The organism is Pseudomonas asgharzadehiana, from assembly GCF_019139815.1.
In the GTDB taxonomy this organism is placed as follows: domain Bacteria; phylum Pseudomonadota; class Gammaproteobacteria; order Pseudomonadales; family Pseudomonadaceae; genus Aquipseudomonas; species Aquipseudomonas asgharzadehiana.
Genome location: NZ_CP077079.1, coordinates 1 through 113,324, shown reverse-complemented (window position 1 = coordinate 113,324; position 113,324 = coordinate 1). Strand labels below are relative to the sequence as shown.

Sequence of the window (113,324 nt, the reverse complement as noted above, 5' to 3'; positions counted from 1 at the left end):
GCAAACGGCCCGTAAGGCAAGTAGTCCCACAATTTAGGGTCGGCGCCGGGGCCTTCGAGGGCTTGCCACAGTTGATCGGCGTGGCGCGCGGGGTCGAGTTTTTCCAGGCGGATAAAGCGCCCTTCGAGCAGAAGGGCCGAAGGCGCCGGGGCACCTTTCCAGTGGGCGAGGGAAGTGGACATGCTGCGCTCCTTAAAGACCTTTGCGAAATTGGATGAAACCCGGGCGTTCGGCGATGCGCTCATACAGTTGGATCGCGGTGGCGTTGGTCTCGTGGGTCAGCCAATGCACCTTACAGCAGCCGTCGGCCTTGGCGGTGGCGTAGACGAACTCGATCAGTTTGCGGCCCACGCCGGTGCCGCGTTGCGTCGGGCCCACGAACAGGTCTTGCAGGTAACAGGAATTCTCGATGCTCCAATTGGAGCGGTGGTAGATGAAGTTGACCATGCCCACCGCCTTGCCGGCTTGCCAGGCCAGCGCCGAATGGGTCGGTTCGTTGGCCTCGACCAGGCGTTGCCAGGTGCTCTGGGTCACGGCGTCCGGCAGTTCGGTGTTGTAGAAGGCCAAGTAGGCCTGCCACAGCGGCAGCCAGGCGGCGTAATCAGCGGCGCTGACCTGGCGAATTTCAATCGGGTTCATACGGGCTCCTTGGGAATGAAACGCGCGAGCGTCTGGTCACGCACGTCTTGGCTGGCGGTCAGGCCTTCGCGCACGCCGGCCATATCCGCCGCGCTGCGGTTCTGGCTGAGTTTGCGTTTGCCGATCAAGCGGTCGATCGGCAGGGCGAAGCCGACGATGGCCTTGAGCATGCCGTCGATGTAGTCGGCCGGTGCGTCGCTCACGGCCCAAGGTTGGGCGCGGCCGCTTTCGTGGCGCTCGGTCAGGGCGCTGACCAGCTTGAGCAGGCGTTCGGCGTCGGTGAACACCTCGGCTTTGCCGTAGGCATGCACGGCGATGTAGTTCCAGGTTGGCACCACTTTGCCGTGCTCGGCCTTGGCCGGGTAAAACGCCGGGCTGATATAGGCATCGGCACCGGCGAAGATCACCAGGGCATCACTGCCGTTGTGTAAATCGCGCCACTGCGGGTTGGCCTTGGCCAGGTGCCCGTAGAGCGTGCCATTGGGGCCTTCATCCGGGTTCAGTAGCAACGGCAAGTGGCTGGCCTGCAGGCCTTGTTCGCCAAAGGTCACCACCTGCGCCAGGCGCGTGTGCTGGATCAGTTGCTGAATTTCAGGCAAGTCGTCGAGGGCGAAGGCGCGTGGTGTGTACATAAATATTTTCCTTGGCGAATGCCAGCATCCTAGGCAGGCTATTGGTTCGTTGTAAGAGCCATCTGTGGCTCATTTCATAGGTCCAATTTCATGCCCTCTTTACACGCACCTTTGTCGTTCAACCCCGCCGGCATCGAGCTGGACCGCAGCCAGGGCCTGACGCGTCAGCTATACCAGGCCCTGCGCCAGCGTGTGCTGGACGGGCGGCTCGCCAGTGGCACCCGTTTACCGGCAACCCGCGACCTGGCAACCGCGTTGTCGATCTCGCGCAACAGCGTAGTGCGGGCCTATGACCAGCTCTATGCCGAAGGCTTTATCGAAGGGCGGGTGGGCGATGGCACCTATGTGGCGCAGCTACCGACAAGCCGTGATGCGCCAAAAAAATTATCCACAAAATTGTCCACAGGGTTTTCAACAGGCTTATCCCCAGCCTTATCCACAATTTGCAGGAGTTCTTCGCCATCCGACGCAGAAAAAGTTATCCACAGCGCGGCGCTGGAGCGCCTGGAAAGCCATCATTTGCCGCTGCCTCCCACCGGTCCGCCACGGGCTTTCAGGGTGGGCGTACCGGCCTTCGACCTGTTCCCCTTTGAGGTGTGGGCCAAGCTGAATGCGGCTTTTTGGCGTAAACCGAACCTGCAGCAGCTGTGCTACGGCAACCCGGCGGGGGATGAGCGGCTGCGTGGTTTGATCGCGGCTTACTTGCGCAGCTCGCGAGGGATGCAATGCACGGCTGAGCAAATAGTGATCACCAGCGGCGCACAGCAGGCAATCAGCCTTTGTGCACAGCTGCTGGTCGCGCCGGGCGACACGGTGGCGATCGAAAACCCAGGCTATCGTGCGGCCGGGCACGCGTTCGCGATTGCCGGCGCGAAACTCCAGGGTGTGGCGCTGGACAGTGAAGGCATCGACTGCACTGCGCTCAACGCGCTCACCGATTGCCGCCTGGCCTACGTCACTCCCTCGCATCAGTACCCGACGGGCGTGGTCATGAGCCTGGCCCGGCGCCTGGAGTTGCTGGCCTGGGCCGAGCGCAGTGGCGGCTGGATCATTGAAGACGACTACGACGGTGAGTACCGCTACAGCGGTGCGCCGTTGGCCCCCTTGGCGGCGCTCGACCGCAGCGGGCGCGTGCTGTACGTCGGCACCTTCGGCAAGGTCGCCTTTCCCGCGTTGCGCCTGGGTTATCTGGTGCTGCCGCAGGGCAGTGTCCAGGCGTTCACGCGGCGCCGGGCGGTGGATGTGCGGCATTCGGAAGTCAGCACCCAGGCGGTGATGGCCGAGTTTATGGCTGCGGGGCATTTCCAGCGTCACATCCGCCGTATGCGCCGGGCGGCGTTGAGTCGGCGTAACGCGTTGCTGGCCGGCTGGCCCGCCGACGTGCCGGGCATGGGCAGCCTGCCCGGTGTCACGGCGGGGTTGCACCTGACCGTACGCGTCGACAGCCTGGCGCGTGAGCAATGGTTGCTGGCGCAAGCGCGTGAAGCGCAGGTCGAGATCACCGGGTTGAGCAGCTATTGGCTACCGGGCTCGCTCACCCCGGCCGACCAGCGTGCGGGGCTGGTGCTGGGCTTCGCCGCCGTACCCGAGGCGGCGGCCGCTGAGGCATTGGCCCGGCTGCGCACGGCGTGGCAGGTTGAATAATCACACGCGCCACGAACCAAGGCGTGATGAGAAGCCTAACGCCGTGAAGGCTCAAGCTTGAGAAATTCCGCCTGTAGCACCGGGCCGCTGAACTCGCGCAGTTTGGCCGGCTCCACCAGAAAGTCGGCGACGGCCCATGGCGACGGCAGTTCACCGGGGAATACATAATTGGTGTAGTCCGCGCGCACTGCGTCCGGCAGCCAGGCGACCACCGATTCACGCAGCTCGGGCGTTTGCCTGATTGCATACAGCAGGTTTGCCGGTGACGGGTATTGAACCAGTGCCGGGTCGAACAGCGGGCGATACAAAAGGCACTTTGCAGGGCCAGGTCGGCGAGGGTGAACGTGGTGGTTTCGACTTGGCCGGGCACGCTGAAGGTGCCCCAGAACACCTGGCTTCTGACTTGAATGCGCAGGCTGGCGAGGTCCAGGTACTTCGCCTCGGGGTGGTCTTTTATCAGCTCGGTCTTGAGCTGGTTCAGGGCGTCCTGGCGGATGTCAGGGATATCGTCCTGATAGGTTTTGCCGACGTTCAGGTTGTTGAGTGAGGCCAGGTCTTTGAGATGGCGTGCATAAAACTCCAGGTCCGAGGTAGAGGCCTCCTGGGTCAGCCAATCCGGCAGAGCCTCCTGGTACCGGCTTCACGATGGGCGTGCTGGCGGAGACGTCGAAGCGCGTATGGGCCTCGATTGGCAACGTGATCATGGCGCAGGCCTGGTGCGCGAAGAAGTCGTCGGTTGGTTCGTACAAGCGCCACAGCAGGCGTTAATACGGATCGAGGCGGTACATCAGCGTCGGCAGTGACGCGCCCAGTTGCGCCATGGTGTCGAACTTCTGGTAACCGTTGAGCAACGAGTGGCAGAGGATGACGGTTTTCCCGGCGGATTTTCCCACCAGTACGGCGATGAACACTTGGTGGGTATGGGTGATTGTATCGCCGCTCACCAAGTCGACATCGATCAGGCAGGCGCGGCTCTCGAAGCGGTTATTGCGCCGGTTCGCGGGGGCGGGTGAGTGGCCGGGTCGGTGAGCGGTTGCTGCGTGAGAAAGTGCTCGCCTTCGATGCATAGGGTCGGCAACTGAGTGATGGCTTGCCGGGCCAATATGTTGCTGAGGGTTTGATACTGCGGTGCGCCGGCAACGATCCGGTTGTCGACGAGCTTCCACGTCGCAGTGCCCATCAGCGCCGTGTCCGGGTTGATGTTCAGGTCAGGGTATTTTTCGTCCAGTGACTGGCGCAGCAGGTCGGCGGCGACTTCGCTGAGGGAGGGGCCGACGCATAACTGGGTCACCAGTTCCAGAGTCAATTCGTTTTCTTGTGCGTTCGGCGGGGTAGAGCGTAGATCGGTCATGGTGCAGGCCTGTCTTGCCAGTTGATGGAAACGCCCCGAGGCATACGCTCGGGGGGGCTCGATGCTAGGAAAGGGCAAGACAGGGCAGGCGGTGCTTATGTAGCGGGCTGTTCGGTGCCCAGGTCCAGTTCCACCAGGCGGCGCACTTGCGTGCTGGCAAGGCCCGCGCCGAGCAAGGCGTTGAGCTTGCCGAACGCCGCTTCGCGGGTCATGCCGCCACCGGACAACACGCCCACGTCCCGCAGGCGACTACCCGCCTCATACACATCCAGCTCCACACCACCTTCATGGCATTGGGTAATCGCCACGACCACCACGCCCTTGTCCTGCGCATGCTTGAGGCTGGCGAGGAACGCGGGGTTATCGCTGGGGCCGGTACCGCTGCCATAGCATTCCAGGATCAGCGCCTGGATGCCGCTGGCGATCAGCGCATCCAGTTGCGCGGCGGCGATGCCCGGCACCAGCGGCAGCACACCGATGTTGGCCAGGGCTTTGGGCTGGCGGTAATTCAGGGCCTCGGGGATTTGATCGGCCTTGGCCGCGCGGCTGCTGCGTTGCAGCGCTGCGAACGGGTTGCGCCCGAAACTACGGATTTTTGCGCAACGGGTCGGCGCCATCAGCGCGCCGTGGAAGTACAGATGTACGCCGGCCGCGAGGCCTTCACCCAGTGCTTGCAGCGCGCCGGTGACGTTTTCCCAGGCATCGCTGTCGGGCACGCCGGCCGGTAGCATCGAACCTGTGAACACCACCGGCGCCGGCAGGCCCAGCAGTTGGAAAGCCAAGGCCGCCGCGCTGTAGGCCAGGGTGTCGGTGCCGTGCAGGATCAGCACGGCGTCGCAGCCGTCGTCCACGGCTTCAACCACGGCGGTGCGCAGTTGCTGCCAATAGGCTGGGTTCATGTTGGCGCTGTCGATCAGTGGCGACATTTCCCGAAAGCGCCAGGTCGGCACGGTCACATCGGCAAGCTGTTCGCGCATGCGCGCTTCAAAACCGGATGCGGGGGCCAGGCCGTTGGCGCTGGCCTGCATGCCTATAGTGCCGCCGGTGTAGAGCACCATCACGTTGTTGGCTGATTGCATCAAAGAATCTCCTGAACGAAAAACGCCGCCGGGCCCAGAGCATGCCCAAGGCCGGGCGGCGTGTCATCTATCTACACTCAGCGTTGTACTTGAGCGTTCAGTTCAGCGGTTGCAACGGTATCCGGCTTCACTGGGTTGGCAGGCCAGGCCTTGCGATCCAGGTCCAGGTCAGGGAACTGGCTGGAATCGAATACCGGTGTCTTGATGCCCGCTGCGCGCTGGTTGTCGTAGTCGTTCAGGATGCGCATGGCAATCTTGAACAGGAACGCCAGGGCGAACAGGTTGACGAAGGCCAGCAGGGTCATGGTGATGTCGGCAAAGGCGAACACGGTGCTCAGGTTCTCGATGGAGCCCCAGAAGATCAGCACCAGCACCAGCGTGCGGTAGCCGATCAGCACCTTGCGGTTGTTGCCCACCAGGAAGCGCAGGTTGCTCTCGCCCAGGTAGTAGTTGTACATGATCGAGGTGAACACGAATAACGCCAGGGCCACCGAGATAAACATGCGGCCCCAGTCACCGACTACCGCCGCCAGGGAGTTCTGGGTCAGGGCAATGCCGTCGCCTTCAAAACCCGGGGTGTAGAAACCCGAAAGCAGGATCAGCAACGCGGTACAGGTGCAGATCACGAAGGTATCGAGGAACACGCTGAACGCCTGCACCACGCCTTGGGCGACCGGGTGTTCTACCGAGGCCACCGCTGCCACGTTAGGCGCACTGCCCAAACCGGCTTCGTTGGCGAACACGCCGCGCTTGACACCCATGATGATCGCGCTGCCCACCAGGCCACCGAAGGCTTGGTCGAGGCCGAAGGCGCTTTTGACGATGGTCGCGAGCATGGCCGGTACGTGGTCGAATTGCAGCACGATCACGTAGAGGGTCACGGCGATGTACACCAGGGTCTTGACCGGCACCAGCAGGTCGGCGATCGAGGCGATGCGCTTGATCCCGCCGATGAACACCAGACCCAGCAATACCGCCAGGGCCAGGCCGGTGTAGGTGGTGTCCAGGCCGAAGGCGTTGTTCAGCGAGTGGGTCACGGCGTGGGCCTGCAGGCCGTTGAAGGCGAAGCCGAAGGTCACCAGCAGCAGGAACGCCATGACCATGCCCAGCCAGCGTTTGTGCAAACCGTGCTGGATGTAATAGGCCGGGCCGCCACGGTAAGTGCCTTCCGCGTCGGTGCGCTTGTACAACTGGCCCAGGGAGCACTCGATAAAGCTCGAAGACATGCCCACCAACGCGGTGACCCACATCCAGAACACGGCACCAGGGCCACCCAGGGTCACGGCAATGCCGACACCGGCGATGTTACCGGCACCGACGCGGCCGGCCAGGCTGAGCATCAGCGCCTGGAACGAACTGAGCTGATCGGAGCTGTTCTTGAGGCTGTCGCGAAACACCGAGAACATGTGAAAAAAGTGACGCAGTTGAACGAAACGCGAGCGGATCGTGAAATAACCGCCGAGCCCGACAATGAGCGCGATCAGTACTTTCCCTGAGAGGAAGTCGTTGATGACTTCGAGCATGGAGTGTTCCTCGCTGATTTTTTAATGGCAAACGCAGGACGGGTCGACGCATCGCTCAGCACCAGGCAGTGCACGACGTTTCGATGCCAATCCTTTTGCGGGTGTTGTTATTCATGCGCTTTCGCTGCGTGCTGGCCGCTTGGTCGACGGCCGCAGACGCGAAGAGGGGCGGCACTATACCTAGGCGAACGTGATCCGTCTGCCCGTGCCGATTAAAGGTTTCAGCCAAGCTGTTACAGGGGAGGTGGGTTTGCAGGGCGATATTGGATTTTTTATGGGCGTCATTTCACAACCTCGAAGCAAAAAAAAGGGCCTGAAGAACGAGCCTTCAGGCCCTCAAAAGGTGAGAGGTGTCTAGTCCCTCAACCTGGTGAGCGGTGCAACAAACGCTTAGGCCTTCAGCGGGACCAAACGTGGAGCAATCATGTTTTCGGGGCGCAGGATGTCGTCGAGCATGGCGTCGTCGAGCAAGCCTTCTTCGCGCACCAGTTCCAGTACCCCACGGCCGCTTTCGAGAGCGATACGTGCGATACGGGTGGCGTTTTCATAGCCGATGTACGGGTTCAGCGCAGTGACCAGGCCGATGGAATGCTCCACCAGTTCGCGGCAGCGCGCTTCGTTGGCGGTGATGCCGACGATGCAGTGTTCGCGCAGCATGTCCATGGCGCGTTGCAGCAGGCGGATCGAGTCGAAGATCTTGAAGGCAATCAGCGGCTCCATCACGTTCAGTTGCAGTTGGCCACCTTCGGCGGCCATGGTCAGGGCCAGGTCGTTACCGATGACCTGGAACGCTACCTGGTTCACGGCTTCCGGGATCACCGGGTTGACCTTGCCGGGCATGATCGAACTGCCTGGCTGGCGTGCCGGCAGGTTGATCTCGTTGATGCCGGTGCGTGGGCCGCTGGATAGCAGGCGCAGGTCGTTGCAGATCTTCGACAGCTTCACGGCGGTACGCTTGAGCATGCCGGAGAACAGCACGAAGGCGCCCATGTCGGAGGTGGCTTCGATCAGGTCGGCTGCCGGAACCACCGGCTGGCCGCTGATGACCGCCAGGCGCTGTACGGCCAGGGCCTGGTAGCGTGGGTCGGCGTTGATGCCGGTACCGATGGCGGTGCCGCCCAGGTTCACTTCGGTGAGCAGCTCCGGCGCCAGGGTTTTCAGGCGCGCCAGGTCTTCACCCAGGGTGGTGGCGAAGGCACGGAATTCCTGGCCGAGGGTCATCGGCACGGCGTCTTGCAATTGGGTGCGGCCCATTTTCAGCACGTGGCCGAACTCGACGCCCTTGGCGGCGAAGGCTTGGATCAGGCTGTCGAGGCTGGCCAGCAGCGCGTCATGGCCCAGCAGCAGACCCAGGCGGATCGCGGTCGGGTAGGCGTCGTTGGTCGACTGCGCCATGTTCACGTCGTTGTTGGGGTGCAGGTATTGGTATTCGCCCTTCTGGTGGCCCATGGCCTCCAGCGCGATGTTGGCGATGACTTCGTTGGCATTCATGTTGGTTGAAGTGCCGGCGCCGCCTTGAATCATGTCCACCACGAACTCTTCGTGGAAGTCGCCGCGGATCAGGCGAGCGCAGGCTTCGCTGATGGCCGCGTGCTTGGCTTCGCTGAGCTGGCCCAACTCGCGGTTGGCGTCAGCCGCTGCTTGCTTGACCATTGCCAGGCCGACCACCAATTTCGGGTAATGCGAAATCGGAACGCCCGAGAGGCGGAAGTTGTTCACCGCTCGCAGGGTCTGGATGCCGTAATACGCTTGAGCCGGTACTTCGAGTACGCCAAGCAGGTCTTTTTCTGTACGGAAAGATGCAGCAGAGGACATGACGGAAATCATCTCGATAAGGACCCGGAACTGGCCGGAACGCTGCGAATGCTAGGCTTGTACGAATTTTTGGGCCAATGCTGTTAAACACTGGCCTATGCATAAACGGCATAATGCAAGTGTGACCCGGCTATCATGGCGGGCGTGTGTGCCAAAATGGTGCGTACCCGTGGGAGGCAGTGATGAACCTTGAGAGCAAATGGCTGGAAGACTTCAGTGCCTTGGCCGCGACCCGAAGTTTTTCCCAGGCGGCCGAGCGGCGCTTTGTCACCCAGCCGGCGTTCAGCAGGCGTATCCGCAGCCTGGAAGCCGCGTTGGGCCTGACCCTGGTCAACCGCTCGCGCACGCCAGTGGAGTTGACGGCGGCGGGGCAGCTGTTTTTGGTCACCGCACGCACGGTGGTCGAGCAACTGGGTGAAGTGCTGCGCCATTTGCATCATTTGGAAGGCGGGCAGGGCGAAGTCATGCAAGTGGCCGCCGCCCACTCCCTGGCGCTGGGTTTCTTCCCACGCTGGATCGCGCAATTGCGCAACGAAGGCCTGAACATCGCCACGCGGCTGGTCGCCACCAACGTCGGCGACGCCGTGCACGCCCTGCGCGAAGGCGGCTGCGACTTGATGCTGGCCTTCTACGACCCGGATGCGGCGATGCAGATGGACGCCGAAATCTTCCCTTCGCTGCACTTGGGCAACACTGAGATGCTCCCGGTGTGCGCCGCCGACGCCGCCGGCAAGCCGCTGTTCGACCTGGAAGGCGAGGGCAGTGTGCCGCTGCTGGCCTACAGCGCCGGTGCGTTTCTTGGCCGTTCGGTACACCTGTTGCTGCGCCAGCGCGCGTTGCGCTTTACCACCGTGTACGAAACCGCGATGGCCGACAGCCTCAAAAGCATGGCCCTCGAAGGCCTGGGCATTGCCTGGGTGCCGCAACTGAGCGTGCGCGCCGAACTGGCGCGCGGTGAGCTGGTGGTGTGCGGCGGCCCGCAATGGCATGTGCCGCTGGAGATTCGCCTGTATCGCTGTGCGTTGGTGCGCAAGGCGAATGTGCGGTTGTTGTGGCGAAAGCTGGAAGGTGGCGCGGCGCACAGTACCTGAGCCCAATCTTGGGCCGAATGCAGGGCAAATGCGGGAGAGGCTTGCATCCCGATAGCGGTGTGTCAGGCGATGATTAGGACACTGAACCAGCGCTATCGGGAGCCAGCCCCCTGCCACAGGTTATTGCGCTGTTTCGCTGACTCTTAAGTCAATAAAACTGCCGGTTTGCGCGGTAAGACAGATGGTCATCCCAGGGGCTGTTTATCTGCGTTATTACGGTATACTGCGCGGCCTTCGGCCGGTCCAACCGGCCTTAATTCGTACACCAAGCCACGCCGGATTTCCCGCGTGGCTTGTTGTTTTTTGACGCGCCTGCGGGCGCCCAGAGAGAAGAGGCACGACGATGAGTGCATTGGTTGGCGTGATCATGGGCTCCAAGTCCGATTGGTCCACCCTTAGCCACACCGCCGATATGCTGGAAAAACTCGGCATTCCGTATGAAGTGAAAGTGGTCTCTGCCCACCGCACCCCGGATTTGCTGTTCCAGTATGCCGATGAAGCAGAATCCCGCGGCATCGAGGTGATCATCGCCGGTGCCGGCGGTGCAGCACATTTGCCAGGCATGTGCGCGGCCAAGACTCACCTGCCCGTGCTGGGCGTACCGGTGCAGTCGGCGATGCTCTCGGGCGTGGACTCGCTGTTGTCCATCGTGCAGATGCCGGCTGGCATTCCGGTGGCGACCCTGGCGATCGGCAAGGCCGGCGCGATCAACGCCGCGTTGTTGTCCGCCAGTATCCTGGGCGCCAAGCACCCGCAGTTTCATGCGGTGCTGAAAAAATTCCGTGCTGAGCAAACAGACAGCGTGCTGGACAATCCAGACCCACGTATCGCCTGAGGTTGTTGACGATGAAAATCGGTGTAATCGGTGGCGGCCAACTGGGCCGCATGCTGGCGCTGGCGGGAACCCCGCTGGGGATGAACTTCGCTTTCCTGGACCCGGCGCCGGACGCCTGTGCGGCCGCCCTGGGTGAACACCTGCGCGCTGACTACAGCGACCCGGACCACTTGCGCCAACTGGCCGACGAAGTCGACCTGGTGACCTTCGAATTCGAAAGTGTCCCTGCCGAAACCGTCGCATTCCTCTCCCAGTTCGTGCCGGTGTACCCGAGCGCCGAAGCCCTGCGCATCGCGCGTGATCGTTGGTTCGAGAAGAGCATGTTCAAGGACCTGGGCATTCCGACCCCGGCCTTCGCCGACATCCAGTCCCAGGCAGACCTAGACGCGGCCGTCGTCAGCATTGGCCTGCCGGCCGTGCTGAAAACCCGCACCCTGGGTTACGACGGCAAGGGTCAGAAAGTCCTGCGCACCGCCGCTGATGTGGCCGGCACCTTCGCCGAGCTGGGCAGCGTCGCCTGTCTGCTGGAAGGCTTCGTGCCGTTCACCGGTGAAGTCTCGCTGATCGCCGTGCGTGCCCGTGATGGTGAGATCCGCTTCTACCCGTTGGTGCACAACACGCATGTCAACGGCATCCTCAAGCTGTCCGTGGCCAGCACCGATCACCCGTTGCAGGCCCTGGCCGAAGACTATTCCAGCCGCGTGCTCAAGCAACTGGATTACGTCGGCGTGATGGCGTTCGAGTTCTTTGAAGTCGACGGTGGCCTCAAGGCCAACGAAATCGCCCCGCGCGTGCACAACTCCGGGCACTGGACCACCGAAGGCGCCGAGTGCAGCCAGTTCGAAAACCACCTGCGGGCGGTGGCGGGCTTGCCGCTGGGCTCCACGGCCAAGGTCGGCGAGAGCGCCATGCTCAACTTCATCGGCTCGGTGCCGCCGGTTGAGCGGGTGATGGCAATCGACGATTGCCATGTGCACCACTACGGCAAGGCCTTCAAGGCCGGGCGCAAGGTCGGCCACGCCAACCTGCGTTGCAAGGACCGCGCGACGCTGCAGGCGCAGATCCTCAAGGTCGAAGCGCTGATCGCCGAGCAATAATATGCCTGGCAATGGCGGGAACCATTCGGTCGCCGCCATCCTCTGATTGCAGGATGCCAAAGCCTGACTAGGCTTTGGCATAGCTCACACTAATCAGAGGGAAATGCCATGGGTATCATCGGAACCATCTTTATCGGCTTGATCGTCGGTCTGCTCGCGCGTTTCCTCAAGCCTGGCGACGACAGCATGGGTTGGATCATGACCATCCTGCTGGGTATCGCCGGCTCCCTGGCGGCGACCTACGGTGGTCAGGCACTGGGCATCTACCAGGCCGGCCAAGGCGCAGGCTTCATCGGTGCACTGGTAGGCGCCATTGTGTTGCTGGTGATCTACGGTCTGATCAAAAAGAAGTGATCAGCCGACAAAGTCCTCTGCGCTGCGCAGGCGCAGAGGGCTAGAATGCTCGGCACTTGTACTTGCCGAGCCTCTCCATGCGCCGTCTTCTGTTAACTCTTCTCCTGCTGGGCTGTGGCCTGGCACACGCCGGTGAACTGCCGGAAACCGACTGGCTCGACCTGATGCCGCTGTCGGACCAAAAAGCCCTCGAGGCCATGCCCGAAATCGACCACAACTCCCCCGAAGCCCAAGGCACCTTTACCGATAAGGGCGGCCTGAAGCAGAGCAAAGGCTTGCCGGCGGTGATGTATTCGACCAAGACCGTGGCGGCCATGAACGGTAAGAACATCCGCATCGGCGGCTACCCGGTGCCGCTGGAGACCGATGCGAAGGGTCGCAGCACGTTGTTCTTCCTGGTGCCGTACCCCGGCGCATGCATCCACGTGCCGCCGCCGCCGCCTAACCAACTGGTACTGGTGCGTTATCCCAAGGGGTTGAAGCTCGATGATATCTACACGCCGCTGTGGGTGACGGGAACGTTGAAGGTGGAGAAGGTGAATAACGACCTGGCGGACGCGGCGTATGCGCTGGATGCGGGGAAAGTGCGGGTGGTGAAGGAGTCCGATCTCTAAGCTCTTGCGCAAAACAAATGTGGGAGGGGGCTTGCCCTCCCACAGTTAGAACGTTATCTACAGGGCGATCGCGGTAATGCTCACGCCCAGGGTGTGGCTTTCGCCGGGAGCCAAGGCCACCACGTCATCCAGCACATTTGCGGTCTCGATGCACAGCATGCCCTGCCAGCCATCGTCGGCCATGTCGTCAAACGCCTTGGCGCGTTCAGTCCAGGGGTTCCAGATCACGGTCGATTTCGAGCCTTGGCTGGTGAGCTGAATGCGGCGCTGCCACTCCTTATCGACGATGTGCAAAGCAGAGGGCGTATTGAGGTAGATGCGGTCGGTTTCGGCGCTGAAGTGCAGCAGGCCCGATTGCATTTTCTCGCTCCAGCCATCGGCGGTATCGATATACGTCGTGCCGTCCAGCCCCTCGACCTGCACGTTGCGTACGTCGCTCACGGCGAAGTAGGTGTGCAGTGCCTGGCTGAGCGTGACGGTGTCGGCACCACGGTTATGGCTGGTCAGGCGGATATGCAGGTGGCTGTCCAGTAACAGGCTCAACTTCAGGTCGACCTGATGAGGCCATCCGGGGAAGCCGCCGGCCGGGACCGGTAGTTCCAGCTCCACCCGCAGCGCTTGACCTTCAATCTTGGTCTCCACCAGCCTCCACATCGCGGTACGCACGAAACCGTGCGCGCCCGCAGGCTGATCACTTTGGCGCATTGCCTTCACGCTTTGCGGGTTGCGGTCGAACACACCAAACCACGGCCAGCACACCGGTACGCCGGTGCGGATGCCCTTGCCTTTCTTGAACACCGCTTCAGGGTTCGGCCAGATCAGCGGCTGCTCGCCCTCGCGCTGGTAACTGAAGATATGCGCGCCCTGTTGGGCTACCTTCAGTTCGGCACCGTTGTGGTGGATGAGCCAGCAGTCCAACTCGTCGATTTTCACGGTTTCAACGTGAGGCATAGGCATACACAGCACTCTCAATGACAGGCAATGGGGCAATGGACCGTCAAAACCCGGCGAGGTTTAACGCGCGCGCGACGGTACCGAACGTGTACGGCCGCTGCCGTCGATGGCGACGAAGACAAACACCGCCTCGGTCACCTTGCGCCATTCGCTGGACAACGGGTCGTCGCTCCACACTTCGACCATCATCTGGATCGAGCTGCGGCCGATTTCCAGGGCCTGGGTATAAAAGGACAGCTGCGCGCCCACCGCTACCGGTACCAGGAACGCCATGCGATCAATGGCCACGGTCGCCACGCGGCCACCCGCGACTTTGCTGGCCATGGCTGTACCGGCCAAGTCCATCTGCGCCACCAGCCAGCCGCCGAAGATATCGCCAAAGCCGTTGGTTTCACGCGGGAGCGCGGTGATTTGCAGGGCGAGATCGCCTTGCGGGATAGGGTCTTCTTGTTCGAGTTCGATCATGCCGGGGGGCCTCTGACCCGTGACGCTTCATGGGTATTTCAAGTGGATAGCCGTCTTGTAGAAAAACGTTTCAGCACCAACCTACACCGCTCGATGCGTTTCTCGTAAGGCGTACTAAAAAGGGAAGCTCTGCCAAATCGGCTGGATGGCACCCAACGACGTTTTGGCACAGCAGCCCCTCAAGACTGCGGGTTCTGCGCTTGCAAGGGCCGAGTATATCGGGACCCTGGCGCCACGACGACCTTCCGAGGCTCATTTGGTCGGTAAATAGACGCTGTATCGGGGCTTTTGCAAGCAACTGTTCTCCTGGCGCTGTGCTTTTACAAGCGATTTGCTATCTTGCCAAGCCCGCCGCCAATCACGGGCGTGCCGTCTTTATTACGCTGATTACTATAAGAGAAGCCTTGCCATGTCCTCCGTGCCCGCAAGCAGTGCGCAATCGTCGCGCCCGCTGACCCGCAACGACTATAAAACCCTGTCGCTGTCTGCCTTGGGCGGGGCGTTGGAGTTTTATGATTTCATCATTTTCGTGTTTTTCGCCACCGTGGTCGGAAAACTGTTTTTCCCGGCCGACATGCCCGAATGGCTGCGCATGATGCAGACCTTCGGTATCTTCGCCGCCGGTTACCTGGCGCGCCCGCTGGGCGGCATCATCATGGCGCACTTCGGCGACCTTCTGGGCCGCAAGAAGATGTTCACCCTGAGCATCTTCATGATGGCCGTGCCGACCCTGATCATGGGCCTGCTGCCAACCTACGCTCAGATCGGCCTGTGGGCGCCGATCCTGCTGCTGCTGATGCGCGTCATCCAAGGCGCGGCGATTGGCGGCGAAGTACCTGGCGCCTGGGTGTTCGTCTCTGAGCACGTACCGCCGCGCCACATCGGCTACGCCTGCGGCACCCTGACCAGTGGCCTGACCGCCGGGATCCTGCTGGGCTCGCTGGTGGCCACGGCCATCAACACTATTTATAGCCCGCAGCAGGTCTCGGATTACGCCTGGCGCATTCCATTCCTGCTCGGCGGTGTGTTTGGCCTGCTGTCGGTGTACCTGCGCCGCTGGCTGCATGAAACGCCGATCTTCGCCGAAATGCAGCAGCGCAAGACCCTGGCCGCCGAGTTGCCGTTACGCGCGGTGCTGCGTGACCACCGGGGCGCCATCGTGCTGTCGATGCTACTGACCTGGTTGCTGTCGGCCGGTGTGGTGGTGGTTATCTTGATGACTCCTACCGTGTTGCAAACCGTCTACCACTTCAGCCCGACTGTTGCGCTGCAAGCCAACAGCCTGGCCATCGTCACCCTGAGCCTGGGTTGCATCGCCTCCGGCGCGTTGGCCGACCGTTTTGGGGCCGGCCGCGTACTCACGGCCGGTTGCGCGCTGTTGCTGGCGACGTCCTGGACGCTCTATCACAGCCTTCTGAGCCACCCCGATTGGCTCTTTCCGCTGTACGCGTTGACCGGCCTGTTTGTCGGCACCATCGGCGTAGTGCCGTATGTCATGGTCAAGGCCTTCCCGCCGGTGGTGCGTTTCAGTGGTCTGTCGTTTTCCTACAACGTGGCCTACGCCGTGTTCGGCGGGCTGACGCCGCTCGCGGTGTCGCTGCTGATGAAGGAAAGCGCCATGGGCCCGTCCTACTACGTGGCGGCCCTATGTGTGATGGGGATCGTGGTGGGTGGGTACCTGTGGAAGCGCGGGCGTTAACACTGGCCCGATGCCCCTGTGGAGAGGGAGCAAGTCCCTCTCCGCAATCAAGATGTTCCTTCAATGATTGCAGCGTATTTCTAAATTATCGCGTTACCTGCGCATCAACCCGTGTTTCCTCGCCTTTGCGCGCGCGCCTGTCCTTTCTTCCAATGCTGGCCTTTCATCTAATTGTCATATTCCGGACATAGAGTGTTCACACGGCCTACCGATACTTGGCCCCGATCCAACTATCCCTATCTGCTAGGAGTAAGGCATGAAACTGAAGCGTTTGATGGCGGCAATGACTTTTGTCGCTGCTGGCGTTGCGACTGCCAACGCGGTGGCCGCTGGTGTTGACCCGGCAATCCCGGCTTACGTTAAGACCACCGGTGTGTCCGGCAACTTGTCCAGCGTCGGTTCCGATACCCTGGCTAACCTGATGACCCTGTGGGCTGAGGGTTACAAAAAGGAATACCCGAACGTCAACATCCAGATCCAGGCTGCCGGCTCGGCGACCGCGCCACCTGCGCTGACGGAAGGCACCTCTAACCTGGGCCCGATGAGCCGCAAGATGAAGGACACCGAACTGGCTGCCTTCGAGCAGAAGTACGGCTACAAGCCAACCGCTATCCCGGTTGCCGTGGATGCCCTGGCCGTGTTCGTGCACAAGGACAACCCGATCCAGCACCTGACCATGGAACAAGTCGACGCGATCTTCTCCTCGACTCGCCTGTGCGGTGGCAAAGCTGACGTAAAAACCTGGGGCGACCTGGGTGTGACCGGTGACCTGGCCAACAAGCCTGTGCAATTGTTCGGTCGTAACTCGGTATCCGGCACCTACGGTTACTTCAAAGAAGAAGCCCTGTGCAAAGGCGACTACAAGCCTAACGTGAACGAACAACCTGGCTCGGCTTCGGTCGTGCAGTCGATCAGCTCTTCGCTGAACGGCGTCGGTTACTCGGGCATCGGCTACAAGACTGCAAGCGTGAAGACCGTGGCCCTGGCCAAGAAAGGCAGCACCGACTTCATCGAAGATACCGAAGAGAACGCCCTGAACGGCAAGTACCCGCTGTCGCGCTTCCTCTACGTTTACGTCAACAAAGCCCCGAACAAGCCTCTGGCCCCGCTGGAAGCTGAGTTCGTGAAACTGGTGCTGTCCAAACAGGGCCAGGAAGTTGTCGTGAAAGACGGCTACATCCCGCTGCCAGCCAAAGTGGCCGCCAAGGCCCTGGCTGACCTGGGTTTGAAAGAAGGCGGCAAGTAAGCCACCGGTAGAACCGCCTTGAGCCGGCTATCTGCGCGGGCTCAAGGTCAAGGCGGGTCTGCAGGACCTGGACCTCGCCTCCTAATTTTTCAGTCCGCTGCCAGCCCTGCTACGCGGCGGATTTCTTGCGTCACTGCATTGTCATCTTTCTGTCATACAGGATCGCTAGGGTGTGCGCATGAATGATCTGGCCAATTCCACCATGACGACGACTTCTCCTCCCAAGCGCATTGATTTCAATACGCCTGAGCTGCAACGCAAGCGCCGCATTCGCGCGCTCAAGGACCGCCTGACCCGTTGGTACGTGCTGGTGGGCGGCCTTGCCGTCCTCGGCGCTATCACCCTGATCTTCTTCTTCCTCGCCTACGTGGTCGCGCCGCTGTTCCAAGGGGCCTCGTTGACCAAGGAAGACGCGCTCACCCCGGCCTGGATCCAGGATGCCGGCAAGCCGTTGATGATCTCCCTCGAAGAACAGAACCAGGTCGCCATGCGGGTTTCCGACAAGGGCCAGGCGCTGTTCTTTGACATCGACACCGGCGCCGAACTCAAGCGCGTCGACCTGCCGCTGCCGGCCGGTAGCCGCGTGGCGTCCATCGGGGAAGACCAGCCGGGCAGCCCGCTGGTCATCCTCGGTTTGTCCAATGGCCAGTCGCTGGTGTTCCGCCACACCTACAAGGTGTCCTACCCGGACGGCAAGAAGACCATCACCCCGGCGATTGAATACCCCTACGGTGAAACGCCGATTGTGCTGGATGAGGCCGGTCGTCCGTTGGAGCACGTAGCGCTCAATGCCACCGACACCTCCCTGGTGGTGGCCGGTTCGGCGGGTTCGTACCTGAACGTGCTGACCCTGAGCCGCGAAGAAAACATGATGACTGGTGAAGTCACCAGCGAGCAGAAGCGTGTCGAGCTGCCGCAAATGACCGAGCCGGTAAAGGCGATCTTCATCGACCCGCGCCAGCAGTGGTTGTATGTGGTCAACGGCCGAGCCCTGGCCGACGTATTCAGCCTGCGCGACAAGAGCCTCAACGGTCGCTACAAACTGTTGGAAGACGGCAGCGCTGAAATCACCGCCAGCACCCAGCTGGTGGGCGGTATCTCGCTGATCGTCGGTAACTCCAAAGGTGGCCTGGCCCAATGGTTCATGGCCCGTGACCCGGATGGCGAACAGCGCCTGAAGCAGATTCGCACGTTCCAGATGGGCACTGCGCCAATCGTCGAAATCACCGCTGAAGAGCGCCGCAAAGGCTTCACCGCCCTCGATGCCTCCGGCAAATTCGGCGTGTTTCACAGCACCGCCCACCGCACCTTGCTGGTAGACCCGGTGGTCGATGGCCAGGGCGTGTTCGGCCTGTCGCCACGGGCCAACCGTGTGATCGTGGAAGCCGGTGGCAAGCTGCAACCGCTGCTGCTCGACAACCCGCACCCGGAAGTGTCGTGGAGCGCGCTGTGGAGCAAGGTCTGGTACGAAAACTACGACGAGCCTAAGTACGTCTGGCAGTCGACCGCCGCCAACACCGACTTCGAACCCAAAATGAGCCTGGCCCCGCTGACCTTCGGTACCTTGAAGGCCGCGTTCTACGCCATGCTGCTGGCTGCGCCGCTGGCGGTTGCCGCCGCGATCTACACCGCTTACTTCATGGCTCCGAGCCTGCGCCGCAAGGTCAAGCCGGTGATCGAGCTGATGGAAGCCATGCCGACCGTGATCCTGGGCTTCTTCGCCGGCCTGTTCCTGGCGCCGTATGTGGAAGGGCATTTACCCGGGATATTCAGCCTGCTGATGCTGTTGCCGATTGGCATCCTGGTCGCCGGTTTCGCGTTCAGCCGCCTGCCTGAATCCCTGCGCCTGCGCGTTCCCGATGGCTGGGAAAGTGCGATCCTGATCCCGGTGATCCTGTTTGTGGGCTGGCTTTCGCTGTACATGAGCCCGTACCTGGAAACCTGGTTCTTCGGCGGTGACATGCGCATGTGGATCTCCCACGACCTGGGCATCACCTACGACCAGCGCAACGCCCTGGTCGTGGGCCTGGCCATGGGCTTTGCGGTGATCCCGAACATCTACTCCATCGCCGAAGACGCCGTGTTCAGCGTGCCGCGCGGCCTGACCCTGGGCTCCCTGGCCCTGGGCGCCACGCCGTGGCAGACCATGACTCGCGTGGTGATCCTGACCGCCAGCCCGGGCATCTTCTCCGCGCTGATGATCGGCATGGGCCGCGCCGTGGGCGAGACCATGATCGTGCTGATGGCCACCGGTAACACACCGGTGATGGAGATGAACCTGTTCGAAGGCCTGCGCACTCTGGCGGCCAACGTCGCGGTGGAAATGCCCGAGTCGGAAGTGGGCGGCAGTCATTACCGCGTGCTGTTCCTCTCGGCGCTGGTGCTGCTGCTGTTCACCTTCATCATGAACACCCTCGCCGAGCTGATTCGTCAGCGTCTGCGCAAGAAATACTCGTCGCTTTAAGAAAGGTAGAAGTCTGTGAAACAGAACTCCCTGAATGGATGGTTCAAGAGCGGCGCCCCAGGCGTCTGGATCAGCGGTGGCGCGGTGGCCATCGCGGTCATCATGACTATTGGTTTGCTGGCTGTGATTGCGGTGCGTGGTTTGGGCCACTTCTGGCCGGCTGACCTGATCCAGGCCAACTACAACGTACCGGGCCAGGAAAACCATATCGTCATCGGCGAAGTGGTGCAGAAGGAAGAAGTGCCGCGCGAGCGCCTCAAAAGCGCGGGCCTGCCCGTGCCGGACCAAGGTCCGGAATTCATGACGCGTGAGCTGATCAAGGTCGGCAACCGCGACCTGAACGGCAACGACTTCACATGGATTGTCGGCGAATGGTTGAAGGACCAGACCAAGCCTGTGCAGTTGATGGCCATCGAGCGTCGTGAGTGGGGCAACTTCTACGGCACCCTGGTCAACGTCAAGCAGGATGGCAAGGTCATTGCTGAAGGCGAGGCCGCGTGGCCGGAGCTGCAAGCCCGGGTCGAGCGCGTCAACAAGCTGGCCGCGCAGCTCAAGAGCCTGGAAAAAACCGATATCGGCGCGATCAACGCCGGCCTGGAACGCATCCGCCTGCACGGTCGCAAACTGGAACTGGAAGGCAAGCTCGACGCCGCTGCCCAGGCCGATATGGATGCCGACCGTGCTGAGCTGAACGCGCGCTACCAGGACATCGAAGCACGCCTGGCCGACCTGCACGCCCAGTTCAACCGCGACGCGCTGACCGCCCGTGACGGCAACGGCAAGGAAGTGGAAATCGGCATCGGCAAAGTGGTGCACGCTTACCAGCCGAACGCCATGGGCACGATGACTAAGATCGGCTTCTACTTCAGCAAGGTCTGGGAATTTTTGAGCGATGACCCACGGGAAGCCAACACTGAAGGCGGGATTTTCCCGGCCATCTTCGGCACCGTGATGATGACCCTGATCATGGCGATGATCGTGACACCGTTTGGTGTACTGGCTGCGGTGTATCTGCGTGAATACGCCAAGCAGAACACCCTGACCCGCATCATCCGTATTGCCGTGAACAACCTGGCCGGCGTACCGGCCATCGTCTACGGCGTGTTCGGCCTGGGCTTCTTCGTGTATGTATTGGGTGGCTCGGTTGACCGCCTGTTCTTCGCCGAAGCCCTGCCGGCGCCGACTTTCGGTACCCCGGGCCTGCTCTGGGCGTCGCTGACCCTGGCGCTGCTGGCGGTGCCGGTGGTGATCGTGGCCACCGAAGAAGGCCTGGCGCGGATTCCTCGCACCGTACGTGAAGGTTCGCTGGCGCTGGGCGCGACCAAGGCGGAAACGCTGTGGAAGATCGTGCTGCCGATGGCCAGCCCGGCCATGATGACCGGCATGATCCTCGCCGTGGCCCGTGCCGCCGGTGAAGTGGCGCCGCTGATGCTGGTAGGCGTGGTGAAACTGGCCCCGTCGCTGCCGCTGGACGGCAACTACCCGTACCTGCACCTGGACCAGAAGATCATGCACCTGGGCTTCCATATCTATGACGTCGGCTTCCAGAGCCCCAACGTCGAAGCCGCACGACCGCTGGTCTATGCCACCGCGTTGTTGCTGGTACTGGTGATCGCCACGCTCAACCTGTCGGCGGTGTGGATTCGTAACCACCTGCGCGAAAAATACAAAGCGCTGGACAGTTAATTGGACCCCATGTGGGAGGGAGCAAGCCCCCTCCCGCACGGGGCCGCGTAATACGCAGAATTTGAGTCAACCGCTGCGGCGGTTTCACACAATGAATTGGTAGCACAGGGAGCATCCCATGCAACACGAAACCCATTCCCACGGCATCAACATGTCTGCCCTGGGTCGCGACAAGCAGAGCCTGAGCCTGGCCGAAGAAACCGTGGCCATCGAAGTACCGGGCCTGAGCCTGTACTACGGTGAAAAACAGGCGCTGTTCGACGTCAGCATGAATATCCCCAAGCAGCGCGTGACCGCGTTTATCGGCCCGTCGGGCTGCGGTAAATCCACGCTGCTGCGCACCTTCAACCGCATGAACGACCTGGTGGACGGTTGCCGCGTGGACGGCGCCATCAACCTCTACGGCACTAACATCTACCGCAAGGGCGAAGACGTGGCCGAGCTGCGTCGCCGGGTGGGCATGGTGTTCCAGAAGCCGAACCCGTTCCCCAAGACCATCTACGAAAACGTGGTCTATGGCCTGCGCATCCAGGGCATCAACAAAAAGCGCATTCTCGATGAAGCCGTCGAGTGGGCCCTTAAAGGCGCGGCGCTGTGGGATGAGGTCAAGGACCGCCTGCACGAATCGGCCCTTGGCCTGTCCGGCGGCCAGCAGCAGCGTCTGGTCATCGCCCGTACCATCGCGGTAGAGCCGGAAGTATTGCTGCTCGACGAACCCTGCTCGGCGCTGGACCCGATCTCAACCCTGAAAGTCGAAGAGCTGATCTACGAGCTCAAGTCCAAGTTCACCATCGTCATCGTGACCCACAACATGCAACAAGCAGCGCGGGTTTCCGACTACACCGCGTTCATGTACATGGGCAAACTGGTGGAATTCGGCGATACCGATACCCTGTTCACCAATCCGGCGAAGAAGCAGACCGAAGACTACATCACCGGTCGCTACGGCTAGGAAGCTGTGGTTCTGATTGCACTGACGCTGCGGTTCTCCGCACCTTACCGGACGCTCCAAGGACGCCAACATGATTAGCAAAGAAGGCCTTACCCATCACATCTCCGCGCAGTTCAACGCCGAGCTTGAGGAAGTGCGCAGCCACCTCCTGGCGATGGGCGGGCTGGTGGAGAAGCAAGTCAACGATGCGGTCACCGCGCTGATCGAGGCCGATTCGGGCCTGGCCCAGCAAGTGCGTGAGATCGATGACCAGATCAACCAGATGGAACGCAACATCGACGAAGAATGCCTGCGCATTCTCGCCCGTCGCCAGCCGGCGGCCTCGGATTTGCGTTTGATCATCAGCATCTCCAAGTCGGTGATCGACCTGGAGCGCATCGGCGACGAAGCCACCAAGATCGCCCGCCGCGCCATCCAGCTGTGCGAAGAGGGCGAGGCGCCGCGCGGCTACGTAGAGGTGCGTCACATCGGCGACCAGGTGCGCAACATGGTGCGCGATGCCCTCGACGCGTTTGCGCGCTTCGACGCCGATTTGGCGCTGTCGGTGGCGCAGTACGACAAGGTCATCGACCGCGAGTACAAGACCGCCCTGCGTGAGCTGGCCACCTACATGATGGAAGACCCGCGCTCTATCTCAAGGGTCTTGAGCATTATCTGGGTGCTGCGCTCGCTGGAGCGGATCGGCGACCACGCGCGCAATATCTCGGAACTGGTGATCTACCTGGTGCGCGGCACCGACGTACGGCACATGGGCCTCAAGCGCATGAAGGCTGAAGTTGAAGGTTCGGCCGATCAAACCCCTAATGTTCCGGGCGAACCTGACGATAAGTAAGTTGCCCGAGAAATTAACGCCCGGCCTTTGGTCGGGCGTTTTCGTTTGTGGCACCTTAATTTTTGCGAATCGGGTAAAAGAAATTCCGAACGTGACTGCAGAGTTTTGGCAAAATGCCATCAGTCAGGCGTTTTGCGTGCCGAAGTATTTATAGGATGAAGGGTCGATGAGTAAAGTCAGTGTATTGGTGGTGGATGACGCCTCGTTTATCCGCGACCTGGTGAAGAAGTGCCTGCGCAACTACTTCCCCGGGATCAAGCTTGAAGATGCGGTGAATGGCAAGAAGGCCCAGACCATCCTGATGCGCGAGTCTTTCGACCTGGTGCTGTGCGACTGGGAAATGCCGGAGATGTCCGGCCTGGAGCTGTTGACCTGGTGCCGCGAGCAGCCGCACCTCAAGGCCATGCCGTTCGTGATGGTGACCAGCCGTGGCGACAAAGAGAACGTGGTCCAGGCCATCCAGGCCGGGGTTTCCGGTTACGTCAGCAAGCCGTTCACCAACGAGCAACTGCTGAACAAGGTCAAGCAGGCCCTGCACAAGGTTGGCCGTCTCGACGCGCTGGTCGCCAGCGCACCGACCAAGATGAACTCGGCGTTCGGCAACGATTCCCTGAGCGCCCTGACCGGCGGCAAGCCTGAGGCCGTGCGTTCGGCCCCGGTTGCGGCGGTGGCTTCGGCCCCGAGCAAAGGCCTGCTCAACAGCCCACCGGTTCAAGCGCCAGCTGCCGCGCCGGCTGCCGGCCGTGGCCAGGGCCAGTTGCGCCTGTCCAGCGGCACCCAGCAATGCGTGATCAAGGCATTGAGTATCAAGGAAGCGCTGCTGGTGGTGCGTCGCGGCGACGTGTTGCCCCAGGTACTGGAAAGCGCCGTGCTCGATCTGGAACAAGGCGACAACGCCGAAGTGGCGCGCCTCAACGGCTACCTGCACGCAATCGTCGCCTTCGAACCCAAACCCGACAGCGATTGGCTGCAACTGACCTTCCGGTTTATCGACCAGGACGCGCAGAAACTCGACTACATCTCCCGCCTGATCGCACGGGGCACCGCGCAGAAGCATTTTGTGCCGGGTGCGTAAGCGCCTGAATATCGGAAATCGACCGGCTGTCTGATTCCCCATTTCTGGTTTGATTTATATCTGTTTCGATATAGTCTCTCGATAACGCTTCAGCGTTATCGAGCCTTTGCTATGCCTTGAAACAAACGTCCACCGCTTATGCCCGAATCGTCGATTAGGCTTTTTCTTTCCAGGAAAGGAGAGGCCAATGCCAAGGCACAAGGACGTAGTGTTTTTAGGAAGCTCGCTCAAGGATCTCAAAGCGTTCCCGCTCGATGCCCGTAGGGCCGTGGGTTTTCAGTTGGACCTCTTGCAGCAGGGCGAACAGCCTTGTGATTGCAAGCCGATGAGAACCATGGGGCGGGGCGTCAGTGAGATTAGAGTTACTCAGGAGTCGGGAGCGTTTCGGGTGTTCTATGTGGTCAACCGGCCTGAGGCTGTTTATGTGCTGCATGCACTGCGCAAGACCACACAGAAAACCGAAGGGCGGGATATCGAACTGGCTCGCGCCAGGTTGCAGGAGATAGGTTAAGCCATGACAAATCAAAACATTCACGGTGAACGTTTCAGCTCCGTCTGGGACGCGTTGGAAGATACCCCTCAGCAAGCCGCCAATATGCGGCTGCGTTCAAAACTGTTGTTGGAACTGTGCAAAACCATCCGCGGCTGGGGGCTTTCTCAAAAAGAAGCCGCCCACAGACTGGGTATCAGTCAGCCCCGCCTCAACGACGTACTCACCGGCAAGATCGACAAACTTTCGCTGGATGCTTTGGTCAATTTGTCGGCAGCCGCGCAGATGAACGTGGATATTTGTTTTAAGGGGCTGCCAGCATAGAGCTGTCATCCACACTTGCTAACCTGCCGCTCAGTCATTTCGGAAGGTTCACACCATGCTCCTTCGCCTTTTACTGTGCTGCGGGCTGGCCTCGGTCACTACCTCGACCTTGGCCATGACCCTCTACAAATCCACCGACGCCAATGGCGTGGTGTTTTTCAGCGACCGGCACACCCCGGGCGCTCAAGCGTTTGAGCTGCATGAGCGCCGAGTCGAGCGTGTAAGACGACCGGTGCTCGACATGCCAAAACCCCTCTACCGACCGCAAGCCTACCGTTACCCCTTACCCTGGCGCGGCGGCCCGTTCCGCCTGACCCAAGGCCCCAACGGCAGCTTCAGCCACACCGACGCCAAGAGCCGCTACGCCATGGACATTGCCATGCCCGAAGGCACGCCGATCATTGCGGCGCGCAGCGGGGTGGTGGTGAAGGTCGAGAACGAGCAGGCCGGGCGCGGCAATGATGCCTCGGGCAATTTTGTGCGGGTGCAGCACGATGATGGCACCCAAGGCGTGTACCTGCATCTCAAGCAAGGGTCGGTCAGTGTGAGGGCGGGGCAGCGCGTGGCGGTGGGGAGCCCGCTGGCATTATCGGGCAATACCGGCAACAGCAGCGGGCCGCACCTGCACTTTGTGGTGCAGCGGGCCACCGAGGCGGGGTTGGTGTCGATCCCGTATGAGTTCAACCAACCCGTCGGCGCATTGCCCAACTTTGCGTTGGGCAATTGAGGGTCAGTCCAGCAGCAGCACCTTGGCCAGCACGATTTTTGGCCCTTTCATCTTTTTGATGATGATGCGCAGGCCTTCGACTTCCAGCACTTCTTCTTCTTCTGGCACGCGCTTGAGCGTGTCGTAGATCAGCCCGGCCAGGGTTTCCGCTTCGATGTGGTCCAGATCGACACCCAACAGGCGCTCCACCTTGAACAACGGCGTATCGCCGCGTACCAGCAGCTTGCCCGGCTGGTAGGCCAGGACGCCGCGCTCGGCCTTGCGGTGTTCGTCCTGGATATCGCCCACCAACACTTCCAGCACGTCTTCCATGGTCAGGTAGCCGATGATCTTGCCGTCGGCTTCTTCCACCAGGGCGAAGTGCGCGCCGCCCTTACGGAACTGCTCCAGCAACTGCGACAACGGCATATGGCGCGACACACGCTCCAGTGGGCGGGTCAGTTCGGCCAGGTTGAACGACTCGGGGAGGTGGTCCAGGGCTGCCAGTTCCAACAGCAGGTCCTTGATGTGCAGCAGCCCCACGAACTCGTTGCGCACCGCGTCATACACCGGGTAGCGGCTGAATTTGTGGCGGCGGAACAGCGCCAGGATCTCTTTGAGCGGGGCGTTGAAGTCCAGGGTCACCAGGTCTTCCCGGGAGTTGGCCCAATCCACCACTTCCAGCTCGCCCATTTCCACCGCCGAAGCCAGTACGCGCATGCCTTGGTCGCTCGGGTCCTGGCCACGGCTGGAGTGCAGGATCAGCTTGAGTTCTTCACGGCTGTAATGGTGTTCATGGTGCGGGCCGGGCTCGCCTTGGCCGGCGATACGCAAGATAGCGTTGGCACTGGCGTTGAGCAGATAGATCGCCGGGTACATGGCCCAGTAGAACAGGTACAGCGGCACCGCCGTCCACAGCGACAACAGCTCAGGCTTGCGAATGGCCCAGGACTTGGGCGCCAGTTCGCCGACCACGATGTGCAGGTAGGAAATCACGAAGAACGCCGCAAAGAACGACACGCCCTTGATCACTTCCGGCGATTCGACGCCCACGGCGCCCAACAGCGGTTCGAGGATGTGCGCGAAGGCCGGCTCGCCGACCCAGCCCAGGCCCAGGGAGGCGAGGGTGATACCCAGCTGGCAGGCCGACAGGTAGGCGTCGAGCTGGCTGTGGACGGTGCGCAGGATCTGCCCGCGCCAGCCGTTGGTGTGGGCGATGGCTTCGACCCTGGTCGAACGCAGTTTGACCATGGCAAATTCCGCCGCAACGAAAAAGCCGTTGAGCAGTACCAGGATCAGAGCAAAAAGGATCATGCCGAAGTCGGCGAAGAGTGTGGCGAAGGTGATACCAGGGGAAGGGTCCATGATGGGGTTTTGCAGGTTCCGTGTGTCAATAAGGGATGGCGGGTGGGCCTGAAAGGCAGGCGCAAGTCGGCCAATGTAGCCGCTGATGGGGCGCTTGCCTAGTGGTTGCTGCCGGGTGGGGTGTGGAATACACCCTCCAAAACGACACAAATCCACTGTGGGAGGGGCCCCCTCCCACATTGGGTCTTGCGTTGTTTCGAGTTATTCGTCATTCCCGACGAGGCGCGCACGGGTCACCTGCGTCGCCGGGAAATGGCAGGTAAACGTACTGCCATGCCCCAGCACGCTGCTGATTTCCAGGCGCGCGCGGTGGCGCAGCAACACATGCTTGACGATCGCCAGCCCCAGCCCGGTGCCGCCGGTGTTGGAGTTGCGGCTGGAATCGACGCGGTAGAAGCGTTCGGTCAGGCGCGGCAAATGCTTGGCGTCGATACCGATGCCGGAGTCCTGCACGCTCAGGTGCGCGCCTTGAGCGTCGGCCCACCAGCGGATGCGGATAGTGCCCTTGTCCTGGGTGTATTTCACGGCATTGAACACCAGGTTGGAGAACGCACTGCGCAATTCACCCTCACTGCCCTTGAGCATCACTGCCGGGTCGGCCTCCAGGCTGATCTGTTGCCCGCGCTCGCCGGACAGGGCCTTGGCGTCATTCTTGATGGTCTGCAACAGGCTTTGCACGGCCACCGGTTGGTTGTCCGACGGGTAATCCGTGGCTTCCAGCTTGGCCAGCAACAGCAGGTCGTTGAGCAGGGTCTGCATGCGCGAACCTTGTTGCTGCATCTGTTGCAGGGCACGGCTCCAGCGCGGGTTGATCTCGTCAACGTTATCCAACAGGGTCTCCAGGTAACCGCAGATCACCGTCAATGGCGTGCGCAGCTCGTGGGAAACGTTGGCGACGAAGTCTTTGCGCATCTGTTCCAACTGGTGGATGCGGGTCACGTCGCGCACCAGCATCAGGTGTTCGTTGTTGCCGTAGCGCGTCAGGTAGAGCTGGATGCGCACGCGGTCATTGGTCGGCGAGGGGATCTCCAGGGCTTCTTCGTAGTTGTCTTGCTCGAAGTACTCCTTGAAGCGCGGGTGGCGTACCAGGTTGGTCACGGGTTGGCCGCTGTCCTGGGGCGTCTTGAGGCCCAGCAGGGTTTCGGCCGCGCGGTTCCACCATTCCAGGTTGCCGTCGCTGTCGAGCATGATCACTGCGTCCTTGAGCGCAGCGGTCGACTCCTGCACCCGATCGATCACCGCTTGCAGGCGCCCGCGCACACGTTGGTCGCGGCGTTGCAGATGGTAGATGCTGTCGAACACCTCGCCCCACAGGCCGTAGCCGTCGGGTGGCGCTTCGTCGGGTTTGTGCTGGCGCAGCCATTCATGCAGGCGCAACAGTTGCTTGAGGGTCCAGCCCAGGTACAGGCCGATGCCGATAGCCAGGCTCCACCCGTAGTAGCCACTGATCAACCCCACCAACAGGCAGCCAGTAATCAACAAAAGCATGTGACGGATCAGGGTGCCATGCCAGTTCTGGTTCACTTGAACATGCGTCCTTGTCAGCTGTTAAGTCAGGCTCTTGAGTCACGAAGCGACGGGCTCAGCCCTTGGTGGAAAAGCGATAGCCGGTGCCGCGCACGGTTTGTACCAGATTCTCATAGGCATCGCCCAAGGCTTTGCGCAGGCGGCGGATATGCACGTCCACGGTGCGCTCTTCCACGTACACGTTGCCGCCCCACACCTGGTCCAGCAACTGGCCACGGGTGTAGGCGCGCTCCTGGTGGGTCATGAAGAACTGCAGCAGGCGGTATTCGGTAGGGCCCATCTCGGCAGGCTTGCCGTCGATGGTCACGCGGTGGCTGATCGGGTCCAGCAACAGGCCGCCGACTTCGATCGGCGCTTCGCCATCCGTCGGGCCGGCACGGCGCAGTACGGCTTTGAGGCGCGCGACCAGCTCGCGTGGGGAAAAGGGCTTGGTGATGTAGTCATCGGCGCCCACTTCCAGGCCCTGGATCTTGTTGTCCTCTTCGCCCTTGGCGGTGAGCATGATGATCGGAATGTCCCCGGTCAGCTCGTCGCGCTTGAGGCGGCGGGCCAGTTCGATGCCGGAGGTGCCGGGCAGCATCCAGTCGAGCAGGATCAGGTCCGGCTTGCGGTCGACGATAATGGCATGGGCCTGCTGGGAGTTCTCCGCCTCCAGGCAGTCGTAGCCGGCCATTTCCAACGCAACGGCGATCATCTCGCGAATGGGCGCTTCGTCGTCAACAATCAGAATGCTCCTGCCAACCATGCTCAAAAATCCTCTTGTCATTTAACTGTCTTGCGCCGCATTAGATAACGGAATTATTGCAGTCGTGTGACAGTAATTTAGTCGCTCGGGCAATTCACGGCACTCTGGACTACCCTTTGGGTCCGAATCCTGACAACCACAAAAGGAAGGTTCCGATGACTTACAGCACTGTTTCCTGGAAAGCCCTGCTGCTATCGGCGGTGATGACACTGCCAGGCCTGGCGTTTGCTGCAGAGCCGGCGATGACTAAAGAGGGGATGTTGGTGGATCACAAGGGCATGACGCTCTATACCTTCGACAAAGATGCCGACGGCAAGTCGGCGTGCAAGGACCAATGCGCGACCAACTGGCCACCGCTGAAGGCTGAATCCACAGATACAAAGACGGGCGATTGGACGGTTATTACACGTGATGACCAGACCAGCCAGTGGGCTTACAAAGGCAAGCCGGTGTACACCTACAAGGACGACAAGAAGGCCGGTGACAAGACCGGTGACGGCAAGGGTGGGGTTTGGCACATCATCAAGCCATAAGCCTGCGGCGCCGCTGAATCCATCGGGGGCAAGCCCCCTCCCACATTTGAAATGCGTTCCCCTGTGGGAGGGGGCTTGCCCCCGATGAGGTCCGACCAGGCACTGCAAAACCTCAGCGAACCGCGTAATCCACCACAATCCCGACAAAAATCGCCAACCCCGCCCAGTGGTTGTGTAAAAACGCCTTGAAGCACTTCATGCGGTCCCTGTCGCGGGTATACCAGAACTCCCAGGCAAAACAGCCCGCCGCCGCCAGCAGCCCCAGGTGGAACCAGCCGCCCAGCTCAAACCGCACGCCCGCCAGCAACAGGCACACCAGCGCCAGGCCCTGCAACGTGAGGATGATCACCCGGTCGGCATCGCCGAACAGAATTGCGGTGGATTTCACGCCGATCTTCAAGTCGTCGTCGCGGTCGGTCATGGCGTAATAAGTGTCATAACCCACCGTCCACAACAGGTTGGCGATGTACAACAGCCATGCGGTGGCCGGCAGATCACCGGTTTGGGCGGTAAACGCCATCGGCATGCCCCAGGAAAACGCTGCGCCCAGCACCACCTGCGGGTAATAGGTGTAGCGCTTCATGAACGGGTAGCTTGCCGCTAGCGCCAGGCCGCCAAGGGACAGCAGGATGGTGGTGGCGTTGGTGAGCAATACCAGCAGGAAACTGATGCCCATCAGCAGCGCAAAGAACACCAGCGCCTCTTTTGAACTGATCTTGCCGCTGGCCAGCGGGCGTTGTGCCGTGCGCTTTACATGGCCGTCGACCTTGCGATCGGCCCAGTCGTTGATCACGCAGCCGCCGGCCCGGGTGAGTATCACGCCCAGCACGAAAATCACGATATTAGCCAGCGACGGCGAGCCCTTGCCGGCAATCCACAGCGCCCACAGCGTAGGCCACAGCAACAGGTAAATGCCGATGGGCTTGTCCATGCGTGTCAACTGAATAAAGTCCCAGGCCCTGGGGTTCAAGCGGTTCAAGGACTTGAGCAAGCGTTGATACATCAGCAGTTCTCCGGATGGTCATGCAGCGCCTGCCAGAAGCCCGGCAGGAAGATCTCCGCCACCAGCACGCTCAGCCCCCCACGGTCGAAGCGCGAGCGGCGGGCCCATAGTTCGTCGGCCTGGTCGGTGGTCGGCAGCCAATGCCGGGGATAACGGCACACTTCGATCGCCCGCCGGGTGAATGCGCGGTCGCAGAACAGCAACTCCCCCAGCGAACGGCTGCCCAGTTCGTCCATATGCAAGCCGTCGCCCTGCAAGGCACTGCGTGATGCGACGCTTCGGGCAAATACCCACGGCTGGCCATGCCCGCGCAAATACACTTCGCGTACCCAGCCTACCGTGGCCGGGGCAAGCTCAAGGGCGGCACACTCATCGTCCCGCAGCGGCTGCCAGCCTTCGAACAGTGGCGTCACGCTGAAGCCATCGTTTGACAGCCGCGTCAGCCGTCGCGTCAGCGAGCCTTCATCGAACAGCCAGGCAAGGGCCAAAGGCGCGGGAAGAGGGCTCAGACGGCTCTGGGTCAGCCATCGGCAAGCATCGGGAAGGGCGATTGAATGCGGCACGGTGAGTCAGTATGGGCGGCAAAAGAGGCGGCGAGCTTACCATGGCACCTTGGACTTTTGCCGGGCAGAACCGGCGCCTTGCGTCGATCAGGCTTGCATCTGGCGCCCCCGATCAGTACAAAACGCCCTGAGCCGTGCGGCAACGCTGGATCCATCGACCGCCGGCCAATCTGCCTGGACCCTGAGGAAGCAAGTAATGAAGAAGTGGCAATGTATCGTCTGTGGCCTTATTTACAACGAAGCAGACGGCTGGCCGGATGACGGAATTGCGCCAGGCACGCGCTGGGAAGATGTGCCGGCCGACTGGCTGTGCCCAGACTGCGGCGTGGGCAAGATGGATTTCGAAATGATCGAAATCGGCTGATCTGAACATTTGAGAAACGTACTACAAGGAGAATGGAATGAACGCACCTGTCGTGATCATCGGCACAGGACTGGCCGGTTACAACGTGGCCCGGGAGTTTCGCAAGCTCGACAGCGAAACCCCCTTGCTGCTGATCACCGCGGATGACGGGCGTTCCTACTCCAAGCCCATGCTCTCCACCGGCTTTGGCAAAAACAAGGAAGCCGACGGCCTGAGCATGGCTGAACCGGGCGCCATGGCCGAGCAGCTCAAGGCCCAAGTGCGCACCCACACGCGTGTCAGCGGCATTGACCCAGGCCACAAGCGCCTGTGGATCGGCGAGGAGGCGGTGGCTTACCGCGACCTGGTCCTGGCCTGGGGCGCCCAGACCGTACAGGTGCCCGTCGAGGGCGATGCGGCTGAACTGATTTTCCCGATCAACGACCTCGAAGACTATGCGCGCTTTCGCACCGCCGCAGCCGGCAAGCGCCGTGTGCTGCTGCTCGGCGCCGGCCTGATCGGCTGTGAATTCGCCAACGACCTGATGCTTGGCGGCTATGAAGTCGACCTGGTTGCACCCTGCGAGCAAGTCATGCCGACCCTGCTGCACCCGGCGGCGGCCGCGGCCGTGCAGGCCGGGCTGGAAAGCCTGGGCGCGCGTTTCCACCTAGGGCCGGTGCTCAACCGTCTGCAACGCACGGCAAACGGGCTTGAAGCCCATCTTTCGGGCGGTAAAGTGATCCCCTGCGACCTGGTGGTCTCGGCCATCGGCCTGCGACCGCGCACCGACCTGGCCGCCGCCGCCGGCCTGCAAACCAACCGCGGCATCATGGTGGACCGCCACCTCAAGACCTCCCACGCCAATATCTACGCCCTGGGCGACTGCGCCGAGGTCGACGGCTTGAACCTGCTGTATGTCATGCCCCTGATGACCTGCGCCCGCGCCCTGGCCCAGACCCTGGCCGGCAACGCCACCGCCGTCAGCTACGGCCCCATGCCCGTCACCGTGAAAACCCCGGCCTGCCCGCTGGTGGTCTCGCCCCCGCCACGCGGCACCGAGGGTGTATGGAGCGTCGAAGGCCAAGGCGCCGACATCAAGGCCCTGTGCCGCGACGCCAGTGGCCGCTTGCTGGGTTATGCGCTGACCGGCGCGGCCGTGATGGAAAAACTGGCCCTCAATAAAGAACTTCCGCCGTTGTTGGCGTAAATACCGGTCGTTCTGTCGGAATAAGCATGTTTTTCACCTCAGAAAGGTCGCCGCGAGACTGGCGCGGCGTCCGGCGGCATGCCATCCTCATTCCCGTCTGCCGCAGAGTAGAGCCTGCGGCGCTTTGGGCGCCGCTCCGTCAGAGAGTGGCACGGACATAACAACAAAAAACCGTCAAAGAGGCTTCACATATGCGTAAACCAGAACTCGCAGCCGCCATCGCTGAAAAAGCGGATCTCACCAAAGAGCAGGCCAACCGCGTCCTCAACGCCGTTCTTGAAGAAATCACCGGCGCCCTGCACCGCAAGGACAGCGTCACCCTGGTAGGTTTCGGCACCTTCCTGCAACGCCACCGCGGCGCCCGCACTGGCAAAAACCCGCAAACCGGTGAGCCAGTGAAAATCAAGGCGAGCAATACGGTTGCGTTCAAGCCGGGTAAATCGCTGAAAGATACCGTTAACGCGTAACGCGCAGTACCGTCTCGAAGGGAGGCGGGGCGGTAAAGAAGATGGGCACGCCGATTGGGTTGGTTGGGTGCCCATTTTTTGTGAGCGCTGATGAGTGCTTTAGCGAATGCCTTCGACGAGTGCCTGGTCTTTCTCGCCACCCCACGGATCGTCCAACAGGTACGTGGGTGAGGGGGCGAATCAATTTAGAAAGCTAAATAAATTGCCCCATTTTCCGACGCTGTTTTCCCTTATCAAAATTGTAATGGTGAGGTTAGCGCAATGCTTTTCCAACTGGCTTTACGTTTTTTCTCAAGAAGGCTGTCCAAGGCGGTACCTTGTGGTGGTCCCTTCTTCGGCAATTTAAGTGGCACCAGAACGAAGAGTTTTACCGAATCATCGTGATGGCCGACCTCTTCATTTGTAGTCCAGATCTTATCCACGACAACCAGCGCGTCAATATCGGCTGGCCAGCCCAGCGAGCTTAAGCATGGTTCTGAGCGCAATATGATTTGGCCCTCAGATAAAGGAGCCTTTTCCATTGTACGTTTTGAAAGCTCAGAAAGTAGGCCTTGAGGAAACATCCAGGGACTATCGATAGGAAAGCCTTGTCTGGGCATCCGCCAATTTCCAGGCAGGCAGATAAAAAGTTCTGTTCGTGGCTTTTGCGTAAACAGCCCAAGGGTGAACAGTAGCTTGTAGTCGTTTTTGTCGGCGATGCAACTGACTCTGAGTTTCACACCCGCACCTTGCAGTTGGGGAGTGACCTTTTCAGGAAGCACCCAGCCGGCGGTTTCACTGACAAAGTTGACTATAGGCGCGCCGGGAATTGATTCTTCATCGGCGTCTTTTTCAATCGCGGAAACAGCTCCCTGTGCTTCAAGACGTTCGGCGATCTTCGGGAAATCCCAAGATCGCGCTAGGTCCAAGGCGGTTCGGTTGAATTTGGCGTGCAGTTGATTGACGTCTGCATGGTGATCCAGCAATAGATCAACGGCCGCAGCCTGTCCGAACGTGACGGCTGTTATCAGGGGTGATGTCACCGAGAGAGGTGAGCCGTCGACTTCTGCACCAGCCTCCAATAGCCATCGAACGATTTCCAAGTGCCCATTTTCGGCCGCCACCGCTAGCGGTGTCGTGTTTCCTGAGCCTACGGTGGGTTGATTGATATCGGTACCCAGCTCAACTAGCAATTGGCATATGGCAAGTTGGTTATATTCTGCAGCGTGATGAAGGAGGCCAGGGTAACTGACTAGATTCAAACGAGGAGGCTCAATAAGCTGCGGGCGCTTGGTTAACTCGGTACGTATAAAGGCAAGATCCCCGGATTCGATATGGGCATAAAGTTCTCGAATAAGGGGGGCGTCCTCACCATATGCTTTCTCTAGGCTAGTCATCTAGGAACACTCCCTTTCTCATTTCTTTGCCCATGGATTGTAATGTCTTAATTACCTCGCTCTTACCGCCTTTGCGGGCTATAGCAAGGGCTTCAGAGACCTTTTTCGATGCTGCGATTGTATGGTTTCCGCTACCGTTGGGTGCCCATACAAAGTTGCGCGGATCGTCATTCAAGCCAATACCGAATTTTTTCAGAATTCCCTGGGCATGTGCCACATAGCGACGATTACTGTCCGTCCAATTCTTGGGTGCTTTTTCGCGCACGATGTGGTGACGATGCGGGTTCGTCATCTCGTGTGCCTTGGGTTTAGGTCCCATCTTCGCTTTGTCGGCCTTGGACAGTCGGCAGGTTTCCCAACCAAGTGGGTCAATCCAACCAATAGGGTTTGGTGAGTACTGGTAGAGGTTCAGACCGCCCGTCAGCGCTATCGGATCTCGGGTCGTAAACCGCCCCACATCCGGATCATAAAACCGAAACGTGTTGTAGTGCAGCCCAATCTCCCGATCCAGATACTGCCCCTGGAACCGCAAATTCTGCTCTTCGATAAAGTACGCTTCACGCACCTCATCAAATGTATTCCCCCACACCTGATACCGCGCCTGCCACACCGTTTTCCCATCAGCTTCGGTCAGTTGTTCAGGCAACCCATTCAGATCGTTGTGGTAGTAGCGCACGCTTTGATGCTCACCCGTGCCGTCCACTCGAGCCAGCGGTGCATAGCCGTCTTCTTCATAGATATAGAGGCTGGTCTGGCTGTGCCGGTGTTCCTGCAGCAGGCGCAGGCCTTCCCAATCAAAGCGGGTTTCACCCAACGGGTAGCCATTGTTGTCATGTTCGGTTTTAGCGATGCGCCGCCCAACCGGGTCATAGGTCATTTTCACGACCGTTTCGCGTCCATCCTTCTGGCTACGGATTTCAATCAAGCGATGCTCGGCATCGTAGGCGAAATATTGCACACCACGCACAGCGCTGCGCTTTTCGATCATTCGACCGAAACCGTCATAACGGTAGCGCTTGTCCTGATAGGTCAACAGCTTGTTATGCACGACCAACCCTGCACCTGCTGGCGGTCCGTCCAGCAGGTTGGCCGCGGCGTCGTAGGTGAAAGTTTCCTGCTGGCCCTGGGCGTTGTCCTGGCTGGCGATGATGCGCCCGGTCGCGTCGTAGTGCAGCAGTTGGCGCTGATCCCGACGGTTATCGCGGTCCCGCTCCAGGCGGCCGATCAGGTTATCGGTCGGGTCATAGTCGAAGTGTTTTTGCTGGGCGGCCGGCAGTTGCGTGGGCTGGCCATTGGGGCGGCGTATCCGTGAGCGCAGGCGGCCGCTGCGGTCATATTCGCTGCGCGTGGTGATCTGGCCCTGGGTACGCAGGACTTCACGGTGCAGGCGGTCGCGTTCGAAGTCGCAGATGACGCGGCCGTCGAGGTTGATCTGATGCAGGTGGCCGCTGCCGTAGTACAGGCGGTTGAGCCAACGGCCGTCGGGCAACTGCGTCTGGATCAGGTTGCCGAGCTCATCGTAGTGGTAGTTCAGGCTGCCGGTGGCGCTTTGTTCGATGAGCAGTTGGCCGCGCGCGTCGTAGGCGAAGGCCAGTGCCTGGGTGGTTTCGTCATTGCCGATGAAGGTGACAGCGGTGAGTTGGTCCAACGGGTCGTAGGCGTATTCGGTGCGACCATCATCGGTTTGTTTCAACAGCAAGCGGCCCACTGCATCTCGTTCGAGTCGATGCACAATTGAAGGTTCGGGTGTGTGCCCGGTGGGCACGTACTCGACGGCGGCTACGTTATCCAGAAGGTCATAGGCATAACGTCGGGCGCTGCCGTCGAGGTCTTGCTGCTCTACCAGACGGTCGCACGGGTCCCAGGTAAAGCGGTAACTCTCGCCATTTTCATTGGTCAGGGTTTGGAGGTGTCCGTAAGCGTCATAGCGGAACTCAATCTGCCGGCCGTGTGCATCTATTCGTTGGCGCACTTGCCCGCGGCGCCCGTATTGGTAGCGGGTGGTGTGTCCCGCTGCATCGGTATAGCCGATCAACAGACCGCTGGTGTCGCGCAGGTACTGTTCGGTGCGACCGTCCGGCATTTCGGTCTGCAACAGCCGGCCTTGGCTGTCGTGTCGATAACGCTGTCGTTCACCCAAGGCGTCGACGACCACCTGCAAATGGCCCTGGCGGTCGTACTCGAACGCTGTGGGATACCCTGAACAATCGATATGCTGGATTAATTGCCCGGTTTCATTCCAGCGCAGGGTTTTGCTTTTACCCGTGGCATCGATGATTTCCACCACCTGTCCAAACGTATCGTAGCGATACCGCGTGACATGCCCCAACGGGTCGATTTCACTGACGCAATTGCCCCGCTGGTCGTACTGATATTGCCACGCGTGGCCTGCCGCATCGGTCTCCACCAGCGGCAGCGACCAATGCTCCAGCCACAATGTCGATTCGATACGCCCCAACGGATCCTGAGTGCTGCACAGGTTGCCGGACTCGTCGTAGCCGAACTGCCATTTGCCGCCTTGTGGATCTGTGGCGCTGAGCAACTGACGCTCGTCATTCCATTCAAACTGCCAGGTTTTTCCCAGGTTGTCGGTGTACTCAGTGATCTGGTACTGCGGGTTCCAGCGGCGTGTGCTGAGACGCTGCAAGCCATCAGTAATACGCGTCACGCCGGCCGCCAGGTCATAGTCGAACCGGTACTCGTCACCTTCGTCGGTCCAGTGCCGCACCACGCGCCATTCGCTGCCGTCCACGCAGCCCCATTGGTAGTAACAACGCAGCCCGGTGGGCAGCTGATGCTCGACCATGCGCTGGCCGCTGTCGTAGGTGAAGCGGCGTTGCACATGTGCGTCGGGATCGCGAACTTCGGCGAGGTCGCCGCGAGCATCGTAGCCGTAACTGACAAGGGTTTCGCGGCTGTGATCGGGGTATAGCCGCTCGACTTGTTCCACTCGCGCCGGCCATTTCTGGCTGTAAACAAGTTCGACACGCACATGGTCGAAGGTATCTCGTAACTGGCTCAGCCGACCCTGTACGTCATAGTCGAGGAAGATTCGATTGTCGTTGCGATCCCCCAATTGGCTAAGGCGCAGGCGCGAGGCGGTGCCCGGCGTTGGTTCGAATAGCCGATAGAGCCCATCAACGCTTTCAATCAGTAGTTGGCCATTGGTATTGCGCCGTACGCTCAAGCCTTCTCCTGCGCTGAATACGGCACCGCCAAGCGGGATGACGCCCATGTCGATCTGTCGCGCTTGCTCATCGGTATAGACCAGCCGTTCCCCACCTTCGGGGTGTACGCCAATCTCGACGCAGACCTCGTAGATCACGCTCCAGCTGGCACCGAACAGACCGTCGCGACGCTCGTCCCGACTGCTGTAGTAGCGCTGCCACTCGATAGGGAGCAGGCCGGGCAGGGCGAAGTCCAGATCGTCTTCCCCATCAAGAATTTTCGCGCCAGTGGAGCTGTGTACCGGGTTGGGCGAGCCTGCTACTGCAGAGGTAATGGCATTGGTCACTTGGCTGGTGCCCCACGACACCAGTCCGCCAACGACCATGCACGGCAGCTTGCTGAAAAACTTGGAGCCGCCACCACGCAGCATCAACAGTGCGGTCACCGCCAGCCCGACACCGGGTGTCTTGCCACTGCGGATCTCGCGCACCACCACGGGGCTTCCGCCAATACGCACGTTGCTGGAGATCATCCCCGACTCGACAATCGAGGCGTCGCATGTGCTTCGGTCACCGCTGCGGGCGGCCGGCTGACCGTTGATAGTGACCTTGCTGGAGCCTTCGGCAATAAACTGCGGCGGCATCGGTGGATGTTTGGTGCAGATCACAATATCCAGTGGTTTGGGTACTGCGCCTGGTGCAGGAACCGCCACTGTGGGTCGCCACATCTGCGAGAAGAAACCCTTGGCCATGTCAAGGTAGCTGGCTTCTTCGGGACTACCACCTTCGGCGGGTTGCGAACTGACCGGGCCGATAGCGCCTGCGGCACGTGCAGAGGGTATGCCGTTGGTAAAGGTGTTGTGGGAGCCGGTGGCGATGGTTGCCATCACCACCGGCGGGAATAACGCATTGCCTATCCAGTCACAGACCTTTGTCAGTCCCTTGTCCGCCCCCGTCTTGCTCATGCCTATACCGACGATGATGCCCACCACCGCGCCGAGCACAAAGCAGCCCAGACCGCCGGTAACGACGGTAATACCGGTGGCGGCCACAATCGCAGCAGTGGCGACGGCCGTAATAGCGATGTTGGCCGCAATTTCCAGCACGCCGCCCAAGATGTCGGCCATCGCCGAGGTGTGCAGCAGGCCGTCGCCGAGACGTGCCGCCCAGAGAGCGTCAGACATGGATGAGGGACTTCAAGGCTTGGGATTCAACTGCAGGGTGCTTTTGATGGTTGCCCAATGGGCACTTTCAGCATCGCCCAGGGGTTGGGCTTTGACATAACTCAGGGCAAGCATCTGCCGAGTGCCGGGTATCACAAGCGCTAACTGGTATTGATGAATACGCTCGGTGCCCTTGCTGAACTGGTTATGCACTTCGATGGCGTCTATATCCTGCGCCGCGCCTACACGAAGTGCCTTGGCCGGTTGGTAGCGCAAGTCCTGTACCTGCTTCTCCAGCTTCGCCAGTTGCTCTTCGAAGTTGCTTTGCAGCGTTTCACCCTCATCTAGGAGGCTACGGCTTACGATCAACGACGTACCCAGAGCAGCGAACTTCAGAATATTGATGGAAGCATCTTGAACGTCATCGCTGGGCAGCGTGAATTGCAGTTCATTGAGTTGATAGGTCATGAAACGGAATCTCGTTATTGGCCGGAAGGCGGCTTGGGAAACATGGAATTGACGGCCGCGTCGATTTCACCCTTGACCCCTTGGCCCATGGGTGTGGTACCGCCTTTGCCGCCAATGTTCAAATGCAGATTGCCGCCGGTGTTGATCTCGGAGCTGCCCTCGGAATACACATTGATCTGCACACCAGTGAGATTGATCTGGCCGCTGGCGTTGAGCTCCAGCACGCTTTTGCCGCAAACCAGGCGCAAGTTTTCGCCCACTTCAATTAGATAGCTCTTGCTGATGGCGTCGGTTTTGCTGAACCCCACCATAAGCATGTCGTCATGCTTGACCGCACGCACGCGGTCGTTGCCAATCGTCACTACCTCGTCATGGCCAATGCTTTTATTCCGGTCATGCCCCACCGAGTGGCTCTCATCCACCTCCACCACAATGTCCTGATTACGCTCGGCATGGATGTACAACTGCTCCAGGCCCTTCTTGTCCTCCATGCGGATTTCATTGAAGTTGGCCGGCGTGCCGCCTTTGCTCGAACGGCTTTTCATGCCGCTCTGGGTCGCGTTCTCGGGCAAATCGTAAGGCACCGTCTGCTCGGCGTTGTACACCCGCCCTGTGATGATCGGCCGGTCGGGGTCGCCTTCGAGGAAGCTGACAATCACTTCCTGGCCGATCCGTGGGATCTGCATGGAGCCCCAGTTCTTGCCGGCCCAGGATTGCGACACGCGAATCCAGCACGAGCTGTTTTCGTTGGATTGGTCGTGACGGTCCCAGTAAAAATGCACCTTCACGCGACCGTACTGGTCGGTCCAGATTTCTTCGCCTTTGGGGCCAACGACCAGGGCGGTCTGCGGGCCTTTGACCACCGGCCGATGGGTGGTGGGCAGGGTGCGGTAGCTTTGTTGCGCGGGGATGCAGGTCAGGCTGCTTTCAAACTGCGCCGAGCCTGAACCGCCGCCGCTTTCCAGGCTTTCCTGGACGATGTAGTAGCGGCAGCCGACGATCAGGTATTCGCGGTTCTGGTCCTGGCGGCTGAAGCCGGTGAGGCTGAACAGATGACCGGAGCCGAGGCCGCGGGCATTGCCGGCGAACTCAATCTGCTCATGCAAGGTTTGCAGGGCTTCGATACGGGTGCGTGCGTAGTGTTCGCCGTCGGCGCTTTGCACGTAGGTGCCGGGGTAGTCGTACAGCGGGTAGTCGCCGGCGGTGTGCGGGCGCGGCATGGCCGAGCGCACGTCGATGCTCGCGCTGGGGCGCTGGAAGTCGTAGTCGTTAAGCTCCAGCGAACCCGGCTGCACCTCCTGCGCCAGGTGCCAGTTGTGCATATGGTCGCGTTCGCGCTGTTGCTCGTCCTTGGGGTAATACGGGATCGACGCATAGCCCGGCACCGTGGTGTGGGCGCCATAGGCGTCGGCCAGTACCAGCACGTGACGGTCCTGTTCATGGCGGAAGTAGTAGTAGATGCCTTCCTGTTCCATCAACCGGCTGACGAAATCGAAGCTGGTCTCGCGGTACTGCACGCAGTATTCCCACTCGCGGTAAGGCCGGCTCAGGGCGTCTTCGAAGTCGGAAAACCCCAGGTCGCGGAACACCTGCTTGATGATCTGCGGGATGCTCAGGTTCTGGAAAATCCGGCAGTCCGAGGTGCGGCTCAGCAGCCAGAACCACGGGCGCAGCGTCACCTGGTAACTGGCGAATTGGCCCTGGTCGATGTTCTGGCTGCAACGCGCGACGATACCGTGGAAGTGCCGTTCGCCGCCGTCCGCCAGTTGCAGGCCGACGCTCATCGGCTTGCCCAGCAACTGGTTGAGGTCGATGTTGGCGTTCAGGGACGTCAGCTGCAGCTCATAGTTGAACAGCCGCCCCAGCTCTTCGCCGCCGCCCATTTCATTGAGCAGCAGCACATCCGGCCCGAGGGGGCTGTTGATCTTGGCCAGGCGTGAGGCTTGGTTGAATAGCATCGGTTAACCCGTAAATTGCTGAATAACTGACGAAACCGAATTCAAGTGTGGGAGGGGGCTTGCCCCCGATGGCGGTGAATCAGTTACCTGCTCTATCCACTGAGACACCGCAATCGGGAGCAAGCCCCCTCCCACATTTGAGCCGTGTTCTGTCAGGTCAATCGTTGAACTGGTAGTGCAATTCGTTATCCCGGCTGCCGATGCACACCCCCGCCAACGCCTTGCCTTCGAGCATGCGCGTGAGGAACTCGCGGCTCATGTCCGGCAGCAGGCTGTTGGTGAGGATGGTGTCGATCATGCGCCCGCCGCTTTCGGTTTCGGTGCAGCGCGAGACGATCAGGTCGACCACCGCGTCGTCGTAGTCGAAGGCCACCTTGTGGGTGTTCTCCACGCGCTTTTTGATGCGGTTGAGCTGCAGGCGGGTAATCGCCTTGAGCATCTCGTCGCTCAGCGGGTAGTACGGGATGGTCACCAGACGCCCGAGCAGGGCCGGCGGGAAGATTTCCAGCAGCGGCTGGCGTAGTGCCTTGGCGATTTCTTCCGGCTCGGGGATGTTCGCCGGGTCCTTGCACACGTGCGAGATCAGCTCGGTACCGGCGTTGGTGGTCAGCAGGATCAGGGTGTTCTTGAAGTCGATCACCCGGCCTTCGCCGTCTTCCATCACGCCCTTGTCGAACACCTGGAAGAAAATCTCATGCACGTCCGGGTGGGCTTTTTCCACTTCGTCCAGCAGCACCACGCTGTAGGGCTTGCGCCGCACCGCTTCGGTCAGCACGCCGCCTTCGCCGTAGCCGATATAGCCCGGTGGCGCGCCCTTGAGGGTCGACACCGTGTGGGCTTCCTGGAACTCGCTCATGTTGATGGTGATCACGTTCTGCTCGCCGCCGTACATGGCTTCGGCCAGGGCCAGGGCGGTTTCGGTCTTGCCCACGCCGGAGGTGCCGGCCAGCATGAACACGCCAATCGGCTTGCTCGGGTTGTCGAGGCCGGCGCGCGAGGTCTGGATGCGCTTGGCGATCATCTGCAAGGCGTGGTCCTGGCCGATGATGCGTTTTTTCAGGTGCTGGTCGAGGTTGAGCACGGTTTCCAGCTCGTTGCGCGCCATGCGGCCCACCGGAATGCCGGTCCAGTCGGCGACCACCGAGGCCACGGCCTGGTAATCCACGGTCGGCAGGATCAACGGGGTTTCGCCTTGCAGCGCGGTGAGGCGCTGTTGCAGGTCGACCAATTGCGTACGCAATTGGTCGCTGCCGCTGTCCACCACGCCGGCTTTTTCACGCAGGGTCGCGCGGGTGGCGAGCAGCTCGTCAACCAGGGTTTTCTCTTCGGCCCAGCGGCTTTCCAGCGTGGCCAGGCGCTCGCGCTCGGCGCTCAGCAACGCTTCGCTGTTGCTCTGGCGCGCACCAATGGCGATGCCGATCGCATGCTCGCGGGCGATGATTTGCAGCTCGGTTTCCAGCGCTTCGATGCGGCGGCGGCTGTCGTCCACCTCCGCCGGCACTGCGTGCAGGCTGATGGCGACGCGGGCGCAAGCGGTGTCCAGCAGGCTCACGGATTTGTCCGGCAACTGACGCGCCGGAATATAGCGGTGCGACAGCTTCACCGAGGCTTCCAGGGCTTCATCGAGAATCTGCACCTGGTGGTGTTTTTCCATGGTCGAGGCCACGCCGCGCATCATCAGCAGGGCTTTGTCTTCCGACGGCTCGGCGACCTGTACCACCTGGAAACGACGGGTCAGCGCCGGGTCTTTTTCGATGTGTTTTTTGTACTCGGCCCAGGTGGTGGCGGCCACGGTGCGCAAGGTGCCACGGGCGAGAGCGGGTTTGAGCAGGTTGGCAGCGTCACCGGTACCGGCGGCGCCACCGGCACCCACCAGGGTGTGGGCTTCGTCGATAAACAGAATGATCGGCTTGGGCGAAGCCTGCACGTCTTCGATGACCTGGCGCAGGCGCTGTTCGAACTCGCCTTTCATGCTGGCGCCGGCTTGCAGCAGGCCCACATCCAGGCTGCGCAGCTCTACGTCTTTGAGCGCAGGCGGTACGTCGCCGGCGACGATGCGCAGGGCGAAGCCTTCAACCACGGCGGTCTTGCCCACACCGGCTTCACCGGTGAGGATCGGGTTGTTCTGGCGCCGACGCATGAGAATGTCCACCAGTTGGCGGATCTCTTCGTCGCGGCCCACGATCGGGTCGAGCTTGCCTGTGCGGGCCTGTTCGGTCAGGTCCACGGTAAAGCGCTTGAGCGCTTCCTGCTTGCCCATCGCGCTCGGCGCCATGGCGCCGCTGGCTTCGCCTGGAACTCCGGCATTGAAGCCGTCGCTGGCGCTCAGGGCATTTTCCGGCGAGTCGCCGACGTATTCGTCAAAACGTTCGCTCAGGGCCTCGGCCTTGATCTTGTCGAACTCCGACGACAAGCCCAGCAGCGCATGGCGCAGGCTCGGCGTCTTGAGAATGCCCAGCACCAGATAACCGGTGCGTACCTGGCTTTCGCCGAACATCAGGCTGCCGTACACCCAGCCGCGTTCAACCGCTTCTTCCACGTGGGACGACAGGTCGGTGATCGACGTCGAGCCGCGCGGCAGGCGGTCCAGCGCTTCAGTGAGGTCGCGGGCCAGGCGTGCCGGTTCCAGGTTGAACTGGCGAATGATGCGGTGCAGGTCCGAGTCTTGCAGTTGCAGCAACTGGTGGAACCAATGCGCCAGTTCCACATACGGGTTGCCCCGCAGTTTGCAGAACACGGTGGCGGCTTCGATGGCCTTGTAGGCCACGCTGTTGAGTTTGCCGAACAGTGCGGCGCGACTGATTTCACCCATGCTCTGGATTCCTTGAGGTGGTGGCTTGATCGGCGTAGTGCCGGGCCAGGATTAGGTCGTTGGCGTCATGCTCAGGTTTACCGAGCCAGGTATTGAAGCCCAGGCGAAACTGGCCGTTGAGTTGCAGTGCCGGGACTTCAGGTTGTTGCAAAACCAGGTTCAAGTCCCAGTCCAATTCATGGCCCAGGTACTCGGCCACCCACGCCACCAGCTCGTTGAATGGCTGATGGCCGGGCAGCATGCCCATGTAGTCTTCCAGCGTGAGCGGGCCCAGGCGGATGCGGAATTTATGCTGGCGGTCCCACACATGGCTACCCAGGCAAAAGTCCACGCCCAGGCGGTTGGCGCTTACGCCCACGCGGCTGCGCTCGGGCAGCTCCAGCCATTGGCCGACGTATTCTTCGATCTCCACCGGCAGGCCGAAATACTCGCTGAGAATCGCCTTGAGGCCGTCCGGGTAGCGGGTCTGCGCCGACAGGTGGCCGCTGTAATGCAGCTTCGCGGTGTCGGGAATCAGCCCTTGGTTGAGCAGGCTCGGCATGCCCCGGCCACTCAAGGCGGCGAGGCGCGCGGACCAATAGTCATCGTCCGGGCGGTCGTGGCTGACCGTCGGCCGCGCCTCGGCCCAGGCCCGGTAAAACAGGCTGAGCAGGCGATGGTGGAACACGTCCAGGAACTGCTTGCTGGTGCTGTCGGCGTTGTTGCGCTGGCGCTCGCGCACGTATTCGGTGATGTGCAGCGGAAGCGGGCCGTTGGGGCCGCCAAGGCCGAAGAAGAACTGCTCCAGCCGCGCCGGCTTGCCATCGCCAGCGGGGTCGACGGCGGCCAGGGTCGCCGGGGCGAAGGTGCAATCGGCCTGTTGCCCCAGGCGCAGCGGATCATCGGCCAGGCGCAGGGAATGGCCCAGGCGCGGCAGGTGTGGCGATTCGCACTCGATACGCCGCAGCGCCTGGAAGAAATCGTATTCCCAGGGCGCCTGATGCATTGCATCCAAGGTACTCACAGGGTCGGACGACGTCCGGGCTTGGCTTTCCATCGCATGATCTCGCCGCGTTCGGTGGTACGGATCACCGTCTCGGTAAAACTGTTGATCGACACGTAGCGTGCCAGGAAACGTTCCAGCACCGCACCGAGCAGGAACACGCCGGTGCCGCGAAACGCGTTTTCATCGAATTCCAGGGTAATTTCCAGGCCGCGCCCAAACACAATCGGGCCGGGCATCGGCAGGCGTCGCGTCACCGCTTTGCTGCTGACTTCGCGCAGGCCTTCGATCTGCAATTGCAGCGCCGCGTCGTTGCTGTCGCCATACAGGCGCAACAATTCACGCAAGGCGCCCGCGCCCTGGCCCTGCTCGCTCAACGACAGGTAGTTGAGCGACAACTGGCTGATCAGGCGCCAGGCCTTGGCGTCATGGGCGTGGCTGGCACGCGGACGGCTGGGGCCTGCGACGCAACGCACGGCCAGTACCGGCGCGCTGTCGGCCAGGGTGAAGTCGGTCTTGCTGTTGCCCACGCTCATGAACAGCGGCAGGTCGCGATTGGTACACAGCGCGGTCACACCGAGTTGGCGCAGGTCATGGCCATACGGCGCCTGGCGGCTGTCCACCAGGCTGACAAAGGTTTCGCTGCCCACATAGGTCGAGCGCGGGCCATTGCGACGCTGCTCGCTGGACAGCACGCGCGGCTCGCGGCGCACCGTGTAATACGCCTGGTCGCGGCCATAACGCGAAGGGTCGCGTACCGCGTAGAACGGCAAGAACGGTTGCTCCGGCCCGGTGCCATGGCCGGTAAGGCCGGTCAACGAGTGGATCTCGAAATCCATTGGCCGCGTGCGGTCGGCGATGACGTGGTGTTCGTTGACCCGGTCGGACAAGTGGATACGGTCCACGCGCTTGGGGAACAGGTTGATCGCCGGCGTGCAGAACGGCAGGAACTGCGCCGCGCCGACGCTGCCTTCCAGGCTCGGTTCGTGGCGGTCGAACAGCACGATCAGCTCCAGCTCCTGGCCGTCGCAGCGTTTGACCGCACGGCTCAGTTCGGCGAATTCGACGAACAGGTAGCGGTGGGGCAGGGCGAAGTATTCCTGCAACAGCCGATAGCCCTGGAACGCCCGCGCCACCACCGGCATGGCCGCGTCGGCATCATCAAAGCCCCGGGAGCGCAACGCGTCTTGCCCCAAGCGCTCGACCCAATCGCCACCGGGCTTGCGCGCGAACACCGCGCAGGCATTGCCCAGCAATTGTTCGTAGAGGCGGAACGGCTGCTCGTCGGCACCGCTGAGGTACAGCGGCAGGTTGTCCAGATCAAGGCTGTTGAACGGTAATTCTGCGCCGGTGCGCAGGGTCAGGCGCAAGCCGGCCTTGGCTTTCGGTTCGCTGGCGGCCAGGCGCCCGAGTACGGTGGCGGGGTTGCCGAAGTATTCGGCGCTGCTGACCTGCAACGGCCACAATGTCACCGGATGGGCGGTGCGGTACTCGCAACAGGTCTGGGTTTCGCGGCCCAGGGCGGCCCGCAATACGCTGTCGCGCGGCAGCGGGAAACCGCTGGCCAGGGAGCCTTCATCGGGGTCGGTCTGCAGTTGCACCACGGTCATCGACGGGGTCGGCGCCAGGTAGTGCGGGTAGGCGATTTCCAGCAGGTTGTGGGTGAAGGTCGGGTATTCGGCGTCGAGCTTGAGTTGCACGCGCGCGGTGAGGTAGGCGAAACCTTCGAGCAAGCGTTCGACGTACGGGTCGGCGCAGTCCATACCGGACAGGGTCAGCCGACTGGCGATCTTCGGGTATTCCTTGGCGAACTCGGCGGCGCTTTCGCGCACGTGGTGCAGTTCCTGGTTGTACAGCTCCAGCAGGCGCGGGTTCATGGGCGTCTCCGCTGATCGGCGTTCACCACGCGCACATGACCGGACTCCAGGTCCAGGTCGGTTTGCAGCAGCAGGCGCAGCGGCACCGGCTGTGCCCACAGGTCGCCCTCGATCTCGAAACTCAGGGCGTTGTGGTTCATCTCGCCCTGGCCGACACGGGCTTTGACGCGCAGCGTGTGGCGCAGGATGCGCGGCTCGAACGTCGCAATGGCCTGGTAGATCAGGGCTTCCAGGGACTTGATGTCGACGCTGGAGACGCTGCTGCCCGCCAATGCCGGCAGGCCATAATTGACCACCGAGGTGCCGGCCGGGGTGTGCAGCGTGGCATCGGCATCGAGCAACGACGTGGTGTTGAGCAGCCACGCCAGGTCGCGCAGTACCGAGGCTTTCAATTGGGTCAGGGACAGCACGCGTTTGTCGGCGCTTTCCTTCGGGTTGGTCGGGTCGTCGTCGGTCAGCCGGTCCAGCAGGGACGGTTGCAGACGGTCGCGGGAAGCGATTTCAGTTACCACCAAAGCAGCTCCACGGACGGGTTGCGAGAGGGACACAATGGCCGTGGCACCGGGCCACGGCCACAAGGGCTATCAGCGCTTGGTGTTGGAACGGATGTTCCAGCCAAACTTGACCGCGCCGCCGTCTTTGGTGCCGTCGGCTTTCTGCGGCTGGTAGTCGACCATCACTTGGGCGAAGTTCAGGGTGACGTTTTCGGTCAGGCGGTCATCGGTGCCCGAACCGCCGGTGCTCAGCGAAGTCACCAGCACTTCTTCCAGGTTGATCACCATGTACTCGACCTGGCTTTCACCACCGGCCTTGCGCACGGTCAGCTTGACCTTGTCGATGTGTTTGCCGCTGGCGCACAGCATCATCAGGTTGGGCGAAGCCTTGTCGACGTACTTGGTCAGCGACAGGTCCTGGATGTTCACCTTGCCCGCGCCGCCGCCACCGCCTACATGCATGTTGCCGGACTGGGACATGCCCCAGCTCCAGTTCAGCACGTCGATTTCGTCCTTGTGGGCCTTGTCCATGGACTCGCCCTTGATGTCGCCGATCTTGATGAAAATATCAACAGCCATGTTTTCTCCCTGTGTGGCACCGGCCACTTGATTTGGTTTGTGTGGGAGGGGGCTTGCCCCCGATGCAGGCAACTCGGTCTGTCAGTCAAACCGAGATGATGCTATCGGGAGCAGGCCCCCTCCCACAGAAGAGCAAGTTACTTACGCGCCTTTAGCTGAAGGCAGCTTGGACACCAGGCGCAACGACACGGTCAGCCCTTCGAGCTGGTAGTGCGGACGCAGGTAGAACTTGGAGTTGTAGTAACCCGGGTTGCCTTCGACTTCTTCCACGATCACCTCGGCGGCGGCCAACGGGTGCTGGGCCTTGGTGGTTTCGGTGGAGTGAGCCGGGTCACCGTCGACGTAGTTCAGGATCCAGTCCTGCAACCAGCGTTGCATCTCGTCCTTCTCTTTGAAGGAACCGATCTTGTCGCGCACGATGCACTTCAAGTAGTGAGCGAAACGGCAGGTGGCGAACAGGTACGGCAGGCGCGCCGCCAGGTTGGCGTTGGCGGTGGCGTCCGGGTCGTCGTATTCGGCCGGTTTCTGCAACGACTGCGCGCCAATGAACGCGGCGAAGTCGGTGTTTTTCTTGTGCAGCAGCGGCATGAAACCGTTCTTCGCCAGTTCCGCTTCACGACGGTCACTGATGGCGATTTCGGTCGGGCACTTCATGTCCACGCCACCGTCATCGGTAGGGAACGTGTGCGCCGGCAGGTTTTCCACTTCGCCGCCGGACTCAATGCCACGGATGCGCGAGCACCAGCCGTAGTGCTTGAACGAACGGTTGATGTTCACCGCCATCGCGTAGGCGGCGTTGGCCCAGGTGTACTTGGCGCTGTCGGCGCCGTCGGTGTCTTCTTCGAAGGCGAAGGCTTCCACCGGGTCGGTCTTGGCGCCGTACGGCAGGCGCGCCAGGAAACGCGGCATGGTCAGGCCGATGTAGCGCGAATCTTCCGATTCACGCAGCGAGCGCCAGCCGGCGTATTCCGGGGTGGTGAAGATCTTGGTCAGGTCGCGCGGGTTCGACAGTTCCTGCCAGGAGCCCATGCCCATCACGGTCGGCGATGCCGCAGCGATGAACGGGGAGTGCATGGCCGCGCAGACTTTGGACAGCTCGCCCAGCAGCTCGACATCCGGCGGGGACTGGTCGAAGTAGTAGTCGCCCACCAGGCAACCATAAGGTTCGCCGCCGAACTGGCCGTATTCTTCTTCGTACATCTTCTTGAAGATCGGGCTCTGGTCCCACGCGGTGCCTTTGAATTTCTTCAGGGTCTTGTGCAGGTCCGGCTTGGAGATGTTGAGCACGCGGATCTTGAGTTGCTCATCGCTCTCGGTGTTGTTGACCAGGTAGTGCAGGCCACGCCAGGCGCTTTCCAGCTGCTGGAAATCCTGGTGGTGGATGATCTGGTTGACCTGGGCGGTGAGCTTGGCGTCGATGGCGGCGATGATCGATTCGATCGACTTGATCGCGTCATTGGACACCAGGTCGGTCTGGGCCAGCGCCTGTTCAGCCAAGGTGCGCACGGCGGTTTCCACGGCTTCGCGGGCACGCTCGGTCTTGGGCTTGAACTCTTGCATCAACAGCGAGGCGAACTCGCTGGTTTCTTCGGTGGCGCCCAGGTTGAGCGCGCCTTCGCGAACGGTATTGTCGGTCATGATTACTGATCCCCTGCAGGCTTCGGCGCGCTGGCAAGTGCCTGAAGCAGTGCCGGGTCCTTGATCGCCTTCATGATGATTTCTTCAGCGCCGGTCTTGCCGTCCATGTAGGTCAGCAGGTTGGCCAGCTGGGTGCGGGCTTCGAGCAACTGGTTCAGCGAGTCGACCTTGCGGGCCACGGCGGCCGGGCTGAAGTCGTCCATGCTCTCGAAGGTCATGTCCAGGCTCAGGTTGCCTTCGCCGGTCAGCTCGTTGGGTACGTGGAACGCCACGCGCGGCTGCATGGCCTTGAGGCGCGAGTCGAAGTTGTCGACGTCCACTTCAAGGAACTTGCGGTCGGCCACTGGGGCCAGCGGCTCGGCAGGCTTGCCGGCGAGGTCGGCCATCACACCCATCACGAAGGGCAGCTGGACCTTTTTCTCGGCGCCGTAAAGCTCGACGTCGTACTCGATCTGCACTCGAGGCGCGCGGTTGCGCGCGATGAATTTCTGAGAACTTTGCTTCGCCACGTTGCTGCTCCTGGTCGCTTGAGCGACGGTGTTGTTACTGCAAAGCCTGGCGACTTACTCGTCGTCCGGGCCACGCAGGTTTTCAAATTGGGACATGCCATCGGGAATCAGATTGCGCACGATCGCCGCAAAATCGGCGTGCACCAGATTTTTCGCGCGGTTCAACAACACCGGCAGCGGGCTCGAAGGCTCGTGCCGGGTGTAATACGCAAGGATCTTGTCGAGGCTGCGCAACACGTCATCGCGGCTGGCGATGTCGCCGACCGGGCGTGGTGCGGCAGGGGCGGCGAAGTCGACCGAGGGGGCATTGTCGTCACTGACGGCCTCGGGCTCGCTGCTGCTGTCGGTGCCTGGCACCGCTTGATTGAGAATTTGCAGGGCCTGCTTGAGCGGTTGCTTCAACAGGCTCAGGTCCACGCCCTGGGCCGAACCGACCTGGTCGTTGACCTGTTGTTCGATGGCTTCACAGGCCGAACGCGCGGCGCTCAAGGCGTCGCGGGTGGCCTGCAGGAGTTCGGGATCGCTGTCGAGGAACGCGGCATTCAACTGCTGCGCACCCAGTTGTTCGTCCGGGAAACTCATCAGGCCGCTGGCATTCAGGGCTGCGCGCAGGCTTACCGGGCCGAAGGTGCGCGAGCGCGTGAGGATACTTTCGCGCAACAGGCGAATGGTCGCGTCGCTGGTCAAGCCGGCCAGGGCGTTGATACGCACGGTAGGGTCGTTGTCGTCGTCCGCATCCAGGCGCGGGTGCAACTCGGCCCAGTATTCACGCAGGAGCGCATCGATCAACGTCAGGACTTCAGCCAGCCCGGCCACACCCTGGAGGGCGAGGGAGCTTTGCAGCAGGAAATGAGTGATGCGCAGGTCTTTGCTGCGCTGCAACAAGTCGAGGCTTTGCTGCTGGATGCTGCGCCATTCAGGCGGTTCAGCGGGCAGAACGGCGTCGCCCATGCTGCGCTCGGGTTGGCCCTTGGCATCACGCTCAAGCTGGAGAAATTGCGCGTCATACTCCATGTCTTCGCCACAAGGCGAAGTCGCGGAAACGGCGGTGAGCAGCAACGGCACATCCACTGAAATCGATCTCCCTATCAGCCCGTTAGATGACGGGCAATGCATGCATTAGTTGCGCGGTGAACTTTGCATGTTTTCTTGGTCATATAAGCACAGTGCTATTAATGTGCCATCATTGGTATTCAAGAAGTTGTGCATTTTTGGTGTAGTACTTATGCCTTGTCAAGGTAAGCTATTCGCCCTCTGTGACAGATGTGCGGTGCTTAACAACCTGCACGACCAACGGGTCGAACGGCGTACCGGGACAGGATTTTTGTCATAGAGCCCAGTTAAGATCAGCGATCATGCTGGCATCAGCAGGTTGGGGACGGCCGATTGCACGTCCTGATGGGGATTTCTCGGGGAGCGCCGTCCCGGGAATCGACCGCGCGCGAAGTAATCAGCAAGGAGGCAAGATGTCGCTGTGTTTGACTATTACTAGTTATCACAAGATTACCCCAGGGCAGTGCGCCGAAAAGTCCATGAACCAGGGCTCGATGGCGATCGGCCGCAGCTCGGATAATGACTGGGTATTGCCTGACCCAGAGCGCCTGGTGTCTTCCCAACATTGCGTTATTCAATACAAAGATGGCCGTTATTACTTAACCGATAACAGTACAAACGGTGTGGAGTTGGTCAGCGCCGGTATTCGCATGCGCCGGGGTAACAGCGAGCCGCTGCAAGACGGTGAGCTGATCCGCATCGGCGACTACGAGATCCAGGCGCGTATCGACTTCAACGTGCAAGCCGTTGATAGCCAACCGTTTGCCGGTGATTCGCCGAACAGCTTTGAAGCGCTGATGGGCGCCGTGGCCAGCCCGCCGACGCCCGCGCCAATGCCCACCCCGGTGATCGCGCCGCAGTTTCAGGGCGCCTCCTCCATGGACACCCTGCCGGACCTGTTCGACTTCCTCAGCCCCACCGCCGTGCCGCCGCCGACCGTGCCGGATCATGTGCCGTCCCAGCAACACGACTTCCGTGCGCCGACCCCGGTGGTTGTACCGGTGGCCGAGCCTGTGGTTGAAGCGCCGGTGGCCTCCGGTTCAGTGATCCCTGAAGACTGGGACCTGTTCGGCGACGCGCCCGCGCCCGCGCCGGTGGTGAGCGCTGCGCCGCTACCCACGCCGCCGCTGCCCTCACCACCGCCGCCGCCACCTGCAGCGGTGATCCCGCCGCCGCCCGTGGTCGAGCCTGTGCTGCCGGTGGCCGACAGCCAACAACCCGATCTGTTGCAAGCCTTCCTGCGCGGCGCCGGCCTGGACCAATTACGTCTGGACACTGCCCAGGCGCAAGCGCAGATGGAAAACATCGGCCGCAGCTATCGGCTGATGGTCGAAGGCCTGATCGATGTATTGCGTGCCCGCGCCAGTCTCAAGGGCGAGTTCCGTATGCAGCAGACGATGATCCAGCCGGCGGAAAACAATCCGTTGAAATTCGCACCGAATGCCGACGAAGCGTTACTGCTGCTCCTGCGCCACGGCAACCAAGCGTTTATGGCACCGGATATCGCCGTGCGCGACAGTTTCGATGACCTGCGTGCCCATCAACTGGCGGTGATGGCCGGGGTGGAGGCCGCGATCAAGCACCTGCTGGCGCGCTTCGAACCGGCGCAGTTGGAAGAACGCATGGGCAAGCCGGCCGGGCTGTCGAGTCTCTTCAACGGTTCGCGCCAGGCCCAGTACTGGCAGCAGTTCACCGAGCTCTATAGCAATATTTCCCGCGAGGCCCAGGAAGATTTCCAGGACCTGTTCGGCCGCGAATTCAGTCGGGCCTACGAAGAACACAGCGCACGACAGCGTCGCTGAACGCGGCGCGGCAACGGTTTCAACGGATAGCTAAGTACGTCATTGAGGACGCAGGATGATTCCCAGGTTTTTACTCGCAGTCGCCACCGCGCTGCTGCTGACGGCGTGCGCCAAGGAGGCCGCCAAGCCCGACGCCGCCGTCGAGGCAGAAGTGGACACCGCCGCCGTCGAGCTGCATTTCCACGCCATTTCCGGGCTTAACCCCGGCGCCAATGGCCAGGCCGCCCCGGTGCGCGTGCGCATTTTCGAACTGAAAAACGCCGCCACCTTTGGCCGCTCCGACTACTTCGCCCTGGCCGACCGTGCGCAATCGACCCTCGGCCTGGACCTGCTCGACCAGGATGAAGTGATGGTGCAACCCGGCCAACAATTGAGCATTCAGCGCGACCTTGACCCGTCCACGCGCCAGATCGGCTTGCTGGTGGGGTACCGCGAGTTGGACCGCGCGCAATGGCGCACCGTGATCAACGTGCCGCCGCGTCAATACACCGAATACCAGATCAGCCTTGATGTGCGTGCCGTGCGCGCCGACGTCGTGGTTACCCCATCCAGCCCTGCCCAATAAGAAGCAATCGGAGCCCCCATGTCTTGGAACAATCGCGTGGTCTGGTCGGAAGGCATGTTCATCGGAACGCAGCACTTCCAGCAGCATGACCGTTACCTGGAAAACCTGATCGACGCCCGCAGCCGCCCGTTGTCCGCAGGCAGCTGGGGCTTTTCCGAATTGCTGATCGACCAGGGCCTGCTGGCCCAGGGCAAGCTGGCGATCGTCTCGGCCCGTGGCCTGTTGCCCGACGGCACGCCGTTCAATATTCCCCAGGACGACCTGGCGCCGAGCCCGTTGAATGTCGACGACAACCTGCGCGACGGCCTGGTGTACCTGGCCTTGCCGCTCAAGCGCGCCGGCGCGCGCGACACGGTGGACGAAGGCGAAGCCCTGGAAGCCGCACGTTACGTGAGCCAGGTGCGTGAAGTGCGCGACGACAACGCACCGTTCGAAAACCGCGCGCCGGTGGCCGTAGGCTCGCGGGCGTTGCGCCTGCTGACTGCCCAGGATGGCATCAGCGACTACGCCGCCGTCGGCCTGGTACGCATCAAGGAAAAACGCGCCGACCGCGCCCTGGTGCTTGACGACACCTACATTCCACCCGTATTGGACGTGGCCGCGAGCAAACCGCTGAGCGCGTTTCGCAGCGAGCTGCTGGGCCTGTTGCATCAGCGCGGCGAAGCCCTGGCTGGCCGTGTAGTCGCCTCGGGTGCCGGCGGCGCTTCGGAGATCGCTGACTTCATGCTGCTGCAACTGGTCAACCGCGCCCAGCCGTTGATCCGGCATTTCAGCCAGTTGAGCCCGCTGCACCCAGAGCGCTTCTTCAGTGAACTGGTGAGCCTGGCGGGGGAGTTCTCGACGTTTTCCACCTCGGGCCGTCGGCCCCAGGAATACCCGCAGTACCAGCATGACGACCTGGCGTTGAGTTTCGCCCCGGTGATGGCGGCGTTGCGTGAGGCGCTGTCGATGTTGATCGACAGCAAGGCCACGCCTATTCCCATCGTGGAAAAAGCCTATGGCATCCACGTGGCGATGCTGGCGGACAAGACCCTGCTCGACAACGCCAGTTTCATCCTGGTGGTGCGTGCCGATGTGCCCGGCGAAACCCTGCGCGGGCGCTTCGGCCAGCAGAGCAAGGTCGGCGCGGTGGAGCACATCCGCGACATGGTCAACCTGCAGCTGCCGGGCATCGGCCTGGTGCCGTTGCCGGTGGCGCCGCGCCAATTGCCGTACCACGCGGGCAGCACCTACTACGAACTGGACCGGGGCAGCGAGCACTGGCAACAGTTGAGCAACTCCGGTGGTTTTGCCTTCCATATCGCCGGGCAGTTCCCGGGCTTGAACCTGGCCTTCTGGGCGATCCGAGGATAATCCGCGATGCATCCCAATGATGACGACCGCACCCAGTTCATGCCGCGTCCGGGTGGCCGCGCGCCGGAACCTGCGCGTGCTGAACCCGCGCCTTTGTCGATGCCGGCCGCGCCGATGCTCACCGGCAAAAGCCAAGGCCTCAACCCGCTGGAAAGCGCCGCGGGGCCGCTGTTGGCCTTGCTGACGCGCTTGCGCAACACCATCGCCCACCCGGCGCCGGCCAGCCTGCGCGCGCAGTTGCTGGCGTACCTGCGCCAGTTCGAAGAGCGCGCCGAAGCCGCCGGCGTGGCGCGTAACGAAGTGCTGTTGGCGCGTTACGCGCTGTGCACCGCCCTGGATGAGGCGGTGTTGAGCACGCCCTGGGGCAGCACCAGCGAGTGGGGCAAGCAAAGCCTTTTGATCACCGTGCACAACGAAGCCTGGGGCGGCGAAAAAGTCTTCCAACTGCTCGACCACTGCCTGCAAAGCCCACGGGAACGCCTGTATTTGCTGGAGCTGTTGTACCTGTGCATGTGCCTGGGTTTCGAAGGCCGCTACCGCGTGATGAACGACGGACGCAGCCAGTTGGAAGCCCTGCGCGAGCGCACGGCGGCGGCGATTCGCAGCGCCCGTGGCGAGCACGAGCGCGAGCTGTCGCCGCACTGGCGCGGCGTGACCGTGGCGCGGGACCGCCTGGCGCAATTCATGCCGCCGTGGATCGCCGTGGCCATCGGCCTGGCGCTGCTGCTGGCGTTGCTGTTCGTGCTGCGCATGTTGCTGGCGGCGCAGGCGGAACCGGTGTTCAAGAATATCCATGCCCTGGGCGAGATCCCGGTGCAGGCCATCGACCGTCCGGTGGCGCAGCCCAAAGTCATCGAGCGGCCGCGTCTGGCGGGCTTCCTGGCGGAAGACATCAAGGCCGGGCGCGTGGCGGTGGAAGACAAGGTCGACCGCTCCGTGGTGACCATTCGTGGCGATGAGCTGTTCGCGTCCGCCAGCTCCAGCATCGTCGATGACTACCAGCCGCTGATGCTGCGCATCGCCGACGCCGTGCGCAAGGTCAAGGGCCAGGTGCGCGTCACCGGCCACAGCGACAACCGCCCGATTGCCACGCTGCGCTTCCCGTCCAACTGGGCGTTGTCCGAAGCGCGGGCCAAGTCGGTGCTGGAAATCCTGGCGGCCAAGACCGGCCAGGCGGATCGCTTCAGTGCCGAGGGCAGAAGCGACACCGAGCCGCTGGCCACCAACAGCACAGCCGAAGGCCGTGCCCGCAATCGTCGGGTTGAAATCACCGTATTGGCGGAGGGCGTCGAGTGAAGGCGTTTTTCAGTTTCATGATTCGCTGGGTGATCCCGGTGCTGGGCCTGATCGCCCTGAGCCTGATCATCTGGTTTGTCGGGCCGTTGCTCGACGTGCTGGTGCCAGAAGGGCGCCGTTGGGCGCTGATCATCCTGGTGTTCGGGGTGTGGATCGCCTATCGCGTGTTCCGCATCGTCCAGGCCCGTCGCCAGGCTGCCGAAGTCATGCGCAGCCTCGCGGCGCAAACACCGGTCGACCCCAACAGTGTGGCCACCGCCGAAGAGCTGTCGACCCTGCGCGAGCGCATGGACGAAGCCCTCGCGCTGTTGAAAAAAGCCAAGCTCGGCGGTGATGAGCGGCGCAACCTCTATGAACTGCCGTGGTACGTGATCATCGGGCCGCCGGGCTCGGGCAAGACCACCGCGCTGGTCAATTCCGGCCTGCATTTTCCGTTGGCCGCGCAGTTGGGCGCCGGTGCGGTGCGCGGCGTCGGTGGTACGCGCAACTGCGATTGGTGGTTTACCGACCAGGCCGTCCTGCTCGACACCGCTGGCCGCTACACCACCCAGGACAGCAACTCCAAGGTGGATAAAGCCGCGTGGCTGGGCTTTCTCGACCTGCTGAAAAAGCAGCGCTCGCGTCGCCCCATCGACGGCGCATTCATTGCGATCAGCCTGTCGGATTTGCTGCTCGGTACCGACGCCGAGCGCGCCGCCCACGCCGCTGCGATTCGCCTGCGTATCCAGGAGCTGTACACCCAACTGGGCGTGCGCTTCCCCATCTACCTGATGCTGACCAAGCTCGACCTGGTGCCGGGCTTCATGGAGTTCTTCGACAACCTGAGCAAGGAAGACCGCGCCCAGGTGTGGGGCATGACGTTTGCCCTGGACGACGGCAAGAACAGCGACAGCCCGCTGGCCCATTTGCAAAGTGAGTTCGCCGGCCTCGAACAGCGCCTCAACGAACGCTTGGTGGAGCGCCTGCAACAGGAACGCGACCCGGCGCGGCGCGACCTGATCTACGGCTTCCCACAGCAGTTCGGCGCGTTGAAGGATTGCCTGCAAAGCTTCCTCGAAGGCGTGTTCAAACCCAACGCCTTCGAAGAGCGTGCGTTGCTGCGCGGTGTGTATTTCACCAGCGGCACCCAGGAAGGCAGCCCGATTGACCGCCTGATCGGCGCCATGGCCCAGAGCATGAACCTGGACCGCCAGCACCTGGCGCGCCAGAGCGGCACCGGGCGCAGTTACTTCATCGAAAAACTGTTTACCGCCGTGGCATTTGCCGAGCGTGGGCTAGTGGGGGTGAACCCGAAGGTCGAACGGCGGCGCAAGTGGATCGCCCGCGGCGTACTCGCGGCGACGGTGGCGACCGTGGTGGTGGTCAGTGGCTTGTGGTGGGTGAGTTATCGCGCCAACCAGGCCTATATCACCCAGGTCGACCAGAAGGTCGCGCCGCTGGGCCAGACCGTACAGAACCTGAGCCCGGCACAGCGCGAAGTGCTGGCCGTGCTGCCGTTGCTCAACGCGGTGAAAAACCTTGCGGGTGACTCGCCCAACTGGTCAGAGGGCCTGGGCTTGTATCAGGGCGACATGCTCGAAGCCGAGTCCGCCAGCGTCTACCGCAAGCTGCTGATCGCGGTGTTTGCGCCACGCCTGGTGACGCGCATCGAAGAACAACTGCACGGCGGCGGCAACTCGGACTTTCTTTACGAAGGCCTCAAGGCCTACCTGATGCTGGCCGACAGCGAGCATTACGACCCGGACTTCATCAAAGCCTGGATCGCGCTCGACTGGGACCGCAACTTGCCGCGCGACTTGCCGGCCGATCAGCGCCAGGCGTTGACCGGGCACTTGCAGGCGTTGTTCGAGCGCCACCCACCGAATGCGCGCCTCGACCCACGTTTGATCGACGATCTGCGCCGCCAACTGCAACAATTGCCGGTGGCCCAGCGTGTCTACGACCGGGTCAAGCGCCAGAAGCTGCCCGAGGGTATCCCGGACTTTCGCATCAACGAAGCCGCCGGTCGCGACGCCGCGCTGGTGTTCAGCCGCAAGAGCGGCAAGCCGTTGGGCGAGCCGTTGAGCGGGTTTTTCACCGCCAAGGGCTATCGCCAGGCGTTCCTGCTCAGCAGCCTGAACCAGACCGGCACCCTCGCTGAAGAGCAATGGGTGCTCGGCCGTGAGCAGGCCGATCAACAGAACGTGGTGAGCCTGGCCGCCGATGTGCGGCGCCTGTACTTCCAGGATTACCAGCGTCAGTGGGACGCGCTGCTCGCCGACATCGACTTTGTGCCCATCACCAGCGTGGCTCAGGCGGCTGACGTGCTGCGGGTGATTTCCGGGCCGAGCTCACCGCTGAAAAAACTGCTGGTGGCGGTGGCCAAGGAAACCGACCTGCAAGCCGAAGAGCGCCAACTGGCGGCCAAAGGTGTGCCGGTGGAAGGCGGTGTGGACAAGCTCAAGGAGCGCCTTGGCAGCCTGCTCGGCCAGGAACAACCCACCGCCAATGCCCCGCAGGCGGCGGATGATCCGGTGACTGCGCACTTTGCCGAGCTCAACAGCATCGTCAGCAAGAACGAAGGCGAACCGGCGGCCATCGATGGCCTGCTGTCGGACATGAATGCGCTGTATGTACAGGTCAGCGCCATGGTCGGCGCCAGCGGCGACGCCTTGCTCGGCGAGGCCAAGAACCAGGCGTCGGCCGCCGCCACGCGGGTCAGCCTGAATGCCGAGCGCCAGCCGCCATTGGTACAGGGTATGGTCAAGTCGGTGGTCAATTCCACCACCAACAGCATGATGGGCGGCGTGCGTAACCAACTGAACGCGGCCTGGGTCAGCGAAGTGGTCAACGTGTACCGCCAGTCGTTGGCGGGGCGTTACCCGATGTCGCCGGGCAGCACCCGCGACGCCACCCTGGATGACTTCGGCCAGTTCTTCGGCGTGGGCGGGGTGATGGACAACTACTTCCGCAAATACCTGCAACCTTACGTGGACACCTCCGCGCCGACCTGGCGCTGGCAGCCGGGCGCCGCGCAGAAGCTGGGGATTGCGCCGGGTGTGCTGCAAACCTTCCAGCGTGCCGCGACTATTCGCGATGCGTTCTTCAGGTCGGGGGGCACTCAGCCTATCGTGCGTTTCGAGCTCAAGCCGGTGTCGATGGACCCGACCATTACCCAGTTCCTGCTTGACCTCGACGGCCAGCAACTGAGCTACGACCACGGCCCGAGCCGCCCGGTAGCGATGCAATGGCCGAACCCCGGCAGCATTGGCGTGGTGCGTATTTCCATCATGCCGCCGTCGGCCAGTGGCCGTTCCGGCGTGACCCTGGATGGCCCGTGGGCGTGGTTCCGCCTGCTGGAGCAATCGGACCTCACCGCTGGCAACTCGCCGGACCGCTTCAACCTGCGTTTGCGGGTCGATGGCGCGAGCATCGCCTACGAGTTGCGCGCCAACAGCGCCTTCAACCCGTTCAAGAGTCGCGTGATCAGTGGCTTCAGCCTGCCGGAGCGGCTATGACGAGCCTGGGTTTCTACGGCAAGCTGGCCAGTCGCGGGGACTTTGTCAGCCGCGCCTTGCCCCAGAGTTTTATCGGCCCGTGGGACAGCTGGCTCGCGGCGGGCTTGCTCGCCAGCCAGAACAGCCTGGGCGGTGATTGGCTCAATGTGTACCTGGTCAGCCCGTTGTGGCGCTTTGTACTGGCGCCGGGCGTATGCGGGCCGGACGCGGCGACCGGCGTGGTGATGCCGAGTATCGACCGGGTGGGGCGCTATTTTCCGCTGGCGGTGGTGGCTTTGCTCGATCACAACAACAACCCCGCCTCCCTGGTGGGCGGGTCGGACGCGTGGTTCGAGCGGGCTGAAGAGTTGCTGCTCAGCACCCTGGACGCCGGCGCGACATTTGAAGGTTTCAACGACGGCCTCGACCGCCTCGGCGCGCCGACGGCTGAGCCGCGTGCGGTCGACAGCCGTTTCGCCAGCCTGCAACGCATGGCCGCCACCGAGCCCCATGGGCGCATGGCCGCGCTCGCCGAGCAGGCCTGCGAAGGCGCAAGCCTCTGGTGGGGCCGTGGCTCGCAACGTATTTCCCCTGGTTTATTGCGGTGTCAGGGCTTGCCCGCCGCCAGCGATTTTGCGCAGTTTTTGCTCGGACAAGAAGGTGTGGTGTAGATGGGGGCGACGTACAAATCCGCAAGCAAAAGCCATGTAGGCATGGTGCGCCAAGTCAACGAAGACGCGTGCCTGGACCTGCCGGAAAACCGCCTGTGGGTGGTGGCCGACGGCATGGGCGGGCATGCGGCGGGGGACTACGTCAGCAGCCTGATCGTCGACAGCCTGCGCAGCGTGCCGATGGGTCGCTCCCTCGACGAATACTCGGCGGCCTTGCGCAATGACCTGATCCGCATCAACGCTGCCGTGCGCGAAGAAACCGCCAACCGTGGCGTGACCATGATGGGCAGCACCGTGGTGGCGCTGGCCGCCCGTGGCTTGCGCGGCGTGTGTTTGTGGGCCGGTGACAGTCGCTTGTATCGCCTGCGCGACGGCGTGCTGGAGGGCATTTCCCGCGACCACAGTTATGTGCAGGACTTGCAGGACAGCGGCCTGCTCAGCGAAGCCGATGCCCGCACACACCCGCGCGCCAATATCGTCACCCGCGCCGTGGGCGTGGAAGCCCAGCTTGAGGTGGCGGTGCTCGATCTGCTGATCGCCCCCGGTGACAGTTACCTGCTGTGCAGCGATGGCCTGAACAAGACCGTCGAAGATCATGAAATCCGCGACGTGCTCAGCCACGACGCCCCGGATGAAATCGTGCGCAGCCTGGTACACCTGGGGCTTAATCGCGGCGCACCGGACAACATCACCGCCATCGTCGTGAAGGTATCGGTATGAATATCGTGATTCCGGGCTACGACATCGAAGGCGAGATCGGCGAAGGCGCGATGGCCAGCGTATACCTGGCAACCCAGCGCTCGCTGGAGCGCAAGGTCGCGTTGAAGGTGATGGCGGCGGCGCTGGCGGCCGACCCGACGTTCTGCGAGCGCTTCCTGCGCGAAGGCAAAACCCTGGCGCGCCTGTCGCACCCGCACACGGTGACCATCCATGACATCGGCAATGTCGGTGAGCTGTATTACATGGCCATGGAATACCTGCCCAACGGCACGCTCAAGGAACGCATCGCCGCCGGCATGACGCCGGAGCAGGGCGTGACCTTGATTCGCCAGATTGCCTCGGCGCTGGGTTATGCGCATGCCCAGGGCTTGGTGCACCGCGACGTCAAGCCGGCGAACATTCTGTTTCGCGCCGACGGCACGGCGGTGTTGTCGGACTTTGGCATTGCCAAGTCCCTGGATGACCGCACCCAGTTCACCCAGGCCGGTTTTGCCGTGGGCACGCCGAGCTACATGAGCCCGGAACAGGCGCGGGGCCAGGAGATCGATGGCCGCGCCGACCTGTATGCGCTGGGCGTGGTGTTGTACGAAATCCTCGTCGGCAAGCTGCCGTACAGCGGCACCGATGCGCTGTCTACCGCGCTGGCGCACCTGACCGAGCCATTGCCGGAATTGCCGGTGCACCACGGCCGGTATCAGGGCGTGCTGCGCAAGCTGCTGGCCAAGGACCCGGCCGAACGGTTCCCGGATGCGGCGGCATTGCTGCTGGCGCTGGAGCAACTGCCGGCGGATTCGCCGGAAGCCACGCTGGTGCGGCCGCTGCCTATTCCGATGAATTTTGATTTGGCGGGGATCACGCCGCAGTCCATCGAGATCCCCACCGCCAAACCCCAGCCGCAGCCGGAGCGCCAACCGGTGGTGACGCCGACGCAGCACAAGGCTGTGTCCGAACAGCGCCGTGGGCCGGTGTTGGCACTGGCGGCGGTAGCCGTGGCGGTGGCGCTGGCGATTGGCGGCGCGAGTTACTGGTGGTTGAGCGGTAGTGACGAACCGGCAAAACCGCCTGCAGCCGTTGTACCGGCAGCCACGCCGCCGGCCATGCCCCCCGCAGCGGTGGCCGAGGTGGATGGCGGCCAGCGCCCGCTGTTGATGGCCGGTAAAAAGACCCTGTTCCAACGTGTGCTGAGCAAGCCCGGCGCCAAGCTTTCCAGCGAGGCCGGCAGTGCGCCCGGCAAAGCGCTGCCGGCGTTCTCCGTGCTCTACGTGTACCAACGCAAAGACCTCGACGGCCAGCCGTGGGTGCGCGTCGGCGCCGCCACCGATGGGCGCAGCGACGGTTGGTTGCCGGCCGCCCAGGTCAGCGACTGGAAGCAGAGCCTGGTGCTCAAGTTCACCGAGCGCTCGGGGCGTGCGCCGGTGATGTTCCTGCGCCAACCGGGGGAAGTGGAAAAACTGCTCGCCGACCCCGCCGCCGCCAAAGGTGTGCTGGCCAAAGCGCAGAAGCAAAGCGACGACAACGGCCAGGTCCTGGCCCTGGAACCGGCTGCCAGCGCGGTGCCGCAGAACCAGTTTTACCTGTTGCCGATCTTCGACTCCAAAGAGAGCTTCGACGAAAACGGCCAGCCGGTGCAGTTGCTCAATATCGCCTCCATCGACCCCGGCAGCAGCGCGGTGGCCAAGCCGGCCACGCCGGTCATCAATGCCAATGCCGACGCCTTCCGCACCGCCGTGGTGCTGGTGGTGGATACCACCGTGTCGATGCAGCCCTACATCGACCAGATCCGCGATGTGGTACACGAACTGCAAACCCGTATCGCCGAGCGCGGCGAACTCGATAGCGTCAGCTTCGGCATGGTCGGCTTTCGCAACAGCACCCAGAAAACCCCCGGCCTGGAATACGTGGCCAAGACCCTGATCACTTTGGATCAGGGCCGCGACCCGCAGCGTTTCCTCGACATGGCGCGCCAGGTCAAAGCCTCCAGCGTGTCCAGCCATTCGTTCAACGAAGACGCGTTTGCCGGGGTGATGCAGGCGGTGGATGGTATGGACTGGTCCGGCTATGGCGGGCGCATCATCCTGCTGGTCACCGATGCCGGTGCGCTGCGCAAGAACGACCCGTTTGCCGCCACCCAGATGAACGAGGCCGAAGTGCGTCAGGCCGCGTTGGGCAAGCAGATCAAGATCTACGCCCTGCACCTGCGCACCGATGCCGGCAAGAAAACCCACGCCGGCGCCGAGAGCCAGTACCGCGTGCTCACCGCCGACGCCAACCCGCAGATCGGCGACCTGTACACGCCGGTACCGGGTGGCGATGTACGCAAGTTGGGCGAGCGTGTCGACGAGATCGGCACGGTCTTCGCCAACCTGGTGCACCAGGTACGCAGCAACACGCCGCAGCCGGTGCCGTTTCTGAGTGCCGCGCCAAGCCTGGCGGACAAAACCGCGGCGGTCGGGTATGCCATGCACATGGACTTCCTTGGCCGCAAGACCGCGAGCCAGGCGCCGCAACTGGTCAGCGCCTGGACCGCCGATCGCGACCTGACCAACCCGGCGCTGCCGGCGTTCCAGGTGTGTGTGATGCTGACCAAATTGCAGCTCAACGACTTGCAGCAGTCGCTGAAACTGATCGTGGACGCGGCGCGCAAGACCCAGACCTCGCCCAAGGATTTCTTCCAGGAAATCGCCAGTGCCTCGGCCTATATGAGCCGCGACCCGCAAGCCCTGCGCAAGGGCGGCAACCTGGCCGACGGCGGCATCCTCGGCGAATACCTGGAAGGCCTGCCGTACCGCAGCAAATCGCTGAACATGACCCAGGATTTGTGGTTGTCGTTGAGCGTGGCCGAGCAGGAAGACTTTATCGACGAGTTGGATTCGAAGATCCGCCTCTACGAAACCTTCCACAATGACGTGGCCAACTGGGTCCGTTTTGGCGATGCCGAGCCGGGCGATGCGTTGTACCGCGTGCCGTTGTCGACGCTGCCGTAATGCTGAACCTGAGCGCGGTGCACAAAAGCCGGGGCGTCGGTAGCCAGCGTTATAGCCTGGTGATCCCGGCGCTGGCGCTGCGCGCGGGCGAGCAAGTGGCGATTGTGGGGCCCAGTGGTTGCGGCAAAAGCACCTTGCTGGACTTGCTCGCGTTGGTGCTGGCGCCGGACCAGGCGGGCCGCTTTGAATTCAATCAGCAGGACATCGGCGGCTTGTGGCGCGCCGGTCAGCAATCGGTACTCGCCGCATTACGCAGCCAGTACTTGGGTTATGTGCTGCAAACCGGTGGGTTGCTGGGGTTTCTCGATGTGCGCGGCAATATCGCTTTGTCCCGGCAACTGCTGGGTTTGAAGGACGATGGCAGCGTGGCGCGCCTGGCCGAACAGCTGGAAATCAGCGATCAGTTGGCCAAGAAGCCGTCGGCATTGTCGGTGGGCCAGCGTCAGCGCGTGAGTTGCGCGCGTGCGCTGGCCCATGCGCCGCAACTGGTGCTGGCGGATGAGCCCACCGCGTCCCTCGACCCGCTGAATGCCGAGCGCGTGATGCACGCCTTGTTGGCCCAGGCCCGCGAACACCGCGCCGCCTGTGTGATCGCCACCCATGACGAACCCCTGGCCCGCGCCAGTGGCTTGCAGGTGCGGCGCATCAGTTGCCGTCGCGACGCCGACGGCGGCGTCACCGCCACCCTTGGGGAGGCGTGCTGATGCGTATCCCTTTGGTGGCGTCGCTGGCCTGGCAGGATTACCGCAACGATGCCTGGCTGTCGGCCTGTTCGGTGCTGGCGCTGGTGGCGGTGATCGCGCCATTGTTGGTGTTATTCGGCTTGAAATTTGGACTGGTTAGCAGTTTGACCGAACGATTGCAGACCGATCCGGCTACCCGTGAAATTATTCCGCTGGGCGGTGGTCGATTCAGCAGCACATTTATCGCGCAGCTGGGCCAACGCCCTGATGTGGCGTTTGCGCTGCCGCGCACGCGGCAGATCGCGGCGACGGCGCAGGTGGGAACGCTGACCCTGGAGATGCTGCCGACGGCGCCGGGTGATCCCTTGCTGGGCGATCTGGCGATGCCCAAGGGCCTGGACCAGATCGTGCTGAGCCACACCGCCGCCGAAAAGCTGGCGGCACGGCCTGGCGACATGTTGGAAACCCGCTTCGCGCGTCAGGTGGCTGGGCGTGTCGAGGAACAGCGCACGCGGGTGCGGGTGGTGGCGGTGTTGCCGTTGGAAGCCTTTGCCCGAGACGCTTTGTTCGCTGACCTGGGCTTGCTGGAAGCGGCGGAAGATTATCGCGATGGGCGCGCCGTAGCGGCGTTGGGATGGGCGGGGGAAGAGGTGGCCGTGGGCGAGCAGCGCGTGTATCCGGCGTTTCGCCTGTATGCGCGCAGCCTCACTGATGTGGAGACGCTGCGCGTGTTTTTCGCCGGGCAGAACCTGTTGGTGTCGACCCAGGCGAACACCATTGCCCAGGTGCAGTCGTTGAGCCGCAACCTGTCGGTCGTATTCTGGATCATCGCCGGGTTGGCGTTGGCGGGCGCTTTTGCGGCGATCTTCGCCGGGGCCCTGGCCGCTGTGGCGCGCAAGCGTCGGGAATTGTCGGTGTTGCGCCTGTTGGGATTTCCCACCGGTGGGCTACTGTTGTTCGTGGTGCTGCAGGCGCTCTATAGCGCAGGCTTTGCCGCCGTGTTCAGCGCCGGGCTCTATGGCCTGGCCGAGGCGGGGTTGAATACATTATTCGTGCAGGTGCCGGGCGAACACGCCAGTCACCTGCTGGCGCGCCACTACGGCCTGGCCCTGATTGCAGTCCTCGGCGTCAGTGCCGTGGCGGCAGCTTGCGGCGGTTGGCGAGTGGCGCGTATCCAGGCTTGCGAAGGAATCAGAGATGTATAAGTTACTGGGCGCCGCCGTGGCGCTGAGCCTGGCCTCGCTGGCCTGGGCGGATGAAGCAAGCGATAAACTGGACAACCCCAAACCGTTGCCGGACGACGTCAGCCTGCCGCTGCCGTGCGACGGCAATATGGTGTTCCGCTACGCCTACGTGCTGGCCCAGGGCACCCTGGATGACCGTGAGATCAGCCTCGGTTACCCCTTTGCCGAAGGCGAGGCGGGGTATCAGCAGTCGTTTATTTCCGGCTATCGCCGCGATTTCATCAACGGCCAGTTCACCCTCAAGGACTTGCCCAGGGACTGGAACAAAGTCATCGCGCCGCTGATGCCGAAGACCGACGCCAAGACCCCGCTCAAGCCCATGCTGTATTTCATCGGCAAGTACGAAGTTACCGCGCGCCAGTACGCCCAGGTGATGGCCCAGGCGCAGTCCCTGGCCAGTGGCGAGCCGGCCCCGGCCTGCGAGGCGCCCACCGGCATGGCCGGGCGTTTGCCCAAGGTGAAGCTGTCGCGCTTTGAGGCCGAGCGCTTCTCGGCGGTGTACAGCGCCTGGCTGATGAAATACCACCGTGAGTTGCTGCCGGTGAGCGGGCGCGGGACGTCGGCCGAAGACGGCGGCCTGGGGTTTGTGCGCCTGCCTACCGAGGTGGAATGGGAGTTCGCGGCACGCGGTGGCCAGGCGGTGAGCCGTCAGGACCTGGAAGGGCGGTTGTTCCCGCGCCGCGCCGAAGGCAGTGACAGCGACGGCCCGCTGGGCGATTACGCGGTGTTCAACCAGGTCGCCGGCGGCACAGGTCAGGCCGCGCGCTTGATGCCCATCGGCACCAAACTGCCCAACCCGATCGGCATGTTCGATGTGATCGGCAACGCGGCGGAAATGGTCCAGGAATCTTTCCAACTGGTACATGCCGGGCGCCGCCAGGGCACCTATGGCGGCTTCGTGGTCAAGGGCGGCAATTACCTGGAAGGCGAGGGCACGCTGTTTACCGGCATGCGCCGCGAATACCCGTTGTTCGCCGCCGACGGCACCGAACAAAGCAACGAAACCACCGGTTTTCGCGTGGCGATTGGCGCGCTGTCCGCGCCGCGCTCGCGCTACAAGGAGCTGTTCGCGCAGTGGCAAAAGGAAGGGCGCCTGGCGTCGCTGACCGACGCCATCGACGACGCCCAGGACCCCACCAAGCGCCTGGACAGCATCATCGCCGCCAGCGCCGACCCCAAGCTGCAAGCCGAACTGGGCCTGGTCAACGAAGAGCTCAAGCGCAACGTTTCGCTGATCGCCCAGCAACGCGAAGAGGCGGCCGGCAACCTGATTCAGTCTTCCGCGCTGGTGGCCGAGACCATCAGCAACTACAACATTCGCCTGGCCAACCTGCAGAAGAGCCGCCAGCAGGCCGTGGACAACAAGGACCAGGCCAGCGCGCAGTTGTTTGATATGGCCATTGCCAACGGGCGCAGCGCCCTCGACGGCGCGGTCGCGATTTACATCGACAACCTGGCCACCGGCACGCGCTACACCGATGCGGTGATCCAGGCACAGTTTCAACGGATCAAGGAAGAGTTGGATCGCAAGCCCGTGCTCGGTAAGAGCCTGGTCACGCGCGCGACACTATTCGTCAGCCATGTCGGCAATTACCGCAAACAACAGCGGGCCGACCCGGCGACGATCTTGAAGGAATTGCTCGCAGCGAGCGGTCAGCGGTCTTGACCGTTGGTTGCAGCGAGCTTGGAAGGGACTCAGGCGGCGGTTGCCGTGCTGGGCAAGTCAAACTTAGAAGAGAACACAACTTATGCTTTTTTCCCGTAAGGCGGTTTCCAAGCGTCATTTGCTGCTGATCGCGGCCGGCTTCAGCACGGTGCTGACCGGTTGTGCGACATCGCCGGCCTCCAAGGTCGCGTCCAGCACAAAAGTCGAGTACTACCCCAACTGCTACGAGCCGGTACAGCACCTGCGTGCCACCGATTCGAACATGACCAAGTCGGTTGTCACTGGCGCGGCCATCGGCGCTGCCGGCGGTGCCTTGCTGGGCGCCCTGACCGGCGACAAGGAAAAGCGCGGTCGTAACGCCGCGATCGGCGCAGCCGGTGGTGCCCTGGCCGGCGGCGCGGCGGGTTACTACACCGAGCGTCAGAAGCAGATCGCCGATGACAACCAGCGCATCGCCTCCTATGCCGCTGACGTGAACAAAAGCGCTTCCGATATCGATCGCAGCACGGCGTATGCCAAGGCGTCCCAGCAGTGCTACCAGAGCGCGTTCACCAAGCTGGTCTCGGACCGCAAGGCCAAGACGGTCAACGACACCGAAGGCCGCAAGCGCCTGGCGGAAATCGTCGCGGGCCTGAAGGAATCCAATGACCTGATCGTTGCGGTCAATGGCAAGGCTGCCGAAGACCTGAACAACTACACCCAGGCCTACGAGAAAGACCTGCAACAGGTCGGCGTGCAGCGTGCCGACGTGGTCACCGTGGCCAAGGCCGATGTAACGCCTGTCGTGCCGCCGGCCAACAAGAAGAAAGGCACCGGTACCAAGCCGCCGAAGAAGCCGCCGCTTCCAACCGTCCCTACCGAAGCGGTCTCCACCGAGAAAACCTTCCAGACCGCCCAGAACAAGCAGGATGAAAGCAAGAAAGTCGCCAGCGCCGGTAAGGCACAGATCGAAGGCACCTGCCGCGATCCAAACCTGGCCGACTGGGCGCCGGTGCCTTGCCCTAACGTTTGAGTAAGATGTTGCTATAAGCGTTAAACGCCAGCCGATCTGCGCCTAAAGCGCTAGATCGGTGGCGTTCTGCTTGCAATTGGTTACACTGCTGCGGCCACTTAATAATGACACCGAGGCCGCGTGCATGAAATTTCGTCTTCTCTTGTGGGTGCTGGGCCTGATGATGGGCAAAGCCAGCCGCACCAATCCTGCCTTCCAGCAACAGTTGGGTGACAAAGACCTGGCGTTCCAGTTGCAGACCCTCGACGGCAAGGTTGCCCGTCACTTCATCGTCAAAGACCAGCGTATTACCAGCCGCTCAGGGGTTCACCCGGCGCCGGCGTTCGCGATTGCGTTCAAGGATGCGGCCTACGGCTTCGCCACGATGCAGGCGAAGAATAAGCAATTGGCGTTCATGACGGGGATTCAGGACAAGTCGATCCAGATCAAGGGCAACCCGGCGCTGGTGATCTGGTTCCAGGGGTTGACCAAGTATTTGCGGCCGAAGAAAAAGAAGAACTGAGGTTTTTCAATAAAACCGAGTGGCTCCCGATAGCGGCCTGACAGGTTATACATTCAGCCTTGGCTGAACTGAGAGGCCAGCTCTCGCAACAGCACTTCGGCGTCCAGCACCTTGGCGACCACTTCCTCAGCCTTTTCGCGGCTCAAGCCCAGACGCTCCAGCAACGCATCCGGGATGGTTTCATCCGGCCCGGATCCAATCCCGCGGCTGCGCAACAGGCGCACGGCCAGGCACACCAGGTTCGGGTATTCGGCGTATTGGCCGTCGTAGGTCGGGTCGTGCTGGAAGCGCAGGGCGGTGGACAGTTCATCCGGCATGTCCCAATAGCGCATCAGCCAGGCACCGATCTGTTCGCGGCTGATGCCCAGCAGGTGCTGTTCCACGTAGCTGTGGCACAGGTGCGGGTTGACCTCCAGATGGCGGCAGATCAGTGAGAAGTGCGGCGGAAACACGTGGGCCAGCAGCAGGTAACCGAAGTTGTGCAGCAGGCCGGCGAGGTAAGTCAGGCCGGCTTCCGGGCGCTGGGCGCGGGGCATGGCACGGGTCAGGCCTTCGATCACGGCGGCGGTGTAGATCGACTGGTGCCAGTACGGCGTGGCCTGGTGGGGGTGATCTTTGGGCAGGCTCAGGGTTTTGCCCAGGGCCAGGCCCAGCGCCAGGTTGATGACCAGGTCAAAGCCCAGCACGCGGACGATGGCGTCTTCCACCGAGCGGATCTTGCCCGGTGATGCGTAGTACGGGGACGCTGCCCAGCTCACCACTTGAGCCGCCAGCGCCGGGTCGGTTTCGACCACGCCGGTGATGTCGTCGATGGTCGCATTGGGGTCCACGCGCAGCTTGATGATCTTTTGCGCGGTGTCGGCCAGCGGCGGAATCTCGATAGTCGCTTCCAGGCGCTGCTGAATGCGGCGCGCGGTGAACGCCTGCATGGCCTGAGTGATTTCCTCGCGGTCATCGTTGGGGCGGTCGAGGTTGGGGCGGATATTGCTCAGCGGCTCGCCGAACTGCGCGGCGCTGGCCTTGGTGAGCATGGTTTTGAAGGCGTCACTGGCGATTTCCAGCAGTAACCCGGCTTCGCCAGAGTGCACCAGCAGACTCGGCTCGTTGAGCAGGCTGCCTTCGTACAGACATGGCGAACTGGTAAGTGCCGGCAACCCGGGCAGCAGGCTCAGCTCATGCTTGTCCAGCATGCGCCTGACGCGTTCCGGCGGCACCGCCGTGAGGCGGCGGCCGGTGAGTTCGGTGAGGCGGTTGAGGTCGAGCAACTGGTTTTGCGGAAACAGCACCATCAGTGCGCCCACCGCATCTTCCGCCAGCACCGCCTGGACCTTTCGTGCTGGATTCAGGCCCGGATGTTCGATGACTTCCGCGTAGGGGATGGCGAGTTTTGCGAGCAGAGCCCGAATGACCGGCGGGGCGGTCAGTGGGGCTGTGGCGAGAGCAACTTCTGACATGGCCTGATCCAAATTCGTACAGTCACCGAAGTATAACCAGCTTGATACATCTGTAGGTCGCTTAAGTGAGTCAGGCGTCACACTTGGCCGTATTGCTGCCCGTGGCGCAGCCAGCGATCCAGCAGCGGGCTGACGTGATCCGGCCAGCGTTCCAGCAGGGCTTGCGCCGCATCGCGTACGGCAGGCAACAAATCGGCGTCACGCATCAGGTCGGCGACCTTGAATTGCAACAGGCCGGTCTGGCGAGTACCGAGCATTTCGCCAGGGCCGCGCAGTTCCAGGTCTTTTTCGGCAATGACAAAACCGTCGTTGGTCTCGCGCATGATGCCCAGGCGCTGACGGCCGATCTGTGACAGCGGAGGGTGATACAACAATACGCAGTGGCTGGCCGCACTGCCCCGGCCCACGCGGCCGCGCAGCTGGTGCAGTTGCGCCAGGCCCAGGCGCTCTGGGTTTTCGATGATCATCAAGCTGGCGTTGGGCACGTCCACGCCGACTTCAATCACCGTGGTGGCCACCAGCAATTGCAGATTGCCGGCCTTGAATTCGGCCATCACCGCCGCTTTTTCCACTGGTTTCATACGCCCGTGAATCAGCCCGACCTTGAGTTCGCCGAGGGCGCTGGTGAGGTCCTCGAAGGTGGTTTCGGCGGCCTGGCAGGTCAGCTCTTCGGACTCTTCGATCAGCGTGCACACCCAATACGCCTGGCGCCCTTCTGCGCACGCGCCGCGTACGCGTTCAATCACTTCCACCCGCCGGGTGTCGGTGACCAGCACGGTGTTGACCGGGGTACGCCCTGGCGGCAGTTCGTCGAGGATCGAGGTGTCGAGGTCGGCGTAGGCGCTCATGGCCAGGGTGCGGGGGATTGGTGTGGCGGTCATGATCAACTGGTGCGGGTTCATGCGCCCGCCCACGCCTTTTTGGCGCAGGGCCAGGCGTTGTTGCACGCCGAAGCGGTGTTGCTCGTCGATGATCACCAGGGCCAGGTTCTTGAACTGCACTTCGTCCTGGAACAGCGCGTGGGTGCCCACCACCATCGGCGCGCCGCCGGCGATCTGTTCCAGGGCCGCTGCGCGGTTCTTGCCCTTGAGCTTGCCGGCCAGCCATGCCACTTCCAGGCCCAGCGGTTCGAGCCAGCGCTTGAAGGTGATGAAGTGCTGCTCGGCAAGGATCTCGGTTGGCGCCATCAACGCCACCTGATAGCCCGCCTCCAGTGCCTGCAAGGCGGCGAGGGCGGCGACCACGGTCTTGCCGGCGCCCACGTCGCCCTGGATCAGACGCAGCATCGGCTCTTGCTGGCTGAGGTCGTAGGCGATTTCATTGCCAACGCGCTGCTGGGCACCGGTGGGCGCAAAACCGAGGTTGGCCAGGTATTGCGCGGGCAGGCGCGTGGCCTTGGGCATCGCCGGCGCGCGCAGGGAACGCATGCTTTCGCGCAGGCGCTGCTGGGACAACTGATGGGTGAGCAGTTCTTCGAAAGCCAGGCGGTGCTGGGCCCAGTGATGACCCAGGGCCAGTTCGTCGACATCGGCATCGGCCGGCGGGTTATGCAAATAGCGAATCGCGTCATCCAGCGGCGCCAATTGATAATCGCGGGCCAGTTCCAGGGGCAGCCAGTCGGGCAGGCTCTTGGGGCCGAGCATCGTCAGCGTCTGCATGCATAGCTGGCGCAGGCGCTGCTGGGTAAGGCCTTCGGTAAGCGGATAAATCGGCGTGAGGGTGGTGTCTACCGGCGGCGGTTCGTCGCCGGTAATCGCACGGTATTCAGGGTGGTAGATCTCCAGGCCGGACGCCCCGGGGCGCGCTTCGCCGTAGCAGCGTACGCGGGTACCCCGCTTGAGGCCGTCCTTCTGCGCGTTGCTGAAATGGTAGAAGCGCAGGCTCAGGCCGCCGGTGCCGTCCTGCAGGCGCACGACCAGGCTGCGACGCTTGCCCATCACCACGTCGGCGCCGCTGACCGTGCCTTCGACCACCGCATCCTGCCCAGGGCGCAATTGGCCGATGGGTACCACGCGGGTGCGGTCCTGGTAGCGCAGGGGCAGGTGGAACAGCACGTCCTGGAGGTTTTCCAGGCCGACCTTGGCCAACTTCTCGGCCATGGCTTCACCGACACCCTTGAGTGCCGTCACCGACACCTGCGACAACTCGGTCATACGGTTTTCAGCTCGCAGCGGCAGGCGGCTTGGCCACCGAGCATAGGCGGATCGAGTCGGCGAGGATCTCAATCGCTTTGGGCCGCGGGAAACTCGCGCGCCAGGCGATCGCCACGGTACGGAACGGCACCGGCGGCGTCAGTGGGCGCACTTCGATCACGCCGGGGGCGTAGTGATGGCTGTCCACCGCCGACAGCGGCAGGATCGAGATACCCAGGCCGGAGGCGACCATGTGGCGGATGGTTTCCAGGGAGCTGGACTCCACCGTGGTGTGCTTGGCGCCGTCGTTGCCCTTGGTGAGGGTTGGGCAGGCTTCCAGCACCTGGTCGCGGAAGCAGTGGCCTTCGCCCAGCAGCAGCAGGCTCTTGTCGTTGAGCAGCCCGGCGTCGATGGTGGTTTTCTGGGTCCACGGGTGTGAGGCGGGCATCAGCACCTGGAAGGGCTCGTCGTAGAGCTGCAGGGTGAGTACGTCCGCCTCGTTGAACGGCAGGGCGATGATGATCGCGTCCAGCTCGCCGTTGCGCAGTTTGTCGCGCAATACGTGGGTGAAGTTTTCTTCGATATACAGCGGCATCTGCGGGGCAACGCGGTGCAGTTGCGGGATCAGGTGCGGGAACAGATACGGGCCGACGGTGTAGATCGCGCCGACCTTGAGCGGGGCAGTCAGCTGGTTCTTGCCGGCCTGGGCCAGCTCGCGAATGCTCTGCGCTTGCTCCAGTACTTTTTGAGCCTGGGCCACGATACCTTCGCCCACGGGAGTGAGGCGCACGGCGCTTTTGCTGCGCTCGAAAATCAGCACACCGAGTTCGTCTTCAAGCTTTTTCACGCCCACCGACAGCGTCGGCTGGCTGACGTGGCAACGCTCAGCCGCGTGGCCGAAGTGTTGTTCTTGGGCGAGGGTCACGATGTAGCGTAATTCTGTAAGAGTCATAGCGGGCGTCCATGAGGTTGCGGGCCAAGCATACCGGCTGCAATCGATAGACGCACGTTATCAGACACAGTGGTGCTTACGACACCCGCTAATCGGCTGTCGTAAGCAGGGACTCAACTCTGTGGGTACTTGAATGTGAAGGTTTTGGTGAAGGGAGACCACCATTCAGGCACACCGGTTTCTTTGTCGACGTGATGGAAAAACCCCTTGATCTGCGGGCTTTCGTAGCGCAGTACCACGGTGTAGGTGCCGGGGCCGTCCATCTTCACGTTGTTGGCATAATGGGCACCGTCTTTGGCGACCATCGGCAGCAGCGTGCCGATCTCCTTGTAGTCCGGCGCGCCTTGCTTGATCAGCGAGTAGGTGATGGTCAGGTACGGTACCCATTCACCGTTGGCCAGGCCGTACTTGTTATCGGCGGTGGCGTGGACGTCGGTTTCCAGGTGTACCGAGTCCTTGCTCATGACCATGCCTGGCGGCATGGGCGCCATTTCGATGCCCACCAGGTAGGACGATGCGATTTCCATGTCATTGGCCTGCACCGGGCCGCCAATCGGGTATTCGCGGGCTTGGGCGAGGGTGGACATGGCCGCGCCGCCGACGAGTATCAACGCGGCGGCCAAGGGTTTGCTCAAAGGTTTCATGGGGTAGCTCCGTGGGAGGTGGAACGTGAGTGAAGCAATCGACTGCCCGTCACCAGAAGCAGCAACGTGACCACCCAGGCAACCAGCTGAACACCCAGCGGTCGATCGGTGTAGCCCACCAGCGCTTGCAGCGCCCTGCCGGTGAGGCTGGCGTCGGACACCAGCCAGGAAGTGTCCCAGAGCTGATAGCCCCAGGCAGGAATCAGGTCGATACCGGCGAGGATCGCGGCGGCGCGTCCGGCCATACCGGCGGCGAGCAGCGCGATCATCCAGGCGGTGATCGAGAACAGGCGCTTGAGGCTGACGGCGATCAGGCCGCGATACAGCAGCCACGACAGCGCTGCGCCGGCGAAGATGCCAAGCACGCCGCCGGCCAGCATCGTCAGTGGGTCGGTGTGGGTCGAGGCGGCAATGCCATACAGGAACAGGACGATCTCGGAGCCTTCGCGCAACACCGCCACGGTGATCACCACAGCGAGCGCCCAGAGTGATTTTTCCCCACGCAGCACCGCATTGCCGGCGCTGCGCAGTTGTGCCGCCAGCTCACGTCCATGGGTGGCCATCCACAGGTTGTGCCAGCCGAGCATGAAGACCGCCACGATCAGAATCGCCGCGTTGAAAATTTCTTGACCGAACCCTTGCAGCGCCTGGGTGATTGCCCCGGTAAACAGCGCCAGAAGGCCCGCACCCAATACGCCTGCGGCGATCCCGCCGCCGATAAACAGGCCGCGTCGCGCCAGCCCCTGGGTGGCGGCCATGACGATCCCGACCACGATCCCGGCTTCCAGCACTTCGCGAAACACAATCAATAGACACGCGAGCATGGCCTACTCCTTCGCCGCGATGGCGGTGACCGTGCCTTTGGCCTGGTCTGGGTGGTAGTCATCGAAGAAGGTGTAGGTGCCTGGGTGCAGCGGGCCGGCGAACACCGTGACGGTGTTGCCGGGAACAATGATTTTTTCGAACTTCATGTCATAGCTTTCGAACTCATCGACGCTCTCGTCATGGCTGGTGAGCTGGATCCGAAAGCGTTCGCCCGCAGGCACTTCGAAGCTTGAAGGGGTGAAGGTGTGGTTTTGAATGTCCAGCGTGACCAGTCGATCGGCCTGGGCGGCGACCGGAAACGCAAGCAGGGCGAGGGTCAATCGGGCGAGGTTGCGCACACCGGCTATCCACTAATGAGAACTGTTCGCGGATGATTGGCGTTGCAATGAAGTGTTACAAGTGAAGATTGGGTGTGCACACAACCTGTTCAATCCCGGTTCAGGTTGAAGGCTGTGCGAGGGGAGGGAGCGGCAACCGTGGGCACCCGAGAGTGCCCACGCAGAGGCTTAGCGTCGACGTTTTTCGATGTTGTACACGAACGGTGCAACGATCTCGATACTGCCACCTTTCAACATGTCAGCCGGTGGCTTGGGCAGCGGTTGGGCACGACGGATCATGTCCAGGGTTGCACGGTCCAGGTCGGCGTTGCCGGAACGGCCCACCAACTCGTAGGACAGTACGTTGCCATCGGCATCGACGACGAATTTCAGGCGGTTCAGGCCTTCCTTGCCACGGGCCTGAGCGCCTGGCGGGTACTTCTTGTACTTCTGCAAGTGCGCCAACAGGGTGCCTTCCCAGGATGCCTTGGCTGCGATCTGCTGCGGCGATGGGCCAGGCACCGGCTGGGCCGATTTTTCAGCGGGCGCCTGGGTTGGCGGCGCGTCGCTCGGTGGGTCCTCGGAAGGTTTTTCCTTGGGCGGTTCGATCTTTTTCTCTACCGGCTTGGGCGGCTGAGGTTTGGGCTTGGGCTTGACCGGCTTAGGCACCTGGATCGTCGGCTTGGGCGCCTCGGCCAGTTTCGGCAAAGGCAACTCTTCTACCGGAGCGGGCGGCTGCGGCGGCGTGACCACTTTCGGCGGGGCCGGCGGCGGTGGCGCGGGCATCGGTGCCAGGTCGATGACCATGGCGGCCGGTGGCAGTTGCACCGTGCGCGGCGCCGACCAGTGGAGCGCGATGGCAATCGCGACGGCATGCACGCCCAGCACGACGGCGAGGCTGGTGCCATAACGCGTCAGTTTGTGGCGCGTCGTGATCATTTCTTGGCTGCCGTCTCAAGTCCGACCAGGCCCACCTTGAGGTAGCCGGCTGCCCGCAGGGCATCCATCACGCTCATCAGGTCGCCGTAATCCACGCCTTTGTCGGCCTGGAAGAAGATCGTCGTGTCCTTCTTGCCTTGGGTCTTGGCGTCGAGCACCGGGCCCAGGGTTTCGGTTTTCACTTCTTCTTCACCCAGGAACAGGCGTTGGTCCGCCTTGACGCTGAGGAAGATCGGCTTCTCCGGCCGCGGCGCGGGCTTGGCGCTGGACGCAGGGAGGTCGACCTTGATATCCACGGTGGCCAGCGGTGCGGCCACCATGAAGATGATGAGCAATACCAGCATCACGTCGATGAACGGCGTGACGTTGATTTCGTGGTTCTCGACGAGTTCGTCGTCGCCTTGATTCAAATGCAGGCCCATGGCCGATTACCCCACTTTCACCATGTGCGGTTGCGAGCTGCGCTCGGTAGGCAGGTGATCGAGGTCGCGGCTGACCAGCAGCAACACTTCTGCCGACGCGTCGGATACCTGGGCCTTGTAGCCGGCAATCGAACGGGCGAAGACGTTGTAGATCACCACCGCAGGGATCGCGGCAACCAGGCCCAGGGCCGTGGCCAGCAGGGCTTCGGCGATGCCGGGGGCAACGACGGCGAGGTTGGTGGTCTGGGTTTTGGCGATGCCGATAAAGCTGTTCATGATGCCCCACACGGTGCCGAACAGGCCGACGAAGGGGGCGGTGGAACCGATAGTGGCGAGTACGCCGGTGCCGCTGCTCATGTTACGGCCGCAAGCCGCTACCAGGCGCTCGAGGCGGAAGCTGACACGCTCCTTGATGCCTTCTTTTTCGCGGGTATTGGCCGACAGGCGCATTTCTTCCAGGGCGTCGTGCACCAACAGGTTGGCCAGTGTGCCTTTTTTGGTTGCGCTTTCACTCGCTTCCTTGAGGGTGGCCGCCTTCTTCAGGTGGACGATTTCAGTGCGCAGACGACGTTTGGCGCCCAGCAGTTCGAAGCCCTTGGCGATCCAGATGGTCCACGTGATGATCGAAGCGATGGCGAGGCCGATCATCACGGCTTTCACCACGACGTCAGCGTTCTGGTACATGCCCCATGGCGACAGGTCGTGGGCCATGCCCAGGGTGTTGTCTTCTTCCAGCACGACGCCGGTGTCTTGCGCGTCGGCGGGCGCGGCCGGGTTGGCGGCATCTGGCGCTGCGACAGGTGCGGCCGGGGCAGCGGCATTTTGCTCGGCGGCAACCGGGGTGGCTGGAGCGGTGGCATCAGCGAATGCGGCGGTCGGCGCCAGCAGTACGCTGAACAGCATCGCAGCAATCGCGCGCCAGGCGCGGGACGGGCTGTGAGGCTTGGTTGGCGAAGCGGGGGTTGTATTACGTGTCATGCTGGCCGGACCTGAGAAGAAAAAATGAGTGAGCGCCCTACCAGACCTAGGACGGTCGAGGACAAATGGGCGGTCATTATTGCAAGTAATTCTTGTTAACAGAAGTAATACAGTAACTTTATTTGTGCTTTTTCTGGCCGCCGGTCCGCTGTGAAGGCTAACCTAGACCTTTGAATACGGAGTTTTGTGATGTCTGCACCTTCTGTTGTGATTGCCGGATGCGGCGATGTGGGTAGTCGGCTGGCTAGCCAATTGCTGGCCTCGGAATGGGAGGTTCGTGGCCTGCGCCGCGATATTTCGCGGTTGCCTGAGGGCGTCATCGGCATTGCCGGGGACCTGTTCAAAAAGGACTGCCCCGACACTTGGCCCATCGGCGGCGTGGATTATCTGGTGTATTGCGCCGCTGCGACGGATCACGACGAAGCCGGCTATCGCGCTGCTTACGTTCAGGGTTTGAAGCACGTGCTGGAGTGGCTGGAAGACTACGGCCAGGCGCCCAAACACTTGCTGTTTGTGTCCAGCAGCAGCGTCTACGGGCAGCAGAACGGTGAGTGGGTAGATGAAGCCTCGGACACTCAGGCTAAGGGGTATTCCGGACAAGTCATGCTCGAAGCCGAGCAGGTTGCACTGAGCAGCGGCATACCCGCGAGCATTGTGCGCTTGACCGGTATTTACGGCCCGGGTCGCGAATGGCTGCTGACCCAGGTGCGCCAGGGTTACCGTGTGGCGGTGGACCCACCTTTGTATGGCAACCGCATACACTCCGATGACGCTGCGGGGTTGCTGGCGTTTTTGTTGCGTCATGTGGAACAGGGCGGTTCGTTGGACAAGGTCTACATTGGCGTCGACGACGCGCCAGCACCGTTGGCTGAGGTGGTGGCCTGGCTGCGTGACTATCTTGGGGTTACCGAGTGGTCCGAGGACGCCAGTGTGCGCCGTGCCGGCAGCAAGCAATGCAGCAATGCGCGCGCCAAGGCGCTGGGCTGGAAGCCGAGGTATCCGACTTACCGTGAAGGCTACGCGGCGATTCTGAAAGGCTGAAACGCGATCAAAAATGTGGGAGGGGGCTTGCTCCCGATAGCGATAGATCAGTCAAAGAGATGTCGACTGATGCACCGCTATCGGAGCAACCCCCCCCACATTTGGATCTGTGTAGGGTTGCTTATTGCTTTTCAAGCAGCCACTGGCGGGGGCCGGGAGTGAACTGGGGCACTTCGTCCGTCCGCGCGGTATTGATCGCCTGGAATATCTCCAGTTGCTTGCCTTTACGCACAAAGATCCAAGGGTTGCCGACGCCGTTGAGCTGCAGCCAGATGCTGTCATAACCGCCGCTCATGGAGGCGCAGTCTCCGGCCAGGCACAGCGAATAGCGATCGACCCCCGGCAGGCCGGCGACTTTGCCGTCCGCCTGGAACTGTACGATAGCGCCGCTACCGAAGCCGTCGCTGATCTTCCAGTCGCCGCCCATATAGGCTGCGTACAGCGCACGTTCGAAGTTGGCACCCAGCGGTGCACCTTCCGGTGCGGGCTCTTTGGCGCGGGCAAACAGCTGTTCGGGCTCGTTATCGTTGGCCACCTGCAGCAGTTGTTTGCCTTTACGCTTGAGTTCGGTGGCGGAGCTGCCGTAGAAGTCCACGCTCCAGGCGCCGGATTTCTCACCGAGCAACTTGCCTTCCGCAACCTCGAAACCGTTGTAGTAGCGTGCCTGGGAGGCCTTGGTATTCACCTCCCATTCGAGGTTCGGGCCAAAGCTCTGCAACGCTTCACGCAAAGGGCCGCCCTTGGCTGCCGCATCGATGGCGACCTGATTGATCCAGGTGCCGCTCACATCCAGGTCGGCAGGGTTGCTGGCGCAGCCGCCGAGCATCAGGGCGAGCAACGAAGTGGCTACAAGCGCTTTGCGCATCATGAAATCCTTTTAAAACGAAGTCGGCGCAGCCTGTTAGAGGCTGCGCCGGGTTTTTACTCGATGACCAGAATCGCGTCCATCTCAACCTGCGCGCCCTTTGGCAGGGCAGCAACGCCGATGGCGGCGCGGGCTGGGTAAGGCTGTTCGAAGTACTTGCCCATGATCTCGTTGACCTTGGCGAAGTGGCTCAGGTCGGTGAGGAAAATGTTCAGCTTGACGATGTCCTTGAACGAACCGCCGGCGGCTTCGGCCACGGACTTGAGGTTCTCGAAGACCTGCACGGTCTGAGCTTCGAAGCCTTCCACCAGCTCCATGGTTTTCGGGTCCAGCGGGATCTGGCCGGACATATAGACGGTGTTGCCCGCCTTGATCGCCTGGGAGTAGGTGCCGATGGCGGCCGGGGCTTTGTCGCTGGTGATAACGGTCTTGGTCATTTATGACTCCTTGTAAGAGATGACTTATCTGAAAGGCTATGCCCGCATGCGGGTAATGCGGATCACACCGGTCAAGGCGCGCAGTTTCTTGATCACGCGGGCCAGGTGCACGCGGTCGTGCACGCTGACCACCAGCTGGACCACGCTGATGCGGCCATCGCGCTCGTCCATGCTGATTTTCTCGATATTGCCGTCAGCGGCGTTGACGCTGCTGGCCAGCAGGGCGATCAGGCCGCGCTGGTGCTCCAGCTCTACTCGCAGCTCGACGTTGAACTCGCCGGTGACATCCTTGGCCCAGGAGAGCTGGATGCATTTTTCCGGGTTGTGGCGGATTTCGGTGATGTTGCGGCAGTTGTCCAGGTGCACCACCATGCCTTTGCCCGCGGACAAGTGGCCGACAATCGGGTCGCCCGGGATCGGCGTGCAGCACTTGGCGTAGCTGAGCACCAGGCCCTCGGTGCCGCGAATCGCCAGCGGGCCTTCCGGGCTTGGCAGCTGTTCGCCTTCGCCGAGCAGGCGGCGGGCGACCACGTAGGCCATGCGGTTGCCCAGGCCAATATCTTCCAGCAGGTCTTCGATGGTCTCCTGGCGATACTCGTGGAGCATTGCTTGCACGCGCTCTTGCGGGATCTTGTCCAGGGCGCTGTCGAAACCGTTGAGCACCTTGTTCAGCAGGCGTTCGCCGAGGCTGATGGATTCGGAGCGGCGCTGCAGTTTCAGCGCGTGGCGGATGTGCGTGCGCGCCTTGCCGGTGACCACGAAGTTGAGCCACGCCGGGTTCGGCCGTGCGCCCGGTGCGCTGACGATCTCCACCGTGGAGCCGCTTTGCAGCGGCTCGGACAGCGGGGCCAGGCGCCGGTTGATGCGGCACGCAATGCAACTGTTGCCGACATCGGTATGCACGGCGTAGGCAAAGTCGACCGCCGTGGAGCCTTTGGGCAGCTCCATGATCCGGCCTTTGGGCGTGAACACGTAGACCTCGTCCGGGAACAGGTCGATCTTCACGCTTTCGATAAATTCGAGGGAGTTGCCCGCGCGTTGCTGCATTTCCAGCACGCCTTTGACCCATTGGCGGGCGCGGGCGTGGGTGCCTTTTGGCTGCTCGTCGCCACTGGATTTGTACAGCCAGTGGGCGGCGATGCCATTGTTGGCCATCTCTTCCATCTCGCGGGTGCGGATCTGGATCTCGATCGGTACGCCGTGCATACCGAACAGCGTGGTATGCAGCGACTGGTAGCCGTTGGCCTTGGGAATCGCGATGTAGTCCTTGAAGCGGCCCGGCAGAGGTTTGTACAAATTATGTACAGCGCCCAGCACGCGGTAGCAGGTGTCGACCTTGTCGACGATGATCCTGAACGCGTATACGTCCATGATCTCGTTGAAGGCCCGGCGCTTGCCGCGCATCTTCTTATAGATGCCGTAGATGTGCTTCTGCCGTCCGCTGACCTCGCCCTCGATCTCGTCGATCGCCAGGCAATGGCTCAGCGACTCTTCGATCTTGTTGACGATTTCCTTGCGATTGCCCCTGGCGCGTTTGACCGCCTGGTAGATGCGCGCCGAACGCATCGGGTGCATGGCCTTGAAACCGAGGTCTTCGAACTCGATTCGAATGGCGTGCATGCCCAGCCGGTTGGCGATGGGCGCGTAGATTTCCAGGGTTTCCTTGGCGATGCGTCGGCGCTTTTCGCCGGACAGCACTTCCAGCGTGCGCATGTTGTGCAGCCGGTCGGCCAGCTTGACCAGAATCACCCGGATATCCCGGGCCATGGCCATGGCCATCTTCTGGAAGTTTTCGGCCTGGGCTTCGGCCTTGGTCTCGAAATTCATCTGGGTCAGTTTGCTGACCCCGTCGACCAGTTCGGCCACGGTCTCGCCAAATTGCGAACTGAGCGCTTCCTTGGCGATGCCGGTGTCTTCGATCACGTCATGCAGCATCGCGGCCATCAGGCTCTGATGGTCCATGTGCATGTCGGCAAGAATATTTGCCACCGCAAGAGGATGCGTGACATACGCCTCGCCGCTACGGCGGCGTTGGCCGTCGTGGGCTTGTTCGGCGTAGAAATACGCTCGGCGGACCAGGTTGACCTGGTCGGGGCCGAGGTAGGTCGATAAGCGATCGGCGAGGGCGTCTATGCTCGGCAAAGTGTGAACTCCTGCCGAAGGCTGTGACCCCGCGCCGTGCTACGTCGACCAGGCATAGGCTTAGACGGCCTCGTTGGACTCGTCCTCGAACGCTGCAAACAGCGGTTCGTCTTCAACGATTTCAGCGTTGGCAATGAACTCGTAGCTCATCAGGCCTTCAGCGATTTCGCGCAGGGCCACAACGGTAGGCTTGTCGTTTTCCCACTGGACCAGGGGCTCTTTGCCGCCAGTGGCCAGTTGACGGGCACGCTTGGTAGAGAGCATGACCAGCTCAAAGCGGTTATCCACGTGTTCTAGGCAGTCTTCAACGGTTACGCGGGCCATGGTATTCCTCGGAGCGAATGCAAGATGCGCGCTGCCCGGTTGGGCGAGCGGACTGAGCAGTTTAAAAAATCACCAGCGTTTAGGGAAGCGCTGATTTTTCTCAGGCCCTCGCAAAACCGCTACGAGTGCCAATGTAAAGGCCTTGCAGCGGTTTTGGGAAGGGCCATTCAACCCAGCAGTTCGGCGAGTAATTTGCCGAAACGCTGCTGTTGGCGCTTTTGCTGGAGCTGATTGGCGCGGAAAATCGCCTTTAGATCATCCAGTGCGTGGGAAAAATCGTCATTGATGATCAGGTAGTCGTAGTCGACGTAGTGGCTCATTTCGCTGACGGCTTCACGCATGCGGCCTTCGATGATCTCGTCGCTGTCCTGGCCGCGGTTGGTCAGGCGCTGGTGCAAGGCTTCAAGCGACGGCGGCAGGATGAAGATCGAGCGCGCCTGGGGCATCAGCTTGCGGACTTGCTCGGCGCCCTGCCAATCGATCTCCAGAATCAGGTCGTGGCCTTCGTCCAGGGTCTGCTGCAAGTGGCTTTGCGAGGTGCCATAGAGGTTGCCGAACACTTCGGCGCGCTCCAGGAAGTCACCGTGTTCGATCATCTTCACGAACTCGGTGCGCTCGACGAAGTGATAATGCACGCCGTTCACCTCGCCTGGGCGCATGGCGCGGGTGGTGTGGGAGATCGAAATGCGGATCTGATCGTTGGTGTCGGTCAGCGCCTTGACCAGGCTGCTTTTGCCCGCGCCCGAAGGGGCGGAAATGATGTAAAGGGTGCCGGTGCTATGGGTCATGGAGGTTGCCTTACTCAATATTCTGTACTTGTTCGCGCATCTGCTCGATCAACACTTTGAGGTTGACCGCAGCGGTGGTGCTGCGCGGGTCGAATGCCTTGGAGCCCAGTGTATTGGCTTCGCGGTTGAGCTCCTGCATCAGGAAGTCCAGGCGCCGACCGGCGGCGCCGCCGGACTTGAGCACGCGCCGCACTTCAAGAATATGGGTACTCAAACGGTCGAGTTCTTCGGCGACGTCGCTCTTTTGTGCCAGCAGGACCATTTCCTGCTCCAGGCGCACGGGGTCCAGGTCGGCCTTCATGTCGGTGAAGCGGTCGAGCACCTTCTGGCGTTGGGTGGCAAGCATTTGCGGGACCAGCTCGCGCAGGGTGACGACATCGGCTTCGATCGAAGTCAGGCGCTCGTTGATCAGGCGTGCCAGCTCGGCGCCTTCGCGTTCGCGGCCGGCCTTGAGTTCCTTCAAGCCCTGGTTGAACAGGGCCAGGGCTTCGGCGTTGAGGGTTTGCGGGTCGGTGGCGTCGGCCACCAGCACGCCGGGCCAGGCCAGCACTTCCAGGGGGTTGAGCGCGGCGGGCTGCTGGATCAGGCTGGCGATGGTTTCGGCGGCGGCGACCAGTTGCGCGGCGCGGTCGCGGTCGACCTGCAACGGTTTGCCGGTGGTCTCTTCGGTAAAGCGCAGGGTGCATTCCAGCTTGCCGCGGGATATGCCCTGGCGCAGGGCTTCACGCACGGCGCCTTCAAGGTCGCGGAACGATTCCGGCAGGCGCAGGTGCGGCTCCAGGTAGCGGCTGTTGACCGAGCGCAGTTCCCAGCTCAGGGTGCCTTGAGCGCCGGCTTTTTCGACGCGGGCAAAGGCGGTCATGCTGTGCACCATGGAGGTACCTCGCGTTGCAGTCCCGCAAACACGGGCTGATGGTTAAGAAGGCGCAGGATTGTAGCGCAGTGGGCCGAGCGCGCCCAAACAATGGGCAATAGTTGACCATTCGTAACCGAATTTTTTAGCAGTGCCCCGAATCGGCTCGCGGCTCTATAATGCTCGGCAGTTTTTCGTCCCCCGTACAGGTATCCCCTATGAAACGTCCAAGTGGTCGCGCTGCCGATCAGCTCCGCTCGATCCGCATCACCCGCAACTACACCAAACACGCCGAGGGATCCGTATTGGTCGAGTTTGGTGATACCAAGGTGATCTGCACCGTCAGCGTCGAAAACGGCGTGCCGCGTTTCCTCAAGGGCCAGGGCCAGGGCTGGTTGACCGCCGAATACGGCATGCTGCCGCGTGCCACCGGCGAGCGTAACCAGCGTGAAGCCAGCCGTGGCAAGCAAGGCGGGCGTACCCTGGAAATCCAGCGTCTGATCGGCCGTTCCCTGCGCGCCGCCCTGGATATGTCCAAGCTGGGCGATGTGACCCTGTACGTCGACTGCGATGTGATCCAGGCTGACGGCGGCACCCGCACTGCATCCATCACCGGGGCCATGGTGGCCCTGGTCGACGCACTCAAGGTGATCAAGAAGCGTGGCGGCCTGAAGGGCGGCGACCCGCTCAAGCAGATGATTGCCGCCGTCTCGGTGGGCATGTATCAGGGTGAGCCGGTGCTGGATCTGGATTACCTGGAAGACTCGGCTGCCGAGACCGACCTGAACGTGGTAATGACCAGCACCGGTGGTTTCATCGAAGTGCAGGGCACCGCCGAAGGCGCGCCATTCCAGCCGGCCGAGCTGAACGCCATGCTGGCCCTGGCCCAGAAAGGCATGAACGAAATCTTCGAACTGCAAAACGCCGCACTGGCTGACTGAATCGGCCTCAAGGAGAAACGCCATGAATGACACTCAGCCACTGGTACCCACGCCGTCCTACGAGGCGCGCCAAGGGGCGATGCTGTGTCATTTTGCGGCGTTCCTGGGCTTTGTGTTCCCCTTCGGCAGCGTCGTGGGGCCACTGATCCTGTGGCAAATCAGGAAGGAAAAGGATGCGTTCATTGATGATCAGGGCAAGGAGGCCTTGAACTTCCAGATCACCGTGGCCATTGCCTGGCTGGTCTGCATGGTGCTGGCGTTCGCAGTCATCGGGTTTTTCCTGATGATCGCCCTGGCGATTGCGACGGTGGTGATGACGATCATTGGCGGTATCAAGGCCAACAAGGGCATTGCCTATCGTTATCCCTTTACCTGGCGCTTGGTCAAATAGCGAGCACCCACAAAAAAACCGACAGTGATGTCGGTTTTTTTGTGCCTGGAAAAGCACCTCAGATGGTCAGCGTCCAGTCGTAGTCCACGATCAGCGGCGCATGCTGCGAGAAGCGCGGCTGGCGCGGCAAGCGTGCACTGCGAACAAACCGGCGCAGACCTGGGGTCAGCAACTGGTAGTCGAAACGCCAACCCAGGTTGAGCATCTCAGCCTGTTCGTTGTCCGGCCACCAGCTGTACTGGTCGCCTTCGCGGCTGACTTCGCGCAGGGCATCCACATAGCCCATGTTGCCGACAATCTCGTCCATCCAGGCCCGTTCCGGCGCCAGGAAGCCCGGGGATTGCTGGCTGTCGCGCCAGTTCTTGATATCCAGCTTCTGTTGCGCCACGTACAGCGAGCCACAATAAATGTACTCGCGACGTTTGCGCCGCTGTTTGTCCAGGTAACGGGCGAAATCGTCCATTAGCTTAAACTTCTGGTTCAAGTCTTCATCGCCGTTCTGCCCCGAAGGGAGCAGCAAGGTCGCGATGCTGACCTTATCGAAATCGGCTTGCAGGTAGCGCCCGTAGCGGTCGGCTGTCTCGAAGCCGAGGCCGCTGATGACCGCCTTGGGTTGCAACCGCGAATACAAAGCCACGCCACCTTGGGCAGGGACTTCGGCATCGCAGGCATAAAGGAAGTAGCCATCCAGTTGGAAGGCTGGGTCGTCCAGTTCAAAGGCGGAGGCGCGGGTATCCTGCAGGCAGATGACGTCGGCATTCTGGGCTTGCAGCCAACTGAGCAAACCACGCTCGACTGCAGCCTGAATACCATTAACGTTCACACTGATGATCCGCATAAATGGCCCCAAAAATCGCGTGCGTGTATGATACACGCCGTCTACCTAATTAGCTAAATCCGTGGTATCTGAGGCTTTTTTCATGCAGGCGTATCAACGCGATTTCATTCGTTTTGCCATCGATCGCGGTGTTTTGCGCTTCGGTGAGTTCACTCTCAAGTCCGGGCGCACCAGCCCGTACTTCTTCAACGCCGGCTTGTTCAACTCGGGTTCGGCCCTGGCTCAGTTGGGCCGTTTCTACGCGGCGGCCATCGTTGAAAGCGGTATTTCCTTCGACGTGCTGTTCGGCCCGGCCTACAAGGGTATTCCCCTGGCCGCCGCAACGGCCGTGGCCCTGGCGGAACATCATGGGCGCGATCTGCCATGGTGCTTCAACCGCAAGGAAGCCAAGGCTCACGGCGAAGGCGGTAGCCTGGTCGGCGCACCGCTGACTGGCGATGTGTTGATCATCGACGATGTCATCACCGCCGGTACCGCGATCCGTGAAGTGATGCAGATCATCGCTTCCCAGGAGGGTGCCAAGGCGGCCGGCGTGTTGATCGCGCTGAATCGCCAGGAGCGTGGCAACGGTGAGTTGTCGGCGATCCAGGAAGTGGAGCGCGATTTCGGCATTCCAGTGGTGAGCATCGTTTCGTTGAACCAGGTATTGCAGTTCCTGGAAGATGACCCGCAGCTCAAGCAGCACTTGCCGGCAGTGCGCGCGTACCGCGAGCAGTTTGGCGTCTGACACAGACCCAATGGTGTAAGAGCGCTTGTGTGGGGGCTTGCTCCCTTCCACAGGCGATCTCCACTTATTTGTAGAGTCAGCGCCCATAGAAAAGGCCCCGCTCAATTCGATTGAGCGGGGCCTTTTTGTGTTTGACGCTTAAGGACGCTTGCGGTTACTGATCAGCGTGCCCACGCCGGTATCGGTGAAGATTTCCAGCAGGATCGCATTGGGAACGCGGCCATCCAGGATCAGTGAGCTGCCAACGCCGCCTTGCACGGCTTCCAGTGCGCAGCGGATCTTTGGCAGCATGCCGCCGTAAATGGTGCCGTCGGCGATCAGGTCGTCTACTTGCTGGGTCGTCAAGCCGGTCAGCACCTTGCCTTGCTTGTCCATCAGCCCGGCAATGTTGGTCAGCAGCATCAGCTTTTCAGCCTTCAGTGCCTCGGCAACCTTGCCCGCCACCAGGTCGGCGTTGATGTTGTAGGACTCGCCATTGGCGCCCACGCCGATCGGCGCGATCACCGGGATGAAGTCGCCTTTGACCAGCAGGTTGAGCAGGTCGGTGTTGATGCCGATCACTTCGCCTACCTGGCCGATGTCGATGATTTCCGGCTGGGTCATTTCCGGCGTCTGACGGGTTACGGTCAGTTTTTTCGCGCGGATCAGCTCCGCATCCTTGCCGGTCAGGCCGATGGCGCTGCCGCCATGGCGGTTGATCAGGTTGACGATGTCCTTGTTCACCTGGCCGCCGAGGACCATCTCCACCACATCCATGGTCTGCGCATCAGTAACGCGCATGCCATCGATGAAGTGACTCTCGATCGACAAGCGCTTGAGCAGGTCGCCGATTTGTGGGCCGCCACCGTGGACCACCACCGGGTTGATCCCCACGGCTTTCATCAACACGATGTCACGGGCAAAGCCGGTTTTCAGCTCGTCGCTTTCCATGGCATTGCCGCCGTATTTGATCACCAGCGTCTTGCCGACGTAGCGTCGAATATAAGGCAGCGCTTCGGACAGGACCTTGGCGGTGTTGGCAGCGGCTTCGCGTTCGAGGGTCATTCAGGGCTCCGGTGCAAAAATCAGAACGGTAATTGGAGATCAGGGGCAACACGTTTCAACTGGGCGTGGAACACGTCCTTGATGCGCTGCAACTCGGCCTCGGTATCCGCCTCGAAACGCAGCACCAGCACCGGTGTGGTGTTGGACGCGCGAACCAGGCCCCAGCCTTTGGCGTAATCGACTCGCACACCATCAATGGAGGTCAGGTTGGCGCCTTCACCCCATTGCGCATCGTGCAGTGCGTCAATGATGCTGAATTTGCTCTCCTCGGTCACATGGATATTGATCTCTGGCGTAGAAATATCGTTCGGGAAGGTCTGAAACAGCTCCTGCGCCGTGGATTCTTCCTTGCTGAGGATCTCCAACAAGCGAGCGGCGCTGTAGATGCCGTCGTCAAACCCGAACCAGCGCTCCTTGAAGAACACGTGGCCGCTCATTTCGCCAGCCAACAGCGCGCCGGTTTCCTTCATTTTCTTTTTGATCAACGAGTGACCGGTCTTCCACATTAGTGGGCGGCCGCCATATTCCTTGATCAGCGGGGTGAGGCGGCGCGTGCACTTCACGTCGAAAATGATCTCGGCGTTGGCATTGCGCGCCACCACGTCACGGGCAAACAGCATCAGCAAGCGGTCGGCGAATACGTTCTCGCCAGTGTTTGTCACTACGCCCACGCGGTCGCCGTCACCGTCGAAGGCCAGGCCCACATCGGCGCCGGTTTCCTTGACCTTGGCGATCAGGTCCACCAGGTTCTCAGGCTTGCCCGGGTCCGGGTGGTGGTTGGGGAAGTTGCCGTCGACGTCGCAGAACAGCGGGACCACTTCGCAATTGAGGGCTTCGAGCAACTGCGGGGCGATCACGCCGGCCGCGCCGTTGCCGCAGTCCACCACCACTTTGAGGCGGCGCGCGAGCTTCACGTCGCCAGTGATTTCATCAGAGTAGCGCTGAAGAATGTCGACTTTCGTGACGCTGCCCGTGCCGCTGGTCAGGTCATTGTTCTTCAGGCGGTCATGCAGGGCCTGGATCTGTTCGTTGGCCAGGGTGTCGCCGGCGATGACGATCTTGAAGCCGTTGTAGTCCGACGGGTTATGACTGCCGGTGAGCATGACGCCGGATTTGCCGGCCAGGACGTTGGCGGCATAGTACAGCGCCGGCGTTGGCACCAGGCCCACGTCGCTGACGTGGCAACCGCTGTCGGCCAGGCCCTGGATCAGCTGCTCCACCAACTCGGGGCCGGACAGGCGACCATCACGGCCGACCGAGACGTTGGGCTCGTCCTGGGCAAGGCTCTGGGCGCCGATGGCGCGGCCAATCCAGTAGGCGGTTTCGGCAGTCAGGGTCTTGGGCACCACGCCACGAATGTCATAGGCGCGAAAGATGCTGTCGGGGAACGTCGGGGCTACTCGGGCTGCGGTAGTCATCGCGGGGGGAACTCCATCTGAAAGGGGGCAAGGCTGGCCTGAATGGGGCTGGCCGGCAGGCTCAAACTGAAGGGTATGACGGTGTTTTCGGCAGAGAGTTCGTGGTGCAAAAGTGCCATCGGAGCTTGGGCTTCGTATTTTTGTTTGCGTAACCCGTTGATTTTCAATGGGAAATAACGCTGGTAAATTCCGCGCATTCTTCTTCCTGAAAGCCATGCGGTAGCGTCTGGCCGGACCAAAGGTGCCGGCCAGGGGCGGCGTGGTCAGTGGCTGCCGGAATGCCCAAAGCCGCCAGCGCCGCGTTGGGTCTCGTCGAATTCCTGCACCAATTCGAAGTGCGCCTGCACTACCGGTACCAATACCAGTTGGGCGATGCGCTCGCCGACTGCGATGTTGAACGCGGTCTGGCCACGGTTCCAGCACGACACCATCAACTCGCCCTGGTAGTCCGAGTCGATCAGCCCCACGAGGTTGCCAAGGACGATGCCGTGTTTGTGGCCCAGGCCGGAGCGCGGCAGGATCAGCGCCGCCAGGCCAGGGTCGCCGACATAGATCGACAGGCCGGTGGGGATCAGCAGGGTCTGGCCCGGCTCAAGGAGGGTGTCTTCCTTGAGCATGGCGCGCAGGTCCAGGCCGGCGGAGCCCGGGGTAGCGTAGGCCGGCAGTGGGAATTCGCTGCCGATGCGGGGGTCGAGGATCTTGGCTTGCAAAGCGTGCATGGAAATTAAACCTGGTTCAGCCGTTGGGCGATAAATGAGATCAGCTGTCGGGCAATCTTGCCCTTGCTGGTCTGGGCGAAAAGGGTGGCGTGCAGTTCGCGGTCAATCACGCTGCAGGCGTTTTCCTCGCTGTTGAAGCCGATGCTCGGGTTGGCGACATCATTGGCAACGATCAGGTCGAGGTTTTTGTCTTTCAATTTGCGCGCGGCGTAGTCCAGCAGGTGCTCGGTCTCGGCGGCGAAGCCGACACTGAACGGGCGGTCCGGGCGCGTGGCGATGGTTGCCAGGATGTCCGGGTTGCGCACCATTTGCAGGAGCAGGCCGTCGCCGCTTGTAGGGTCTTTCTTGAGCTTTTGCGGGGCAACCACTTCCGGGCGGTAGTCCGCGACCGCTGCCGAGGCGATGAACAGGTCGCAGGGAATGGCCGCTTCGCAGGCCGCCAGCATGTCCCGGGCGCTGACTACGTCGATTCGCGTGACCCGATCGGGTGTTGGCAAATGCACCGGGCCAGTGATCAAGGTGACGCGTGCGCCTGCCTCGACCGCGGCTTCGGCAAGCGCGAACCCCATTTTTCCTGAACTATGGTTGGTGATGTAGCGCACCGGGTCGATGTTTTCCTGGGTCGGCCCGGCGGTAATCAGCACGTGCTTGCCGGTCAGGGCCAGGTGTTGGAAACACTCGGCGGCACACAGCGCCAGGTCGGTGGCTTCGAGCATGCGGCCCATGCCGACGTCACCGCAGGCCTGGCTTCCGGAGGCTGGGCCGAACACCTTCAGGCCACGGTTTTGCAGGAGTTGCGTGTTGGCCTGGGTGGCCGGGTCGCGCCACATGGCCTGGTTCATGGCCGGGGCGATGGCGACAGTGGCGTCGGTGGCCAGTACCAAAGTGGTCAGCAGATCATCGGCGATGCCTTGGGCCAGGCGGGCGATCAGGTCGGCGGTGGCCGGGGCGATCAGCACCAGGTCGGCCCATTTGGCCAGTTCGATATGGCCCATGGCGGCTTCGGCCGCCGGGTCCAGCAGGTCCAAGTGAACCGGGTGGCCGGACAAGGCCTGCATGGTCAGCGGGGTGATGAACTCGCTGCCGCCGCGGGTCATGACCACGCGCACTTCGGCACCGTGGTCCAGGAGCCTGCGAACCAACTCTGCGCTCTTGTAGGCGGCAATGCCGCCGCCGACGCCGAGAACGATGCGTTTCCGATACAGACGCTGCATTGGTTTGCCTTTCCAGTTCAGTGAAGCCAGTTCAGTGACGCCTGCGATCTCCCCTCCCCAGGTGAAATCGCATGCAAAAAAGAGGGCCTACGATAACACAGCGCCCGCCCAGCAACAGCGGCGGACGTGGCGTATATGGCGCACATAGGGAGAGGGAGGCGGGATGAGTATTCGCGATTGGCCGGCGGCGGAGCGGCCGCGGGAGAAGCTATTGGAGTGGGGCGCGGCAAGTTTGTCGGATGCCGAGTTGTTGGCGATTTTCTTGCGTACCGGGGTTTGCGGTAAAAGCGCGGTGGACCTTGCGCGTCACCTGTTGGCGCAATTTGGTGGCTTGCGCCCCTTGTTGGAGGCCAGCCAGGCGTTGTTCAGCCAGCAATTGGGCTTGGGGCCCGCCAAGTTTGCCCAGTTGCAGGCGGTGCTGGAAATGTCCCGGCGGCACATGGCCGAACAACTGCGCAGTGAATCGGTACTCGAAAGCCCGATAGCCGTGCGCAATTACCTCAAGGCGCTGTTGCGTCATGAGCCACACGAGATCTTCGGCTGCCTGTTTCTCGATTCAAAGCACCGCGTCTTGGGCTTCGAGGCTTTGTTCCAGGGCACTATCGATGCCGCCGTGGTTTACCCGCGGCAAGTGGTCAAGCGCGCCCTGGCTTACAACGCAGCGGCATTGATCCTGTGTCACAACCATCCTTCGGGAAGTGCGGAGCCGAGCGTGGCTGATCGAAAACTGACCAAAACCCTGCAAGGCGCCCTGGAGGTGGTGGATGTGCGGCTGCTGGATCACATCATCGTGGGGGATGGTGATCCGTTGTCGATGGCTGAATATGGGTGGATATGACCCCGCCCAGTGGGCGGGGCCTGCTATCAGGGCTTGACGCTGGCCTTGGAGAAATCCTGGCGCCCGAACGGGCTTACCTGGTACCCCTGGACGTTCTTGCGGGCCAGGGCAAACGCGGTCGGATGCGCCAACGGTAACCACAACGCCTGCTGCTGGATCTGCGCCTGAGCCTGTTGATACAGCTTGCTGCGCACGCCTTGCTCGCTGGTGGTCTTGCCGGCGCTGATCAGCTTGTCCAGGGCCGGGTCGCAATAACGGGCGAAGTTGGTGCCTGATTTGACCGCCGCGCAGGAGAATTGCGGGGTCAGGAAGTTATCCGGGTCACCGTTGTCGCCGGCCCAGCCCATGAACAGCAAGTCGTGCTCGCCGGCCTTGGCACGGCGAATCAGCTCGCCCCATTCGATCACGCGGATTTCGGCCTGGATGCCGACCTTGGCCAGGTCCGCCTGCAATAATTGCGCGCCCAGGTTCGGGTTGGGGTTCAGCAGGCTGCCGGTGGGGCGAGTCCAGATAGTAGTCTTGAAGCCATCCTTGAGCCCGGCGCGGTCCAGCAACACCTTGGCCCTGGCAAGGTCCTGGGGATAACCCGGCAAGTCCTTGGCGTAGCTCCAGGTATTGGGCGGGTACGGGCCGTTGGCGGCTTCGGCGGTGCCTTCAAACACAGCCTTGAGGTAGCTGGCCTTGTCGAACGCCAGGTTGATCGCCTGGCGCACTTCGGGCTTGTCCAGAGGAGGGTGCTGGCTGTTGATGGCCACGAATGCGGTCATGAAGGCTGCGGTTTTTTCCACCTTGAGCGCAGGATCTTTCTCTGCCTCGCCTACATCCAGCGGCTTGGGCGACAAGGCGATCTGGCACTCGTCGCGGTGCAATTTCTGCAAGCGCACATTGGCGTCCGGTGTAATGGCGAAGATCAAGTTATCCACAGCCGGTTTGCCGGCGAAGTAGTCCGGGTTGGCCTTGTAGCGAACCACCGCATCTTTCTGGAAGCGGCTGAAGATGAATGGCCCGGTGCCGATGGGCTGGCTATTGAGCTTTTCGGGCGTGCCGGCCTTGAGCAGTTTGTCGGCGTATTCGGCCGGGTAGATCGAGGCAAAGCCCATGCTCAGGGCTGCGAGGAAGGTGGAATCGGCGTGATCCAGGGTGAAGCGCACGGTCAGCGGGTCGAGGGCGTCGATCTTCTTGACCAGCGCAGGCAATTGCAGGGATTGGGCGTGAGGGAAGCCACTCTGGGCAATTTTGTGCCAGGGGTTGGCCGGGTCCAGCATGCGTTCGAAGCTGAAGCGCACGTCTTCGGCGGTCAGGCTGCGACTCGGGGTGAAATACTCGGTGCGATGGAATTTCACGTCCGGGTGCAGTTTGAAGGTGTACGTCAGGCCGTCCGGCGACACGTCCCAGCTGTCTGCCAGGCTGGGCACCAGTTTGCCGCTGGCGGCGTCGAAGTCCACCAGGCGGTTCATCAGCACATCTGCCGAGGCGTTGGTGGTGGTCAGCGAGTTGTACTGCACCACATCAAACCCTTCGGGGCTGGCCTCGGTGCAAACGCTCAGGTTGCTGGCGGCAGAGGCCAGCGGCGCGATTAAAAGAGGGGCAAGCAACAGTGGCAGGGCAGCGAGGCGCATGGTCGGTTTCCTTTGCAGATCGAAGGCCCATCTGCGAGTGCAGTCTGGAAAAGCCCTACCGTAGTGGTCTGATTGGCAAATGACTAGCCCATTTTTGCCTGTGCTTTTGGCTCAAATGCTGTTTTGATGGCGCCTCAGAGAGTTTCGCTGTGCGCTTTGCGGCGCGCGCGGGCGCTGAAAATCATTCTGTGCGACGAGCGGTCGGCTATGGCAGCGGCCCCTCCTGGCAACGGTTCAGGCATCAACGGGCGAGATTTACTGCGGTAAAAACATACTCGCTGTTGTTGCACCAAGGTCTTTCTGGTATAAAGCAGCGCTCTTTTCTAGGGGCCCGGTTCCTTCGCTTGTAGGTGTAGCCGGTAAGACCCTAAAGAAACGCGGCGCCTGGCGCCAAATGACTGAGAGATTAAGCGGCCAACCCATGCCGGGTTGGGCATGTGGTTTTAGAGGGCTGAGGCATGTCGAGAGTCTGTCAAGTTACCGGTAAGGGTCCGGTGACTGGGAATAACATTTCCCACGCAAATAACAAAACCCGTCGTCGTTTCCTGCCGAACCTGCAGCATCACCGCTTCTGGGTTGAAGAAGAGAAACGTTTTGTTCGCCTGCGTGTATCTGCCAAAGGCATGCGTATCATCGACAAGCGTGGCATCACTGTCGTGCTGGCCGAAATCCGCGCCGCCGGCAAGATCTAAGGAGCTCTATCATGCGTGAATTGATTCGAATGATCTCTAGCGCCGGTACTGGTCACTTCTACACTACCGACAAGAACAAGCGTACTACCCCGGACAAGCTCGAAAAGAAAATGTTCGACCCGCGCGTTCGCAAGCACGTGATCTACAAAGAAGGCAAAATCAAGTAATTGATTTTCTTCCTTGTGAAAAAAAGCCCGTATCTCACGATGCGGGCTTTTTTTTGCCTGTGTGTTTACTGATCAGGCTTTCTGTTCGAATACCACATAGATCTTGCGGCATGCTTCCAGTACTTCCCAGGTGCCGCTGAAACCGGCCGGAATCACGAAACGGTCACCGGCACGCAGGGTCTTGGCGTTACCCTCGGCGTCACGCAGCACCGACACGCCTTGCACAATTTCGCAGTATTCATGCTCGGTGTAGTTGACCGTCCACTGCCCGACTTCACCTTCCCAGACACCGGCGTTCATCTGGCCGCACGGGCTGTTGTAGTGGTTGTAGACCGTTTGCTCGGGGTCACCCTTGAGGATTTTTTCGGCGGCAGGGCGATAGCGTTCGGGCGCGGTGTTGGCTTGGCTGAAGTCGACGATGTCCTGGATGCTCATGTGCGTGTCCCGTCTGGCCTGCGGTTGGAGAGTCCAAAGTCTATGTTTATTAAAATGAACATCGCAAGGGCGTTTACCGCCGTTATGTCAAATATATTGAAACATCCCCAGCCGCTGGTTTAGGGTGGCAGCTGCCTTGCGCCGAACAGATGGCTGGCGGGCAAGAATGCTTTGAGGCTGCCGGGGCACATCGCCTGGCCCTTATATTCAATAAGAGGAGGACACTCGCATGACCACCCTGACCCGTGCCGACTGGGAACAACGCGCCAAGGATCTGAAAATCGAAGGCCGCGCCTACATCAATGGCGAATACACCGCCGCTGTTTCCGGTGACACCTTCGAATGCATCAGCCCAGTCGATGGCCGCCTGCTGGCCACCGTGGCCAGTTGTGACGCCGACGACGCCCAGCGCGCCGTGGAAAACGCCCGCGCCACCTTCAACTCCGGTGTCTGGTCGCGCCTGGCGCCGGCCAAGCGCAAGGCCACCATGATCCGTTTCGCCGCGCTGCTCAAGGCCAATGCCGAAGAGCTGGCGCTGCTTGAAACCCTGGACATGGGCAAACCGATCAGCGACTCCCTCAACATTGATGTGCCCGGCGCGGCGAATGCGCTGAGCTGGAGTGGCGAGGCGATCGACAAGATTTACGATGAAGTGGCGGCCACCCCACACGATCAACTGGGCCTGGTGACCCGTGAGCCGGTGGGGGTTGTCGGCGCCATCGTGCCGTGGAACTTCCCCTTGATGATGGCTTGCTGGAAGCTCGGCCCGGCACTGTCCACCGGTAACTCGGTGATTCTCAAGCCGTCCGAAAAATCCCCGCTGACCGCCATCCGTATCGCGGCCCTTGCGGTTGAAGCAGGTATTCCAAAAGGTGTGTTCAACGTGCTGCCGGGCTACGGCCACACCGTTGGCAACGCCCTGGCGCTGCACATGGACGTCGATACGCTGGTGTTCACCGGCTCTACCAAGATCGCCAAGCAACTGTTGATCCGCTCCGGCGAGTCGAACATGAAGCGTGTGTGGCTGGAAGCCGGTGGCAAGAGCCCAAACATCGTGTTCGCCGATGCCCCGGACCTGCAGGCCGCCGCCGAGTCCGCCGCCGGTGCCATCGCTTTCAACCAGGGCGAAGTCTGCACCGCCGGTTCGCGCCTGCTGGTGGAGCGCTCCATCAAGGATACATTCCTGCCGCTGGTGATCGAGGCCCTCAAAGGCTGGAAACCCGGTAACCCACTGGATCCTGCGACCAACGTCGGCGCGCTGGTGGACACCCAGCAGATGAACACCGTGCTGTCGTACATCGAAGCCGGGCATGCCGATGGCGCCAAGCTGGTGGCCGGCGGCAAGCGTACGCTGGAAGAAACCGGCGGCACTTACGTCGAACCCACAATTTTCGACGGCGTGACCAACGCCATGAAGATCGCCCAGGAAGAAATCTTCGGTCCGGTCCTGTCAGTGATCACCTTCGACAGCGCCGAAGAAGCGGTGAAAATCGCCAACGACACCGTGTATGGCCTGGCCGCCGCCGTGTGGACCGCTGATATCTCCAAGGCGCACCTGACCGCCAAGGCCCTGCGTGCCGGCAGCGTGTGGGTCAACCAATACGACGGCGGTGACATGACCGCACCGTTTGGTGGTTTCAAGCAGTCGGGTAATGGTCGCGACAAGTCACTGCATGCATTCGACAAGTACACCGAGCTGAAGTCGACCTGGATCAAACTCTAAGCAACACCGCCGCTCAAATGTGGGAGGGGGCTTGCCCCGATAGCAGTGTGTCAGGCACCACAAGTGCTGGCTGATCCACCGCTATCGGGGCAAGCCCCCTCCCACACTGTTTTGTGTGTACTCAAGAATTATCCACAGGAGCGTGGCAATGCGTTGGGCGACTTATTTCGCCGTGTTGACCTCGGTACTCAGCGTCGGCCTGGCGTTGGGTGTGAGCATGCCGCTGGTGTCCCTGCGCCTCGAAAGCTGGGGTTACGGCAGTTTCGCTATCGGTGTGATGGCGGCGATGCCGGCCTTTGGTGTGCTGTTGGGTGCCAAGGTTTCCAGTCGCCTGGCCTCCTGGCTCGGCACCGCCAACCTCATGCGTCTGTGCCTGTGGGGCGGTGCGGTGTCCATCGGGTTGTTGGCGATTCTGCCCAGCTACCCGGTATGGCTGGTGCTGCGGTTGATGATCGGGGTGATCCTCACCCTCGTGTTTATCCTTGGCGAAAGCTGGATCAACCAGTTGGTGGTGGAGCAGTGGCGTGGCCGACTGGTGGCGCTGTATGGCTGCAGTTATGCCTTGAGCCAGCTCTCGGGCCCCCTGCTGCTGGGTGTGATCGGCACCGATCATGACTACGGGTTCTGGGTCGGTGTGGGCCTGTTGCTGGTGGCCCCGCTGGCCTTGCTGGGTCGCACCGGCGCGCCCAGTGCGGAGTCGTTAAGCGTGACGTTCGCCGACCTCTGGCGCTTTTGCCTGAGTTTGCCGGCGATTGCCTGGGCGGTGGCGCTGTTCGCTGCGTTCGAGGCGATGATCCTGACGCTGTTGCCGGTGTATTGCCTGCAACAGGGCTTCACCGCCGAGATCGCCTTGGCGATGGTCAGCACGGTGGTGGTCGGCGATGCGCTGCTGCAATTGCCCATCGGTGCGCTGGCGGATTACCTGCCGCGCCGCACGTTGTTCCTGAGCTGTGCGGTGCTGCTGCTGGCGTCGAGCCTGGCGGTTCCGCTGTTGATGCACACGCTGCTGATCTGGCCGATATGGGTGCTGTTCGGCGCCAGCGCAGGCGGGTTATTTACCTTGTCGTTGATCCTGATCGGCGAGCGCTACCGTGACGATGCGCTGGTGCGCGCCAATGCCCACATTGCACAGCTGTGGGGCATCGGTTGCCTGATCGGCCCGCTGGTGGCGGGCGCCGGCAGCCAATGGATCAGCGGGCATGCATTGCCGTTTTTCATGGCGGCTGGGGCGCTGGGCCTAGTGCTGCTGTTGCTGCGCCAAGGGGCATTCGGCACCGCCCAGCCAGCCTCGCCTTGAAATGCAATCAACTGTGGGAGGGGGCAAACCCCCTCCCACAGTTGATTCATTGTGTTTCTAAAGCATGCGCTCCAGGCCGACGGAAGTAGCGAACCAGGCATTGAACCTGCGCCACCAACTGCCCGGTTCGCGCGTGAGGGTATGCAACTGGCCGTTATCCTCGGTCACCCACACCACCTGGCCATCCTGCAATTTCGCCTCATAGCTCAGGGCTGGCGCCATGCCTTGCAGCGCCAGGTTGCGTACATGCTCCGCCAGCTCGGGGCTGTCGACCAGCACGCCGACTTCGGTGTTCCACAGCACCGAGCGTGGGTCGAAGTTGAAGGAGCCGATAAACGACTTGGTGCGATCAAAGATCATTGCCTTGCTGTGCAGGCTTGAATCCGAGCCCCGGAACGAACCGCGACGAAACAGGTGCGGCCCACTGCCGGCGCTGGGGTCGCCCGGCTGGCGGCGCAGTTCGTAGAGTTTTACCCCGTGCTCCAGCAGTGCCTTGCGATACGGCGCATAACCGCCGTGCACGGCCGGCACATCGGTGGCCTCCAGGGAATTGGTCAGCAGGCTCACCGACACGCCGGCGTCGGCGCGTCCCGTCAGATACACCAGCCCCGGCTGCCCCGGTACGAAATACGCCGAGATCATCATCAACTCGTGGTGGACGCCCTCAAGCTCCGGCCCCAGTTGGGTGGTCAGCAAAAGCTGCGGGTCCGGGTCGGCCTTGGCCAGCACCTTGCTCGGCGCATCCCACAGCGCCTGGTTCCAGGCCCAGATCAGCTCACGGCGCCAGATGTCCATTCGCGGCTGGGTCTGGTAGGTGCGCAAGCGGTTGTACAGCGCGTGATTCTGCTGGCGCGAGTCGGCCAGCGACGCTTGCAGGCGCACGCGTACAGCGGCCAGGTCGCCTTTTGAAGGGCGGCTTGAGACAAAGTCATCGATGGGTTTGCTCAGCGCGCTGTTCCAGTACTGATCGAAACTGTGCCCGAGTTGCTCGGCCACCGGCCCGACGCTGAGCATGTCGATATCGGTGAAGTTCAGGTTGGGCTCTGCGTCGAAATACTCATCTCCCAGGTTGCGCCCGCCGACGATGGCCACGCTGTTGTCCGCCAGCCACAGTTTGTTGTGCATGCGCCGGTGTTGCAGCGACAGGTTGAACAGGCGGCCCATCGCCCGCGTAACACCGGTGCTGCGCCCCAGGTGCAAGGGGTTGAACAGGCGGATCTCGATCTTGGGGTGGGCGGCGAGGGTGGCGATGATCTGGTCGAGCCCGTCGCTGGTGGTGTCATCCAGCAGAATGCGCACGCGCACGCCACGATCGGCGGCCTTGAGCAGTTCATCCACGAGCATGCGGGTGCTGATGCCGTCGTGAACGATGTAGTACTGCAGGTCAAGGCTGGTCTGGGCGTTGCGGATCAGTTCGGCGCGGGCCATGAAGGCTTCGCTGCTGTTGGGCAACAGACGAAAGCCCGAGCGGCCCTGATAAGGCGCGGCCTGGGCCAGGATCGAGCGCCCGAACGAGGACTGAGCGGCCGGCAGCGCATCGCTGGGGATGCGCGGGGTACTCACGCCGGCACAGCCACCCAGCACCAGGGCTCCCAACAGGCAAAACGGTAATAGCCGTCGAATCATCAAGGGAGTCGCTTCCAGGTCAGGGCGGTTGTCGATATAGGACGGCTATTTCTCGCGAAAGGTCAGTCCGACGATTGCGCCAGCATTTTGCTCGCGGCGGCGCCTACCTTGCGCACGGCTTCTTCAATCTGCGGGGTAGGCTTGGCGCTGTAGTTCATGCGCAGGCAGTTGCGGTACTTGCCGGACGCCGAAAAGATACTGCCCACCGCCACCTGTACGCCTTGTTCTATGAGTATGCGGTTGAGCTTGAGGGTGTCGAAGCCGTCCGGCAGCTCTACCCACAGCATAAAGCTGCCTTGCGGCCGACTGGCGCGCGTGCCGGCGGGGAAGTAGCGGCTGACCCAATCGAGCATCAGGTCGCGATTACGCTGGTATTGGGTGCGCATTCGCCGCAAATGCGGTTCGAAATGGCCACCCTTGAGAAATTCGGCAATCGCGATCTGCGGCTGTGTGGCCGTCGAGCCGGTGCTGATGTATTTCATGTGCAGCACCCGTTCGAGGTAGCGCCCGGGGGCAACCCAGCCAATGCGCAGGCCCGGCGCCAGCGTTTTCGAAAATGAGCTGCACAGCAGCACGCGGCCATCTTCATCGAAAGATTTGATGGTGCGCGGGCGTGGGTAGCTGTAGGCCAATTCGCCGTATACATCGTCCTCTATTATCGCTACGTCAAAGCGCTGGGCCAAGGTCAGCAGCGCGCGTTTGCGCGCCTCCGGCATGATGTAGCCCAAGGGGTTGTTGCAGTTGGGGGTCAGCTGGATGACCTTGATCGGCCATTGTTCCAGGGCCAGCTCCAGAGCTTCCAGGCTGATGCCGGTAATCGGGTCGGTGGGGATTTCCAGAGCTTTCATACCCAGGCCCTTGAGGGTCTGCATGGCACCGTGAAAGCTGGGCGAATCCACGGCGACGATATCGCCGGGCTCACAGATGGCATGGATGCTGGCGGACAGCGCCTCATGGCAGCCGGTGGTGATGACGATGTCTTCGGCGGTCAGCTGGCAACCGGAATCCAATGACAGTCGGGCGATTTGCTCGCGCAGTTCCATACAGCCAAGAATATTGTCGTAATACAGCCCCGGCAGGTCCTGGCGACGGCTGACGCGCGCCAGGCTGCGCAGCAGCGGTTTGAGGGTGGGCGACAGTACATCCGGCATGCCGCGGCCCATCTGTATGACGTCTTTGCGCGGCACGGCGCGAATCAGTTCCAGCACCTGGTCCCACTGGGATATTTCCACCGGGCGTTGTGCCGGGCGGCCGACCTCAGGCAGGGCGGGCAGCTCACGGCCAACGGGCACGAAGTAGCCGGATTTCGGCTTGGGCATGGCCAGGCCGTTATCTTCCAGCAACCGATAGGCCTGCTGAACGGTGCTCAAGCTGACCCCATGTTCCACACTCAACGCCCGTACGGACGGAAGCCGGTCACCGGGGCGGTAGAAGCCCTGTTCGATGCGCGTGCCCAGCAATTCGGCGAGGTTGACGTAAAGCGTCATGGCGGTCGCTCCCAAGAGACCAATACAGATGCAGGGAAAATACAGGATTCAGCCGCCGTCAGGCAGTATCTGTATGGATTTAATAAAAATAGGTTGAATCTGTAATGCTCTGGCCCGTTCGCCCATGCTCGTCACTCAAGGCAACACACCACTGAGGGGCAGCAAAATGAACGGTATGAGCGATGTGCGGCTGGCGTTACACAGTCAGGAGCTGGAGGCGGGACAGGAGCGCGCGATGGCCGCGCCGGCGAATAGCCGTTGGAACCTGTTCTGGCACCGTCGGCACACGCGCAAGGCTCTGCTGACCCTGACCCGTGAGCAACTGCGTGACATCGGCTTGACCGCTGAGCAGGCACGCCAGGAAGGGGTTAAGCCTTTCTGGCGCAGTTGATCAGACCAGCTCTTTGAGGCGGTGCCAGAGCATCCCCAGGGCCAGCAGCGGCGAGCGCAGGTGCTTGCCGCCGGGGAAGGTAATGTGCGGCACTTGGGCAAACAGATCGAAACGCCCCTGCTGCTGGCCGCTGATGGCTTCGGCCAACAACTTGCCCGCCAGGTGCGTGGCGTTGAGACCATGGCCGGCGTAGGCCTGGGCGTAATACACGTTGGGCTGGTCGGCCAGGCGGCCGATCTGCGGCAGGCGGTTGGCGCCGATGCCGATCATGCCGCCCCATTGATAGTCGATCTTCGCGTCGGCCAGTTGTGGGAAAACGCGCAGCATTTTCGGTCGCATATAGGCGCCGATGTCCTGCGGGTCGCGGCCGGAGTAGTGGCAGGCGCCGCCAAATAACAGGCGGCGGTCGGCGGACAGGCGGAAATAATCCACCGTCACGCGCTGGTCACACACGGCCATGTTCTGCGGCAACAGGTTGGCGGCCTGCGCTTGGCTCAACGGCTCGGTCGCGATGATGTAACTGCCGGCGGGCAGTACTTTGCCGCTCAAGTGCGGGTTGAGGCGATTGAGGTAGGCGTTGCAGGCCAGCACCAGGGTCTTGGCGCGCACATGGCCGTGCGCGGTGTGCACCCTGACCTCAGGGCCATAGTCGATACGGGTGACTTCTGATTGCTCAAACAGCCGCACGCCCAATTGCCCGGCGGCAGCCGCTTCGCCGAGCGCCAGGTTCAGCGGGTGCAGATGGCCCGATCCCATATCAATCATGCCGCCCACGTAACGCTCGGAGCCGACCACGCTGCTCATCTCGCTGGCTTGCAACAGGCGCACCGCATGGCGATAGCCCAGGCTGCGCAGTTCTTCGGCGTCTTCGGCCAGGCCTTGCAGGTCGCGGGGCTTGTTGGCGAGGTCGCAGTAGCCCCAGGTCAGGTCGCAGGGAATCTGAAAGCGCTCGACGCGCTCGCGCACGATCTCCACGGCTTCCAGCCCCATCAGCTTCATCTGGCGTACGCCGTCGGTGCCGATCACGTTGGCGAACTGGTCCAGGCCGTGGCCGACGCCGCGAATCAGTTGGCCACCGTTACGCCCGCTGGCGCCCCAGGCGATCTTGCGCGCCTCCAGCAACACCACGCTGAAACCGCGCTCGGCCAGCTCCAGGGCGGTGTTGAGCCCGGAGAAACCACCGCCGACCACGCATACATCGGCAGTCACTTCACCGGTCAACGCCGGGTAATCCGGTTGCGGCACGCTGCTGGCGGCATAGTAGGACGCGGTGTGCCGGGCGCTGGCGGTCATGGGGACGCTCCCTGTTTGGAAAATTTGACGCAGGATACAGCGGTCGGACGACGCTGTCTGCGCGCGGCGTTTTGCGTCAGAATCCAGGTCTATTCGCCCTCCGGTACCTGTTTCGATGAGTTGCAACAGTCAGAAAATCAGCGCGCTGCGCCGTCAGATTCCTTCGTTCGAATGCGTACCCGGTTGCCACGACTGCTGTGGGCCGGTAACGACGTCGCCCGAGGAAATGTCACGCCTGCCGCGTAAGACCGCCGCCGAGCAGGACGCGGCGATGGATGAGCTGAACTGCGTGCACCTGGGGCCCGCCGGCTGCACCGTGTATGACGAGCGGCCGTTGATCTGTCGGTTGTTCGGCACCACCAAGACCTTGCCGTGCCCTAATGGGCGGCGACCGGTGGAGTTGATCCATCCACGGGTCGAAAAGCAGATTCATGAGTACATGGCCAGTACCCGGCAAGTGCTGGTGTAGCGGTCCAGTCAGTCCGGAATTGGCAGGTTCAGGCTCTCTTTGACTTCTTCCATCACGATATAGCTCTTGGATTCGCGCACGTGGGGCAGCTTGAGCAGGATATCGCCCAGCAACTTGCGGTATGAGGCCATCTCGGAAATCCGCGCTTTCACCAGATAGTCGAAGTCGCCGGAGACCAGGTGGCACTCCAGCACATGGGGCAGTTTCAGCACGGCGCGGCGAAACTCCTCAAAGGTATCGCCGGACTTGTAATCCAGGCTGATCTCGACAAATACCAGCAAACTGCCTTTTAAATGCTGCGGATTGAGCCGCGCGTTGTAGCCCATGATGATCCCTTCGCGCTCCAACCGACGCACCCGCTCAGTGCAAGGCGTGGTCGACAGCCCGACCTTTTCCCCCAGTTCCGTGAACGAAATTCGCCCGTCGGTCTGCAGGATACGCAGGATGTTGCGGTCGATCTTGTCCAGCTCCCGCTTGGTCTGGGTGTTGGTACGCATAGGGGATACGCCTCTGTAAAAAGGTTTTTTGCCGAGAATTGTCGCCAAATATAGGCATTTATATAGTGAAATGCACTGGCGATTGCTTTTTATACTGCGCTCATCATTGCTCGAAACAACACACGTCAGCGGCCAGGCCGCGATGAGGATATAAAAATGCGCGTTCTGGTCTTGGGTAGCGGCGTCATTGGTGTGACCAGTGCCTACTATTTGGCTCGGGCCGGTTTTGAGGTCGTGGTAGTCGACCGCCAGCCCGCCGCCGCCATGGAAACCAGTTTCGCCAATGCCGGCCAAGTGTCTCCCGGCTATGCCTCGCCCTGGGCCGCGCCGGGTGTGCCGCTCAAGGCCATCAAGTGGTTGCTGCAACGCCACGCGCCGCTGGCGATCAAGGCCACCGCCGATATCGATCAATACCTGTGGATGGCGCAGATGTTGCGCAACTGCACGGCCAGTCGCTATGCCGTGAACAAGGAGCGCATGGTGCGCTTGTCCGAGTACAGCCGCGACTGCCTCGATGAATTGCGCGCCGAGACCGGCATTGCCTACGAAGGCCGTAGCCTCGGGACTACCCAGTTGTTCCGCACCCAAGCCCAATTGGATGGCGCCGCCAAGGATATCGCGGTGTTGAAAGAGTCCGGTGTGCCGTTCGAACTGCTCGATCGCGCCGGCATTGCCCGCGTTGAGCCGGCCCTGGCCAGCGTCACCGATATCCTCGCCGGTGCCCTGCGCCTGCCTAACGACCAGACCGGCGACTGCCAGATGTTCACCACACGCCTGGCCGAGATGTGCAAACAGCTGGGTGTGGAGTTCCGCTTCGAACAGGACATCCAACGCCTTGACCAGGCCGGTGATCGCATCAACGGCGTGTGGATCGACGGCAAGCTCGAAACCGCCGACCGCTACGTGCTGGCCCTGGGTAGCTACTCGCCAAAACTGCTCAAGCCGCTGGGGATCAAGGCACCGGTGTACCCGCTCAAGGGCTACTCGCTGACCGTGCCGATCACCAACCCGGCGATGGCACCGACGTCGACCATCCTCGATGAAACCTACAAGGTCGCGATCACCCGTTTCGATAACCGCATTCGCGTGGGTGGCATGGCTGAAATAGCCGGTTTTGACCTGTCGCTTAACCCTCGTCGACGTGAAACCCTGGAGATGATCGTCAACGACCTTTATCCTCAGGGCGGCGATTTGGCCGAGGCCAGTTTCTGGACCGGCCTGCGTCCGACCACACCCGACGGCACACCCATTGTCGGTGCCACACCGTTCAGGAACCTGTTCCTCAATACCGGCCATGGCACCCTCGGTTGGACCATGGCGTGCGGTTCCGGTCGCTTGCTGGCCGACCTGATGGCCAGGAAAACCCCGCAGATCAGCGCCGCAGGCCTCGATATTTCCCGTTACGGCAACCACCAGGAGTCCGCAAAACATGTCAATCCAGCGCCAGCTCACCAATGAGCGCATGAGCCAGATCGTTGTCCACAGCGGTACCGTGTACCTGGCAGGGCAAGTCGGCGACGACATGAACGCGGGGATTGAACAGCAGACCCGTGAAACCTTGGCCAATATCGAGCGTTTGCTGGGCTTGGCCGGGACCGACAAGAGCCGGTTGCTGTCGGTGACGATCTACCTGAAAGACATTGACGCCGATTTCGCCGGCATGAACGCGGTGTGGGACACGTGGTTGCCTAAAGGCGTCGCCCCGGCCCGTGCCACGGTTGAAGCCAAATTGTGCGAGCCGCAAATCCTCGTAGAGCTGTCCGTCGTGGCCGCGCTGCCTTAAACACGATCCCTCTTACGGTGCCGATGCTGTCTGTCGGTACCGTTTTTTTTCACTCCGCTGCCTAGAAGCCTGCCGCCATGCGTCCAGCCCGTGCCCTGATCGACCTCCAAGCCCTGCGCCACAACTACCAATTGGCCCGTGAAGTCACCGGGGCCAAGGCCCTTGCCGTGATCAAGGCCGATGCCTACGGCCATGGCGCCGTGCGCGTGGCCCAGGCGCTGGAAGCCGAGGCCGATGGGTTCGCCGTGGCATGCATCGAAGAGGCGTTGGAGCTGCGCGCCGCTGGCATTCGCGCGCCAGTGTTGCTGCTGGAAGGTTTTTTTGAAGCGGATGAGCTGGGGCTGATCGTCGAGCATGATTTTTGGTGCGTGGTGCATTCGCTGTGGCAACTGGATGCGATCGAACAGGCCACGCTGAGCAAGCCCTTGACTATTTGGCTCAAGCTGGACTCGGGCATGCATCGCGTGGGCCTGCATCCCAAGGATTACCACGCGGCTTATCAGCGCCTGCTGGCCAGCGGTAAAGTCGCGAAGATTGTGCTGATGAGTCACTTTGCCCGCGCCGATGAGCTTGATTGCGCCAGCAGCACCGAACAAGTGGCGGTGTTTGAAGCGGCGCGCCAGGGCCTGGCGGCCGAAGTCAGCCTGCGCAATTCACCCGCGGTATTGGGCTGGCCAAATGTGCTCAGCGACTGGGTACGCCCGGGCATCATGCTGTACGGCGCCACCCCATTTGGTGAAAACCAGGCTCTGGCCGCGCGCTTGCAACCGGTGATGACCCTGGAATCGAAAGTGATCTGTGTGCGCGAACTGCCGGCTGGCGAGCCGGTGGGCTACGGCGCCCGGTTCGTTACGCCCAAGCCGATGCGTATCGGCGTGGTTGCCTTGGGCTACGCAGACGGCTATCCGCGTCACGCGCCCACGGGTACGCCGGTGCGGGTGGCCGGGCAGCGCAGCCAGTTGCTGGGGCGTGTGTCCATGGACATGCTGTGTATCGACCTGACGGATGTGCCTCAGGCTGGCCTTGGCTCCACGGTAGAGCTGTGGGGCAAAAATATCCTCGCCAGCGACGTCGCGGTGGCCGCTGACACCATCCCCTACCAGATCTTCTGCAACCTGCGCCGGGTGCCAAGGCTCTATTCCGGCGCTTGACCGCCGCGCACGGACACAGCTGCCTGGGATTTAGGCCCAAGTGTTGTAAATACTGAACGCTGTCGCCATGATAACGGCCAATTACAACAACGCCTGAATCCTAGGAGGCTCCCGCATTGGACGTCGGCGAACGACTGCAATCCATCCGTAAGCTGAAGGGTCTTTCCCAGCGTGAACTCGCCAAGCGTGCGGGTGTCACCAACAGCACCATTTCGATGATCGAAAAAAACAGTGTCAGCCCCTCGATCAGCTCCTTGCGCAAGGTGCTGGGCGGCATCCCCATGTCGATGGTCGAGTTCTTTTCCGAGGAGATCCTCCAGGAAATTCCGACGCAGATCGTCTATAAAGCCAATGAGCTGATCGACATCTCCGACGGCGCGGTGACCATGAAATTGGTAGGTCGGGCGCACCCTAGCCGGGCCATCGCGTTTCTCAACGAAATCTACCCGCCGGGCGCTGATACCGGCGAAGAAATGCTCACCCACGAAGGCGAGGAAACCGGGATTCTGGTGGAGGGCCGTTTGGAGTTGGTGGTCGGTCTTGAAACTTTTGTGCTCGAAGCCGGCGATAGCTACTACTTTGAAAGTACCAAGCCCCATCGTTTTCGCAATCCGTTCGACGTACCGGCGCGGCTAATCAGCGCAGCCACACCCGCGAACTTTTAAGAATAGAGGCGTCCTGCCAGCGTTGCAGAGGCTCCCGCAGCAGTATTCCGCGAGACTGAATCTCCCTTTATTTAATAGGGTTGTTTCGGCCAGGCGGGCTAACCGTTATACTTTCGCCGCCTGCGAAACCGTGGCCGCAGGCGTGAATAGCCACCATTGAGGGTGAACGCGTGAACCTAATTATGAAAATGCTGGCTGCACCAGCAACCGTACTGGCCCTATGGGCTGTCAGCGCTCAAGCTGCGACCAATGATGAAATTGCCAAACGCCTGGAGCCTGTCGGCCAGGTTTGCGTCCAGGGCCAGGAGTGCAAGGGCATGGAAGTCGCCGTTGCAGCGGGCGGTGGCGGCGCGAAAACGCCGGACGAGATCATCGCCAAACACTGCAATGCTTGCCACGGCACTGGCCTGCTGGGCGCGCCGAAAATCGGCGACAAAGCCGCCTGGAAAGAACGCGCCGACCACCAGGGCGGTCTCGACGGCATCCTGGCCAAGGCGATCACCGGGATCAACGCCATGCCGCCCAAAGGCACCTGCGCGGATTGCTCGGATGACGACCTCAAAGGCGCTATCAAGCAGATGTCTGGGTTGTAATCAGTCAATCTTCGCCAAAAATGCCGCTTACGAGCGGCTTTTTTGTACCTGTCATTCAGGTTTTGCGCTGTTCATTGCAGCAAAGACCCGGCAAGCTCGGTCGAACCCCTATTCATGGAATGTTCGGGAGCAGTCGGATGGTGCAGTTGTGTTCAATCGAGCAAGCAGTTGACGACGTACTGGCGCGCTTGCCGGCGCATATCCACATGGGCATGCCGCTGGGCCTGGGTAAGCCCAACCTGTTCGTCAACGCGCTGTACCGGCGAATCGCCCAACTGCCGGAGCGCGCGCTTACGATTTACACCGCCCTGAGCCTTGGCCGGCCAACCCTGGGTGACGGGTTGCAGAAGCGCTTTCTCGAACCCTTCATCGAGCGGGTGTTCGGTGACTATCCCGAGCTGGATTTCCTCGCCGACCTGCATAAAGACAGCCTTCCAAACAACATCCACGTACGGCAGTTCTTCATGCAGCCCGGCAGTTTGCTGCACAGCACGTCGGCCCAGCAGGATTACGTCAGCAGTAACTACAGCCACGCCGCCCGCGATATCAATGCCGCTGGCTTGAATCTGGTTGCACAATTGGTGGCCAGCAGCGCCGAGCATCCGGACCGCCTGAGCCTGAGCTGCAACCCCGATATCAGCCTTGACCTGCTGCCGATGATCGAAAAGCGCCGCGACGCGGGCGAAACCATTTTGATCGTCGGCCAGGTCCACACCGACTTGCCCTACATGCCTGGCGATTCCGAATTGGGCATGGATGCGTTCGACTACCTGATCGATGCCAAGGACAGCACCACGCTGTTTTCCACGCCGAATATGCCGGTGGGGTTCCAGGATCATTTCATCGGCCTGCACGCCAGCACCCTGGTGCGTGATGGCGGCACCTTGCAGATAGGCATCGGTTCCATGGGGGATGCGCTGACCGCCGCCTTGCTCGCGCGCCAGGCCGACAACGAAGCCTACCGCCTGCTGCTGACGGACCTTGATGTGTACCAGTGGGCGCCGCTGATCAGCCGTGAAGGCGGTGTCGATCCCTTCGCCCGTGGCCTCTACGGCTGCAGCGAGATGTTCGTCAACGGCCTGCTGGTGCTGGCGGATGCGGGGATTGTGCGACGCAAGGTTTATCCGGATGTGGCGACTCAGGAGCAGGCCAACGCCGGCTTGCTGGACGATGCGGCGCAGCCCGATGGGGTGTCGATACACGGTGGTTTCTTCCTGGGCCCCCGCAGTTTTTACCAGCGCTTGCAGGAAATGACCCACGCCAAGCGCCTGCAATTCAACATGACCCGCATCAGCTACATCAACGAGCTGTACGGTCAGGAAGAACTCAAGCGTTTGCAGCGCCAGGATGCGCGGTTTATCAACAGCGCAATCATGGTGACCTTGCTCGGCGCGGGCGTCGCGGACCAGTTGGAAGACGGTCGCGTACTCAGCGGCGTGGGCGGGCAATACAATTTTGTTGCCCAGGGCCATGCATTGGACGGTGCGCGCTCGATCCTGATCTTGCGCAGCTGGCGCGAGTCGGCGGGGGAGGTCAGTTCCAATATCGTCTGGGACTACGGCCACTGCACCATCCCCCGGCACCTGCGGGATATCGTCATCACCGAGTACGGAATTGCCGACTTGCGGGGGCAGACGGATGCCAAGGTGATCGAAGCACTGCTTACTATCAGCGACTCACGCTTCCAGGCCGACTTGATCGAGCAGGCGCAAAAGGCTGGCAAGTTACCCAGGGGCTTTCAGTTGGATCCACGTTTTGCCGACAACACGCCGGAGCGCCTCAAAGGCATTCAGTCGCGGCATAAACGCTTGTTCCCGGAGTACCCGTTGGGCAGTGATTTCACCGATGAAGAGCGGGATTTGTTACGGGCGCTGAACTGGCTCAAGAGTAAGTTCAAGCTGACGGAGGTGCTTGAGCTGGGCAAGGCCGCGCTGGATGCTCCGGAGCCGGAGGCGTTTCCCAGGCATCTGGAGCGGATGCGGCTGGATAGGCCGGAGGGGCTGAAAGAGGATCTCTATCAGCGCTTGTTGCTGGCGGGCTTACAAGCAACCGCGCACTGAAAACCAATATAAAACCAAATGTGGAAGGGGGCTTGCCCCGATAGCAGTGGGTCAGCCAATACATTTGGTGACTGATACACCGCTATCGGGAGCAAGCCCCCTCCTACATTTCAAGCGGTGTTGCCTCAGATAAAGGTGACAACCCCACCTGCCAGCGACTTCACCCGCGCCAGCGACTCAACCCGATAGCCCTGCGCATCCAGCTCCGCACGGCCACCCTGGAACGACTTCTCGATCACGATCCCCAGGCCCGCAACGGTCGCGCCGGCCTGCTTGATGATCGAAATCAGCGCCTGGGACGCCTTGCCGTTGGCCAAAAAGTCATCGATCACCAACACGCGGTCGCTGCTGGTCAGATGACGCGGCGAGATCGCCACGGTGCTCTCGGTTTTCTTGGTGAAGGAATACACCGTCGCCGACAGCAGGTTTTCGGTCAGGGTCAGCGACTGCTGCTTGCGCGCAAAAATCACCGGTACGCCCAGGTTCAGGCCGGTCATGATCGCCGGGGCGATACCCGAGGCTTCGATGGTGACGATCTTGGTGATGCCCGAATCCTTGAACAGCGCGGCGAATTCGTCGCCGATTAGTTTCATCAGCGCCGGGTCGATCTGGTGGTTCAAAAAGGCGTCGACCTTGAGTACCTGATCGGAAAGCACGATGCCTTCTTCGCGAATTTTCTTGTGCAGTGCTTCCACGGAAAGCTTCCTCTAATGGCGCGGTGCGCGCCGAAAGTAGATTAAAAAGTAGTCGATTCTAGCGCTTTAGCATTGCGCGTATATCCGCCAGGGCGGTATTGCCGCGAACGGCCTTCACCTCGGTCGGGGTGTCGTCATTGCCTTCCCAGGCCAAGTCATCCGGCGGTAGTTCGTCGAGGAACCGGCTGGGGGCACAATCGATGATTTCGCCGTATTGCTTGCGCTTGGCGGCAAAGGTGAAGGCCAGGGTCTGACGCGCGCGGGTAATGCCCACGTAGGCCAGGCGCCGTTCCTCTTCGATGGTGTCGGCTTCAATACTGGAGCGGTGCGGGAGGATTTCTTCTTCCATGCCCATGATGAACACGTAGGGAAATTCCAGGCCCTTGGAGGCATGCAAGGTCATCATCTGCACACCTTCGGCGCCGTCTTCCTCTTCTTGCTGGCGCTCAAGCATGTCGCGCAGCACCAGCTTGCCGATGGCGTCCTCGACGGTCATTTCGCCGTCTTCGTCTTTTTCCAGGGTGTTCTTCAGCGCTTCGATCAGGAACCAGACGTTGCCCATGCGGTAATCCGCGGCCTTGTCGCTGGAGCTGTTGGTGCGCAGCCAGTTCTCATAGTCAATGTCCATGACCATGCTGCGCAGGGCGCTGATCGGGTCTTCCCCGGCGCATTGTTCGCGCACCTTGTCCATAAAACGCTTGAAGCGCGACAGACGATCGGTGAAGCGTGTGTCCAGGTGTTCGCCCAGGCCGATTTCATCGGTGGCGGCGTACATCGAGATCTTGCGCTCGGTGGCGTAGTTGCCGAGTTTTTCCAGCGTCGTCGAACCGATCTCCCGACGTGGGACGTTGATCACCCGCAGGAAGGCGTTGTCGTCGTCCGGGTTCACGATCAACCGGAAGTAGGCCATCAGGTCTTTGACTTCCTGGCGTCCGAAAAAACTGTTGCCGCCCGACAGGCGATACGGCACCTGGTGGTGCTGCAATTTCAGCTCGATCAGCTTGGCCTGGTAGTTGCCGCGATACAGGATCGCAAAGTCGCTGTAGGGCCGGTCGGTACGCAAGTGCAGGCTGAGGATTTCCACGGCCACGCGCTCGGCTTCGGCGTCTTCGTTGCGGCAACGGATCACGCGGATCTCATCGCCATGGCCCATCTCGCTCCACAGCTGTTTTTCAAACTCGTGGGGGTTGTTGGAGATCAACACGTTGGCGCAACGCAGGATGCGGCTGGTAGAGCGGTAGTTCTGCTCCAGCATCACCACTTTCAGGGACGGGTAGTCGACCTTGAGCAGCATCAGGTTTTCCGGGCGGGCGCCGCGCCAGGCGTAGATCGATTGGTCATCGTCGCCCACCACGGTGAACTGGTTGCGCGTGCCGATCAGTAGCTTCACCAGCAAATACTGGCTGGCGTTGGTGTCCTGGTATTCGTCCACCAGCAGGTAGCGCACCTTGTTCTGCCACTTTTCAAGGATGTCGGCGTGTTCCTGGAACAGCTTGACCGGTTGCAGGATCAGGTCATCGAAGTCCACCGCGTTGAACGCCTTCAGCGTGCGTTGATAGTGGGTGTAGACGATGGCGGCGGTCTGTTCCTTGGGGTTGCGTGCGTTTTCCAGGGCTTGGGCGGGCAGGATCAGGTCGTTCTTCCAGGCGCCGATCATGTTCTTGATCTCGTCAACGCCGTCGTCGCCCGCGTATTCCTTCTGCATGATGTCGGTCATCAGGGCTTTGACGTCGGTCTCGTCAAAAATCGAGAAACCCGGCTTGTAGCCCAGCCGCGCATGCTCCTTGCGGATGATGTTCAGGCCCAGGTTGTGGAACGTACACACGGTCAGGCCCCGACCCTCGCCACCCTTGAGCAGGGTGCCGACACGCTCTTTCATCTCGCGCGCGGCCTTGTTGGTAAAGGTCATGGCGACGATGTACTGCGCGCGGATGCCGCAGTTCTGGATCAGGTGCGCGATCTTGCGGGTGATCACGCTGGTCTTGCCGGAGCCTGCGCCGGCGAGCACCAATAGAGGGCCGCCGACATAGTTCACGGCTTCTTGCTGCCGGGGATTGAGTCGGGACAT

General features: G+C 61.7%; 107 protein-coding genes and 1 pseudogene (1 of these 108 running past the window's edge). 51 read left to right on the top strand and 57 right to left on the bottom strand.

Annotated features, from left to right (window positions below; translation table 11 throughout):
- The 3 genes in view from KSS96_RS00540 to KSS96_RS00530 are tightly spaced (at most 10 nt apart) and all read right to left on the bottom strand, a layout consistent with a single transcriptional unit that may run on beyond the window.
- A protein-coding gene (locus KSS96_RS00540) for a GNAT family N-acetyltransferase (RefSeq protein ID WP_017528616.1) crosses the window boundary here: on the bottom strand, positions 1 to 182 show its beginning. 496 nt of this gene lie to the left of the window's left edge; the window shows 182 of its 678 coding nt (coding positions 1-182); it begins with the start codon at positions 180 to 182; its stop codon lies beyond the left edge, outside the window.
- A gap of 10 nt (positions 183 to 192) precedes the next feature.
- Positions 193 to 639 (bottom strand): GNAT family N-acetyltransferase, encoded by a 447-nt coding sequence (locus KSS96_RS00535; RefSeq protein WP_017528615.1) that lies wholly within the window; start codon positions 637 to 639, stop codon positions 193 to 195.
- A complete protein-coding gene (locus tag KSS96_RS00530; protein ID WP_017528614.1) occupies positions 636 to 1,271 on the bottom strand; it encodes an FMN-binding negative transcriptional regulator in 636 nt (211 codons plus the stop codon). The genes KSS96_RS00535 and KSS96_RS00530 overlap by 4 nt, the downstream gene beginning before the upstream one ends.
- 90 nt (positions 1,272 to 1,361) lie before the next feature.
- Between KSS96_RS00530 and pdxR the strand changes: the two genes are divergently transcribed.
- On the top strand, positions 1,362 to 2,915 hold the full coding sequence (pdxR, locus tag KSS96_RS00525; protein WP_116078067.1) for a MocR-like pyridoxine biosynthesis transcription factor PdxR: 1,554 nt from the start codon (positions 1,362 to 1,364) through the stop codon (positions 2,913 to 2,915).
- A gap of 35 nt (positions 2,916 to 2,950) precedes the next feature.
- Here the strand turns inward: pdxR and KSS96_RS00520 are convergent, their stop codons facing one another.
- Complete coding sequence (locus KSS96_RS00520; protein ID WP_026067317.1) at positions 2,951 to 3,223, bottom strand: hypothetical protein; 273 nt, start codon at positions 3,221 to 3,223, stop codon at positions 2,951 to 2,953.
- A gap of 8 nt (positions 3,224 to 3,231) precedes the next feature.
- Here KSS96_RS00520 and KSS96_RS00515 point away from each other — a divergent pair, with 8 nt between their 5' ends.
- Complete coding sequence (locus tag KSS96_RS00515; RefSeq protein WP_065879233.1) at positions 3,232 to 3,462, top strand: hypothetical protein; 231 nt, start codon at positions 3,232 to 3,234, stop codon at positions 3,460 to 3,462.
- 217 nt (positions 3,463 to 3,679) lie between these two features.
- Here KSS96_RS00515 and KSS96_RS00510 read toward each other — a convergent pair whose 3' ends face one another.
- The 5 genes from KSS96_RS00510 to aspA form a co-directional block, all read right to left on the bottom strand.
- Positions 3,680 to 3,859, bottom strand: coding sequence for a hypothetical protein (locus tag KSS96_RS00510; protein WP_217855566.1), 180 nt, complete (start codon positions 3,857 to 3,859; stop codon positions 3,680 to 3,682).
- 14 nt (positions 3,860 to 3,873) lie between these two features.
- A complete protein-coding gene (locus KSS96_RS00505; RefSeq protein WP_217855564.1) occupies positions 3,874 to 4,266 on the bottom strand; it encodes a hypothetical protein in 393 nt (130 codons plus the stop codon).
- Between the two features lie 95 nt (positions 4,267 to 4,361).
- Positions 4,362 to 5,345, bottom strand: coding sequence for an asparaginase (locus KSS96_RS00500; RefSeq protein WP_065879235.1), 984 nt, complete (start codon positions 5,343 to 5,345; stop codon positions 4,362 to 4,364).
- 77 nt (positions 5,346 to 5,422) lie between these two features.
- Complete coding sequence (locus KSS96_RS00495) at positions 5,423 to 6,868, bottom strand: alanine/glycine:cation symporter family protein (protein WP_017528609.1); 1,446 nt, start codon at positions 6,866 to 6,868, stop codon at positions 5,423 to 5,425.
- Positions 6,869 to 7,258: 390 nt separating this feature from the next.
- Complete coding sequence (gene aspA, locus KSS96_RS00490) at positions 7,259 to 8,683, bottom strand: aspartate ammonia-lyase (protein WP_017528608.1); 1,425 nt, start codon at positions 8,681 to 8,683, stop codon at positions 7,259 to 7,261.
- A 182-nt stretch (positions 8,684 to 8,865) separates the two neighbouring features.
- Between aspA and KSS96_RS00485 the strand changes: the two genes are divergently transcribed.
- The 5 genes from KSS96_RS00485 (at position 8,866) to KSS96_RS00465 (ending at position 12,674) form a co-directional block, all read left to right on the top strand.
- Positions 8,866 to 9,774 (top strand): LysR substrate-binding domain-containing protein, encoded by a 909-nt coding sequence (locus KSS96_RS00485; RefSeq protein WP_017528607.1) that lies wholly within the window; start codon positions 8,866 to 8,868, stop codon positions 9,772 to 9,774.
- Between the two features lie 343 nt (positions 9,775 to 10,117).
- Positions 10,118 to 10,609, top strand: coding sequence for a 5-(carboxyamino)imidazole ribonucleotide mutase (gene purE / locus KSS96_RS00480; protein ID WP_003176980.1), 492 nt, complete (start codon positions 10,118 to 10,120; stop codon positions 10,607 to 10,609).
- Positions 10,610 to 10,620: 11 nt separating this feature from the next.
- On the top strand, positions 10,621 to 11,706 hold the full coding sequence (locus tag KSS96_RS00475) for a 5-(carboxyamino)imidazole ribonucleotide synthase (protein WP_017528606.1): 1,086 nt from the start codon (positions 10,621 to 10,623) through the stop codon (positions 11,704 to 11,706).
- Positions 11,707 to 11,814: 108 nt separating this feature from the next.
- Entirely contained in the window at positions 11,815 to 12,060 is a 246-nt protein-coding gene (locus tag KSS96_RS00470) for a GlsB/YeaQ/YmgE family stress response membrane protein (RefSeq protein ID WP_005792540.1), read from the top strand.
- 77 nt (positions 12,061 to 12,137) lie between these two features.
- A complete protein-coding gene (locus KSS96_RS00465; RefSeq protein ID WP_017528605.1) occupies positions 12,138 to 12,674 on the top strand; it encodes a DUF3299 domain-containing protein in 537 nt (178 codons plus the stop codon).
- A 57-nt stretch (positions 12,675 to 12,731) separates the two neighbouring features.
- Here the strand turns inward: KSS96_RS00465 and KSS96_RS00460 are convergent, their stop codons facing one another.
- Complete coding sequence (locus KSS96_RS00460; protein WP_017528604.1) at positions 12,732 to 13,631, bottom strand: D-hexose-6-phosphate mutarotase; 900 nt, start codon at positions 13,629 to 13,631, stop codon at positions 12,732 to 12,734.
- A gap of 57 nt (positions 13,632 to 13,688) precedes the next feature.
- Positions 13,689 to 14,093, bottom strand: coding sequence for an acyl-CoA thioesterase (locus KSS96_RS00455; protein ID WP_003176975.1), 405 nt, complete (start codon positions 14,091 to 14,093; stop codon positions 13,689 to 13,691).
- Between the two features lie 409 nt (positions 14,094 to 14,502).
- Here KSS96_RS00455 and KSS96_RS00450 point away from each other — a divergent pair, with 409 nt between their 5' ends.
- The 10 genes from KSS96_RS00450 (at position 14,503) to KSS96_RS00405 (ending at position 25,588) form a co-directional block, all read left to right on the top strand.
- Complete coding sequence (locus tag KSS96_RS00450) at positions 14,503 to 15,792, top strand: MFS transporter (RefSeq protein ID WP_017528603.1); 1,290 nt, start codon at positions 14,503 to 14,505, stop codon at positions 15,790 to 15,792.
- A 256-nt stretch (positions 15,793 to 16,048) separates the two neighbouring features.
- Complete coding sequence (locus KSS96_RS00445) at positions 16,049 to 17,038, top strand: phosphate ABC transporter substrate-binding protein PstS (RefSeq protein ID WP_017528602.1); 990 nt, start codon at positions 16,049 to 16,051, stop codon at positions 17,036 to 17,038.
- A gap of 430 nt (positions 17,039 to 17,468) precedes the next feature.
- A complete protein-coding gene (locus KSS96_RS00440) occupies positions 17,469 to 19,502 on the top strand; it encodes an ABC transporter permease subunit (RefSeq protein ID WP_175404221.1) in 2,034 nt (677 codons plus the stop codon).
- Between the two features lie 15 nt (positions 19,503 to 19,517).
- On the top strand, positions 19,518 to 21,188 hold the full coding sequence (gene pstA, locus KSS96_RS00435) for a phosphate ABC transporter permease PstA (protein ID WP_017528600.1): 1,671 nt from the start codon (positions 19,518 to 19,520) through the stop codon (positions 21,186 to 21,188).
- A gap of 118 nt (positions 21,189 to 21,306) precedes the next feature.
- Positions 21,307 to 22,140 (top strand): phosphate ABC transporter ATP-binding protein PstB, encoded by an 834-nt coding sequence (gene pstB, locus KSS96_RS00430; RefSeq protein ID WP_017528599.1) that lies wholly within the window; start codon positions 21,307 to 21,309, stop codon positions 22,138 to 22,140.
- Between the two features lie 70 nt (positions 22,141 to 22,210).
- Complete coding sequence (gene phoU, locus KSS96_RS00425; RefSeq protein ID WP_017528598.1) at positions 22,211 to 22,972, top strand: phosphate signaling complex protein PhoU; 762 nt, start codon at positions 22,211 to 22,213, stop codon at positions 22,970 to 22,972.
- A gap of 166 nt (positions 22,973 to 23,138) precedes the next feature.
- On the top strand, positions 23,139 to 24,047 hold the full coding sequence (locus KSS96_RS00420) for a response regulator (RefSeq protein WP_017528597.1): 909 nt from the start codon (positions 23,139 to 23,141) through the stop codon (positions 24,045 to 24,047).
- 187 nt (positions 24,048 to 24,234) lie between these two features.
- Complete coding sequence (locus KSS96_RS00415) at positions 24,235 to 24,558, top strand: type II toxin-antitoxin system RelE/ParE family toxin (protein WP_065879236.1); 324 nt, start codon at positions 24,235 to 24,237, stop codon at positions 24,556 to 24,558.
- A gap of 3 nt (positions 24,559 to 24,561) precedes the next feature.
- Positions 24,562 to 24,861 (top strand): helix-turn-helix domain-containing protein, encoded by a 300-nt coding sequence (locus KSS96_RS00410; RefSeq protein WP_135196223.1) that lies wholly within the window; start codon positions 24,562 to 24,564, stop codon positions 24,859 to 24,861.
- Between the two features lie 55 nt (positions 24,862 to 24,916).
- Entirely contained in the window at positions 24,917 to 25,588 is a 672-nt protein-coding gene (locus KSS96_RS00405) for a M23 family metallopeptidase (protein WP_068936561.1), read from the top strand.
- Positions 25,589 to 25,591: 3 nt separating this feature from the next.
- On the opposite strand, the gene KSS96_RS00400 is transcribed toward KSS96_RS00405, so the two are convergent.
- The 3 genes from KSS96_RS00400 to phoB form a co-directional block, all read right to left on the bottom strand.
- Positions 25,592 to 26,932 (bottom strand): hemolysin family protein, encoded by a 1,341-nt coding sequence (locus KSS96_RS00400; RefSeq protein ID WP_017528593.1) that lies wholly within the window; start codon positions 26,930 to 26,932, stop codon positions 25,592 to 25,594.
- A gap of 201 nt (positions 26,933 to 27,133) precedes the next feature.
- A complete protein-coding gene (phoR, locus tag KSS96_RS00395) occupies positions 27,134 to 28,420 on the bottom strand; it encodes a phosphate regulon sensor histidine kinase PhoR (protein ID WP_241665008.1) in 1,287 nt (428 codons plus the stop codon).
- Positions 28,421 to 28,514: 94 nt separating this feature from the next.
- Entirely contained in the window at positions 28,515 to 29,204 is a 690-nt protein-coding gene (gene phoB / locus KSS96_RS00390; RefSeq protein WP_003176964.1) for a phosphate regulon transcriptional regulator PhoB, read from the bottom strand.
- Between the two features lie 155 nt (positions 29,205 to 29,359).
- Here phoB and KSS96_RS00385 point away from each other — a divergent pair, with 155 nt between their 5' ends.
- Positions 29,360 to 29,737 carry a COG4315 family predicted lipoprotein gene (locus KSS96_RS00385; protein ID WP_017528591.1) on the top strand — a complete coding sequence of 126 codons (378 nt, stop codon included), beginning with the start codon at positions 29,360 to 29,362 and terminating at the stop codon, positions 29,735 to 29,737.
- 112 nt (positions 29,738 to 29,849) lie between these two features.
- Here KSS96_RS00385 and ubiA read toward each other — a convergent pair whose 3' ends face one another.
- Both ubiA and KSS96_RS00375 read right to left on the bottom strand, forming a co-directional pair.
- Positions 29,850 to 30,740: a 4-hydroxybenzoate octaprenyltransferase gene (gene ubiA, locus KSS96_RS00380; protein ID WP_017528590.1), complete on the bottom strand. Its 891-nt coding sequence runs from the start codon at positions 30,738 to 30,740 to the stop codon at positions 29,850 to 29,852.
- The gene (locus KSS96_RS00375) at positions 30,740 to 31,303 is read right to left on the bottom strand and encodes a chorismate--pyruvate lyase family protein (RefSeq protein ID WP_017528589.1); all 564 of its coding nucleotides are present in this window, start codon (positions 31,301 to 31,303) and stop codon (positions 30,740 to 30,742) included. The genes ubiA and KSS96_RS00375 overlap by 1 nt, the downstream gene beginning before the upstream one ends.
- Before the next feature lie 196 nt (positions 31,304 to 31,499).
- On the opposite strand from KSS96_RS00375, the gene KSS96_RS00370 reads away from it, so the two are divergent.
- The 3 genes from KSS96_RS00370 (at position 31,500) to KSS96_RS00360 (ending at position 33,320) form a co-directional block, all read left to right on the top strand.
- Positions 31,500 to 31,667: a rubredoxin gene (locus tag KSS96_RS00370; protein WP_017528588.1), complete on the top strand. Its 168-nt coding sequence runs from the start codon at positions 31,500 to 31,502 to the stop codon at positions 31,665 to 31,667.
- 37 nt (positions 31,668 to 31,704) lie between these two features.
- On the top strand, positions 31,705 to 32,853 hold the full coding sequence (locus KSS96_RS00365) for an NAD(P)/FAD-dependent oxidoreductase (RefSeq protein ID WP_065879240.1): 1,149 nt from the start codon (positions 31,705 to 31,707) through the stop codon (positions 32,851 to 32,853).
- A gap of 191 nt (positions 32,854 to 33,044) precedes the next feature.
- Positions 33,045 to 33,320 carry an HU family DNA-binding protein gene (locus KSS96_RS00360; protein ID WP_003176958.1) on the top strand — a complete coding sequence of 92 codons (276 nt, stop codon included), beginning with the start codon at positions 33,045 to 33,047 and terminating at the stop codon, positions 33,318 to 33,320.
- Between the two features lie 233 nt (positions 33,321 to 33,553).
- Here KSS96_RS00360 and KSS96_RS00355 read toward each other — a convergent pair whose 3' ends face one another.
- The 12 genes from KSS96_RS00355 to tssA form a co-directional block, all read right to left on the bottom strand.
- Positions 33,554 to 34,696, bottom strand: a complete 1,143-nt coding sequence (locus tag KSS96_RS00355; RefSeq protein ID WP_217855563.1) for an ankyrin repeat domain-containing protein — start codon at positions 34,694 to 34,696, stop codon at positions 33,554 to 33,556.
- Positions 34,689 to 39,047 carry an RHS repeat-associated core domain-containing protein gene (locus KSS96_RS00350; protein WP_217855562.1) on the bottom strand — a complete coding sequence of 1,453 codons (4,359 nt, stop codon included), beginning with the start codon at positions 39,045 to 39,047 and terminating at the stop codon, positions 34,689 to 34,691. The genes KSS96_RS00355 and KSS96_RS00350 overlap by 8 nt, the downstream gene beginning before the upstream one ends.
- Positions 39,048 to 39,059: 12 nt before the next feature.
- Positions 39,060 to 39,494: a DcrB-related protein gene (locus KSS96_RS00345; RefSeq protein WP_217855561.1), complete on the bottom strand. Its 435-nt coding sequence runs from the start codon at positions 39,492 to 39,494 to the stop codon at positions 39,060 to 39,062.
- A gap of 14 nt (positions 39,495 to 39,508) precedes the next feature.
- Entirely contained in the window at positions 39,509 to 41,452 is a 1,944-nt protein-coding gene (locus KSS96_RS00340; RefSeq protein ID WP_217855560.1) for a type VI secretion system Vgr family protein, read from the bottom strand.
- A gap of 157 nt (positions 41,453 to 41,609) precedes the next feature.
- Positions 41,610 to 44,264, bottom strand: a complete 2,655-nt coding sequence (gene tssH, locus KSS96_RS00335; RefSeq protein WP_135196222.1) for a type VI secretion system ATPase TssH — start codon at positions 44,262 to 44,264, stop codon at positions 41,610 to 41,612.
- Positions 44,257 to 45,300 (bottom strand): type VI secretion system baseplate subunit TssG, encoded by a 1,044-nt coding sequence (gene tssG, locus KSS96_RS00330; RefSeq protein WP_065879246.1) that lies wholly within the window; start codon positions 45,298 to 45,300, stop codon positions 44,257 to 44,259. Before tssG ends, tssH begins: the two co-directional genes overlap by 8 nt.
- The gene (gene tssF / locus KSS96_RS00325) at positions 45,264 to 47,123 is read right to left on the bottom strand and encodes a type VI secretion system baseplate subunit TssF (RefSeq protein WP_017526781.1); all 1,860 of its coding nucleotides are present in this window, start codon (positions 47,121 to 47,123) and stop codon (positions 45,264 to 45,266) included. Before tssF ends, tssG begins: the two co-directional genes overlap by 37 nt.
- Complete coding sequence (gene tssE, locus KSS96_RS00320) at positions 47,120 to 47,635, bottom strand: type VI secretion system baseplate subunit TssE (RefSeq protein WP_026067178.1); 516 nt, start codon at positions 47,633 to 47,635, stop codon at positions 47,120 to 47,122. The genes tssF and tssE overlap by 4 nt, the downstream gene beginning before the upstream one ends.
- 72 nt (positions 47,636 to 47,707) lie before the next feature.
- Positions 47,708 to 48,196, bottom strand: a complete 489-nt coding sequence (locus KSS96_RS00315; RefSeq protein ID WP_017526783.1) for an Hcp family type VI secretion system effector — start codon at positions 48,194 to 48,196, stop codon at positions 47,708 to 47,710.
- Positions 48,197 to 48,337: 141 nt separating this feature from the next.
- Complete coding sequence (gene tssC / locus KSS96_RS00310; RefSeq protein WP_017526784.1) at positions 48,338 to 49,834, bottom strand: type VI secretion system contractile sheath large subunit; 1,497 nt, start codon at positions 49,832 to 49,834, stop codon at positions 48,338 to 48,340.
- Between the two features lie 2 nt (positions 49,835 to 49,836).
- Entirely contained in the window at positions 49,837 to 50,343 is a 507-nt protein-coding gene (tssB, locus tag KSS96_RS00305; RefSeq protein ID WP_017526785.1) for a type VI secretion system contractile sheath small subunit, read from the bottom strand.
- Between the two features lie 54 nt (positions 50,344 to 50,397).
- Positions 50,398 to 51,414, bottom strand: coding sequence for a type VI secretion system protein TssA (gene tssA / locus KSS96_RS00300; protein WP_017526786.1), 1,017 nt, complete (start codon positions 51,412 to 51,414; stop codon positions 50,398 to 50,400).
- Between the two features lie 395 nt (positions 51,415 to 51,809).
- Here tssA and tagH point away from each other — a divergent pair, with 395 nt between their 5' ends.
- The 13 genes from tagH to KSS96_RS00235 all read left to right on the top strand — a co-directional run bounded on the left by tagH (position 51,810) and on the right by KSS96_RS00235 (position 69,370).
- A complete protein-coding gene (gene tagH / locus KSS96_RS00295; RefSeq protein ID WP_065879247.1) occupies positions 51,810 to 53,198 on the top strand; it encodes a type VI secretion system-associated FHA domain protein TagH in 1,389 nt (462 codons plus the stop codon).
- A gap of 55 nt (positions 53,199 to 53,253) precedes the next feature.
- On the top strand, positions 53,254 to 53,763 hold the full coding sequence (gene tssJ / locus KSS96_RS00290; RefSeq protein WP_017526788.1) for a type VI secretion system lipoprotein TssJ: 510 nt from the start codon (positions 53,254 to 53,256) through the stop codon (positions 53,761 to 53,763).
- A gap of 18 nt (positions 53,764 to 53,781) precedes the next feature.
- A complete protein-coding gene (gene tssK, locus KSS96_RS00285) occupies positions 53,782 to 55,116 on the top strand; it encodes a type VI secretion system baseplate subunit TssK (RefSeq protein WP_017526789.1) in 1,335 nt (444 codons plus the stop codon).
- A gap of 6 nt (positions 55,117 to 55,122) precedes the next feature.
- Positions 55,123 to 56,412: a DotU family type VI secretion system protein gene (locus KSS96_RS00280; RefSeq protein ID WP_017526790.1), complete on the top strand. Its 1,290-nt coding sequence runs from the start codon at positions 55,123 to 55,125 to the stop codon at positions 56,410 to 56,412.
- Positions 56,409 to 59,909 (top strand): type VI secretion system membrane subunit TssM, encoded by a 3,501-nt coding sequence (gene tssM / locus KSS96_RS00275; RefSeq protein WP_068937569.1) that lies wholly within the window; start codon positions 56,409 to 56,411, stop codon positions 59,907 to 59,909. The genes KSS96_RS00280 and tssM overlap by 4 nt, the downstream gene beginning before the upstream one ends.
- Positions 59,906 to 60,559, top strand: a complete 654-nt coding sequence (gene tagF / locus KSS96_RS00270) for a type VI secretion system-associated protein TagF (protein ID WP_017526792.1) — start codon at positions 59,906 to 59,908, stop codon at positions 60,557 to 60,559. Before tssM ends, tagF begins: the two co-directional genes overlap by 4 nt.
- Positions 60,560 to 61,279, top strand: coding sequence for a PP2C family protein-serine/threonine phosphatase (locus tag KSS96_RS00265; RefSeq protein ID WP_065879249.1), 720 nt, complete (start codon positions 60,560 to 60,562; stop codon positions 61,277 to 61,279). It abuts the gene before it with no gap.
- Positions 61,276 to 64,263, top strand: a complete 2,988-nt coding sequence (locus KSS96_RS00260) for a serine/threonine-protein kinase (protein ID WP_217855559.1) — start codon at positions 61,276 to 61,278, stop codon at positions 64,261 to 64,263. The genes KSS96_RS00265 and KSS96_RS00260 overlap by 4 nt, the downstream gene beginning before the upstream one ends.
- On the top strand, positions 64,263 to 64,967 hold the full coding sequence (locus KSS96_RS00255; protein WP_017526795.1) for an ABC transporter ATP-binding protein: 705 nt from the start codon (positions 64,263 to 64,265) through the stop codon (positions 64,965 to 64,967). The genes KSS96_RS00260 and KSS96_RS00255 overlap by 1 nt, the downstream gene beginning before the upstream one ends.
- Positions 64,967 to 66,151, top strand: coding sequence for an ABC transporter permease family protein (locus KSS96_RS00250; protein ID WP_017526796.1), 1,185 nt, complete (start codon positions 64,967 to 64,969; stop codon positions 66,149 to 66,151). Before KSS96_RS00255 ends, KSS96_RS00250 begins: the two co-directional genes overlap by 1 nt.
- Complete coding sequence (locus tag KSS96_RS00245) at positions 66,144 to 67,856, top strand: formylglycine-generating enzyme family protein (protein ID WP_017526797.1); 1,713 nt, start codon at positions 66,144 to 66,146, stop codon at positions 67,854 to 67,856. Before KSS96_RS00250 ends, KSS96_RS00245 begins: the two co-directional genes overlap by 8 nt.
- A gap of 82 nt (positions 67,857 to 67,938) precedes the next feature.
- Positions 67,939 to 68,868: a type VI secretion system-associated lipoprotein TagQ gene (tagQ, locus tag KSS96_RS00240; protein ID WP_017526798.1), complete on the top strand. Its 930-nt coding sequence runs from the start codon at positions 67,939 to 67,941 to the stop codon at positions 68,866 to 68,868.
- A gap of 124 nt (positions 68,869 to 68,992) precedes the next feature.
- Positions 68,993 to 69,370 (top strand): hypothetical protein, encoded by a 378-nt coding sequence (locus KSS96_RS00235; protein WP_017526799.1) that lies wholly within the window; start codon positions 68,993 to 68,995, stop codon positions 69,368 to 69,370.
- A 53-nt stretch (positions 69,371 to 69,423) separates the two neighbouring features.
- Here the strand turns inward: KSS96_RS00235 and KSS96_RS00230 are convergent, their stop codons facing one another.
- From KSS96_RS00230 to exbB, 9 genes are all read right to left on the bottom strand, one after another.
- Positions 69,424 to 70,824, bottom strand: coding sequence for an aminoacyl-tRNA deacylase and HDOD domain-containing protein (locus KSS96_RS00230; RefSeq protein WP_217855558.1), 1,401 nt, complete (start codon positions 70,822 to 70,824; stop codon positions 69,424 to 69,426).
- A 77-nt stretch (positions 70,825 to 70,901) separates the two neighbouring features.
- A complete protein-coding gene (recG, locus tag KSS96_RS00225) occupies positions 70,902 to 72,977 on the bottom strand; it encodes an ATP-dependent DNA helicase RecG (protein ID WP_017526801.1) in 2,076 nt (691 codons plus the stop codon).
- 7 nt (positions 72,978 to 72,984) lie between these two features.
- Positions 72,985 to 73,908: a hydrogen peroxide-inducible genes activator gene (locus KSS96_RS00220; protein ID WP_003176928.1), complete on the bottom strand. Its 924-nt coding sequence runs from the start codon at positions 73,906 to 73,908 to the stop codon at positions 72,985 to 72,987.
- A 113-nt stretch (positions 73,909 to 74,021) separates the two neighbouring features.
- A complete protein-coding gene (locus tag KSS96_RS00215; protein ID WP_017526802.1) occupies positions 74,022 to 74,552 on the bottom strand; it encodes an iron transporter in 531 nt (176 codons plus the stop codon).
- Positions 74,549 to 75,376 carry an FTR1 family iron permease gene (locus KSS96_RS00210; RefSeq protein WP_017526803.1) on the bottom strand — a complete coding sequence of 276 codons (828 nt, stop codon included), beginning with the start codon at positions 75,374 to 75,376 and terminating at the stop codon, positions 74,549 to 74,551. The genes KSS96_RS00215 and KSS96_RS00210 overlap by 4 nt, the downstream gene beginning before the upstream one ends.
- A gap of 3 nt (positions 75,377 to 75,379) precedes the next feature.
- Positions 75,380 to 75,715, bottom strand: coding sequence for a cupredoxin domain-containing protein (locus tag KSS96_RS00205; protein WP_017526804.1), 336 nt, complete (start codon positions 75,713 to 75,715; stop codon positions 75,380 to 75,382).
- Positions 75,716 to 75,883: 168 nt separating this feature from the next.
- On the bottom strand, positions 75,884 to 76,633 hold the full coding sequence (locus KSS96_RS00200; protein WP_017526805.1) for a TonB family protein: 750 nt from the start codon (positions 76,631 to 76,633) through the stop codon (positions 75,884 to 75,886).
- The gene (exbD, locus tag KSS96_RS00195) at positions 76,630 to 77,055 is read right to left on the bottom strand and encodes a TonB system transport protein ExbD (RefSeq protein ID WP_017526806.1); all 426 of its coding nucleotides are present in this window, start codon (positions 77,053 to 77,055) and stop codon (positions 76,630 to 76,632) included. Before exbD ends, KSS96_RS00200 begins: the two co-directional genes overlap by 4 nt.
- Positions 77,056 to 77,061: 6 nt before the next feature.
- The gene (gene exbB, locus KSS96_RS00190; protein WP_065879252.1) at positions 77,062 to 78,033 is read right to left on the bottom strand and encodes a tonB-system energizer ExbB; all 972 of its coding nucleotides are present in this window, start codon (positions 78,031 to 78,033) and stop codon (positions 77,062 to 77,064) included.
- 189 nt (positions 78,034 to 78,222) lie between these two features.
- On the opposite strand from exbB, the gene KSS96_RS00185 reads away from it, so the two are divergent.
- Positions 78,223 to 79,074 (top strand): SDR family oxidoreductase, encoded by an 852-nt coding sequence (locus KSS96_RS00185; protein WP_137220063.1) that lies wholly within the window; start codon positions 78,223 to 78,225, stop codon positions 79,072 to 79,074.
- Positions 79,075 to 79,195: 121 nt separating this feature from the next.
- Here KSS96_RS00185 and KSS96_RS00180 read toward each other — a convergent pair whose 3' ends face one another.
- The 6 genes from KSS96_RS00180 to KSS96_RS00155 form a co-directional block, all read right to left on the bottom strand.
- Positions 79,196 to 79,939, bottom strand: coding sequence for a hypothetical protein (locus tag KSS96_RS00180; RefSeq protein ID WP_017526809.1), 744 nt, complete (start codon positions 79,937 to 79,939; stop codon positions 79,196 to 79,198).
- A gap of 56 nt (positions 79,940 to 79,995) precedes the next feature.
- Positions 79,996 to 80,376, bottom strand: coding sequence for a RidA family protein (locus tag KSS96_RS00175; protein ID WP_003176922.1), 381 nt, complete (start codon positions 80,374 to 80,376; stop codon positions 79,996 to 79,998).
- A 36-nt stretch (positions 80,377 to 80,412) separates the two neighbouring features.
- On the bottom strand, positions 80,413 to 82,518 hold the full coding sequence (gene spoT / locus KSS96_RS00170) for a bifunctional GTP diphosphokinase/guanosine-3',5'-bis pyrophosphate 3'-pyrophosphohydrolase (RefSeq protein WP_003176921.1): 2,106 nt from the start codon (positions 82,516 to 82,518) through the stop codon (positions 80,413 to 80,415).
- Positions 82,519 to 82,578: 60 nt separating this feature from the next.
- Positions 82,579 to 82,842, bottom strand: coding sequence for a DNA-directed RNA polymerase subunit omega (gene rpoZ, locus KSS96_RS00165; RefSeq protein ID WP_003176920.1), 264 nt, complete (start codon positions 82,840 to 82,842; stop codon positions 82,579 to 82,581).
- A 167-nt stretch (positions 82,843 to 83,009) separates the two neighbouring features.
- A complete protein-coding gene (gene gmk / locus KSS96_RS00160; protein ID WP_017526810.1) occupies positions 83,010 to 83,630 on the bottom strand; it encodes a guanylate kinase in 621 nt (206 codons plus the stop codon).
- 10 nt (positions 83,631 to 83,640) lie between these two features.
- Positions 83,641 to 84,504, bottom strand: coding sequence for a YicC/YloC family endoribonuclease (locus tag KSS96_RS00155; protein WP_065879254.1), 864 nt, complete (start codon positions 84,502 to 84,504; stop codon positions 83,641 to 83,643).
- A gap of 197 nt (positions 84,505 to 84,701) precedes the next feature.
- Between KSS96_RS00155 and rph the strand changes: the two genes are divergently transcribed.
- A complete protein-coding gene (gene rph / locus KSS96_RS00150; RefSeq protein ID WP_017526812.1) occupies positions 84,702 to 85,424 on the top strand; it encodes a ribonuclease PH in 723 nt (240 codons plus the stop codon).
- A 22-nt stretch (positions 85,425 to 85,446) separates the two neighbouring features.
- Positions 85,447 to 85,815 carry a DUF4870 domain-containing protein gene (locus KSS96_RS00145; RefSeq protein WP_017526813.1) on the top strand — a complete coding sequence of 123 codons (369 nt, stop codon included), beginning with the start codon at positions 85,447 to 85,449 and terminating at the stop codon, positions 85,813 to 85,815.
- A 58-nt stretch (positions 85,816 to 85,873) separates the two neighbouring features.
- Here KSS96_RS00145 and crc read toward each other — a convergent pair whose 3' ends face one another.
- Positions 85,874 to 86,653, bottom strand: coding sequence for a catabolite repression control protein Crc (gene crc / locus KSS96_RS00140; protein ID WP_003176915.1), 780 nt, complete (start codon positions 86,651 to 86,653; stop codon positions 85,874 to 85,876).
- An 82-nt stretch (positions 86,654 to 86,735) separates the two neighbouring features.
- Between crc and pyrE the strand changes: the two genes are divergently transcribed.
- Positions 86,736 to 87,380: an orotate phosphoribosyltransferase gene (gene pyrE, locus KSS96_RS00135; protein ID WP_017526814.1), complete on the top strand. Its 645-nt coding sequence runs from the start codon at positions 86,736 to 86,738 to the stop codon at positions 87,378 to 87,380.
- A 138-nt stretch (positions 87,381 to 87,518) separates the two neighbouring features.
- Here the strand turns inward: pyrE and argB are convergent, their stop codons facing one another.
- From argB to coaBC, 5 genes and pseudogenes are all read right to left on the bottom strand, one after another.
- Positions 87,519 to 88,424, bottom strand: coding sequence for an acetylglutamate kinase (gene argB / locus KSS96_RS00130; protein WP_003176913.1), 906 nt, complete (start codon positions 88,422 to 88,424; stop codon positions 87,519 to 87,521).
- 20 nt (positions 88,425 to 88,444) lie between these two features.
- Positions 88,445 to 89,848: pseudogene (locus KSS96_RS00125) on the bottom strand (phosphomannomutase/phosphoglucomutase); the annotation flags it as partial.
- Entirely contained in the window at positions 89,839 to 90,039 is a 201-nt protein-coding gene (locus tag KSS96_RS00120) for a hypothetical protein (RefSeq protein ID WP_065879255.1), read from the bottom strand. The gene KSS96_RS00120 and the pseudogene KSS96_RS00125, both read right to left, overlap by 10 nt.
- Positions 90,040 to 90,105: 66 nt before the next feature.
- Complete coding sequence (dut, locus tag KSS96_RS00115; RefSeq protein ID WP_017526817.1) at positions 90,106 to 90,561, bottom strand: dUTP diphosphatase; 456 nt, start codon at positions 90,559 to 90,561, stop codon at positions 90,106 to 90,108.
- A gap of 5 nt (positions 90,562 to 90,566) precedes the next feature.
- On the bottom strand, positions 90,567 to 91,775 hold the full coding sequence (gene coaBC, locus KSS96_RS00110; protein WP_017526818.1) for a bifunctional phosphopantothenoylcysteine decarboxylase/phosphopantothenate--cysteine ligase CoaBC: 1,209 nt from the start codon (positions 91,773 to 91,775) through the stop codon (positions 90,567 to 90,569).
- A gap of 163 nt (positions 91,776 to 91,938) precedes the next feature.
- On the opposite strand from coaBC, the gene radC reads away from it, so the two are divergent.
- A complete protein-coding gene (radC, locus tag KSS96_RS00105; protein ID WP_017526819.1) occupies positions 91,939 to 92,613 on the top strand; it encodes a RadC family protein in 675 nt (224 codons plus the stop codon).
- Positions 92,614 to 92,639: 26 nt separating this feature from the next.
- Here the strand turns inward: radC and KSS96_RS00100 are convergent, their stop codons facing one another.
- The gene (locus KSS96_RS00100) at positions 92,640 to 94,232 is read right to left on the bottom strand and encodes an ABC transporter substrate-binding protein (protein ID WP_017526820.1); all 1,593 of its coding nucleotides are present in this window, start codon (positions 94,230 to 94,232) and stop codon (positions 92,640 to 92,642) included.
- Between the two features lie 458 nt (positions 94,233 to 94,690).
- Here KSS96_RS00100 and rpmB point away from each other — a divergent pair, with 458 nt between their 5' ends.
- Both rpmB and rpmG read left to right on the top strand, forming a co-directional pair.
- A complete protein-coding gene (gene rpmB / locus KSS96_RS00095; RefSeq protein ID WP_003176907.1) occupies positions 94,691 to 94,924 on the top strand; it encodes a 50S ribosomal protein L28 in 234 nt (77 codons plus the stop codon).
- 11 nt (positions 94,925 to 94,935) lie between these two features.
- Complete coding sequence (rpmG, locus tag KSS96_RS00090) at positions 94,936 to 95,091, top strand: 50S ribosomal protein L33 (protein WP_003176906.1); 156 nt, start codon at positions 94,936 to 94,938, stop codon at positions 95,089 to 95,091.
- A gap of 72 nt (positions 95,092 to 95,163) precedes the next feature.
- On the opposite strand, the gene KSS96_RS00085 is transcribed toward rpmG, so the two are convergent.
- Positions 95,164 to 95,526 (bottom strand): cupin domain-containing protein, encoded by a 363-nt coding sequence (locus KSS96_RS00085; RefSeq protein ID WP_017526821.1) that lies wholly within the window; start codon positions 95,524 to 95,526, stop codon positions 95,164 to 95,166.
- Positions 95,527 to 95,755: 229 nt separating this feature from the next.
- Between KSS96_RS00085 and KSS96_RS00080 the strand changes: the two genes are divergently transcribed.
- On the top strand, positions 95,756 to 97,249 hold the full coding sequence (locus KSS96_RS00080; protein WP_017526822.1) for an aldehyde dehydrogenase: 1,494 nt from the start codon (positions 95,756 to 95,758) through the stop codon (positions 97,247 to 97,249).
- 148 nt (positions 97,250 to 97,397) lie between these two features.
- Positions 97,398 to 98,546, top strand: coding sequence for an MFS transporter (locus KSS96_RS00075; protein ID WP_116078090.1), 1,149 nt, complete (start codon positions 97,398 to 97,400; stop codon positions 98,544 to 98,546).
- Between the two features lie 57 nt (positions 98,547 to 98,603).
- Here the strand turns inward: KSS96_RS00075 and KSS96_RS00070 are convergent, their stop codons facing one another.
- Both KSS96_RS00070 and KSS96_RS00065 read right to left on the bottom strand, forming a co-directional pair.
- On the bottom strand, positions 98,604 to 100,172 hold the full coding sequence (locus tag KSS96_RS00070) for a phospholipase D family protein (protein WP_032883377.1): 1,569 nt from the start codon (positions 100,170 to 100,172) through the stop codon (positions 98,604 to 98,606).
- A gap of 62 nt (positions 100,173 to 100,234) precedes the next feature.
- Positions 100,235 to 101,659 carry an aminotransferase-like domain-containing protein gene (locus KSS96_RS00065; RefSeq protein ID WP_017526825.1) on the bottom strand — a complete coding sequence of 475 codons (1,425 nt, stop codon included), beginning with the start codon at positions 101,657 to 101,659 and terminating at the stop codon, positions 100,235 to 100,237.
- A 166-nt stretch (positions 101,660 to 101,825) separates the two neighbouring features.
- Here KSS96_RS00065 and KSS96_RS00060 point away from each other — a divergent pair, with 166 nt between their 5' ends.
- Complete coding sequence (locus tag KSS96_RS00060) at positions 101,826 to 102,050, top strand: DUF1127 domain-containing protein (RefSeq protein ID WP_026067179.1); 225 nt, start codon at positions 101,826 to 101,828, stop codon at positions 102,048 to 102,050.
- Here KSS96_RS00060 and KSS96_RS00055 read toward each other — a convergent pair whose 3' ends face one another.
- Positions 102,051 to 103,343 carry an NAD(P)/FAD-dependent oxidoreductase gene (locus KSS96_RS00055; protein ID WP_017526827.1) on the bottom strand — a complete coding sequence of 431 codons (1,293 nt, stop codon included), beginning with the start codon at positions 103,341 to 103,343 and terminating at the stop codon, positions 102,051 to 102,053.
- 115 nt (positions 103,344 to 103,458) lie between these two features.
- Between KSS96_RS00055 and KSS96_RS00050 the strand changes: the two genes are divergently transcribed.
- Positions 103,459 to 103,812, top strand: a complete 354-nt coding sequence (locus KSS96_RS00050) for a YkgJ family cysteine cluster protein (RefSeq protein ID WP_017526828.1) — start codon at positions 103,459 to 103,461, stop codon at positions 103,810 to 103,812.
- Positions 103,813 to 103,820: 8 nt separating this feature from the next.
- Here the strand turns inward: KSS96_RS00050 and KSS96_RS00045 are convergent, their stop codons facing one another.
- A complete protein-coding gene (locus KSS96_RS00045; RefSeq protein WP_003176896.1) occupies positions 103,821 to 104,309 on the bottom strand; it encodes an Lrp/AsnC ligand binding domain-containing protein in 489 nt (162 codons plus the stop codon).
- Between the two features lie 156 nt (positions 104,310 to 104,465).
- Here KSS96_RS00045 and dadA point away from each other — a divergent pair, with 156 nt between their 5' ends.
- The 6 genes from dadA to KSS96_RS00015 all read left to right on the top strand — a co-directional run bounded on the left by dadA (position 104,466) and on the right by KSS96_RS00015 (position 110,561).
- Positions 104,466 to 105,767 (top strand): D-amino acid dehydrogenase, encoded by a 1,302-nt coding sequence (gene dadA, locus KSS96_RS00040; RefSeq protein ID WP_065879257.1) that lies wholly within the window; start codon positions 104,466 to 104,468, stop codon positions 105,765 to 105,767.
- Entirely contained in the window at positions 105,739 to 106,092 is a 354-nt protein-coding gene (locus KSS96_RS00035; protein ID WP_017526830.1) for a RidA family protein, read from the top strand. The genes dadA and KSS96_RS00035 overlap by 29 nt, the downstream gene beginning before the upstream one ends.
- A 77-nt stretch (positions 106,093 to 106,169) precedes the next feature.
- Positions 106,170 to 107,243: an alanine racemase gene (alr, locus tag KSS96_RS00030; protein WP_217855556.1), complete on the top strand. Its 1,074-nt coding sequence runs from the start codon at positions 106,170 to 106,172 to the stop codon at positions 107,241 to 107,243.
- Between the two features lie 116 nt (positions 107,244 to 107,359).
- Positions 107,360 to 107,908 (top strand): cupin domain-containing protein, encoded by a 549-nt coding sequence (locus tag KSS96_RS00025; protein WP_003176893.1) that lies wholly within the window; start codon positions 107,360 to 107,362, stop codon positions 107,906 to 107,908.
- 182 nt (positions 107,909 to 108,090) lie between these two features.
- On the top strand, positions 108,091 to 108,501 hold the full coding sequence (locus KSS96_RS00020; protein WP_017526832.1) for a c-type cytochrome: 411 nt from the start codon (positions 108,091 to 108,093) through the stop codon (positions 108,499 to 108,501).
- A gap of 137 nt (positions 108,502 to 108,638) precedes the next feature.
- Complete coding sequence (locus KSS96_RS00015) at positions 108,639 to 110,561, top strand: acetyl-CoA hydrolase/transferase C-terminal domain-containing protein (protein WP_217855554.1); 1,923 nt, start codon at positions 108,639 to 108,641, stop codon at positions 110,559 to 110,561.
- Positions 110,562 to 110,686: 125 nt separating this feature from the next.
- On the opposite strand, the gene KSS96_RS00010 is transcribed toward KSS96_RS00015, so the two are convergent.
- Both KSS96_RS00010 and rep read right to left on the bottom strand, forming a co-directional pair.
- On the bottom strand, positions 110,687 to 111,256 hold the full coding sequence (locus KSS96_RS00010; RefSeq protein WP_003176890.1) for a xanthine phosphoribosyltransferase: 570 nt from the start codon (positions 111,254 to 111,256) through the stop codon (positions 110,687 to 110,689).
- A gap of 58 nt (positions 111,257 to 111,314) precedes the next feature.
- Entirely contained in the window at positions 111,315 to 113,324 is a 2,010-nt protein-coding gene (gene rep, locus KSS96_RS00005) for a DNA helicase Rep (protein ID WP_017526834.1), read from the bottom strand.

Bases quoted from the DNA above. Each gene is read 5' to 3' on its own strand.
- pdxR (WP_116078067.1), top strand. From the start codon at position 1,362: ATGCCCTCTTTACACGCACCTTTGTCGTTCAACCCCGCCGGCATCGAG.
- rpoZ (WP_003176920.1), bottom strand. From the start codon at position 82,842: ATGGCCCGCGTAACCGTTGAAGACTGCCTAGAACACGTGGATAACCGC.
- tssJ (WP_017526788.1), top strand. From the start codon at position 53,254: ATGATTCCCAGGTTTTTACTCGCAGTCGCCACCGCGCTGCTGCTGACG.
- KSS96_RS00060 (WP_026067179.1), top strand. From the start codon at position 101,826: ATGAACGGTATGAGCGATGTGCGGCTGGCGTTACACAGTCAGGAGCTG.
- KSS96_RS00410 (WP_135196223.1), top strand. From the start codon at position 24,562: ATGACAAATCAAAACATTCACGGTGAACGTTTCAGCTCCGTCTGGGAC.
- KSS96_RS00100 (WP_017526820.1), bottom strand. From the start codon at position 94,232: ATGCGCCTCGCTGCCCTGCCACTGTTGCTTGCCCCTCTTTTAATCGCG.
- KSS96_RS00385 (WP_017528591.1), top strand. From the start codon at position 29,360: ATGACTTACAGCACTGTTTCCTGGAAAGCCCTGCTGCTATCGGCGGTG.
- KSS96_RS00255 (WP_017526795.1), top strand. From the start codon at position 64,263: ATGCTGAACCTGAGCGCGGTGCACAAAAGCCGGGGCGTCGGTAGCCAG.
- tagQ (WP_017526798.1), top strand. From the start codon at position 67,939: ATGCTTTTTTCCCGTAAGGCGGTTTCCAAGCGTCATTTGCTGCTGATC.
- KSS96_RS00370 (WP_017528588.1), top strand. From the start codon at position 31,500: ATGAAGAAGTGGCAATGTATCGTCTGTGGCCTTATTTACAACGAAGCA.
- KSS96_RS00405 (WP_068936561.1), top strand. From the start codon at position 24,917: ATGCTCCTTCGCCTTTTACTGTGCTGCGGGCTGGCCTCGGTCACTACC.
- argB (WP_003176913.1), bottom strand. From the start codon at position 88,424: ATGACCCTCGAACGCGAAGCCGCTGCCAACACCGCCAAGGTCCTGTCC.
- KSS96_RS00210 (WP_017526803.1), bottom strand. From the start codon at position 75,376: ATGCTCGCGTGTCTATTGATTGTGTTTCGCGAAGTGCTGGAAGCCGGG.
- KSS96_RS00120 (WP_065879255.1), bottom strand. From the start codon at position 90,039: ATGCGCGGAATTTACCAGCGTTATTTCCCATTGAAAATCAACGGGTTA.
- KSS96_RS00055 (WP_017526827.1), bottom strand. From the start codon at position 103,343: ATGACCGCCAGCGCCCGGCACACCGCGTCCTACTATGCCGCCAGCAGC.
- recG (WP_017526801.1), bottom strand. From the start codon at position 72,977: ATGACCGAGTTGTCGCAGGTGTCGGTGACGGCACTCAAGGGTGTCGGT.
- KSS96_RS00450 (WP_017528603.1), top strand. From the start codon at position 14,503: ATGTCCTCCGTGCCCGCAAGCAGTGCGCAATCGTCGCGCCCGCTGACC.
- KSS96_RS00070 (WP_032883377.1), bottom strand. From the start codon at position 100,172: ATGATTCGACGGCTATTACCGTTTTGCCTGTTGGGAGCCCTGGTGCTG.
- phoB (WP_003176964.1), bottom strand. From the start codon at position 29,204: ATGGTTGGCAGGAGCATTCTGATTGTTGACGACGAAGCGCCCATTCGC.
- KSS96_RS00340 (WP_217855560.1), bottom strand. From the start codon at position 41,452: ATGCTATTCAACCAAGCCTCACGCCTGGCCAAGATCAACAGCCCCCTC.
- purE (WP_003176980.1), top strand. From the start codon at position 10,118: ATGAGTGCATTGGTTGGCGTGATCATGGGCTCCAAGTCCGATTGGTCC.
- KSS96_RS00505 (WP_217855564.1), bottom strand. From the start codon at position 4,266: ATGACCGATCTACGCTCTACCCCGCCGAACGCACAAGAAAACGAATTG.
- KSS96_RS00050 (WP_017526828.1), top strand. From the start codon at position 103,459: ATGAGTTGCAACAGTCAGAAAATCAGCGCGCTGCGCCGTCAGATTCCT.
- tagH (WP_065879247.1), top strand. From the start codon at position 51,810: ATGTCGCTGTGTTTGACTATTACTAGTTATCACAAGATTACCCCAGGG.
- KSS96_RS00215 (WP_017526802.1), bottom strand. From the start codon at position 74,552: ATGAAACCTTTGAGCAAACCCTTGGCCGCCGCGTTGATACTCGTCGGC.
- tssG (WP_065879246.1), bottom strand. From the start codon at position 45,300: ATGGAAAGCCAAGCCCGGACGTCGTCCGACCCTGTGAGTACCTTGGAT.
- rep (WP_017526834.1), bottom strand. From the start codon at position 113,324: ATGTCCCGACTCAATCCCCGGCAGCAAGAAGCCGTGAACTATGTCGGC.
- KSS96_RS00155 (WP_065879254.1), bottom strand. From the start codon at position 84,504: ATGGTGCACAGCATGACCGCCTTTGCCCGCGTCGAAAAAGCCGGCGCT.
- KSS96_RS00500 (WP_065879235.1), bottom strand. From the start codon at position 5,345: ATGCAATCAGCCAACAACGTGATGGTGCTCTACACCGGCGGCACTATA.
- tssC (WP_017526784.1), bottom strand. From the start codon at position 49,834: ATGACCGACAATACCGTTCGCGAAGGCGCGCTCAACCTGGGCGCCACC.
- tagF (WP_017526792.1), top strand. From the start codon at position 59,906: ATGACGAGCCTGGGTTTCTACGGCAAGCTGGCCAGTCGCGGGGACTTT.
- KSS96_RS00220 (WP_003176928.1), bottom strand. From the start codon at position 73,908: ATGACTCTTACAGAATTACGCTACATCGTGACCCTCGCCCAAGAACAA.
- KSS96_RS00460 (WP_017528604.1), bottom strand. From the start codon at position 13,631: ATGCCTATGCCTCACGTTGAAACCGTGAAAATCGACGAGTTGGACTGC.
- KSS96_RS00260 (WP_217855559.1), top strand. From the start codon at position 61,276: ATGAATATCGTGATTCCGGGCTACGACATCGAAGGCGAGATCGGCGAA.
- KSS96_RS00495 (WP_017528609.1), bottom strand. From the start codon at position 6,868: ATGCTCGAAGTCATCAACGACTTCCTCTCAGGGAAAGTACTGATCGCG.
- KSS96_RS00475 (WP_017528606.1), top strand. From the start codon at position 10,621: ATGAAAATCGGTGTAATCGGTGGCGGCCAACTGGGCCGCATGCTGGCG.
- KSS96_RS00250 (WP_017526796.1), top strand. From the start codon at position 64,967: ATGCGTATCCCTTTGGTGGCGTCGCTGGCCTGGCAGGATTACCGCAAC.
- KSS96_RS00445 (WP_017528602.1), top strand. From the start codon at position 16,049: ATGAAACTGAAGCGTTTGATGGCGGCAATGACTTTTGTCGCTGCTGGC.
- tssK (WP_017526789.1), top strand. From the start codon at position 53,782: ATGTCTTGGAACAATCGCGTGGTCTGGTCGGAAGGCATGTTCATCGGA.
- aspA (WP_017528608.1), bottom strand. From the start codon at position 8,683: ATGTCCTCTGCTGCATCTTTCCGTACAGAAAAAGACCTGCTTGGCGTA.
- KSS96_RS00530 (WP_017528614.1), bottom strand. From the start codon at position 1,271: ATGTACACACCACGCGCCTTCGCCCTCGACGACTTGCCTGAAATTCAG.
- KSS96_RS00455 (WP_003176975.1), bottom strand. From the start codon at position 14,093: ATGATCGAACTCGAACAAGAAGACCCTATCCCGCAAGGCGATCTCGCC.
- exbB (WP_065879252.1), bottom strand. From the start codon at position 78,033: ATGACACGTAATACAACCCCCGCTTCGCCAACCAAGCCTCACAGCCCG.
- dut (WP_017526817.1), bottom strand. From the start codon at position 90,561: ATGCACGCTTTGCAAGCCAAGATCCTCGACCCCCGCATCGGCAGCGAA.
- pyrE (WP_017526814.1), top strand. From the start codon at position 86,736: ATGCAGGCGTATCAACGCGATTTCATTCGTTTTGCCATCGATCGCGGT.
- KSS96_RS00200 (WP_017526805.1), bottom strand. From the start codon at position 76,633: ATGATCACGACGCGCCACAAACTGACGCGTTATGGCACCAGCCTCGCC.
- coaBC (WP_017526818.1), bottom strand. From the start codon at position 91,775: ATGCAGCGTCTGTATCGGAAACGCATCGTTCTCGGCGTCGGCGGCGGC.
- KSS96_RS00175 (WP_003176922.1), bottom strand. From the start codon at position 80,376: ATGACCAAGACCGTTATCACCAGCGACAAAGCCCCGGCCGCCATCGGC.
- alr (WP_217855556.1), top strand. From the start codon at position 106,170: ATGCGTCCAGCCCGTGCCCTGATCGACCTCCAAGCCCTGCGCCACAAC.
- KSS96_RS00415 (WP_065879236.1), top strand. From the start codon at position 24,235: ATGCCAAGGCACAAGGACGTAGTGTTTTTAGGAAGCTCGCTCAAGGAT.
- phoR (WP_241665008.1), bottom strand. From the start codon at position 28,420: ATGCTTTTGTTGATTACTGGCTGCCTGTTGGTGGGGTTGATCAGTGGC.
- KSS96_RS00465 (WP_017528605.1), top strand. From the start codon at position 12,138: ATGCGCCGTCTTCTGTTAACTCTTCTCCTGCTGGGCTGTGGCCTGGCA.
- gmk (WP_017526810.1), bottom strand. From the start codon at position 83,630: ATGACCCATAGCACCGGCACCCTTTACATCATTTCCGCCCCTTCGGGC.
- KSS96_RS00265 (WP_065879249.1), top strand. From the start codon at position 60,560: ATGGGGGCGACGTACAAATCCGCAAGCAAAAGCCATGTAGGCATGGTG.
- KSS96_RS00235 (WP_017526799.1), top strand. From the start codon at position 68,993: ATGAAATTTCGTCTTCTCTTGTGGGTGCTGGGCCTGATGATGGGCAAA.
- KSS96_RS00420 (WP_017528597.1), top strand. From the start codon at position 23,139: ATGAGTAAAGTCAGTGTATTGGTGGTGGATGACGCCTCGTTTATCCGC.
- KSS96_RS00015 (WP_217855554.1), top strand. From the start codon at position 108,639: ATGGTGCAGTTGTGTTCAATCGAGCAAGCAGTTGACGACGTACTGGCG.
- KSS96_RS00350 (WP_217855562.1), bottom strand. From the start codon at position 39,047: ATGTCTGACGCTCTCTGGGCGGCACGTCTCGGCGACGGCCTGCTGCAC.
- dadA (WP_065879257.1), top strand. From the start codon at position 104,466: ATGCGCGTTCTGGTCTTGGGTAGCGGCGTCATTGGTGTGACCAGTGCC.
- KSS96_RS00180 (WP_017526809.1), bottom strand. From the start codon at position 79,939: ATGCGCAAAGCGCTTGTAGCCACTTCGTTGCTCGCCCTGATGCTCGGC.
- KSS96_RS00085 (WP_017526821.1), bottom strand. From the start codon at position 95,526: ATGAGCATCCAGGACATCGTCGACTTCAGCCAAGCCAACACCGCGCCC.
- KSS96_RS00245 (WP_017526797.1), top strand. From the start codon at position 66,144: ATGTATAAGTTACTGGGCGCCGCCGTGGCGCTGAGCCTGGCCTCGCTG.
- KSS96_RS00360 (WP_003176958.1), top strand. From the start codon at position 33,045: ATGCGTAAACCAGAACTCGCAGCCGCCATCGCTGAAAAAGCGGATCTC.
- KSS96_RS00230 (WP_217855558.1), bottom strand. From the start codon at position 70,824: ATGTCAGAAGTTGCTCTCGCCACAGCCCCACTGACCGCCCCGCCGGTC.
- KSS96_RS00145 (WP_017526813.1), top strand. From the start codon at position 85,447: ATGAATGACACTCAGCCACTGGTACCCACGCCGTCCTACGAGGCGCGC.
- KSS96_RS00365 (WP_065879240.1), top strand. From the start codon at position 31,705: ATGAACGCACCTGTCGTGATCATCGGCACAGGACTGGCCGGTTACAAC.
- KSS96_RS00075 (WP_116078090.1), top strand. From the start codon at position 97,398: ATGCGTTGGGCGACTTATTTCGCCGTGTTGACCTCGGTACTCAGCGTC.
- KSS96_RS00065 (WP_017526825.1), bottom strand. From the start codon at position 101,659: ATGACGCTTTACGTCAACCTCGCCGAATTGCTGGGCACGCGCATCGAA.
- KSS96_RS00315 (WP_017526783.1), bottom strand. From the start codon at position 48,196: ATGGCTGTTGATATTTTCATCAAGATCGGCGACATCAAGGGCGAGTCC.
- exbD (WP_017526806.1), bottom strand. From the start codon at position 77,055: ATGGGCCTGCATTTGAATCAAGGCGACGACGAACTCGTCGAGAACCAC.
- KSS96_RS00355 (WP_217855563.1), bottom strand. From the start codon at position 34,696: ATGACTAGCCTAGAGAAAGCATATGGTGAGGACGCCCCCCTTATTCGA.
- KSS96_RS00035 (WP_017526830.1), top strand. From the start codon at position 105,739: ATGTCAATCCAGCGCCAGCTCACCAATGAGCGCATGAGCCAGATCGTT.
- KSS96_RS00185 (WP_137220063.1), top strand. From the start codon at position 78,223: ATGTCTGCACCTTCTGTTGTGATTGCCGGATGCGGCGATGTGGGTAGT.
- KSS96_RS00080 (WP_017526822.1), top strand. From the start codon at position 95,756: ATGACCACCCTGACCCGTGCCGACTGGGAACAACGCGCCAAGGATCTG.
- pstB (WP_017528599.1), top strand. From the start codon at position 21,307: ATGCAACACGAAACCCATTCCCACGGCATCAACATGTCTGCCCTGGGT.
- ubiA (WP_017528590.1), bottom strand. From the start codon at position 30,740: ATGTATCAACGCTTGCTCAAGTCCTTGAACCGCTTGAACCCCAGGGCC.
- KSS96_RS00280 (WP_017526790.1), top strand. From the start codon at position 55,123: ATGCATCCCAATGATGACGACCGCACCCAGTTCATGCCGCGTCCGGGT.
- crc (WP_003176915.1), bottom strand. From the start codon at position 86,653: ATGCGGATCATCAGTGTGAACGTTAATGGTATTCAGGCTGCAGTCGAG.
- rpmG (WP_003176906.1), top strand. From the start codon at position 94,936: ATGCGTGAATTGATTCGAATGATCTCTAGCGCCGGTACTGGTCACTTC.
- KSS96_RS00020 (WP_017526832.1), top strand. From the start codon at position 108,091: ATGAAAATGCTGGCTGCACCAGCAACCGTACTGGCCCTATGGGCTGTC.
- KSS96_RS00485 (WP_017528607.1), top strand. From the start codon at position 8,866: ATGAACCTTGAGAGCAAATGGCTGGAAGACTTCAGTGCCTTGGCCGCG.
- phoU (WP_017528598.1), top strand. From the start codon at position 22,211: ATGATTAGCAAAGAAGGCCTTACCCATCACATCTCCGCGCAGTTCAAC.
- tssH (WP_135196222.1), bottom strand. From the start codon at position 44,264: ATGGGTGAAATCAGTCGCGCCGCACTGTTCGGCAAACTCAACAGCGTG.
- rph (WP_017526812.1), top strand. From the start codon at position 84,702: ATGAAACGTCCAAGTGGTCGCGCTGCCGATCAGCTCCGCTCGATCCGC.
- radC (WP_017526819.1), top strand. From the start codon at position 91,939: ATGAGTATTCGCGATTGGCCGGCGGCGGAGCGGCCGCGGGAGAAGCTA.
- KSS96_RS00045 (WP_003176896.1), bottom strand. From the start codon at position 104,309: ATGCGTACCAACACCCAGACCAAGCGGGAGCTGGACAAGATCGACCGC.
- tssF (WP_017526781.1), bottom strand. From the start codon at position 47,123: ATGAACCCGCGCCTGCTGGAGCTGTACAACCAGGAACTGCACCACGTG.
- rpmB (WP_003176907.1), top strand. From the start codon at position 94,691: ATGTCGAGAGTCTGTCAAGTTACCGGTAAGGGTCCGGTGACTGGGAAT.
- KSS96_RS00345 (WP_217855561.1), bottom strand. From the start codon at position 39,494: ATGACCTATCAACTCAATGAACTGCAATTCACGCTGCCCAGCGATGAC.
- KSS96_RS00470 (WP_005792540.1), top strand. From the start codon at position 11,815: ATGGGTATCATCGGAACCATCTTTATCGGCTTGATCGTCGGTCTGCTC.
- KSS96_RS00400 (WP_017528593.1), bottom strand. From the start codon at position 26,932: ATGGACCCTTCCCCTGGTATCACCTTCGCCACACTCTTCGCCGACTTC.
- KSS96_RS00535 (WP_017528615.1), bottom strand. From the start codon at position 639: ATGAACCCGATTGAAATTCGCCAGGTCAGCGCCGCTGATTACGCCGCC.